At 40.8% G+C, this 115,343-nt stretch carries 92 protein-coding genes, 6 tRNA genes, 3 rRNA genes and 2 pseudogenes (2 of these 103 running past the window's edge); 65 read left to right on the top strand and 38 right to left on the bottom strand.

Going from position 1 to position 115,343, the window contains the following annotated elements:
* The 16 genes from VXM68_RS08440 to VXM68_RS08365 all read left to right on the top strand — a co-directional run.
* Positions 1 to 1,395: the 3' portion of an ABC transporter transmembrane domain-containing protein gene (locus VXM68_RS08440; protein ID WP_294183865.1), read on the top strand. 441 nt of this gene lie to the left of the window's left edge; 1,395 of the gene's 1,836 nt are visible here — the last part of the coding sequence; the start codon falls outside the window, past its left edge; the stop codon is at positions 1,393 to 1,395.
* A 103-nt stretch (positions 1,396 to 1,498) separates the two neighbouring features.
* On the top strand, positions 1,499 to 1,897 hold the full coding sequence (locus VXM68_RS08435) for a hypothetical protein (protein WP_367210988.1): 399 nt from the start codon (positions 1,499 to 1,501) through the stop codon (positions 1,895 to 1,897).
* A 78-nt stretch (positions 1,898 to 1,975) separates the two neighbouring features.
* On the top strand, positions 1,976 to 2,635 hold the full coding sequence (locus VXM68_RS08430; protein WP_293956267.1) for a heme exporter protein CcmB: 660 nt from the start codon (positions 1,976 to 1,978) through the stop codon (positions 2,633 to 2,635).
* A gap of 37 nt (positions 2,636 to 2,672) precedes the next feature.
* Positions 2,673 to 3,335 (top strand): cytochrome c biogenesis protein CcsA, encoded by a 663-nt coding sequence (ccsA, locus tag VXM68_RS08425; RefSeq protein WP_294183864.1) that lies wholly within the window; start codon positions 2,673 to 2,675, stop codon positions 3,333 to 3,335.
* Between the two features lie 149 nt (positions 3,336 to 3,484).
* Positions 3,485 to 3,694 (top strand): CcmD family protein, encoded by a 210-nt coding sequence (locus VXM68_RS08420; RefSeq protein ID WP_046672332.1) that lies wholly within the window; start codon positions 3,485 to 3,487, stop codon positions 3,692 to 3,694.
* An 18-nt stretch (positions 3,695 to 3,712) separates the two neighbouring features.
* Entirely contained in the window at positions 3,713 to 4,696 is a 984-nt protein-coding gene (locus VXM68_RS08415) for a DUF6427 family protein (RefSeq protein ID WP_293956265.1), read from the top strand.
* Between the two features lie 175 nt (positions 4,697 to 4,871).
* Complete coding sequence (locus tag VXM68_RS08410) at positions 4,872 to 6,197, top strand: hypothetical protein (RefSeq protein ID WP_293956264.1); 1,326 nt, start codon at positions 4,872 to 4,874, stop codon at positions 6,195 to 6,197.
* Positions 6,163 to 6,831, top strand: coding sequence for an LPS export ABC transporter periplasmic protein LptC (gene lptC / locus VXM68_RS08405; protein WP_293879497.1), 669 nt, complete (start codon positions 6,163 to 6,165; stop codon positions 6,829 to 6,831). Before VXM68_RS08410 ends, lptC begins: the two co-directional genes overlap by 35 nt.
* Positions 6,832 to 7,150: 319 nt before the next feature.
* Complete coding sequence (locus tag VXM68_RS08400) at positions 7,151 to 9,175, top strand: peptidylprolyl isomerase (protein WP_367211295.1); 2,025 nt, start codon at positions 7,151 to 7,153, stop codon at positions 9,173 to 9,175.
* A 61-nt stretch (positions 9,176 to 9,236) separates the two neighbouring features.
* Entirely contained in the window at positions 9,237 to 9,758 is a 522-nt protein-coding gene (locus VXM68_RS08395) for a DUF2480 family protein (protein WP_293956262.1), read from the top strand.
* A gap of 117 nt (positions 9,759 to 9,875) precedes the next feature.
* Complete coding sequence (locus tag VXM68_RS08390; RefSeq protein WP_293956261.1) at positions 9,876 to 10,661, top strand: DUF3108 domain-containing protein; 786 nt, start codon at positions 9,876 to 9,878, stop codon at positions 10,659 to 10,661.
* 5 nt (positions 10,662 to 10,666) lie between these two features.
* Positions 10,667 to 11,233: a DUF3109 family protein gene (locus VXM68_RS08385; protein ID WP_294183862.1), complete on the top strand. Its 567-nt coding sequence runs from the start codon at positions 10,667 to 10,669 to the stop codon at positions 11,231 to 11,233.
* A gap of 47 nt (positions 11,234 to 11,280) precedes the next feature.
* Positions 11,281 to 12,252, top strand: a complete 972-nt coding sequence (locus VXM68_RS08380; protein WP_294348731.1) for a polyprenyl synthetase family protein — start codon at positions 11,281 to 11,283, stop codon at positions 12,250 to 12,252.
* 1 nt (position 12,253) lies between these two features.
* Positions 12,254 to 13,306 carry a TerC family protein gene (locus VXM68_RS08375; protein ID WP_209578728.1) on the top strand — a complete coding sequence of 351 codons (1,053 nt, stop codon included), beginning with the start codon at positions 12,254 to 12,256 and terminating at the stop codon, positions 13,304 to 13,306.
* Positions 13,307 to 13,573: 267 nt separating this feature from the next.
* Positions 13,574 to 14,761: an aminopeptidase C gene (locus VXM68_RS08370; RefSeq protein WP_367210987.1), complete on the top strand. Its 1,188-nt coding sequence runs from the start codon at positions 13,574 to 13,576 to the stop codon at positions 14,759 to 14,761.
* Positions 14,762 to 14,872: 111 nt separating this feature from the next.
* Positions 14,873 to 16,111 carry a thioredoxin fold domain-containing protein gene (locus VXM68_RS08365; RefSeq protein ID WP_367210986.1) on the top strand — a complete coding sequence of 413 codons (1,239 nt, stop codon included), beginning with the start codon at positions 14,873 to 14,875 and terminating at the stop codon, positions 16,109 to 16,111.
* 114 nt (positions 16,112 to 16,225) lie between these two features.
* On the opposite strand, the gene VXM68_RS08360 is transcribed toward VXM68_RS08365, so the two are convergent.
* Positions 16,226 to 18,349, bottom strand: coding sequence for a prolyl oligopeptidase family serine peptidase (locus VXM68_RS08360; RefSeq protein ID WP_294183860.1), 2,124 nt, complete (start codon positions 18,347 to 18,349; stop codon positions 16,226 to 16,228).
* Between the two features lie 321 nt (positions 18,350 to 18,670).
* Between VXM68_RS08360 and VXM68_RS08355 the strand changes: the two genes are divergently transcribed.
* The 9 genes from VXM68_RS08355 (at position 18,671) to VXM68_RS08315 (ending at position 24,278) form a co-directional block, all read left to right on the top strand.
* A complete protein-coding gene (locus VXM68_RS08355) occupies positions 18,671 to 20,839 on the top strand; it encodes a M1 family aminopeptidase (RefSeq protein ID WP_367210985.1) in 2,169 nt (722 codons plus the stop codon).
* Between the two features lie 59 nt (positions 20,840 to 20,898).
* On the top strand, positions 20,899 to 21,654 hold the full coding sequence (locus tag VXM68_RS08350) for a UDP-2,3-diacylglucosamine diphosphatase (RefSeq protein WP_293956254.1): 756 nt from the start codon (positions 20,899 to 20,901) through the stop codon (positions 21,652 to 21,654).
* Positions 21,636 to 22,226, top strand: coding sequence for a Crp/Fnr family transcriptional regulator (locus VXM68_RS08345; RefSeq protein WP_294183857.1), 591 nt, complete (start codon positions 21,636 to 21,638; stop codon positions 22,224 to 22,226). The genes VXM68_RS08350 and VXM68_RS08345 overlap by 19 nt, the downstream gene beginning before the upstream one ends.
* 61 nt (positions 22,227 to 22,287) lie before the next feature.
* Positions 22,288 to 22,617 carry a multidrug efflux SMR transporter gene (locus VXM68_RS08340; protein ID WP_293956252.1) on the top strand — a complete coding sequence of 110 codons (330 nt, stop codon included), beginning with the start codon at positions 22,288 to 22,290 and terminating at the stop codon, positions 22,615 to 22,617.
* Between the two features lie 98 nt (positions 22,618 to 22,715).
* Positions 22,716 to 23,789, top strand: coding sequence for a peptide chain release factor 1 (gene prfA, locus VXM68_RS08335; protein ID WP_293956251.1), 1,074 nt, complete (start codon positions 22,716 to 22,718; stop codon positions 23,787 to 23,789).
* A gap of 73 nt (positions 23,790 to 23,862) precedes the next feature.
* Positions 23,863 to 23,936: transfer RNA gene (locus VXM68_RS08330), tRNA-Asp, on the top strand.
* A 59-nt stretch (positions 23,937 to 23,995) separates the two neighbouring features.
* Positions 23,996 to 24,072: transfer RNA gene (locus VXM68_RS08325), tRNA-Asp, on the top strand.
* Positions 24,073 to 24,103: 31 nt separating this feature from the next.
* Positions 24,104 to 24,177, top strand: a tRNA-Asp gene (locus tag VXM68_RS08320).
* Between the two features lie 24 nt (positions 24,178 to 24,201).
* Positions 24,202 to 24,278 (top strand) — tRNA-Asp (locus tag VXM68_RS08315).
* Positions 24,279 to 24,507: 229 nt separating this feature from the next.
* On the opposite strand, the gene VXM68_RS08310 is transcribed toward VXM68_RS08315, so the two are convergent.
* A complete protein-coding gene (locus VXM68_RS08310) occupies positions 24,508 to 28,554 on the bottom strand; it encodes a glycoside hydrolase family 2 TIM barrel-domain containing protein (protein WP_367210984.1) in 4,047 nt (1,348 codons plus the stop codon).
* 391 nt (positions 28,555 to 28,945) lie between these two features.
* Here VXM68_RS08310 and VXM68_RS08305 point away from each other — a divergent pair, with 391 nt between their 5' ends.
* Entirely contained in the window at positions 28,946 to 29,518 is a 573-nt protein-coding gene (locus VXM68_RS08305) for a sigma-70 family RNA polymerase sigma factor (protein WP_209578738.1), read from the top strand.
* Positions 29,519 to 29,542: 24 nt separating this feature from the next.
* Positions 29,543 to 30,649: a serine protease gene (locus VXM68_RS08300; RefSeq protein ID WP_293956248.1), complete on the top strand. Its 1,107-nt coding sequence runs from the start codon at positions 29,543 to 29,545 to the stop codon at positions 30,647 to 30,649.
* Between the two features lie 78 nt (positions 30,650 to 30,727).
* Here the strand turns inward: VXM68_RS08300 and VXM68_RS08295 are convergent, their stop codons facing one another.
* Entirely contained in the window at positions 30,728 to 31,363 is a 636-nt protein-coding gene (locus VXM68_RS08295) for a peroxiredoxin (RefSeq protein ID WP_367210983.1), read from the bottom strand.
* Positions 31,364 to 31,778: 415 nt separating this feature from the next.
* Between VXM68_RS08295 and VXM68_RS08290 the strand changes: the two genes are divergently transcribed.
* Complete coding sequence (locus VXM68_RS08290; RefSeq protein ID WP_367210981.1) at positions 31,779 to 32,915, top strand: acyl-CoA dehydrogenase; 1,137 nt, start codon at positions 31,779 to 31,781, stop codon at positions 32,913 to 32,915.
* A gap of 180 nt (positions 32,916 to 33,095) precedes the next feature.
* Here the strand turns inward: VXM68_RS08290 and VXM68_RS08285 are convergent, their stop codons facing one another.
* From VXM68_RS08285 to uvrB, 4 genes are all read right to left on the bottom strand, one after another.
* A complete protein-coding gene (locus VXM68_RS08285) occupies positions 33,096 to 33,503 on the bottom strand; it encodes a hypothetical protein (RefSeq protein ID WP_293956245.1) in 408 nt (135 codons plus the stop codon).
* A gap of 12 nt (positions 33,504 to 33,515) precedes the next feature.
* Entirely contained in the window at positions 33,516 to 34,766 is a 1,251-nt protein-coding gene (locus tag VXM68_RS08280) for a glutamate-5-semialdehyde dehydrogenase (RefSeq protein ID WP_294183851.1), read from the bottom strand.
* Positions 34,763 to 35,794, bottom strand: a complete 1,032-nt coding sequence (proB, locus tag VXM68_RS08275; RefSeq protein WP_293956243.1) for a glutamate 5-kinase — start codon at positions 35,792 to 35,794, stop codon at positions 34,763 to 34,765. The genes VXM68_RS08280 and proB overlap by 4 nt, the downstream gene beginning before the upstream one ends.
* A gap of 148 nt (positions 35,795 to 35,942) precedes the next feature.
* Positions 35,943 to 37,976: an excinuclease ABC subunit UvrB gene (gene uvrB / locus VXM68_RS08270; protein WP_367210979.1), complete on the bottom strand. Its 2,034-nt coding sequence runs from the start codon at positions 37,974 to 37,976 to the stop codon at positions 35,943 to 35,945.
* Between the two features lie 286 nt (positions 37,977 to 38,262).
* On the opposite strand from uvrB, the gene upp reads away from it, so the two are divergent.
* From upp to VXM68_RS08230, 8 genes are all read left to right on the top strand, one after another.
* A complete protein-coding gene (upp, locus tag VXM68_RS08265) occupies positions 38,263 to 38,910 on the top strand; it encodes a uracil phosphoribosyltransferase (RefSeq protein WP_293956241.1) in 648 nt (215 codons plus the stop codon).
* A 104-nt stretch (positions 38,911 to 39,014) separates the two neighbouring features.
* Positions 39,015 to 39,488: a ribonuclease H-like YkuK family protein gene (locus VXM68_RS08260; RefSeq protein WP_046672303.1), complete on the top strand. Its 474-nt coding sequence runs from the start codon at positions 39,015 to 39,017 to the stop codon at positions 39,486 to 39,488.
* Between the two features lie 74 nt (positions 39,489 to 39,562).
* Complete coding sequence (pnuC, locus tag VXM68_RS08255) at positions 39,563 to 40,165, top strand: nicotinamide riboside transporter PnuC (RefSeq protein ID WP_293956240.1); 603 nt, start codon at positions 39,563 to 39,565, stop codon at positions 40,163 to 40,165.
* A gap of 23 nt (positions 40,166 to 40,188) precedes the next feature.
* A complete protein-coding gene (locus VXM68_RS08250) occupies positions 40,189 to 40,722 on the top strand; it encodes an AAA family ATPase (RefSeq protein ID WP_367210978.1) in 534 nt (177 codons plus the stop codon).
* Positions 40,723 to 40,866: 144 nt separating this feature from the next.
* The gene (locus VXM68_RS08245) at positions 40,867 to 41,277 is read left to right on the top strand and encodes a BrxA/BrxB family bacilliredoxin (RefSeq protein WP_209578750.1); all 411 of its coding nucleotides are present in this window, start codon (positions 40,867 to 40,869) and stop codon (positions 41,275 to 41,277) included.
* Positions 41,278 to 41,636: 359 nt separating this feature from the next.
* Positions 41,637 to 43,202: an amidohydrolase gene (locus VXM68_RS08240; protein WP_367210977.1), complete on the top strand. Its 1,566-nt coding sequence runs from the start codon at positions 41,637 to 41,639 to the stop codon at positions 43,200 to 43,202.
* 196 nt (positions 43,203 to 43,398) lie between these two features.
* The gene (locus VXM68_RS08235) at positions 43,399 to 44,304 is read left to right on the top strand and encodes a GLPGLI family protein (RefSeq protein WP_367210976.1); all 906 of its coding nucleotides are present in this window, start codon (positions 43,399 to 43,401) and stop codon (positions 44,302 to 44,304) included.
* Entirely contained in the window at positions 44,304 to 46,964 is a 2,661-nt protein-coding gene (locus VXM68_RS08230; RefSeq protein WP_367210975.1) for a hypothetical protein, read from the top strand. The genes VXM68_RS08235 and VXM68_RS08230 overlap by 1 nt, the downstream gene beginning before the upstream one ends.
* 129 nt (positions 46,965 to 47,093) lie before the next feature.
* Here VXM68_RS08230 and lipA read toward each other — a convergent pair whose 3' ends face one another.
* On the bottom strand, positions 47,094 to 47,975 hold the full coding sequence (gene lipA, locus VXM68_RS08225; RefSeq protein ID WP_367210974.1) for a lipoyl synthase: 882 nt from the start codon (positions 47,973 to 47,975) through the stop codon (positions 47,094 to 47,096).
* 149 nt (positions 47,976 to 48,124) lie between these two features.
* On the opposite strand from lipA, the gene VXM68_RS08220 reads away from it, so the two are divergent.
* Positions 48,125 to 50,383: a beta-N-acetylhexosaminidase gene (locus tag VXM68_RS08220; RefSeq protein WP_367210973.1), complete on the top strand. Its 2,259-nt coding sequence runs from the start codon at positions 48,125 to 48,127 to the stop codon at positions 50,381 to 50,383.
* Between the two features lie 263 nt (positions 50,384 to 50,646).
* The gene (carB, locus tag VXM68_RS08215) at positions 50,647 to 53,466 is read left to right on the top strand and encodes a carbamoyl-phosphate synthase large subunit (protein ID WP_367210972.1); all 2,820 of its coding nucleotides are present in this window, start codon (positions 50,647 to 50,649) and stop codon (positions 53,464 to 53,466) included.
* Between the two features lie 44 nt (positions 53,467 to 53,510).
* Here the strand turns inward: carB and VXM68_RS08210 are convergent, their stop codons facing one another.
* The 8 genes from VXM68_RS08210 to VXM68_RS08175 form a co-directional block, all read right to left on the bottom strand.
* A complete protein-coding gene (locus VXM68_RS08210) occupies positions 53,511 to 54,527 on the bottom strand; it encodes a formylglycine-generating enzyme family protein (protein WP_367210971.1) in 1,017 nt (338 codons plus the stop codon).
* 87 nt (positions 54,528 to 54,614) lie between these two features.
* Positions 54,615 to 56,021, bottom strand: coding sequence for a Gfo/Idh/MocA family oxidoreductase (locus VXM68_RS08205; RefSeq protein ID WP_367210970.1), 1,407 nt, complete (start codon positions 56,019 to 56,021; stop codon positions 54,615 to 54,617).
* A gap of 623 nt (positions 56,022 to 56,644) precedes the next feature.
* A 5S ribosomal RNA gene (gene rrf / locus VXM68_RS08200) occupies positions 56,645 to 56,756 on the bottom strand.
* Between the two features lie 127 nt (positions 56,757 to 56,883).
* A 23S ribosomal RNA gene (locus VXM68_RS08195) occupies positions 56,884 to 59,765 on the bottom strand.
* A gap of 228 nt (positions 59,766 to 59,993) precedes the next feature.
* Positions 59,994 to 60,067: transfer RNA gene (locus VXM68_RS08190), tRNA-Ala, on the bottom strand.
* Between the two features lie 11 nt (positions 60,068 to 60,078).
* Positions 60,079 to 60,152: transfer RNA gene (locus VXM68_RS08185), tRNA-Ile, on the bottom strand.
* Positions 60,153 to 60,275: 123 nt separating this feature from the next.
* A 16S ribosomal RNA gene (locus tag VXM68_RS08180) occupies positions 60,276 to 61,803 on the bottom strand.
* The 16S, 23S and 5S rRNA genes sit together here with 2 tRNA genes alongside, the layout of an rRNA operon.
* Positions 61,804 to 62,894: 1,091 nt before the next feature.
* On the bottom strand, positions 62,895 to 64,067 hold the full coding sequence (locus tag VXM68_RS08175) for an acyl-CoA dehydrogenase family protein (protein WP_294185894.1): 1,173 nt from the start codon (positions 64,065 to 64,067) through the stop codon (positions 62,895 to 62,897).
* Between the two features lie 126 nt (positions 64,068 to 64,193).
* Here VXM68_RS08175 and VXM68_RS08170 point away from each other — a divergent pair, with 126 nt between their 5' ends.
* Together VXM68_RS08170 and lat are read left to right on the top strand one after the other, a co-directional pair.
* The gene (locus VXM68_RS08170; protein ID WP_294185895.1) at positions 64,194 to 65,723 is read left to right on the top strand and encodes an aldehyde dehydrogenase family protein; all 1,530 of its coding nucleotides are present in this window, start codon (positions 64,194 to 64,196) and stop codon (positions 65,721 to 65,723) included.
* A gap of 20 nt (positions 65,724 to 65,743) precedes the next feature.
* Positions 65,744 to 67,033, top strand: coding sequence for an L-lysine 6-transaminase (gene lat / locus VXM68_RS08165; RefSeq protein ID WP_367210969.1), 1,290 nt, complete (start codon positions 65,744 to 65,746; stop codon positions 67,031 to 67,033).
* Between the two features lie 60 nt (positions 67,034 to 67,093).
* Here the strand turns inward: lat and VXM68_RS08160 are convergent, their stop codons facing one another.
* The 3 genes from VXM68_RS08160 to VXM68_RS08150 form a co-directional block, all read right to left on the bottom strand.
* Complete coding sequence (locus VXM68_RS08160) at positions 67,094 to 67,861, bottom strand: suppressor of fused domain protein (RefSeq protein WP_293952866.1); 768 nt, start codon at positions 67,859 to 67,861, stop codon at positions 67,094 to 67,096.
* An 80-nt stretch (positions 67,862 to 67,941) separates the two neighbouring features.
* Positions 67,942 to 68,340, bottom strand: coding sequence for an energy transducer TonB (locus VXM68_RS08155; RefSeq protein WP_294345542.1), 399 nt, complete (start codon positions 68,338 to 68,340; stop codon positions 67,942 to 67,944).
* Between the two features lie 121 nt (positions 68,341 to 68,461).
* Positions 68,462 to 69,445: a hypothetical protein gene (locus VXM68_RS08150; protein WP_367210968.1), complete on the bottom strand. Its 984-nt coding sequence runs from the start codon at positions 69,443 to 69,445 to the stop codon at positions 68,462 to 68,464.
* Positions 69,446 to 69,664: 219 nt separating this feature from the next.
* Here VXM68_RS08150 and VXM68_RS08145 point away from each other — a divergent pair, with 219 nt between their 5' ends.
* From VXM68_RS08145 to VXM68_RS08130, 4 genes are read left to right on the top strand one after another with little or no spacing between them, the layout of a single operon-like run.
* Positions 69,665 to 70,171, top strand: a complete 507-nt coding sequence (locus tag VXM68_RS08145; RefSeq protein WP_112373885.1) for a GbsR/MarR family transcriptional regulator — start codon at positions 69,665 to 69,667, stop codon at positions 70,169 to 70,171.
* A 4-nt stretch (positions 70,172 to 70,175) separates the two neighbouring features.
* A complete protein-coding gene (locus tag VXM68_RS08140; protein WP_293952872.1) occupies positions 70,176 to 70,538 on the top strand; it encodes a hypothetical protein in 363 nt (120 codons plus the stop codon).
* A 4-nt stretch (positions 70,539 to 70,542) separates the two neighbouring features.
* Positions 70,543 to 70,923, top strand: coding sequence for a hypothetical protein (locus tag VXM68_RS08135; protein ID WP_293952874.1), 381 nt, complete (start codon positions 70,543 to 70,545; stop codon positions 70,921 to 70,923).
* Positions 70,924 to 70,950: 27 nt separating this feature from the next.
* On the top strand, positions 70,951 to 71,841 hold the full coding sequence (locus tag VXM68_RS08130) for a TIGR01777 family oxidoreductase (RefSeq protein WP_367210967.1): 891 nt from the start codon (positions 70,951 to 70,953) through the stop codon (positions 71,839 to 71,841).
* Positions 71,842 to 71,874: 33 nt separating this feature from the next.
* Here VXM68_RS08130 and VXM68_RS08125 read toward each other — a convergent pair whose 3' ends face one another.
* Positions 71,875 to 73,986 (bottom strand): DNA topoisomerase 3, encoded by a 2,112-nt coding sequence (locus VXM68_RS08125; RefSeq protein WP_367210966.1) that lies wholly within the window; start codon positions 73,984 to 73,986, stop codon positions 71,875 to 71,877.
* A 29-nt stretch (positions 73,987 to 74,015) separates the two neighbouring features.
* Positions 74,016 to 75,374 (bottom strand): deoxyguanosinetriphosphate triphosphohydrolase, encoded by a 1,359-nt coding sequence (locus VXM68_RS08120; protein ID WP_293952880.1) that lies wholly within the window; start codon positions 75,372 to 75,374, stop codon positions 74,016 to 74,018.
* Between the two features lie 246 nt (positions 75,375 to 75,620).
* Between VXM68_RS08120 and VXM68_RS08115 the strand changes: the two genes are divergently transcribed.
* On the top strand, positions 75,621 to 76,679 hold the full coding sequence (locus tag VXM68_RS08115; protein ID WP_367210965.1) for an aldose epimerase family protein: 1,059 nt from the start codon (positions 75,621 to 75,623) through the stop codon (positions 76,677 to 76,679).
* 86 nt (positions 76,680 to 76,765) lie between these two features.
* On the opposite strand, the gene argH is transcribed toward VXM68_RS08115, so the two are convergent.
* Positions 76,766 to 78,097 (bottom strand): argininosuccinate lyase, encoded by a 1,332-nt coding sequence (gene argH, locus VXM68_RS08110; RefSeq protein ID WP_367210964.1) that lies wholly within the window; start codon positions 78,095 to 78,097, stop codon positions 76,766 to 76,768.
* Between the two features lie 673 nt (positions 78,098 to 78,770).
* Here argH and rbfA point away from each other — a divergent pair.
* From rbfA to VXM68_RS08090, 4 genes are read left to right on the top strand one after another with little or no spacing between them, the layout of a single operon-like run.
* The gene (gene rbfA / locus VXM68_RS08105; protein WP_294345552.1) at positions 78,771 to 79,142 is read left to right on the top strand and encodes a 30S ribosome-binding factor RbfA; all 372 of its coding nucleotides are present in this window, start codon (positions 78,771 to 78,773) and stop codon (positions 79,140 to 79,142) included.
* A 29-nt stretch (positions 79,143 to 79,171) separates the two neighbouring features.
* The gene (gene aat, locus VXM68_RS08100) at positions 79,172 to 79,819 is read left to right on the top strand and encodes a leucyl/phenylalanyl-tRNA--protein transferase (RefSeq protein ID WP_367210963.1); all 648 of its coding nucleotides are present in this window, start codon (positions 79,172 to 79,174) and stop codon (positions 79,817 to 79,819) included.
* A complete protein-coding gene (locus VXM68_RS08095; RefSeq protein ID WP_367210962.1) occupies positions 79,812 to 80,900 on the top strand; it encodes an aminotransferase class V-fold PLP-dependent enzyme in 1,089 nt (362 codons plus the stop codon). The genes aat and VXM68_RS08095 overlap by 8 nt, the downstream gene beginning before the upstream one ends.
* Before the next feature lie 2 nt (positions 80,901 to 80,902).
* Positions 80,903 to 81,553, top strand: a complete 651-nt coding sequence (locus VXM68_RS08090) for a hypothetical protein (RefSeq protein ID WP_293952891.1) — start codon at positions 80,903 to 80,905, stop codon at positions 81,551 to 81,553.
* A gap of 45 nt (positions 81,554 to 81,598) precedes the next feature.
* Here the strand turns inward: VXM68_RS08090 and VXM68_RS08085 are convergent, their stop codons facing one another.
* On the bottom strand, positions 81,599 to 81,997 hold the full coding sequence (locus VXM68_RS08085; protein WP_294185902.1) for a hypothetical protein: 399 nt from the start codon (positions 81,995 to 81,997) through the stop codon (positions 81,599 to 81,601).
* Between the two features lie 217 nt (positions 81,998 to 82,214).
* Here VXM68_RS08085 and VXM68_RS08080 point away from each other — a divergent pair, with 217 nt between their 5' ends.
* The 5 genes from VXM68_RS08080 (at position 82,215) to hemL (ending at position 88,813) form a co-directional block, all read left to right on the top strand.
* Positions 82,215 to 83,054 (top strand): hypothetical protein, encoded by an 840-nt coding sequence (locus VXM68_RS08080; protein ID WP_367210961.1) that lies wholly within the window; start codon positions 82,215 to 82,217, stop codon positions 83,052 to 83,054.
* Positions 83,055 to 83,272: 218 nt separating this feature from the next.
* Positions 83,273 to 84,514 carry a glutamyl-tRNA reductase gene (gene hemA / locus VXM68_RS08075; protein ID WP_294185904.1) on the top strand — a complete coding sequence of 414 codons (1,242 nt, stop codon included), beginning with the start codon at positions 83,273 to 83,275 and terminating at the stop codon, positions 84,512 to 84,514.
* Between the two features lie 321 nt (positions 84,515 to 84,835).
* On the top strand, positions 84,836 to 86,422 hold the full coding sequence (gene hemC, locus VXM68_RS08070) for a hydroxymethylbilane synthase (RefSeq protein ID WP_293952899.1): 1,587 nt from the start codon (positions 84,836 to 84,838) through the stop codon (positions 86,420 to 86,422).
* Between the two features lie 93 nt (positions 86,423 to 86,515).
* Complete coding sequence (gene hemB / locus VXM68_RS08065) at positions 86,516 to 87,499, top strand: porphobilinogen synthase (protein ID WP_293952901.1); 984 nt, start codon at positions 86,516 to 86,518, stop codon at positions 87,497 to 87,499.
* 3 nt (positions 87,500 to 87,502) lie between these two features.
* Positions 87,503 to 88,813 carry a glutamate-1-semialdehyde 2,1-aminomutase gene (hemL, locus tag VXM68_RS08060; protein WP_367210960.1) on the top strand — a complete coding sequence of 437 codons (1,311 nt, stop codon included), beginning with the start codon at positions 87,503 to 87,505 and terminating at the stop codon, positions 88,811 to 88,813.
* Positions 88,814 to 88,910: 97 nt separating this feature from the next.
* Here hemL and VXM68_RS08055 read toward each other — a convergent pair whose 3' ends face one another.
* From VXM68_RS08055 to VXM68_RS08040, 4 genes are read right to left on the bottom strand one after another with little or no spacing between them, the layout of a single operon-like run.
* A complete protein-coding gene (locus tag VXM68_RS08055) occupies positions 88,911 to 89,456 on the bottom strand; it encodes a DUF4252 domain-containing protein (RefSeq protein ID WP_294185906.1) in 546 nt (181 codons plus the stop codon).
* A 5-nt stretch (positions 89,457 to 89,461) separates the two neighbouring features.
* Positions 89,462 to 89,983, bottom strand: a complete 522-nt coding sequence (locus VXM68_RS08050; protein ID WP_293952906.1) for a DUF4252 domain-containing protein — start codon at positions 89,981 to 89,983, stop codon at positions 89,462 to 89,464.
* A 6-nt stretch (positions 89,984 to 89,989) separates the two neighbouring features.
* Positions 89,990 to 90,679 (bottom strand): hypothetical protein, encoded by a 690-nt coding sequence (locus tag VXM68_RS08045; RefSeq protein WP_367210959.1) that lies wholly within the window; start codon positions 90,677 to 90,679, stop codon positions 89,990 to 89,992.
* 42 nt (positions 90,680 to 90,721) lie between these two features.
* Positions 90,722 to 91,237 carry an RNA polymerase sigma factor gene (locus tag VXM68_RS08040; RefSeq protein WP_367210958.1) on the bottom strand — a complete coding sequence of 172 codons (516 nt, stop codon included), beginning with the start codon at positions 91,235 to 91,237 and terminating at the stop codon, positions 90,722 to 90,724.
* Positions 91,238 to 91,508: 271 nt separating this feature from the next.
* Here VXM68_RS08040 and VXM68_RS08035 point away from each other — a divergent pair, with 271 nt between their 5' ends.
* The gene (locus VXM68_RS08035) at positions 91,509 to 92,345 is read left to right on the top strand and encodes a hypothetical protein (RefSeq protein ID WP_367210957.1); all 837 of its coding nucleotides are present in this window, start codon (positions 91,509 to 91,511) and stop codon (positions 92,343 to 92,345) included.
* Positions 92,346 to 92,450: 105 nt separating this feature from the next.
* Here VXM68_RS08035 and VXM68_RS08030 read toward each other — a convergent pair.
* From VXM68_RS08030 to VXM68_RS08015, 4 genes and pseudogenes are all read right to left on the bottom strand, one after another.
* Positions 92,451 to 93,710 (bottom strand): annotated as a pseudogene (locus VXM68_RS08030) (DUF3472 domain-containing protein).
* 959 nt (positions 93,711 to 94,669) lie between these two features.
* On the bottom strand, positions 94,670 to 95,683 hold the full coding sequence (gene argC, locus VXM68_RS08025) for an N-acetyl-gamma-glutamyl-phosphate reductase (RefSeq protein WP_367210956.1): 1,014 nt from the start codon (positions 95,681 to 95,683) through the stop codon (positions 94,670 to 94,672).
* Between the two features lie 105 nt (positions 95,684 to 95,788).
* Entirely contained in the window at positions 95,789 to 96,973 is a 1,185-nt protein-coding gene (argG, locus tag VXM68_RS08020) for an argininosuccinate synthase (protein ID WP_209577777.1), read from the bottom strand.
* Positions 96,974 to 97,115: 142 nt separating this feature from the next.
* A pseudogene (locus tag VXM68_RS08015) lies at positions 97,116 to 97,831 on the bottom strand (GNAT family N-acetyltransferase).
* A gap of 576 nt (positions 97,832 to 98,407) precedes the next feature.
* Here VXM68_RS08015 and VXM68_RS08010 point away from each other — a divergent pair.
* Complete coding sequence (locus VXM68_RS08010) at positions 98,408 to 98,671, top strand: hypothetical protein (RefSeq protein ID WP_293884674.1); 264 nt, start codon at positions 98,408 to 98,410, stop codon at positions 98,669 to 98,671.
* Positions 98,672 to 98,696: 25 nt separating this feature from the next.
* On the opposite strand, the gene VXM68_RS08005 is transcribed toward VXM68_RS08010, so the two are convergent.
* Positions 98,697 to 100,805, bottom strand: a complete 2,109-nt coding sequence (locus VXM68_RS08005) for a S9 family peptidase (protein WP_367210955.1) — start codon at positions 100,803 to 100,805, stop codon at positions 98,697 to 98,699.
* Between the two features lie 338 nt (positions 100,806 to 101,143).
* Here VXM68_RS08005 and VXM68_RS08000 point away from each other — a divergent pair, with 338 nt between their 5' ends.
* From VXM68_RS08000 to recA, 4 genes are all read left to right on the top strand, one after another.
* Positions 101,144 to 102,769: a S8 family serine peptidase gene (locus VXM68_RS08000; protein WP_367210954.1), complete on the top strand. Its 1,626-nt coding sequence runs from the start codon at positions 101,144 to 101,146 to the stop codon at positions 102,767 to 102,769.
* A gap of 80 nt (positions 102,770 to 102,849) precedes the next feature.
* Entirely contained in the window at positions 102,850 to 103,041 is a 192-nt protein-coding gene (locus VXM68_RS07995) for a hypothetical protein (protein WP_209577767.1), read from the top strand.
* A gap of 162 nt (positions 103,042 to 103,203) precedes the next feature.
* Complete coding sequence (nth, locus tag VXM68_RS07990; RefSeq protein ID WP_293953263.1) at positions 103,204 to 103,881, top strand: endonuclease III; 678 nt, start codon at positions 103,204 to 103,206, stop codon at positions 103,879 to 103,881.
* Between the two features lie 68 nt (positions 103,882 to 103,949).
* The gene (gene recA / locus VXM68_RS07985) at positions 103,950 to 104,975 is read left to right on the top strand and encodes a recombinase RecA (protein WP_209577765.1); all 1,026 of its coding nucleotides are present in this window, start codon (positions 103,950 to 103,952) and stop codon (positions 104,973 to 104,975) included.
* A 308-nt stretch (positions 104,976 to 105,283) separates the two neighbouring features.
* Here recA and pruA read toward each other — a convergent pair whose 3' ends face one another.
* The 6 genes from pruA to VXM68_RS07955 all read right to left on the bottom strand — a co-directional run bounded on the left by pruA (position 105,284) and on the right by VXM68_RS07955 (position 109,713).
* Positions 105,284 to 106,921 carry an L-glutamate gamma-semialdehyde dehydrogenase gene (gene pruA / locus VXM68_RS07980; protein WP_312332479.1) on the bottom strand — a complete coding sequence of 546 codons (1,638 nt, stop codon included), beginning with the start codon at positions 106,919 to 106,921 and terminating at the stop codon, positions 105,284 to 105,286.
* Between the two features lie 159 nt (positions 106,922 to 107,080).
* A complete protein-coding gene (gene msrA / locus VXM68_RS07975) occupies positions 107,081 to 107,734 on the bottom strand; it encodes a peptide-methionine (S)-S-oxide reductase MsrA (protein WP_294185926.1) in 654 nt (217 codons plus the stop codon).
* Between the two features lie 246 nt (positions 107,735 to 107,980).
* Positions 107,981 to 108,589, bottom strand: a complete 609-nt coding sequence (locus VXM68_RS07970; protein ID WP_293884679.1) for a superoxide dismutase — start codon at positions 108,587 to 108,589, stop codon at positions 107,981 to 107,983.
* Positions 108,590 to 108,688: 99 nt separating this feature from the next.
* Entirely contained in the window at positions 108,689 to 109,156 is a 468-nt protein-coding gene (locus tag VXM68_RS07965; protein WP_294185930.1) for a nucleoside deaminase, read from the bottom strand.
* 9 nt (positions 109,157 to 109,165) lie between these two features.
* Complete coding sequence (locus VXM68_RS07960) at positions 109,166 to 109,507, bottom strand: tRNA-binding protein (protein WP_294185932.1); 342 nt, start codon at positions 109,505 to 109,507, stop codon at positions 109,166 to 109,168.
* Positions 109,504 to 109,713 carry a hypothetical protein gene (locus VXM68_RS07955; protein WP_293952932.1) on the bottom strand — a complete coding sequence of 70 codons (210 nt, stop codon included), beginning with the start codon at positions 109,711 to 109,713 and terminating at the stop codon, positions 109,504 to 109,506. Before VXM68_RS07955 ends, VXM68_RS07960 begins: the two co-directional genes overlap by 4 nt.
* An 87-nt stretch (positions 109,714 to 109,800) precedes the next feature.
* On the opposite strand from VXM68_RS07955, the gene VXM68_RS07950 reads away from it, so the two are divergent.
* From VXM68_RS07950 to VXM68_RS07930, 5 genes are all read left to right on the top strand, one after another.
* Entirely contained in the window at positions 109,801 to 110,397 is a 597-nt protein-coding gene (locus VXM68_RS07950) for a porin family protein (RefSeq protein ID WP_294185934.1), read from the top strand.
* Positions 110,398 to 110,568: 171 nt separating this feature from the next.
* On the top strand, positions 110,569 to 111,339 hold the full coding sequence (locus tag VXM68_RS07945; RefSeq protein ID WP_293952936.1) for a succinate dehydrogenase cytochrome b subunit: 771 nt from the start codon (positions 110,569 to 110,571) through the stop codon (positions 111,337 to 111,339).
* A gap of 57 nt (positions 111,340 to 111,396) precedes the next feature.
* Positions 111,397 to 113,331, top strand: a complete 1,935-nt coding sequence (locus tag VXM68_RS07940; protein ID WP_312332474.1) for a fumarate reductase/succinate dehydrogenase flavoprotein subunit — start codon at positions 111,397 to 111,399, stop codon at positions 113,329 to 113,331.
* A 14-nt stretch (positions 113,332 to 113,345) separates the two neighbouring features.
* Positions 113,346 to 114,119, top strand: a complete 774-nt coding sequence (locus VXM68_RS07935; RefSeq protein WP_293952940.1) for a succinate dehydrogenase/fumarate reductase iron-sulfur subunit — start codon at positions 113,346 to 113,348, stop codon at positions 114,117 to 114,119.
* A 166-nt stretch (positions 114,120 to 114,285) separates the two neighbouring features.
* Positions 114,286 to 115,343 carry the beginning of an ATP-binding protein gene (locus VXM68_RS07930; RefSeq protein ID WP_367210953.1) on the top strand. It continues 2,695 nt past the right edge of the window, so the window shows 1,058 of its 3,753 coding nt (coding positions 1-1,058); its start codon is at positions 114,286 to 114,288; its stop codon lies off the right edge, out of view.

Genomic DNA, 115,343 nt, shown 5'->3' with positions numbered 1-115,343 from the left:
TCTGCAGATCTTTCGCAGATCCAGGATACCTTGACCACCACACTAGCTGAAATCCTAAGGCAGTTGATCAGTCTTTGTTTTGGCGTTTTCCTATTGGTTTGGGTATCGCCCAAACTTGCTCTCATGAACCTTTGTATTTTACCGATCATCGTTGTGGCGGCCATCATCTTTGGAAAATTTATCCGCGAACTATCGAGACAGGCCCAAGACAAAATGGCTGAATCAAACAGTATCGTTCAGGAGACTTTATTAGGGATCAGCAATGTGAAGGCTTTTGTCAATGAATATTTCGAGTTCAACCGTTATAGCAGACAGATGGATTCTGTCGTCCAACTTGCCGTCAAAGGGGCAACTTTTCGGGGTGCATTTGCTTCATTTATCATCTTCTGTATCTTTGGGGCAGTAATCGCTGTTATATGGTATGGAGCAGCATTAGTTGCTATCCACGAAATGACTGTCGGCGACCTGACGACCTACATCCTATACTCGATGTTTGTTGCAGGATCCATGGGCAGTTTTCCTGAACTCTACGCCAATATCCAACGCTCCTTAGGGGCAAGTGAACGCATTTTGGAAATTTTGGATGAACCTCAAGAAAACCTCAATGTGAAGCCGAATTGTAAAGAAGTTCACCAAATAATGACCGGCAAACTAAGCTTCAATCATGTTTCCTTTGCCTACCCAAGTCGTCCCGATATTGAAATTCTAAAAGACATCAACTTTACGGCCCGTGCAGGAGATAAAATTGCCATAGTCGGACCAAGTGGGACAGGAAAATCAACAATCGCTTCATTGATCTTACAATTCTACACGGTCAATACAGGTGAAGTCTGCTACGACGACAGACCAGCATCCGATTTTACATTAAGCGATATCCGTAATCAGGTCGCTATTGTACCGCAGGATGTATTGCTGTTTGGAGGAACTATACGCGAAAATATTGCGTATGGCAAACTCGATGCATCAGAAGACGAAGTTATTGCCGCTGCTAAACGTGCCAATGCACACCAATTTATCCTGAATTTCCCGGAAGGCTATAACACGCTCGTTGGGGAACGCGGGGTTAAACTCTCTGGCGGGCAACGCCAGCGAATAGCTATTGCACGCGCACTGTTAAAAGACCCTGCCATTCTTATCTTAGACGAGGCCACTTCATCACTAGATTCAGAATCTGAGCGCCAGGTACAAGAGGCATTGGAAGAATTAATGCGCGGACGTACTTCGATTATCATTGCGCATAGATTATCTACCATCATCGATGCCGATAAAATTATCGTTGTCGAAAATGGCATCGTATCGGAAAGCGGCACCCACTTTGAGCTGCTCCAAAAAGAAAGCGGCCTCTATCAACACCTCTACAACCTCCAATCGAAACAGCAAAAGATCGATATGTAAAATTTTGTTAATTATTGATTCTTTTTAAACAAAATCACCCTGTGATTGTTCATTTGGTATCATACTTGATTATCATTTGAATATATAACAAAATAGAGGAATTATGAAAAATAGCAAAAATGGATTAGTAGCATTTGCTTTGGTAGGATTGGCTGCGGGAGCTGCTGCATGGTATCTTTTAGGAACTGATGACGGAAAAAAACAATTAGATCGTGCAAATGATGGCATTAAAAGCTTAACTAAATCATTGAAAGATCTTTCTAAGAAAGAAGCTAAGAAAGCACAAAAATTAGCCAATAAAGCTTCATCTGAATTAGATAATTTAAAATCGAAAGCTCAGGCTGCCTTCAACAAGGCGACAGAAGATGCGGATGCACTAAAAAACAAGGCGAAAGAAGCTGGCAGAGAAGCTTTAGAACACGCTAACGGCGCAGCTCAAAACATGGCAAGCAAAATCGATGATACAACTGATGCTGCGAAGTCTAAAATTTCTAACGTATAAGTAAAAATAACGTCTTTTTTAGGAATTGATGTTGCTGGTCACTATCGTGGTTAAAATACATTTGTATCTTTGCTGCATATGACGTTGATGCAACAAGTAAAAACTTTAATTCGGAAAGACATCATTCTGGAATGGCGTTCAAAATATGCTATTAACGGAATTCTACTATATGTCGTATCAACTGTTTTCGTCTGCTATCAAGCATTTAAATCAGTTGATACGACTACTTGGAATGCATTGTTTTGGATTATTATGCTTTTCGCTTCAATCAATGCGATCAACAAAAGCTTCGTCCAAGAAAACCCCAACCGGCAACTCTACTACTACTCACTAGTTGACCCTAGAGCGATCATTTTAGCAAAAATCATCTACAATATGATGGTGATGATACTATTGGCTACCATCGCCTATTTTGTGTATTCAACCATATTCAAAAATCCCATCGGCGATCCGATACTCTACTTCTTATCGGTCATGCTCGGAAGCATTAGCTTTTCCACTGTATTTACCATGATTTCTGGAATTAGCTCCAAAGCAGGAAACAACAGTACGCTAATGGCAATACTTAGCTTTCCAGCAATTATCCCCCTATTGATCGTCTTAATAAAGCTATCTCGCAATGCAATTGAAGGTTTGGAAAGAGCTTCAAGCAGTAAAGAAATAATCGTATTACTCGCAATTAATGTAATCACCATCACTATTTCTTTGTTGTTATTTCCGTACCTTTGGCGAGATTAAATAGAAGCATTGACGAAAAACTAAATTCAATATAACCATGAGAAAAAAATGGTGGAAAGTATTAGCGGTAGTGATTATTTGTGGTGTTATTATTAATGGGCTTTTAGGCCCTGTTCCCCGTCTATTTATCCTACATGAAAGCATACGTAATGTCTATTTTCATGTTCCGATGTGGTTTGCTATGATTTCGATGTATTTGGTTTCTGTAGTATACAGCATTAAATACCTCAATACCGGAAAACAAGCCTATGATCTAATGGCTATAGAGGCCGTAAACACGGGTATCACGTTCTGCTTTTTAGGACTTGCAACGGGTATGCTATGGGCAAATATCACCTGGGGTGAGCCGTGGCCAAACGACCCGAAACTAAATGGCTCTGCGATCGCAACATTGATGTATCTCGCATACCTTGTTCTCAGAAATGCATTGGAAGAAGAACAAAAAAGAGCGAAGATTTCTGCAGTATACAATATTTTTGCCTTTCCGATTATCATTGTACTTATCTATATCTTACCCAAACTAACAGATTCGCTACACCCTGGTAGCGGGGGGAATGGCACATTTGCTGATCTTCAAATGAGTAACGAACTACGCCCGACCTTCTACAGTTCTGTTATTGGATGGATTTTAATAGCCACCTGGATCTGTACTATGCGCTATAGGGTACGCTTGCTCGAAAGGAAAGATTTAAATGCATAGAATTGAATGCTAATCCGATGCTTTGTTTCTAAAATAGAGAAATCGGCTAAAGCTTAATCCATAAAAAAAAATAGGGTATTACATAATTTAAATAACGTGTATCGAATCTTGTATAACACTGAAAGCGATACGAATAATTTTTTAAACAAATGAAAAAAATAACATTGTCAATCGCCTTACTACTCTTATCGACTTTGAGCACATTTGCACAAGATGATGTCGAGATGGCGACTGGGTTACGTAGCGAAGGTAAGATCTACGTTGTTGTATTGGTCATGTTGGTCATTTTTCTAGGTTTGGCTTTCTTTCTTTTCTTGCTCGATCGCCGTATCAGCAAATTGGAAAAAAAGAATAAATAGCACATATTGATCAACACCATGATTATCAGTCAGTTTAGAAATTATTCACCCATTAATATTTTATTTCTATCGCTCGTAGGCTTTGTGCTATGCTTAGGAATATTTTTGCACCTTCCCGATAAACTTGACTCTGTAATTTTTGAACCTGCATTGGGCAATCTATTGGGAGAAAATAATTTAATCAACCTTTCTCCTGCTACCAATGTTTTTATTACGCTGATCTTAACCATCTTCCAGGCGACACTACTCAATCGCATCACAAGCCATTTTAACTTACTCGGGAAACCTAGCTTTCTGGTCGCTTTGATGTACATGACATTGGCCAGCCTGTTTTTACCATTTCTAGTGCTATCTCCAACGCTGATCTGTAATTTTATTTCGATATGGATGTTAAGCAAGTTGCTCTCCTTATATCGGCAGACGGATGTTAAAGCCGAAATGTTTGATCTTGGTATGATTGTAGGCATTGGAAGCTTGGTCTACTTTCCATTCTTAAGCATGTTTGGCTTACTGTGGATAGGATTACTCATTTTCAGACCGTTCAACTGGCGCGAATGGATCACCCCTCTACTCGGCTTGGCCACGGTGTATTTTATCTTGGCGGTAATCTATCTCTGGATGGGCAAAATGGAGCAGTTTTATACGATTTGGCTGCCGTTTACGTACAAATTTCCTACGGCTATCCGTATTCAATTAGTCGACTATCTGGTACTTGTACCGGTCATCTTTACTTTAATACTCTTCTTAATGGTCTTAAAAGACAACTTTTTTAAAAGTGTCGTGCATATTCGCAAGTCATTTCAACTGTTGTTCTTTATGTTATGCCTGGCGGTAGTGTCATTCTACTGGAATAAAAAACTAACTGAAGCCCATTTTTTACTTTGTGCACCTTCTATCGCCATCTATATGGCTTACTATTTCACTTATGCCAAAAAGAAATGGTTTTTTGAGGTCGTATACGCCATTATAACACTCACGATAATCTACTTTCAGTTTTTCTAAAGCCTTGTACAATAAGCGTTTAACCTTTTTTAACAAAATCGGCTTAACAAGCTCGCAAAAATTGAATAGTTTTGTATGCGATTAAAAGCAAAGAACATTTAATATCAGAGTCAAATAACTCGAAAATTTCACTAAAACTAAATAAACATTAGTTTCTCAATTTTATAGATTGACCATGCAGAAACGCTTTACAAGCTCTCTAAGAAATAAATCACTCCAACTGTTGTTAGCAGGGGGAATTTTAGCTAGTTCTACTACCGCATTTGCCCAAAAAACGACATCCGCATCACCCTACTCTCAATTTGGACTTGGTCAGATGCGAGAGGATTTATTGCCACAATATAGAGGTATGGGGGGTGTGAATACCGCTATCCGAAGAATCAATGGCGTATACAACACCAACCCGAGCAATCCTGCATCTTACTCTGCCACACAGTTTACCACCTTTGATGCTGGTCTATATGGCAATTACACACAATTAAATTCAACAACCAGATCAGATAACACGGCTGACTTTGCCTTTAGCCACATCACCATGACTTTCCCCATGAAACGATTTGGCGGGATCAGTTTGGGTATTCTTCCCTACTCCGATATTGGTTATCGGACATCTTCAACAGGAACTTCAAATGCTGATCCTTACACAAAAGTTTTCACCGGCGAAGGTGGTTTGACAAAAGCCTATGCTGGTTGGGGGGTACGCATCGTGAAAGGCCTGAGTATCGGTGCCAACATGTCTTATCTATTTGGAACCTTAAATGATTATAGCCGTGTAGAATTTCTCCCTTCATCGGGAGCATTGAATACCCAGCAACAGAATAAACGCGAAATACAAGGTATTATCTTTGATTATGGTTTACAATACGAGCAACCATTAAATAAGGAATATTCACTGACCTTTGGTTACTCTGGTTCATTGAATAATGATATTAAAGAGAGAACAACAATATTTAATACGAGAACTACCCCTTCTTCTGATCCGGACAACCAAAATATCCCGTTGGACAGTACCTTTATTTCTGACCGCAGTAGCAGACATTTGACCCTTCCACTGAAGCATAATGTCGGTATCACGCTTGCGCGTAGCAACCGCTGGTTAGTTGGTGCTGATTTTAAATACGCAGATTGGTCGAGATTTCAGACTAGAAAAGGAGAAAATGAGCTTCGCAAGAATTACGGCGTAGCGATTGGCGGTCAAATTACCCCCGATGTCACTTCGCTTAGGTATTTGAACCGAGTAGATTATCGGCTTGGATTTAGATATAACAAAACGCAATATTTCCTAAGTAACCAAAATATCAACGATATGGCTGTTACTGTTGGTGTTGGTTTCCCGTTTGCAAGAAATCAATTTTCGGGAGCTTTCTCTAAAATAAACTTTTCAGCAGAATTTGGGCAAATGGGCAAAATCAGCAATAGCCTCTTACGTGAACGTTATATTAACTTTAATATAGGCTTTACCTTAAATGACCGCTGGTTTAGAAGAACACAATTTGATTAATCCGATGGTACGCAAGACCTTTGCTTCAACCATAATCCAAAATATATCGCCCCTAGTAATCGTATCTTTACTAGGGGCGCTCTCATTGACCTCCTGTGAACCTGATTTAAAAGAGGTGGACCGGATTGCCAACATGAAAAAGGAAGAGGCGGTCGACATCTCACGTCATGTAGACATCATCTATAGCGATTCGACACGGGTAAAAGCCAATCTTACCGCTCCTGAAATGCGTATCAAACACGATAGTACCGAAGTATACGAATTTCCAAAAAGCATCAAAATAATCTTTTACGATGACAATTTAAAGGAAACGCAACGCATCACCTCCGACCACGCCATTCGTAGGGAAAAAGAGAAGACGACCACTTTCACAAAAAACGTTGTAGTAACGATGGCTGACGGATCTATCATCAAAACTGAAGAAATCATCTATGACGAAAGTCAAGTTGATAGCAACAGCAACAGGATATTTTATAATCACGTTCCGATAACGGCTTTCTTTCGCGATAATCGGGGCAACTTACAGGGGTCATCATTTACTTCAGACAAAGATTTCAAACATGTCAATATAGCAAATGCCACTGGCTACACCATTATCACCAACAACAATCTATTCCCTTCTTTGGGAAAATAATAGGGTTCAAACCTCCCCTATCGATCGTTTGTTTATACGATTAAGTCTTTTATAACGAATCTATTAAACAAAAAAGGAATAAAGAACTCCGGTTTATACAATTATTTTTGAAATTTGTTTTGCTACATTCAGGAAAATATTCCATTTTTTTTTATAAAAATTGTATCTTGCACCGCATTTTGCTATGCTATGCATAAATTAACGAAATACAAGTATTTACACAATATAAACACAATAAGCAGACTATGGGATTAATGGGCTTTTTGCGTAACAAAGCGGGTGTCATCTTGACCGCAGCTATGGCTATCGCAATTTTAGCATTTTTACTAGGCGATGTCGTTCGGGGGGAGCTCCTTTTTGGGCGAGACATCAAAATCGTGTAGGGGAAGTCAACGGAACTGAAATTGAATATCCTGCGTTCAATCAACAAGTTGAACAAACAGAAGAAATGTTCAAACAACAAATGGGAGGCGCAGTGACTCCTCAAATGAGAACATACGCTGTTCAACAAGTTTGGAATCAATTTTTGTCAAGAGAGATCTTGAAAAAAGAGATTGAAAAAATCGGTTTGACTGTCGGTAAAGAAGAGTTAAATGATTTAGTAAAAGGGCCAAATCCTTCACCTCAAATCGTTCAAGCTTTTACTAACCCACAAACGGGACAGTTTGACCATAGTCAATTGATGACCTTCTTAGGGCAGGTGAATAATAATCCTGCTGTCTACGATCAATGGAATACCCTACTTGAAGGCGTCAGAGATGAACGTTTAAGCAGCAAATACGGCGAGTTGCTTTCCAATAGCGTATACGTTACTTCATTGGAAGCAAACGAAGAATACCAAGAGCGCAATAAATTGGCAAACTTCAAGTACATTCTTTTAGATTATGCTTCTGTCAAAGACGCAGATGCTAAATTGACGGATGCTGATTACCAAGAATATTATGATGAACATAAAAACATGTTCAAAACGCAAGAAGAAACTCGTGCAATTCAATATGTAACTGTAGATGCAAAACCTCTTGCTAAAGATTCTTTGGCGGTGAAAGAGACCATCAACAAATTGAAACAGGATTTAATCGTTGCCAAAGACGACTCCCTGTTTGCTTCGATCAATTCAGACAACAAATATCCGTTCACGTATGTGAAAAAAGGACAGTTGAGTCCTTCTTTGGATTCCGTTGTATTCAACGTTGCTGCTGGCACAACAGTCGGACCTTTTTTAAACAACAACGCGTATGAAATCGCAAAAGTTGTTTCTACGATCGTAAGTCCTGACTCCGTAAAAGCATCTCATATCTTATTGGATCCTACAGCTGAAGGTGGTGTTGATAAAGCACTGGCAAAAGCTGACTCGATCAAAGGTTTGATTCAAAAAGGAGACAATTTTGCAGCGCTTGCAGTTCAGTTTAGCAAAGATCCAGAAAGCAAAACAAATGGTGGTGAACTAGGGACATTCACAAGAGGTCGTATGGTTCCTGAGTTTGAGAATGCTGTATTCGAAGGAAAAACAGGTGATATCAAAGTTGTGAAATCGCAATTTGGTGTGCATATTATCAAAATTGAAAAGCAAACAGGAAGTTCAAAATATGCGAAAGTTGCCATTATTGATAAAGTGATCAGCAGTGGAAAAGAAACGTTGAACAATGCGCATAGCAAAGCAACAGCATTCTTATCTGCAGCTACAGCACAGAACTTTGCTCAGGAAGCGAAAAAACTTGGTTTAGAAGCAAAAACAGCTTCACGTGTAACAGCGATGGACAATGTATTAGATGGTAATGAAGCACCGCGTGATTTAATTAAATGGGCTTTTGATGCTAAAAAAGGCGACATCTCGGACAAAGTATTTGAGACTGAAACTTCTTATATCTTAGCAAGTCTGGTTGATATACAACCTAAAGGAACACTTTCTTTGGAAGCCGTTAAAAAAGATATCGAGCCTGCAGTAAGAAATATGGTTAAAGCGAAGATTTTGAAAGAGAAATTTGACAAAGCTTTAGCAGGTGCATCTTCTATCGATCAAGTTGCTCAAAAAGTGGGTAAATCAGCGATTAACGTTGAAAATGTTGTCTTTGCAAACCCAGTTATCCCTGGTGTTGCATTGGAAAACAAGGTTGTTGGTACCGTTTTTGGACTACAGCCGAATAAACCTTCCAAAGCGATTGAAGGAAGTACAGGAGTTTATGTCGTACAGGTAAACGGTTTTACCAATCCTGCCGCTATTTCCGATATCAACGGACAAAAGAAACAAATGCTTGCAGCTAAAGCACAACGCGCGTGGGGATCTATTTTCCGCGCATTACAAGACAAAGCTGAAATCATTGACAATAGAGTGAAATTCTTTTAAAAGATTTTTAAGTAAATTTGTAGCCGGACGAATTATCGTCCGGCTTTTTTTTGATGTAAATATGGATATTCAAACAAATATTGTCAACAAAGTTGCGCAAAGTGGGTTAGTCACAGTTGACTTGGCCAACTACCATCCACAAGCAGACAATGTGGTATATGATATTAAGGATAATCTCTTCCATGGCTTGATTCTTAAAGAAAAGGATTTCCGCGAGTTCATTAAGACAAACGATTGGTCGCAATATGCCGGTAAACATGTAGCAATTACTTGTAGTGCAGATGCCATTGTGCCTACCTGGGCTTACATGTTATTGGCCAACAAATTGGAACCTTATGCAGCAACAATCATCTTCGGAGACGCGGATGAACTATTACGCATGCAGTATGCTGCAGCTATTGAACGGATTGACATGGAACAATTTCGGGATCAGCGTGTAGTAGTAAAGGGCTGTGGCGACACCTTTATTCCAGAGTCTGTATTCGTACAGTTTACGGTAAAACTAAGCAAAGTGGCAAAAAGCATTATGTATGGCGAGCCTTGTTCTACCGTACCTGTATTTAAACGAGTACAGCCTAAGTAATCCAATCACACCGATGTATAAGTCATTGTCTATGAACGTCTCATTTAATCCCAAAAGTTAAATTTATTTGAATGAAATTAACATTCCTTTTCAAACAAATTTCGTAAACTTACCTACATGAAACTTATATCGACTTTGCTCTTTTACTTATCCGTGGTAGTAAGTACTGCTTTTGCTCAAGAATTACCGCATTTAAAAGAATCTGCATTTAAAGGTGGGGAGAAATTAAAGTATAAACTCCGCTATGGTTTTATTTCCGCCGCAACAGGAACATTAACTGTTGAAGATACAAAGGATGGAGCTGGAAACCCCTCCTTTCATTTATATGCAGCAGGTAAGACTGCAGGTGCCTTTGCGATATATACGGTGCGCAATGAATACAATTCGTATATTAACAGTAAAACATTTTTACCGTATTATTATACCGAAAACATTCGCGAAGGTGGGTACAGAAGGAATGATAAGGTACGCTTCAACCAAGCGACAAATACCGTTGTCGGTAATAAAGGAACATTTAATTCGAAAGTAGATCAAACTTTTGACTTACTTTCTTCCTACTATTTTGCGCGCAACCTGGATCTGTCAACGGTTAAACCGGGAGAATCTTTTAAGCTGACTTATTTTCTGAATGATGAGATTGCTACCTTAGGCATACAATATATTGGAATAGAAAAGATAAAAACAGAATTAGGCACATTAGAGTGCCTCAAATTCAGTCCCGAAATCAAACCGGGACGTATATTTAAAAAAAATAGCAAGCTTTATTTGTGGGTAACCAACGATGGCAACCGTATTCCGGTCAAAGCCAATGTCGATATTTTAATCGGCTCAGTAACGTTAGAATTACTGGAAGCAAGTGGATTAAAGTACAAATTGGGACAACGAGCAAGCTACTCAAAATAAGTAGAATGATTGAAGTAGGAAATGTATTGGTACACGAAGATCTCATCAACAATGACTTTGTGTGTAATTTATCAAAGTGCAAAGGAATCTGTTGTATAGAAGGCGATTCGGGCGCCCCGTTATTGGAAAGTGAAAAGGCCATCTTGGAGGAGATTTATCCTAAAGTAAAGCCTTATATGACAGCGAAAGGTATTGAAGCGATTGAGGAGCAAGGCAAATATGTCATTGATGTCGATGGTGATCTGACGACTACCTGTGTTGATGGTAATAAAGAATGCGCCTATGTAACCTGGGAAAATGGCATCACAAAATGTGCTATTGAAAAAGCTTACGAACTCGGCGAGATCCATTGGCGAAAACCTGTGTCGTGTCACCTATACCCTATACGGACAACACATTATCCCGAATTTGACGTGCTTCACTATGATCGTTGGCATATCTGTAAAGATGCCTGTTCATTCGGGAAAGAACTGCAGGTACCTGTCTTTAAGTTTTTAAAAGATCCGCTAATCCGCACTTACGGTGAGGAATGGTACAAAAATCTGGAGAAAGCAGCCGAAGAGTTGTCATAAAATCACTATCTTTAAGCTTTAACTATTTTGGTATTTCACCCTAATTCATGTCAAAATTAAGAGAGATTCAACGTCCTATTGTCGATGAACTTGAAGCGTTTGAGAAAAAATTCAAAGCTTCGATGAAAAGCTCCGTCCCCTTGTTGGATCGCATTACGCAATACTTGATCAAACGTAAAGGCAAACAAATGCGGCCGATGTTTGTATTCTTTTCAGCGGGCATATGTAACGGAATTAATGAATCCACTTACCGTGGTGCTGCTCTTGTAGAGTTGTTGCACACGGCATCTTTGGTACATGATGATGTGGTGGACAATTCCTACGAACGTCGAGGATTTTTTTCAATCAATGCACTATGGAAAAATAAAATTGCTGTTTTGGTGGGTGATTTTCTATTGTCAAGAGGTTTACTCCTTTCCGTAAAACATCAGGATTATCACTTACTAAAAATTGTATCCGAAGCTGTTGAACAGATGAGCGAAGGTGAATTGCTTCAGATCGAAAAGGCTCGTAAACTGGATATTGAAGAGTCTATTTATTTTGAAGTGATCCGAAAAAAAACAGCCTCGCTAATCGCTTCTTGCTGTGCTTGCGGGTCGGCCTCGTCAAATGCAGATCAGGAAACAGTAGATAAACTTCATCAATTTGGTGAAAAAATTGGAATTGCATTCCAGATTAAAGACGATTTGTTTGACTTTGGTTTAGATGACGTCGGCAAACCCCTCGGCAATGATATCAAAGAGAAGAAAATAACTTTACCGCTCATTTATGCATTACATCAAGTTACTGCCAGCGAAAAACGAAGAATCATTAATTTAGTTAAAAACCACAATGAGGATGCGCAAAAAGTTGCTGAAGTCATTGATTTTGTCCGTAAAAGTGGTGGGTTAGCATACGCTACAAATAAGATGCTGGAATACCAACAAGATGCATTTCGAATATTGAAAGACTTTCCAGACAGCGAATACAAAGCCGGATTGGAGCAATTGGTAAAATACACAACAGAAAGAAAAAAATAAAATGAGTCACGAATTAATGTTTTTTGGTGGATTTCTCATCTTCATTGCGCTTATGCTTGCAATAGATCTTGGGTTATTTTCTAAAGGCGACAAACCTGTCAGCCTGAAGATGGCGAGTATTATGAGTGCCATTTGGGTTTTATTCTCCTTAGGCTTCTATTGGCTGCTACGTCACTATGGATTTGAACTGCACAATATCCATGATTTGAATCACCTCCAAGAGGTCATCGCCAAACATCACCACGATATTAAAATTATTCCCGGCGATCTAGCGGCCAGTCTCGATGTCTATAATAAGAATCTTGGCCTGGAATATCTTACTGGTTATGTTGTGGAATACGCCTTGTCAGTAGATAATATCTTTGTTATGGTCTTACTGTTTACCTCTTTCGGTATTCCAGAGCGTTATTACCATAAAGTTTTGGTTTGGGGTATTTTGGGCGCAATCATTATGCGTTTTCTTTTTATATTCCTTGGTGCCACCCTTATTGCTAAGTTTGGCTGGATTCTGTATGTTTTCGGCGCTTTCCTAGTCTTTACAGGTGTCAAAATGTTTATTAACCGTAACCAGGAAGAGGAAGTCGATCCACAGAATCACCCGGTCGTTAAATTCGCTTCGCGCTACTTTAAAGTAACTCCTAAACTAGATGGTGGACATTTTTTCCATGTCGAGAACGGTGTAAAATACATGACTCCGCTCTTTCTCGTATTGCTGGTGATTGAATTTACCGATCTCATTTTTGCCGTGGATTCTATTCCTGCGATTTTCTCCGTTACCAAAGACCCCTATGTTGTATTTTTTTCGAACATTTTTGCGATTCTAGGCTTACGGTCAATGTTTTTCCTATTGGTCAATATCATACACAAGTTCCAATACCTCAAAGTAGGTTTAGCGTTTTTATTGGTCTTCATTGGACTAAAGATGCTGCTCCACCATTGGTTGGCTGAAGTTGGCTTTACGACAACACATTCACTGATTGTTATTATCGGTATCCTCGCTTTAAGTATTATTGCTTCGCTACTTTTTCCAAAAAAGTCTTCCATCGCGGATTAGGCGAAACGGATTGAAAAAATTATGCTTATCGTGGTGAAATGTTGTAGCAATCGGCAGCACATGATAGACTAAACAAAATATAATGGTCAGAATAAAAATTCTGACCATTCCTATTTAACCTTAGAAAACTTTCATAATTTCTCTGCCTAGCAGTACATTAACATAAAAACAGAAGATTTTTCAGCACAATTATTTTACAGAGGAATTGATCTTACTCAATTTTATTTATTTATTTTAGCACCACATTAAATTAACAACATACTAACTATGAATTGGAATAAAACGATTGTACTAGCCGCTTCACTTTTTGCAGCGTCTTTCCAAGTACAAGCACAAGACAATTTGATCAATGCGCTAAAAGCAAATCAAAATGACAATAGCAAATCTGGATTTACCTTTACTGAAGTCATCAACCTAGGCAACACATCCATCAAAAATCAAGGTTCATCAGGTACTTGTTGGTCTTATTCAGGTAATTCTTTTCTAGAGTCTGAAATGATTCGTATGGGTAAAAAACCGGTTGAGATATCTCAGATTTATACTGCGCGGAACACATACTTAGACAAAGCACGTACCTATGTACGTCTTCATGGTGGATTATCATTGGGCGAGGGCGGTCAATTCCATGATGTATTGAACTCCTTTCGTAAATACGGGACAATGCCGCAATCTGCGTATACAGGTCTCCACTACGGTACTACCCGTAACAACTTTGGCGAAATGACTTCTATGTTGGACGCTATGTTGGGGGCAGTAGTGAAGGGCAAAACATTGACACCAAACTGGGAGAAAGCCTATACCGCTGCCATGGATTCTTACCTTGGAGAGGTTCCTGAGAAATTTGACTATAACGGTAAATCCTACACACCACGTACCTTTGCAGATCAGGTAATCGGTATCAATCCAGACGACTATGTCGGTCTTGCTTCCGTAACCGATCATCCGTATTACAGCCAGTTCGTATTGCTGATTCCAGACAACTGGTCATTCGACCGTTTTTACAACGTTAAAATGAACGATTTAACGGATATCATTGACAACGCTTTACAAAAGGGTTATACTGTCGCTTGGGCAACTGACGTATCTGAAAAAGGTTTCTCCTGGAAAAACGGAGTTGCTTATGTACCTGAAAAACCTTTCGAGGAAATGACGGAGCAAGAAAAATCAACCATGTTCGTGGGTCCTAAACCGGAACTAAAAGTGACAGCCGAAGAAAGACAAAAAGCTTTTGACAACTGGCAAACAACTGATGACCATGGTATGCACATTGTCGGTCTTGTGAAAGATCAAAACGGAAAAGAATATTACATCGTTAAAAACTCTTGGGGCACAACAAATGACTACCACGGTTACTTATATGCCACAAAAGAATTCGTACGTTACAAAACAACTTCTTTGATGTTACACAAAGACGGCCTAACAAAAGATTTAAAGGCTAAGATAAATATTAAATAGACGATTTATCAATCCGCAAAAACACCTCTGAAATTAAAACATCCGAGGTGTTTTTGTTTTCAGATTAATTTGATAACTTAAGCATAATTATGAATCTTTTGTTGAGTGAGTATGAGAAGTATAATCGCATTGTGCCTTACGATTTTATTCGGGAATTTGGCTCATGCCCAGACTAAGGGTGTGAAATTTATAAATGGATTGAGTTGGAAACAACTAAAGGAGCGCGCAGAAGCTGAAAACAAATTTATCTTAATGGAGCTATTTGCGACCTGGTGTGGTCCATGCCAATACATGAGTAATGAAATCTTTCCGCTAGAACAGGTTGGACAGCCCATCAATCAAAACTTTATGAGTGTTAGGGTACAAATGGATTCCACAGAATCTGACAATACCAACGTCAAAAAATGGTATGCCGATGCGCGTGCTATTTCTAATGAATATAATATTCAATCGTTTCCCACATTTCTTATCTTTAATCCCAATGGACAAGTTGTACATCGCATTGTTGGAGCAAGCGATGCGCCTGAATTTGTCGGCCATGTAATGGATGGGCTAAATACCGAAACACAGTATTACACCCTGTTAAAAAAATTCGATAAAAGACCGCAGGACATCTACACGGCAAAGCAGATGCTAAAAGCAGCGAATGTTGCCTACGATGAAAACACTGCGCGCAAGGCAGAAAATACCTTAGCAAATTCATTAGCGACAGATGAGTTGTTCAAAAAGGAGAACGTGCATATTCTATTAGCTGCAGCAAAATTTACCAATTCCAAAGCTTTTAATCTGATCCGGAACAATAAAGAAAAAATAGATATCCTATTAGAGTCACCCGGTATTGCCAACCGTACGTTGGCAAATGTTGTCGTCAACGAATTATTCCAGATAAAAATAGACGCCAAGCACGAACCTAACTGGGATAGTTATCAAAATGAACTGACGGCAAAATATCCGGACATCGATTTCGTTCCGATGTTCAAGAAGATTAGAGCACACTATTACCTTCAGGTGAAAAATTATGTGGCGATGAAGAATACCATCAATGATTATCTATCATCAGAAGATTTTACGCCACATCAATTAAACACTTTTGCCTGGACTATCTTTAATAACAGCAGCGATCCGGCCTGTATTGAATCCGCACTAAGCTGGAGCAAAAAATCGATCATTGAAGATCCGAGCAGCGCATTCTTGGACACCTACTCCAATCTACTCTATAAAAAAGGGGAAAAAGAAAAAGCGATCAAGTGGCAAAACAAAGCCGTCGAAATGGCCAGTGAGGATGATCGTCCGATCTATCAAGAAACGCTTGAAAAGATGATGAAAGGAATAAAAACTTGGGAAAACTAAATGTAACCATAAGAGCCTATCCTGATCATCCATAAAGACAAAAGTCCCGATCCAATTAAGGATCGGGACTTTTATTTCGATAGCAACCTCATCTTGAAGCTTCGAGCTGCCTGTTTACTTTAATGTCTTTATTCCCATGTTCCAAAGTGCAAAAGCATATTTATCCACAGTACTATTGATCAGAACCTCTGTAGACCTTCCAGCACCATGACCGGCTTTTGTCTCAATACGGATCAATACAGGATTATCACAGGCTTGCTTTGCCTGAAGCTCTGAAGCAAACTTATAGGAATGCGCCGGCACCACACGATCATCGTGATCTCCGGTAAAGACCATTGTTGCCGGGTAGCAAACGCCAGATTTCACATTATGCACCGGCGAATACGCTTTCAGATAGTCAAACATTTCTTTGCTATCACTGACCGTACCATAATCATAGGACCACCCTGCACCCGCCGTGAAAGTATGGTAACGCAACATATCCAAAACACCAACCTCGGGAAGAGCAACTTTAGCAATTTTGGGATCGATTGTCATTGTCGCCCCAACAAGTAAGCCACCATTGGATCCTCCGTTTAAAGCGGTATACTCCGGTGATGTATACCCATTCTCCTGCAGGTAACGGGCTGCTGCAATAAAATCATGAAAGACGTTCAATTTGTTGAACTGCCGACCACCATCGTGCCATTTCTGACCATATTCGCCGCCCCCACGGAGATTCGGAACAGCATAAACACCACCATTTGCTAACCACACCGCAACGGAAGTACTAAAGCCAGGGGTTAAGCTGATATTAAAGCCCCCGTAACCATACACAATCGTCGGGTTTTTACCGTTCAGAGCGATCCCCTTTTTGTAGGTAATAATCATCGGAACTTTCGTACCGTCTTTGGATGTGTAGAACACCTGTTTAGATTCATACTGATCCGAGTCAAACTTTACTTTAGGCTTGATATAAAGTGTAGCGCTTCCAGAATTTACGTCAAATTTATAGCTCGAAGACGGTGTAATGTAATTTGAAAAACCAAAATAGATTTCTTTTTCTGTCTTTTTACCCGAAAAGCCACTCGCTGTACCAATGCCAGGCAATTCTATTTGTCTAATCTTCTTACCGGTATAATCGTATTGGATCACAACAGAAACGGCATCCTTCAGATAATTTGCAAAAAGATACCCCCCTCCAGTACTGATCGAAAGGACATTTTCAGTCTCCGGAATAACATCCTTCCAGTTCTCCTCTGCAGGATTCTTCAAATCTACTTTAACCAAACGGTTGTTGGCAGCCTTATAATTTGTCTCCAGTAAGAAACTGTCCCCAATATTGTCAACGACATTTGTATTGGCATCAAAATGGTCCTGTAAGCAAACAATCTTGCTATTCGGCTGCTTGAGATCCTGATAATACAGTTCATTTCCCGTCGTCGTATTTGCTGCGGAGATAATGAGGAACCGTTCATCATCTGTCAACGAAGCACCTACATAACGCCTTGGTGTTGCAGAACCTCCAAAAATCAATTTATCGTCAGACTGTGCTGTGTTGAGTTTATGGTAAAATAATTTATGTTGGTCTGTTTTTTCAGAAAGTTCAGACCCTTTTGGCTTATCGTAGCTTGAATAATAAAACCCATCATTTCCTTTCCACGCGATACCGGAGAATTTAACATCTACGAGTGGGGCTCCCACAGGTGACTTATCTTTGGCATTCAGTACAATGACTTTCCGCCAGTCCGATCCGCCTTCAGAAATAGAATAGGCGACTAGGCTACCATCTTTAGAAAATGAAACGTCCGCTAATGAAGTCGATCCATCTTTCGAGAAGGTATTCGGGTCCAAAAAAACTTCCTCTGTACCTTTATCCCCTAGTTTACGATAAAGCACCGCGTGCTGCTGTAAGCCATTATTTTTAAAAAAATAAGTATAGCCCCCTTCCTTAAAGGGTGTTCCTATTTTTTCATAATTCCATATTTCGGTTAATTGATCCTTCAGTTTTGTGCGGAACGGGATTGCATTCAAATAATCAAATGTGACCTTGTTCTCAGCCTCTACCCAGTTTTTTGTTTCCGCTGAACGATCATCTTCCAGCCAGCGATAGGGGTCTGCAATCTTTTCCCCCCAAAATTCATCCACGACGGTCCCTTTCGTTGTCGTGGGATATGTTAACCGTTGTCCATAACCAGTTGTCGCCGTACCTGCCATACCTATCATCATGAGGATAAGACCAAAATTTTTCTTTTTCATAAAATCGTATACTTGTTTCAACCAACCTAAGTTCAATTCACCTAGTATCTGAATATTTGAGTTGAATATAAACAAATTTATCGACCTCCTATGCTTCTCAGGCTGTATTTATCTTGGAAATCTTACTTTAAAAAGTGCGAATTCATCGTTAACTGACGACCACAATAGGGTACGAAAAGTGCTACAACAAGATCGTTATCCGTTTATCAGCGATAGCGCAAACGATAAAACATCCAATAGCATTTGCTTATTTCTTAGCTGCATATTTCTAGGACCGCAGAAATTTCTTTAGATTTATTTAAATCTTGATTTACTAAAACCATGTTCAAAAAAATCATATATCTTTTAATAGGAATTTCCATGCTGCAAACGGGCGTCAGCAAGGGTCAACAACTACCAGTGGACCAACAGTATAGAGCCACCCCGACCAAGATCAATAATCTTGTGCACACCAGGCTGGATGTACGTTTTGACTATACAAATCAATTCCTCTACGGAAAAGAGTGGGTTACATTGCAACCCCATTTTTACCCGACAGACTCCCTCCGCCTCGATGCAAAAGGAATGGATATCAAACAGGTGTCTTTGGTTAATGACCAGCAGTTAGTCCCATTAAAATACAGCTATGACAACAACTCGATTTTGATCAAACTCGACCGCAAGTATCTTGCAAAAGAAAAGTACACGATATACCTCGATTATACTGCAAAGCCCAACTTATTAAAAGCACAGGGAAGTGCAGCAATCAATGATGCAAAAGGACTTTACTTTATCAATCCTGATGAGCGTACGCCAAATAAACCGCGCCAGATATGGACACAAGGTGAAACCGAAGCGTCTTCAGCATGGTTTCCCACCATCGACCGTCCAAATCAAAAGACCACCGCCGAAATCTCGATGACTGTCCTTGATAGCTATGTGAGTTTATCGAACGGAGCGTTGATAAACCAACAAAAGAATCAGGATGGTACACGCACGGATACCTGGAAAATGGATCTACCACATGCCCCCTACTTGTTTATGATGGCCGTTGGCGATTTCAAAATCTATGCCGATAAGTACAATAATATCCCTGTTGACTATTACCTAGAGCCGAAATATGCGCCCTATGCCAAGGACATTTTTGGGAAGACGCCGGCCATGATGGACTTTTATAGCAGAACGCTGGGTGTCCCTTACCCATGGAATAAATATGCACAGATTGTTTGTCGTGATTATGTTTCAGGTGCAATGGAAAACACCAGTGCAACATTGCACGGTGAACATGTACAAAAGACGAAACGTGAATTGTTGGACGATAATCAGGAGGGAACGATCGCACACGAACTTTTTCACCAGTGGTTTGGCGATTTGGTCACCGCAGAATCTTGGTCCAATCTGACCATGAATGAATCTTTCGCTACTTTCGGCGAGGTTATCTGGCGTGAACACGACGGAGGTAAAGATCGTGGCGATAAATCGAGGTTTGAAAAACTCCAATCTTACCTTAACACGACTAAAAATGGAAAGAGTGCAGCTTTAGCACGCTATTATTATCACGATAAAGAAGATATGTTCGATAACATCAGCTATGCGAAAGGATCATTGATTCTCTATGCCCTAAAAGCACAGATGGGGGATGAAGCATTCTATCAATCGCTAAAAAAATATTTGACAGACAATTCTTTTAAAACCGGCGAACCGCAACAGCTCCGCCTCGCTATGGAAGAGGTGACTGGCAAAGACTGGGCTCCGTATTTCAATCAATGGTATTACAAAGGTGGGCATCCAATTTTGAAGATCACGACAAGAACTGGAGAGAACAGTGTCATACTGAACGTAGCCCAAATTCAAGATTCTACCGTGCAGACATTCCAACTTCCATTGGTCGTCGATATCTATACAAAAAATGGAAAGATCAGACAGAACTTCCAACTCAACAAGCGGAATGCTCAATTGATGATTCCCGTACCTGCTGCTGTTGAATTTATCGATATTGATCCCGAAAAAGTGCTCGTTGGTCAAATTGAAATCGATAAGTCAGCTGCCGACTATCTGTATCAATATGAGCATGCACCTTCCTTTGCCAACCGCGTCGGTGCGATTGCCTACGCCTCAAAAAATCCGACAAATACCATCAGCCAGCAAATCCTAACAGCAGCTTTAAAGGATACCGATCCCGACCTTGCTGCAACAGCAATTCAAGGTCTCGATCTAAGCAATCCCGCCGTCGGCAAGTCAACAGAAAAAACAATCTCGACACTTGCAGAGCAATCCGAAGCCTCTGTTATCCGCGCCTCTGCCATTCAAAAGCTTGCGCAGACTAAAGACAAAAAATACAAAAGCCTAATTCTGAAAGCTGTAAACGACAAATCCTATATGGTTATCGCAAGTTCAATCATGGCGATAAAAAGTGCTTATCCCGATCAACTTCAGCAGTCTTTGAAGCGCATTGATCCCGATGCCACGGAATATCTAAAGGCGCTCATCTCTGAATTATCTAAATCATAGCAAATTATATTGTGGCGGCGAATTTTGTAATCGCCGCCATTTTTTTTAGTTTTGGCCACATGTCAACAAGAACAAAAATTTATTTTGCCTCCGACTTTCATCTTGGATCGTATCCGTTGGAACGTTCACGGGAAAGGGAGCTGCAAATTATACAGTGGCTAGAACAGATCAAAACAGATGCTGCACAGCTCTATCTTGTTGGTGATATTTTTGATTTCTGGTTTGAATATACCACGGTTGTTCCGAAAGGTTACATCCGCTTTTTGGGTAAATTAGCAGAAATATCGGACCTCGGCATTCCCATTACCCTATTTAAAGGGAATCACGATATGTGGATGTTTGATTATCTTAAAGAGGAATTGAACGTAAAAATCGTAGACGATGAATTGGAACTGCAGCTCAATGGCAAAAAGTTCTATATTCACCACGGCGATGGTTTAGGTTCGGGAGACTACAAATACAAAATACTCAAAAAAATATTTCGGAGCCGCATCTGTCAATGGTTATTTGCACGTTTACATCCAAATCTCGGCATTGGAATCGCGACACGCTGGTCAAAACATAGCAGGCTTTCGAATAATGAGGACGAAAAGTTTTTGGGTGAAGAAAAAGAATGGCTAATTGGCTATGCGAAGGAAGTTGAGTCCATACAGCATCACGACTATTATATTTTTGGACATCGACATCTTCCCTATGACATTAACCTGAATGCCAATAGCCGCATCATAAATTTAGGCGAATGGATAAACTACCATACCTATGCGGTGTGGGATGGTGAAACTTTACGTTTGGAGAAATGGGCGGGCAGACCTTAATTTCGCTATCCGATTGCCTGAATGGTTATCACTTTCTTTCGGTAGAAAGCACTTCAAAATTGGAGCAGCTTAGTAAAAAGATCACAGTCAAAAGAAATAGCCTATTGATCGAACAGGACAAAACGCAAAAAGACATCTATTTTTTGGCCTCGGGTTTAGCCCGGGTTTATTACGAGACGCCCAGACGTCAGATTACCCTTGATTTTGTTTCACCCGGTGGAACACTCATTTCCATGAATAGTTATGTGCATGATACCCCAGGTTACGAAAACATCGATTTGCTGGAAGACAGTGTTGTTTATCGCATTAACCAACAACAGCTTTTTGAGCTCTATGAAAATGATATCGCGATTGCCAACTGGGGAAGAAAGATGGCTGAACTCGAATTCATCAAGGCCGAACAACGAACCATGTCCAAGCTCTTTAATACTGCCCAAGAGCGCTATGCCGAGTTACTTCAAAAATATCCCCAATATATCCAGCGCATCAAACTGGGTTACATCGCCTCCTATCTTGGTGTCAGTCAAGTTACTTTAAGTCGGATTCGAGCGAATATTCATGCAAATTTTTAACATTTGTAAAAACTATTACCAACCAAAAGAAGGAACTTTGTCTATAAACAAAGAAAAGGGTATGAACTGGATATTTTTAATATTGGGTGGATTATGTGAAATTGGTTTCACCACCTGTTTGGGCAAAGCGAAAGATGCAACGGGGACTGGACAATGGCTTTGGTATGGGGCCTTTGTGGTCTTCCTTTTTGCGAGTATGGGCTTATTGATCAAAGCTACACAGACACTTCCGCTAGGTACAGCTTACGCTGTTTGGACTGGCATCGGTGCCGTAGGAACAGTTTTAATGGGAATCATTTTCTTCAAGGAGCCAGCAGATTTCTGGCGCATATTCTTTATTTTCACACTCATTGCCTCTATTGTGGGACTAAAAGCAGTTTCCTCTCATTAATAGCCGGCTAGGTAGTTTAAAAGCAACAAAATTTCCTTACTTTTGTACACTCAATAGTAACCTAGGGCATACATTCCTAGAAGAAGCATTTTTGAAATATGTTAGACAAATTACAAGCGATAAAGGAAAGATGGGAAGAAGTGGAAGCTGAATTGAGCAACCCTGAAACCATGCAAGATATGAAACGTTTTGCCAAATTGAATAAAGAATACAAAGATTTGGGCAAGATTGTGGATCAGTACCATATTTACAGAAATATGGTCAGCAATATTGACACTAATAAGGACATCATCATGAACGAGAAGGATCAAGAACTTCGTGAGATGGCTAAAGAGGAATTGGATCTTTTATACGTAGCAAAAGAAGAAAAAGAGGAAGAAATTCGCTTAATGTTGATTCCGAAGGATCCTGAAGACGCGAAAAACGCCATTATCGAAATTCGTGGTGGATCGGGCGGTGATGAAGCAGCTTTATTTGCTGGCGACCTCTATCGCATGTACACCCGTTATTTTGAGACGAAAGGCTGGCGTAATGAGGTCATGGATGTTACCGAAGGAACTTCTGGCGGTTACAAGGAGGTAATATTAAAGGTAATCGGTGAAGACGTTTATGGACAACTGAAATACGAATCAGGTGTACACCGCGTACAACGCGTTCCAGATACTGAAACACAAGGTCGGGTACATACGTCCGCAGCGTCAGTAGCAGTTCTTCCTGAGGCGGAAGATGTGGATGTTGAGATAAATCCAGGTGACATTGAATTACAGACGTCCCGTTCGGGAGGTGCCGGTGGACAGAACGTCAACAAGGTAGAAACAAAAGTACAATTAACACATAAACCGACGGGTATCGTTGTTGTTTGTCAGGTCGAACGTTCCCAATTGGCCAACCGTGAGTTAGCGATGGAGATGTTGCGTAACAAACTTTACGAGCTCGAGTTGAACAAAAAGAACGGCGACATCGCCGCAAAAAGAAAAACATTGGTATCAACAGGAGACCGTTCGGCAAAGATTCGTACCTATAATTACCCACAAGGTCGAGTGACCGAGCACCGTATCGGAATGACAATGTACAACTTACCGGCAATTATGGACGGTGATATTCAAGGAATTATCGATGCACTGCAATTTGCAGAGAATGCAGAGAAGATGAAAGACGGCCAAGTAGATTAGTTTTTTTTCAAAAAATCTTTGCAGATACGTAAACAAACGCTATATTTGCACACCTTCTGAGGAGAAGGGTTGAGGTCTGGTAGTTCAGCTGGTTAGAATACATGCCTGTCACGCATGGGGTCGCGGGTTCGAGTCCCGTCCAGACCGCTTCAAAAGAGAGAGTAATCTCTTACGTTCTTTAACAAAATAAGTTTTTAAGATTTTTAGGTCTGGTAGTTCAGCTGGTTAGAATACATGCCTGTCACGCATGGGGTCGCGGGTTCGAGTCCCGTCCAGACCGCCAAAAATTATTAAAAACAAGCTTTAAGATTTTAGGTCTGGTAGTTCAGCTGGTTAGAATACATGCCTGTCACGCATGGGGTCGCGGGTTCGAGTCCCGTCCAGACCGCTAAAATTTTAAAAACACATTGTTGGTCTGGTAGTTCAGCTGGTTAGAATACATGCCTGTCACGCATGGGGTCGCGGGTTCGAGTCCCGTCCAGACCGCCAACAAAAAAAGCATCACTTATAACTAAGTGATGCTTTTTTTTTGCTTTGATAAGCCTACTTCCACTTTTTTAATTCGTATTGACAAGCGTCCGCAGAATCGTGCAGTTTTGAGAATCCGCCGCGGATCTCCTAATTGCGTTGTGCTGACGAAAGCCATGTACTGTGTGATATAAAAAAGCCAGTATGCTGTCGTTGCAGCATACTGGCCGGTATACATCAAGTTATTTATTTACTCCGCTATCACCATAAATTCAGCACATGATGCATAATCATCACCCCGTTGTGCGTTAAGCCCTGTAAAACGGATATAACGTCCCTTTACAGGCCTCTCAAATCGAACCGTTTTTAGTTTTTTATTCCGTTCAAAAGATCCCGACATCACGTCTTCCCAATTCTTGCCATCCTTGCTCACTTGAATTTTGTAATCCTTAATATCACCATTCGGCCCATCCTGTCTGGGTAGGAAAGTGAACCCTTTAATTGTTTTGTTACTTCCAGCGTCAAAATCAACCCAATGCGGATATTGAGCTACCGTTACCGAATACATCGTATGCCAGATCGAAGATGGATCTCCATCCAATAGATTCTTGGCATCACCTTCACCAGTTTCCTGACTTGAAGCAAAGACAACTTCCATTGGAATAGTCTCGATTTTTGTGTATTGTTGTGTTACCTTTAATTTCTCATTATGCTGATACCAAGCGGTTACGCTACCACCGGTCCGTAAATCAAAGGGTGCTTTGTAGATACTTGGCTTTGCGTTGTTCAAACTGTACAATACAGGCTCACTTTTATTTCCTGCTAGCATGGAAACCTCACCATTGGAACTTCTCACGATTGATATTGGCGCATCTCCTGCAGTCGCTACCTGAACCTTCTCCATCATATCATTGTTCTGAATCGGACGGATAATAAAGCCCATAGACGTAGGCACCGCTTTCACTCGGTCTTTTCCCAACGGAGGCCCTTGTCCGCAGCTGTTGCCACCCAATCCGGTTACCGCGGCATCAAGATGTACGTGCACGCCCGAACTCTTTGGCAATTGGTAAGGATGTGGTGCAAACGTCAATTCAAGCTCACTATATTCCAAAGCCGAGGTTGCTAAATGTTCTTTCGCAACAAAAACAACTCCCTGTCCATTATTCGTTGTCAATGCTGCCCAACGCACATCTTCATTGTTGCTCATACTTTGCGGATTGGGCCACGGCACAAACTGATCTTTTACGGTGCTTCTGTGCATTTCAATAAATTGAGCAGTCTTCCGGTCAGCATAATTGTTGATCGGTCCCCGGCCATAATAACTATAGTTGCTGTATTCAGCAGGCAGTTGCAAAGAATAGCCCAGTCGCGCTAAGACAATACTCGCATTATTAGATGTAATACTCGAAGATAATTCTATGGAGCCATCCTTATAGATGGTCCAGATCTGATTGCTTGTGAATTTAAAGTCGTCCTTACCAAAAGGTTTGCCTTTGTGTGCTCTAAGGGTGTAGGTTCCCGAAGTTCCTCCCAACAAAGACGCACCATAAGGCGCTTGCGATTCAACTGTAAATGTCAATACAACTGTTCCATCTTTCTTGGTATAGCTATTTGACGACAAAACCGTATGTTTCAGATTATGTAGTCCCTTTTCAAACCACTGTTGGTAAGCCCAGTTGTCATTGTCAACCGGGGCACGTAGTGCATCCAATTTTGGCCCTTCGCCATCGCGGATAACGTATCTACCGGCATACGCTAGATTATATATTGAGCCTGTTTTATTATCAAACTTCGCGATAAACTGATCTCCCTTCACCACCTGCAAATCACCTTCTTTGGAAAGTACCGGAGCTCTCCCTTTTGCAACAGATGAAATCAGCGGTTTCTTTTCAGCAGCTTTGACAAAAAGCTGTTCCTCCATCTGGACAAAACCTTTTGTTGCCCATGGCCTATCTTCATGGAGTATAAATTGGACTTTCACAAAATATTCCGATCCAGCATCTAACTGTGCGTAATTTATCGGCAATACAAACTGCTTGCGTTGGCGCGCATTAGGCAAATCCGCCGTGCTGATCGTGCCTTGGCTATTTGTGACTTCTACACCGTCTTTGAATAACGACCACTGTACCTGATAATCGGATAGGTCCTTAAAGTAATTTTTATTAAATAGTTCAATTTTACCCTGTTGCATATCAACGGCCTTTACGCCCGCATTTTGGTATACTTTCTTTACCTCATAATACTGTGGCTTAGGTTTCATATCGGCAAAGATCAACCCGTTATTGACAAAAGTTCCATCATTGGGTTTATCCCCAAAATCACCACCATAGGCCAAAAAGCGTTCTCCTGTATTTTTATCGTAATAATACATCGCCTGATCGATCCAATCCCAGATGGCTCCGCCCATAAAGAAGTTTGTCGATTCGATGGCTTCCCAATAATCAATTAAGTTACCAACAGCATTCCCCATGGAATGTGAATATTCAGAGATATGGTAAGGATACTTTAATTTATAGGTACCTTTTACAGCACCTCTGACCCAGTCAATTGACGGATATTGGTTGGACCCCATATCTACGATTGCATTGTTACGCTCGTATTGAACAGGTCTTGAAGTATCGATTTTCTTGATGGCCTGATAGGCTGCCACAAAATTATCGCCGGGACCAGCTTCATTTCCTAAAGACCAGATGACGACAGCCGGATGATTGATGGTCGAATGCACCATTTCGATATTACGGGCCACATGTGCATTCTTCCATTCAGGAACATGCGAGAGAGATTCTTTTCCATAATAATACTCGTGACTTTCAATATTGGCTTCATCCTCCAGATAAATTCCATATTTATCGCATAGGTAATACCAATAGGCAGGTTCTGGATAATGCGAATTACGAACGTGGTTGATATTTGCCCTTTTCATCAATTTTACCTCAGCTTCCATCTGTTCCCTCGTCACCACTTTCCCATGCTCCGGGTTGGTCTCGTGCCGGTTGACCCCTTTAAGCTTCACTGTTTTGCCGTTGATATAATAATAGCGTCCAGCCAGCCCAAATTCATCATCCGCGGCCTTGGTATCTTTAATTTCAACCTTTCTAAATCCAACATAGGTGGAAACAGTTTCAACAGTTTTGTTCTTCTTATCCTTCAATTCAGCCACCAAAGTATACCGATACGGTAACTCTGCCGACCATTTATTTGGATTCTTCACATTCAACGTTGCTGTGATGCTGTTGGAAACTTGACCATCGAGGACTGGCACAGCTGCTGCTGCTTCTGCCTGGTCTACAAAGGTATTCTCGTCACTATAAAGCTTATTCTTATAGAGTGAATAAACGAGTTTATAGCCTTCAGCTTTTCTATTGCCAAGATTGCGTACCGTACTCGTAATTTTCAAGGAACCATTTTCGTAATTGCTATCCAAATCTGGAATAGCCGCCAAATCACGAATCTGCACCTTTGGCGTTGAAGTCAGGGAGACATCACGAAATATCCCGGGCAGCCTAAACATATCCTGAGCTTCCAAAAAAGAAGCATCGGAACTACGATAAACTTCAACAGCCAACACATTGTCAGCGTCCTTTTTTAAGTAAGGTGAGATGTTGAAAGACGCAACGTTTCTTGAATTTTTAGAAAAACCGACATACTTGCCATTGATCCATAGGTAGAAAAAAGAATCCACACCATCAAAATTGATAAATACCTCGCGGCCGTCCCAGTCGGTGGGGACTGTAAAGTTGCGTCGATAAGATCCAACTTCATTACGATAAACATAAGTTGTCCAATCTTGGGCTGGTGTACGCATGACCCCACCTTTCCAATCACCGACCGTTACCTGATGATGAAAGATAACGCGCTGGTTGGTATAAATAGGCACGCCATACTTTAAGCTGCCATCCTTTTGTATACCAAAAATATTCCAGCTCATGGGCACAGGCACCGATTCCCAGCCACCAACATCATATGTAGGATGATAAAAATCCTTCGGCCGCTCCGCTGGAGTCTTCACCCAGTTGAATTTCCAGGATCCATTGAGCGAAATCCAATAGTTACTGTGCTCGGGAAGTACTTTTCTTGCACTCTGCACGTTTTTAAAAGAATAGAACGAAGCATGTGGCAGTTCTTTATTCAGTGATAATAGTTGGGGAGAGTCCCACTCATTCCCTTTTGGAGACTGTAATGTTCCGTACTGAAAACCGTCGATAGCGGATGTGGTGGTCTGCCCTATCGTGAAACTTGTGTTCAGGGATAGCAAGGAGGCTAGAATCGTTGAAAAAATAAGAGATTTTCTTAACATAATGTCGTTGAACAATTTAGACTAGGAAACCAAATGTAACTTCATTTTGGAGTAATAACAAGCAGATTATGAAAGCACTCGATTGCGAAACTTTTTCGATACAATCGAAAATCCTTTCGCTCAATTTCGTGTTCTTCATCAGTCGAGGGTAGTTCTTCTGGCAGCTATGCAGCAAAGCAAGTAACAACATCAAAAAAAGATGCAAAGGAAACTTGCCGCGCTAAGAAATAGACCGTACTATTCCAATAAAAAACAAATGCTTTCGGTTGTCAGTAATAAGCAGTATTTTTGGATAGATTTCGCTTTAAACAAATAAAAGTTGGCGTTTGAAATTATTTCGAATAATTTTATTTTTCAAAGGGTTACAATTTAAGCATTAAGGTATTAATAGGTGAGTAAATTCAGTAAATCAGTCCTGCTAGAAAATGATGAGCAAATCATTGAAGGCATCAAAGACGGCAACAGCTTGGCGATAGATGCTATCTATAAGCGTTACTATCCGTCTATAAGCCATATGATCTTGCAAAATAATGGAAGGGAGGATGAAGCGAAAGATATCTTTCAAGAAGCTGTGATTGTGCTCTACGATAAAGTTTCCAAAGGGAACTTTGAGCTCAGCAGCAAACTTAAAACATATCTCTACTCGATTTGCAGAAGGCTTTGGCTTAAGCAACTCAATCGTGCTGGTTTTGGCAATAGTGACATTCGCGGTTATGAAGATTCCTTATTTGAGGAAGAAGATCTACAACAGCATCAAGAACTTGAAAAAAAGTTTGACCAAATGGAGCTTGCCTTAGAGAAAATGGGAGAACCCTGTAAGACAATCTTACACGATTTCTACATCTTAAACCATTCGATGCAGGATATCTGTGAAAAATTTGGTTATACCAATACAGATAATGCCAAGACTCAGAAGTATAAATGCCTGCAACGGCTGAAAAAAATATTTTTTTCAACAGATTAAAATTTGAGTAACACCATGGGAACAATGAATCAAAAAGAATTTTTCGAATTAGCAGATCAATATCTTCGCGGCGAATTATCGGCCGAGGAACAAGCTGCATTTGAATCTTTCTGTGCTGAACACCCCTCCTATGCTGCCCAATTACAACAACACCGCGAATTTGTTGCCCACATGAAGGAAACTAGCCATCGGATAGATTTCAAAAATGTATTGGCACAATCAGCAAAAGAATACCATAAAACCCAAAGTAAAACGACTAAGGTCGTACCAATGAAGCAGTCAACGGTGATTTCTCTTTGGGAACGTATCAAAGCCAGTTCTTTGGTCGCTGCAGTAGTCGCGGTATTTGCGGTATTTGGCACATTATGGTTGAGCGGTTATTACAGCAACCTCGAAAAGGCTTCTTCCGATTACAGTGCATTGCGTAGAGACATGAACAATGTCAAAAAGAACGTCAATGCCCACAATGCTGCAATCAAAGATATCAACGACAAAAAATCAGTGAAAGGTGCTGAAAGCCAATTTGGCGCAACAGGCTTTATGTTGACAACAGATGGTTATGTTGTCACTAACTACCACGTTGTTAGTGGTGCAGATTCGATTTACTTGCAAAATAATAAAGGCGAATCCTATAAAGCACAAATCGTACATACTGATCCTAGCAAAGACTTGGCTATTTTGTACATCGCTGATAAGAACTTTAAAAAAGTTAAGAGCTTACCGTACACATTTAAAACATCAACTTCAGATCTTGGTGAAGATATCTATACCATCGGCTTTCCGCGAGATGAAGCCGTATATGGTCAAGGATACCTAAGTTCATCAACTGGTTATGCCGGTGATACCATCGCGTATCAGATTTCCGTACCAGTCAATCCAGGTAATAGTGGTGGTCCTGTATTGGATAGCAGAGGTAACGTTATTGGTATTATTTCTGGAAAGCAACGTGGAATTGATGGTGCAGCCTTTGCAATCAAAACAAAATCAATCTTGAATGCGTTAGCAGAGATTCCAACGGATTCTTTGGTTACAGGGCTTAAGATCAACAAAAAGAATAGCTTGGCGGGTTTACCAAGAACAGAACAAATCAAGAAAATGCAAGACTATATCTACATGGTTAAAGTCTATTAACTGCATTTGAAACCAAATAAAAAAGGCAACGTTGAAAAAAACGTTGCCTTTTTTATGGGTAATTCCAGACGCCTCAACCTATAGATTTGGTTGGGGCGTTGTTCTCAAATATGGTTTGATCTCTTTATATCCTTTCGGGAATTTCGCAGGGATGTCTTCAGTCTTTATCGCCGGAACAACAATAACATCTTCCCCATGCTTCCAATCTGCAGGTGTAGCTACTTGATAATCTGACGTTAACTGTAAAGAATCAATAACGCGTAAAATCTCGTCAAAATTACGACCCGTTGAGGCTGGATATGTCAGGGTCAATTTAATCTTTTTATCAGGCCCTATAATGAATACCGAACGCACAGTAGCTGTTGCAGAAGCATTCGGGTGGATCATATCGTATAATTCGGACACATGATGATCTTCATCGGCGATAACCGGGAAATTCACTTCTGTATGTTGTGTCTCATTAATATCCTTGATCCAGTTTAAGTGATCGTTTACATTATCTACACTCAGCGCAATGGCTTTTACCCCCCTTTTGTCAAATTCCGATTTTAACTTTGCTGTGCGCCCCAACTCTGTGGTACATACCGGAGTATAATCTGACGGGTGTGAAAAGAAAACGACCCAGCTATCTTTAATATAATCGTGAAAGTCTATTTCACCAATGGTTGTTTGCGCTTTAAAATTTGGCGCTTCATCTCCTAATCTTAAACTCATAATCTTATTTTTTTAAAGGTGTTTACATTATATAGTCTACAAATATAGTAGATTAAATTTAGCAAACAAGTAATTCTTCATTTTTTTAAAGTAATATGAAAAAACTAAGGTCAACTTATCCACCGTGCAACTAAGAAGTATCTTTTTATCTGCGGCTTGAAATGTCCTGAACGGATGATGTGCACTCAAAATCTGTGAAATTCTACGATCTCATTATCCCCTCGGGTTAGCCCGAAAGGATAAAAAAGTTATTCGCCCAATTACTATGCTTGCATAATATATATTTGTATATTTGGGTATAGCTTTACATTGAGCTTCTAAATTGATGATGTGCTGGAAAAAACTTTTTGACAGCAAACCGTATTAGATAACTAGTTATCGGTTTGGTAACTGATAAACCAAAAATAGGAATACCATGAATTTTGAATTAAGCGAAGAACATAAAATGATCCGCGACGCAGCGCGGGAATTGGCCCAGGAACTAAAGGCTGGGGCAATAGAACGCGATGAATCCGCTAAATTTCCCACTGATTTTGTCAAACAGATGGGCGAACTTGGATTTATGGGTATCATGACCCCCGAAGCTTATGGTGGGGCGGGCATGGATACGTTGGCCTATGTTCTTGTTCTCGAAGAAATTGCCAAAATTGATGCCTCTGCGGCCGTTATTGTCTCCGCTCACAATTCCCTTGTATTATATGGACTTCATGCTTTCGGGACGGAAGAACAAAAACAAAAATACCTGGTTCCACTAGCAAAGGGGGAGAAATTGGGTGCATTTGCGCTATCCGAACCCGAAGCCGGGTCTGACGCCTCGTCACAACATACAACTGCAGAAGATAAAGGCGATCATTATCTACTAAATGGCACAAAAAACTGGATCACGAATGGGGGGCACGCCGACATCTATCTTGTCATTGCACAGACACACCCTGAAAAAGGGCATAAAGGAATCAATGTTTTAATCGTTGAAAAAGGACTGCCTGGATTTACCATTGGCCCGAAAGAAAACAAATTGGGCATCCGCAGTTCAGATACGCACTCACTCCTATTTTCCGATGTTCAGGTTCCCAAAGAAAATCGTATTGGAGAGGATGGCTTCGGATTTAAATTTGCGATGAAAACCCTCGATGGCGGTCGTATTGGCATCGCAGCACAGGCCTTAGGAATAGCTGCTGGTGCCTATGACCTTGCTTTGGCGTACTCAAAAGAGCGAAAGACCTTTGGAAAGCCGATTTCGGACCATCAGGCCATACAGTTTAAATTGGCCGATATGGAGGTCGAGATCGAGGCCGCTAGGCTTTTGACATATAAAGCAGCCTGGACTAAAGATCAGGGACTTCCCTACGGTAAAGAAGCAGCAATGGCCAAATTACATGCGTCTGAAGTTGCCATGAAACACACGGTAGAAGCTGTACAGATCCACGGTGGCTATGGGTACGTAAAAGAATATCATGTTGAAAGGCTAATGCGTGATGCAAAAATCACGCAAATCTATGAGGGAACCTCTGAGATACAACGCCTGGTGATCGCCCGAGAGATCTTGCGGTAGCATTCCCTTAAAACAATGGCTGCAGTTGATGTACTGTCAGCCATTGTGTAAGCATACTCACTTCCAGTTTAATAACTGACAGCTCCTGTTTATTTTCTCTGCTAAGCGCAGTATCGTTCATATTACAACTCGAAGTTTCTATAGCAATTCAATAATAAACTTAGCAGACACTTCGCTACCCTAGTTTATAGTTTTCAATTTATCATCAATCATGGCTAAATACTGGTAATCCTGAAAGGCAAAGCTCGCCGTTTCAGCCATGGCTAGATTCAAAATTAACTTTGCTTTACGAAGCAGATTTTCCTGGCTGCCATCTCTGGCATTGAGACCGTCAAACAACAGGGTCAGCGCAAGTGGATGTAATTGTTGCGCATCCAGGTCATTTTTTGCATAAGTTGTGAGCTCATCTTCGGAAATACTCAAATAAAAACTCCGATCCCTTTCAAAAAACTTCTGATAAGCTTCGGCAAACTGGGCCGGATCTTCTGGTTCAGCAAAAGCATCGTAACCGTCAATCCATATCCGCAGAAACTTCCCAATGTCCTCCACCCAGCGTACCATCAAATCTCTTTTAAAACTTATTCCCATCGTATAGATCTATTATCGAATCTGACCGTTCCCACGGACAATCCATTTCTCTGTAACCAACTTTTCCAATGCAAAGGGTCCCCGTGCATGTAATTTTTGAGTAGAAATTCCTATTTCAGCCCCAAGTCCAAATTCTCCGCCATCTGTAAAACGTGTCGACGCATTGGCATACACCGCAGCGGCATCCACTGTATTTAAAAACTGTTCAATATGAAGTTCATTGGAAGAGACGATGCACTCCGAATGTTTGGAAGAATATGTTCCAATATGTTCCAGCGCTTCATCCAAACCGGCAACGGTTTTTACCGAACATTTCAAATCTAAAAATTCCCTTCCAAAATCCGCCGCTTCTGCTCGCTTTAAATTTGAAAAATTTTCATGTTTTAGTACCTGATAGGCAGTCGCGTCAGCAAAAACTTCAACTTGGGCCTCTTCGAGATACGGAGCCAGTTTAACTAAAAATTCCGTTACAACATCCTTATCGACCAAAACTGTATCCAAGGAGTTACAGACAGAAGGTCTAGAAATTTTAGCATTTGCGACAATCCTCGCTGCCATATCCAAATCTGCGGTACAGTCGACATACGTATGGCATACTCCTGCCCCTGTCTCAATCACAGGTACCTTGGCATTTTCCCGCACAAAATTGATCAATGACTGCGACCCACGCGGGATGATAATATCCACATATTGGGTAGCTTCCAATAATTCCGAAACATGCTTCCTATCCACAGGCAACAGTTGCACAATAGTTGTTGCAATACCATGCTGTTCCAAGATATCATGGATGACTTTCAAAAGCACTTCATTGGTATGTAATGCATCGGAACCACCCCGCAATAAGCAAACATTGCCCGACTGAATACATAAAGCAGCGACATCTATCGTCACATTAGGCCGCGATTCATAGATCACACCAACAACGCCAAGCGGAACCGTGATCTTTTCTATTTCTAATCCATTGGGTAATTGCTTTTTCAATAATAACTGATCTGTTGGGTCTGCCAACTGTGCTATCTGCTTGACACTGTCGGCCAAACCTTTTAGGCGATCACCATTGAGCAAGAGACGGTCTTTTTTAGGATCTTCATCAGACATGCGGTCCAAATCACTTTTATTGGCCTGTAATATAACCGACTCCTGTTCGACAAGCGCATCTGCAATAGCATTTAAAAGCGTTATTTTGGTTTCTGGTGCTAGCTTCTGCAATACATTTTTAGCATTGGCTGCTGCCTGAAGTTGTTTTATAATGGATTCACTCATAACAAGACGATATCATTTGCGTGTGCAATTTCTATATTTTTTTTACTGGACTGAGATAAAGCGGACGAATCCATTTTCGCCCGGGCAACGGCCACAGTTAAGCCGTCTAGATTGACAATATTTAACACTTCTCCCTTTTCAAAATGCTCGACGATGCGAGTAACACCGACGGCCAGTAGACTTTTGTGCTTTAATAACGCTTCCTCTGCTCCGCGGTCAACCATCAATTCTCCTTTAATTAAACTCCCGCTTGCAAGCCACTTCTTACGGGATGATATTTTTTTGCTTTCAGGTAGACACAAGGTACCAGTCTCATGTTTCACTGCTTTCTGGATGGCATCCTCAGTTTGCATGCTAAAAATTACAACAGCAATCCCCATCTGATTGGCCAATCGGGCAAAATTCAATTTCGAGGTCATTCCACCCAATCCAACGGACGACTTATCTTTTCTCGCTAAGCCTAAGATATCCCGATCAATAGTTTCGATTTGTGGTATAATTTTATTGTTTGCATCCAACACGCCGGGTACGGAAGTGCTGAACAGCAATTTTTCAGCCCCAAAACCAACGGCAATTAATGTAGCCAGTTCATCATTATCTGAAAATTTCAGTTCCTTATTACTCACCACATCATTTTCATTGGCGATGGGAATAACGTTGTTCCGCCACAATTCCTCGTAGGTATTTTTCAATTGCAGAAATTGATCCCGGTTTGAAAAATGATGTCGCTCACATAGACTTTGAGCCAACGAAATTTTAAACGGTCTGAAGTAGGTTGAATACGTATTAATCAATATGGGGTTACCGATGGCGGCAGCGGCTTTCCGTTGCGATAATGTCCCCGTATAACTGGGGAGAAACCGTTTACCAGCCGCTACAGCACCCGAAGAGACCAAGACAATATTGTATTTCTTTTGTAAGGAAGCAATTTGCCTAGCGATCTCCAAAACAATACGTTCATCAACTTCTCCCTCTTTCGTGGTAATAGAAGCCGATCCAAATTTGACAACAAGAATTGGCTTTTTCATTTTTTAGTACGCTTTAGTTTAGATTTGAGCACTAATTTACTGAGAAGAATTTGATTTACGCAAAATATGTTAACAATTGAACAAGCTATTTTACACAAAAAAAACTACTTCACCGACAAAAAATAGGCATCTGAAAACAAAAGCTCCTTTAAAAGGAGAACCGTTCCTCATAAAGTTTTTCGAGCGAGAACATCTCATCACGGTATTTGGCAGCTTCCAAGAAATCCATTTCTTTCGCGGCTTTATCCATTTTTTTACGCACATTATCGATCGCTTTTTTCAGATCCTTCTCACTGAGATACTGCATGACAGGATCAGCTGCAACAGCCTGCGATGGATCCGGTTCGACATAGATTTTAGGTTCAATACCGGAGAAATCGGCTACAGAAGTCTGTTCTAAGATCTCCTCTTTTGTTTTGCCCACAGTACGCGGTGTAATGCCATGCTCCTGGTTATATTTCATCTGCTTGTCTCGGCGACGATTGGTTTCATCGATCGTCACACGCATACTGTCGGTTATTTTATCGGCATACATGACAACCCGTCCTTTATCATTCCGGGCGGCACGACCGATTGTCTGGATAAGCGATCGTTCAGAACGCAAAAAACCTTCTTTATCTGCATCAAGAATAGCAACGAGTGTGACCTCGGGTAAATCAAGTCCCTCACGCAGTAAGTTTACGCCGACCAAGATATCAAATTCACCTAATCGAAGGCCGCGTAAGATTTCAACCCGCTCCAAGGTTTTAATTTCCGAATGTATATAACGAACTTTTAAGTTCAGCTTGGTCATATATTTGGAAAGTTCTTCTGCCATACGTTTCGTCAATGTAGTTGCCAGCACACGCCCACCTTCTTTGATGGTCTTATCCACCTCTTCCAAGAAATCATCGACCTGATTGATTGCTGGCCTCACTTCAATAATCGGATCTAGAAGCCCCGTAGGACGAATCACCTGTTCAACCACCACACCTTCTGTCTGTTGCAGTTCATAATCACCAGGGGTAGCTGATACATAAATTGTCTGGTTTGTCAAAGATTCAAACTCCGCAAAGTTTAAGGGTCTGTTATCCAAAGCCGCAGGCAATCTAAATCCATGTTCCACTAAGGAGACTTTTCGTGATCGGTCGCCACCATACATGGCACGTAATTGAGGTAAGGTCACATGGCTTTCATCAATGACCAATAGATAATCCTCCGGAAAATAATCCAGCAGACAGAACGGACGCATTCCTGGCTGCCTACCGTCGAAAAAGCGAGAATAATTTTCTATTCCGGAGCAATAACCCAGCTCCCGCATCATCTCCAAATCATAATTGACACGCTCCTCCAAACGCTTTGCTTCGAGCATTAAGCCCTCACCTTCCAGTTGGGTTTTGCGCTGCATCAGTTCATCTTGAATAGCCCAAATCGATTCTTTAAATTTTTCCTTCGGCGTAACGAAAAGATTTGCCGGAAAAAGGGCTAAATCTTCCATTTTATGGAGCGTTTTACCAGATACCGGATCTATCTCACTCAATTCATCAATTTCATCCCCAAAGAAGGACACACGAATTGCAAAATCCAAATACGCTGGATAAATATCCACAGTATCTCCTTTAACGCGAAAGGTACCCCGTTTAAACTCTGTTGTTGTTCGTGAATATAAAATTTCTACTAATTTATGCAGAAAAGCATTTCTCGTAATCGTCATCCCTACGCCGAATCGAAAGATAGAACGGGAGAAATCCTCTGGATTTCCCATACCATAGATACAAGACACAGAAGAAACCACAACGACATCACGACGCCCCGACATCAAAGCGGAGGTGGTGGCCAAGCGCAACTTTTCAATTTCTTCATTAATTGCCAAATCCTTCTCGATGTAAGTATTGGTAGAAGCAATAAAAGCTTCGGGCTGATAATAATCGTAATAGGATACAAAATAGTTGACTGAATTATGGGGGAAGAACTGCTTGAATTCACCATACAATTGAGCCGCCAATGTTTTATTATGGCTTAAAATCAATGTTGGCTTTTGCGTTTCCTGAATCACATTGGCCACCGTAAAGGTCTTCCCTGATCCCGTCACCCCCAAAAGCGTTTGATATTGCTCTGCCTGCTCTACTCCAGCAACCAATTGCCGAATGGCTTCTGGCTGATCGCCGGTCGGCTTATACTCTGATGTCAATTCAAATTTCATATACTTCCTATTTCTTAAACAAAACTATCTCGGCCTTTTCCAGCAAACATTGCACCAGTAATAGTTTGAGCGGCAAGCACAAAACTGTTCTTTTTAAACCGATGATTTTTAAATCTGCAAACAGGACGTTTTTTCGAGATGCGATCCAGGCCAAATCCAGCAGTGTTGCAAAACAAATTTACTAAAAATTTTACCATTTTAGCGCAAACGATAATAATCCCGCAGATGTTATTACTTTCAATTGATTATTTATTATCTTTAGCTTCACTGAACTAGCACACACGTCATGGTTACTATTCTATCTACCCAAAATAGCATTGCAAATCATTTTATCGCCGAGTTGAGAGATATTCATATTCAACAGGATCGCATGCGTTTCCGCCGGAATTTGGAACGATTGGGTGAAATTTTCGCTTATGAGATCAGCAAAACGATGACCTATACGCCCATTGAAGTTGAAACTCCGCTGGGTGTGGCCAAAACTCAACTCCTGATGGAACAACCCGTACTGGCTACGATTTTGAGAGCGGGCCTTCCTTTTCATCAAGGACTATTAAATGTATTTGACCGCGCCGACAATACGTTTATTGCCGCCTATCGACATACCAAAAAAAGCGGCGAGTTTGAGATCCACAAGGAATATGTAAATACCCCCAATTTAGACAACCGCACCGTGATTGTAGTGGACCCCATGCTGGCAACAGGAAAAAGTCTCGTGTTATGCTGCAGGGATCTCTTGGCCGAATATGACATCAAGGAATTGCACATTGTTGCGGCCATCGCTTCCGAAGAAGGAATAAATCATGTGCAGGCTTTCATTCCAACAGCGCATATTTGGGTAGGTGATGTCGATCACGAGCTGACCTCCAAAGCCTATATTGTACCGGGCCTCGGCGACGCTGGAGATTTGGCCTATGGTGCAAAACACCACTAATGTGGATAAATTATTTAAAATTAAATTAACACTTAGCTCATTGAAATTCAGTAAATTTATGTCAATGATGAAGTTGAATTTAGTTATATCTAATTTATATCGCTATGAGATGGCAAAAATACAATGGCGAATCCATTCGCTCCACAATTTTCGATGCTGTTGAAGAAGTCATAAAACGCGAAGACGCCCTCGGGAATAAGCTCAAAGTTTATATCGGCACCGATTCCCAAGTCAAGCGGGGCATCATCGACTTCGCAACAGTCATCGTCTTTCTCCGGGAACATAAAGGTGGATTTATGTTTATCCAACGGGACAAAAGGCACCACCGAATGAGCATTAAAGAGCGGATGCTGCTCGAAGTGCAAAAATCCATCGACATAGCCTATCAACTCTGCCCCCTTCTCGAAAAACACAAAGTGGACCTCGAAGTCCACGCCGACATCAACACCAATCCAAATTTCCAGTCAAACGTCGCTCTAAAAGAAGCCATGGGCTATATTATGGGTATGGGATTTGTCTTTAAGGCCAAGCCGGAGTCTTTTGCCAGTACCAACTGTGCCAATAAACAGGTTCAATAATCGACTATTGGATAAACAATTACTGACTATTGGCTGGACTTTGTATATTTAGGGTGTAATTTTTAATGCACCACATGCAGGATTTTTTTCAGCAGATTGCACGTCAATTTGCCCAGACCTCTTGGCTCGAATGGTTAGGTACACTGACAGGCTTTCTTTGTGTTTATTTGGCCGCTAAGCAAAATATATGGAATTGGCCGATTAGTATCATCAGCGTGGCGTCCTATGCTATTCTGTTTTATGATGCCAAACTATACGGAGATACTGTATTGCAATTCTACTTTTTGTCTACTGCTGTTTATGGCTGGTATTATTGGATAAAACGGAAAGAGGAAAAAAAGAAACCCATCGTCAAAGCCAGCAAGGGGCAGTTGCTCCTTTGCTTACTCGCAATCCTCTTCCTAACCCTGTCAATCGGTTACCTTCTCGATAGCAAGACCAATTCCGATGTTCCTTATATTGACGCTTTCTGCACGTCCGTAAGTTTTGTTGCTCAATTTCTGATGACACGCAAAGTGCTTCAAAACTGGCTCTTATGGGTATTTGTTGATATTTGTTATATACCGCTCTATATCCACAAAGACCTTATGCTGACCGCAGTACTCTACCTTGTTTTCACGCTCATCGCTTGGAATGGCTATCGCGATTGGCAGAAAACCTATAAAAATTTTGCGTAATATTGCCTATCAAAACGATCGATGTGGGAAAAGATTTCATAAAAATTGCCGTTGTTGGCCCCGAGTCCACCGGAAAATCAACGATGGCACAATTTCTTGCCAAGGAATTTCAGACAGTATGCGTGCCCGAATATTCACGTTATTATTGCCAAAGCCTCAACAATAAATACACCTTACAGGACGAAGTCAATATGTTTTATGGACAGGTCGCCTTGGAGGAAGCGCTGATCCCTTTAGCACAAAGACAGCTCCTCATCTGTGACACGACCTTCCTTACCGTAAAAATCTGGTCTGATTATTTATTCGGCCATACTCCAGCGGAAGTGACCCATAAAATTCAACAACATCGCTATGATCTATATTTACTTATGGATATCGATCTTCCCTGGCAAGACGATCCACTACGGGATTTTCCCGAACAGCGTGAACATTTCATGGGAATCTGGAAAAGTGAATTAACAGCTCTTCGTGCACAATACCGCATTGTGTCGGGGCTCGGTGAGCAACGCCTTGAGAATGGACTTCATGCGGTAAAAGATTTTCTGACATTGATTTGAGACAAGTGTCTTGACGAAGCTGCCTTTTACAGCTATATTTGTACAAGTGAAATAGAACTTATGGTGCCTGATCCGATCTGGTCAGGGATAAAAAGTTTATCATTCACAATTGAAATAGAATATTAACATTTTACTTAAGAAATAATGTATCCAGAATATTTAGTAGCTCCAATGCGTCAAGAATTAGTTGATGCAGGATTCGAAGAATTAAAAACACCTGAAGCAGTTGATCAGGCTATTGCATCAGAAGGAACCGTTTTTGTGGTTGTAAACTCTGTTTGTGGTTGCGCTGCAGCAAATGCACGTCCAGCTGCAAAAGCCGCTGTAAAAAATGAAAAACACCCAGCTAAATTGGTGACTGTTTTCGCAGGTATGGAAACGGATGCAGTGAACACTGCACGTAACTACATGTTGCCTTACCCTCCATCTTCACCAGCAATGGCTTTATTTAAAGACGGGAAATTGGTACACATGATTGAAAGACATATGATTGAAGGTCGCCCGGCACAAATGATTGCTGACAATTTAGTTGCAGCATTTGACGAGTACTGTTAATCACGTATTTTGATTTTTGAATTAAAAAGGCTGTCCAAGTTATTTGGATAGCCTTTTTTGTCTATTGGATAATTCGTATTTTCATTACTTTTCCTGCACGTCCCCTTTCAAAACTTTACAGATGGTCTCCTGTCCGAACAATATACGGCAACTCAGCATACGCGCCTCACGTAAAGCAATTCGATCAGCTAAAGCAACTCGATCAGCCAAAACCTCAAGTCCGCATATCCAGCAGACCTGGCCCCAAGTCTAGTTTCAGTTTATTAAAAGCTTTTTCCTATTTTTAGGTTATGAAAACCTTCCCAATAATCATTTTTTTATTCTGCTTGACGATCATATCATGTTCACCGCAAACGAAAGTGGACCTTATTGTTTATCATGCGCAAGTATATACTGTAGATTCGGCTTTTAGTACAGCACATGCTTTTGCTGTCAACGAAGGTAAGTTTATTGCCATTGGTTCCGATGAAGAAATACAGCGAAAGTACAAAGCAATAGAAAAAATTGACGCACAGGGGAAGGCCATTTATCCGGGATTCTACGATGCCCATGCGCATTTATTTGACGAAGCCGAACTAATGGATCAAGTCGACCTAAACGGCGCCGATTCTTTCGAGGAGGTTATTCAACGTGTCAAAAACTACCAACAAAAAAACCCGGGCAAAACTTGGCTGATCGGTGGTGGCTGGGACCAAAATCGCTGGAAAGATAAAACTTTCCCAACCAAGGACCTACTCGACAAAGCTTTCCCGGATATCCCCGTTTACCTCATACGTGTAGATTATCATGCGGCGGTTGCGAACTCCAAAGCACTCGAATGGGCAAAATTAACGAGTATCCCCATCATTCGCGGCGGTGTGGTCGGCGGGACTAATGATACTCCCAATGGTCTCTTGATCGACAATGCAATGGATCTTGTCAATAAGACAATTCCGGTTCCGAGTGAAAAAGAATATCTAAGAATGCTCAAGCGAACGCAAGATTCCCTCCTTTCCGTTGGTCTTACCTCCATTGTAGACGCAGGTTTATCAAAAGAAAGACTCGATCTGCTAAAGAAATACTATCGGGAAGGGCAGTTGAAAATTAGAGATTATGCCATGATCCTAGGCAATCCCCAAAATATAAAGTCATTTATCGATCTGGGTTTCTATGAAACAGACCGTTTCGAGATCAAAGGATTTAAACTGCTTGCCGATGGCGCATTGGGATCCCGTGGTGCCTGCCTCCTCGCGCATTACCATGATGCCCCTACACATGGTTTTTTACTTCATAGCCCTCAAGAATACGAAGCAATGATCAAACAGATTGCCGAAAGTAAATTTCAGGCAAATACCCATGCCATAGGCGATTCGGCCAATCGTATTATCTTAGATATTTATGGCAAATACCTCCACAATAATGGCGATCGTCGATGGCGAATCGAGCACGCTCAAATTATATCGCCTGCAGATTTTGATAAGTTTCGAAAGTATCAAATCATACCATCTGTACAACCCACACATGCAACCTCCGATATGTACTGGGCCAAAGATCGACTCGGTGAAGAACGCATGAAAGGCGCTTACGCTTATAAGCATCTGTTGAAAGAATATGGAAAACTCGCTTTGGGGAGTGATTTTCCGGTCGAACATTTCAATCCCTTATATGGTTTCCACGCGGCAGTAGCCCGCGTCGACAAAAAAGGATATCCTAGCCACGGATTTCAGATGCAAGACGCGATAAGCCGTGAAGACGCTTTGAAAGGAATGACAATCTGGGCGGCATACTCCTGTTTTCAGGATAAAAAAAGAGGAAGTATCCAAGTAGGAAAAGATGCCGATTTTGTTATCCTGGAGAATGATATCTTGAAAATTCCGAATGAGCAACTGCGAAATGTAAAAACAGCACGGACAGTAATTGCAGGTGAGACTGTATTTAAAAGATAACGATAGCTCAGATGCCTAAACATGTCCACTAAACTTATATCGCTGAAAAAGCGAAATAGTTAACAAAAAATATAGCTAACAAATCAAACATTTATTCACCTGCAGTAACCTGCCCTAGGGAGGATTACAAGGAAAAGTTTACATAAACTTTTATTAATACGAATATTTCGTATATTTACGATATAAACATACATTTATGAAATATTCATTATCACTCCTATTAGCCTTAGCCACACAGCTGTTATTTGCACAAGAGCGCACTCTAGCAATCGCTAAAGTACATTACGAATTCAAACATGTAAATGATAGCACCCAACGGGATCAATTTATACGCGATGAAACAGTCGTTTACCTGAATCAACAGGCCAGCTACTACACATCATATTCATCTAAGCGCATGCAAGATGAGGTCAAAAAACAAATGGAGGGCCCCAGTTTCGACGGTACGCTAAACATTACTACGCGCTCGACACCATCAAGCTCCTCCTATTTATTAGACGCCAATCAAAACAAAATGACCGAAGTGGTCAGCGTTGCCAGTGACAATTTTGCCATTCCACAAGCTTACCCTACTCAAGATTGGGAAATACTGGGTGACCGCAAAGAAATTGGTGGCTACAATTGCCAGAACGCAAAAACAACATTCAAAGGCCGAACCTATATCGCCTGGTTTACAACCGAACTGATGTTTCCCTATGGTCCGTGGAAACTCCATGGTCTGCCTGGCCTAATTCTGGATGCCCGTGACACAAAAAATGAGGTGATTTTTGCTTACGCCGGATTCGACAAAATTGAGGATGGCAAAACATCGGTGGCCCTGCCGCAAAACGCCATCGTCAGTACTGCAGAAGAGGTAAAAAAAGTTCAGGAAGCCTTTAAGGCCAATCCACAAGCTTATTTGCAAGCCCAATCGGGAAAAAACAGAACCATCAGTGTAGGTTCATCGGGAAGTATGGTTGCAGTTAGATCCAGTTCCGGCTCCGGAGGAGGCTCCTCTGCTGGTGCTTTGGATCCATCAAAAATAAAGAGTTTCAATATTTCAAGAGACGATAAATACAAACCTTCAAAAGTTACCAACAATCCGATAGAGCTGACGCCTTAATGAAAGTATTTTTATGTTTATTTATAGTCGTTTTGCTTGGACAAATATCCTTTGCCCAGCAAACGATTAGTGGAACGGTCCAAGTGGATAAGACGCAGCATCCCGTACCCTTTGCCAGTGTCAACATCCTTTCAGACAACAAAATCATCGCTTTCAAACCGACAGATAAAGAAGGGCGTTTTACAATTACATTAACAAAGGACTATGCAAGCATCTACCTGCAGATCAATCATCTTACTTACGAAAAATTTGAGCTCAAACTTGGCACGCAGACATCGAATCTTCGGATCCCCCTCGTACCAAAAACCAATCTACTACAAGATGTCATTGTAAAGAGCAAACCTAAAGTAAGCCGTTCAAATGATACGATCTCTTACGACGTAGGATCTTTTGCCAAAGAAGAGGATCGAAATATAGGTGACGTAATCAAACGTCTTCCTGGTATGGAAGTTACTGAATCGGGTCTTATTAAATACCAGGACAAAACCGTTTCTAAACTTTACATTGACGGTGACGATCTATTGGAAAATCGCTATGGTATAGGCACACGGACAATCCCGCATAAAATGGTAAAGGACATTCAGGTACTCGACAATCACGAACATTATAAGGTCCTTAAAAATAAAAGATTTACAGACGACGTCGCCATCAACCTCGTTATCAAAGAGGAAGCAAAGCTTAAACTCACTGGGCAAGCAAAAATTGGCGTCGGCACGCCCAATCTCTATGATCCTGAATTGAACTCAATCCTATTCAACAAAAAAGTTAAGATGTTGAATGTCCTCAGCGGTAATAATACCGGCAATGATCTTTCCGGAGATATCATCGGCGCCAATCAGTCCTCTTTACTGGCCAAGTTTGGTAGCTCGCCCATCAACAATCTCCTGGCGACGAGCACAACAGGCAGTCCAAATATCCCTAAAAACAACTATTATTTCAACAATACAGGTTCGCTAAACACCAATAATCTATATAACCTTAAGAATCACTGGCAGCTAAAATCAAATATTCAGGTTTTATACGACAACAATAGGCAAAATAATGCCTCAAGCACACAATACCTGCTCGATGATGGCGACGTCTATTTTAATGAGCAAAATCAGCTGAAAACAGCGCGATGGCTTGGCGCAGCCAGACTTTCGGCATCCACCAATACGGAAAAGAAATATGCGGGTAATGCCTTGTCATTTGAGTATGAAAAAAAAGATATAACAGCATTGTTGGCAAATTCTTCAGGCCAGATCGAGCAGTTCCAAAAACACCACATCAAGGGATTCAGCAACTTGTTTAGCTATATACCCCAACTTAAAAACAACGACATTATTGCAATCAACTGGACTTTAAATTATGGTAATAAACCACAGACTTTACAGATCTATCCCGGTGTTTTTCCAGAAATACTCAACGATAGCATTCCCTATAAAAGTAGCCGCCAGCAAATTGAAATTCCTTCCTTTTTTACGGAGATCAGTACAGGTTATCGCTTCAATAAAGGCAGAATCAAGCAATACTATCAAATTGGCTTCAATACAGATCGCCAACACTTCAACTCGCTCCTTACACTAGCGGATAATGATCAACATATTCGAACTTTGGGCGATAATATGCGAAATGATCTGCATTGGAGCAGAACCCAAGCATTTATTACTCCGCAATATTCCTGGAAAACAAATCAATTTGAAACCCAACTCGAGATCCCGGTCACGTATTTATTTACGCATTATGAAGACATCAGTCATCAACTATCTACTTCCAAAACTTCAATACTGGTCAATCCCAATCTGAAGGCACGATGGCAAGTTTCTCAAGAAGATTATCTTCAATTTAACTATCAGTACGCACAAGACATTGGCAACATAGAAGACATATATCGTGGAGTAGTATTACGGAACTATAGAATGCTCAGCCAAAATAATGCAGCGCTAAATGAATCCAAAAAACATACATTTAATCTCAATTATAATTTAGCCCGTACCCTAAAAGTATTATTTGCAAATGCTGGTATTAGCTATTCAAGATCGCTTTCCAACACGATATTATCTTCCGTTATAAAAAATAACATCACCGAAAATATCTTGGTCAATATGGATAACCTGCAGGAGCGCTGGACTTCTCAGATCGGGTTCGATAAATACATTTTCCCCCTGGCAAGTACCCTCAAACTAAAAGGAAGCATTTCTCACTTCAAATACAATCAATTGTTAAACAATGCACTAGTACCAATTCGAAGTATGAGCTATCAATTTCAGCCTAGTATAGAAGCTAAAGTCTTTAAATCTTATAACATTTCCTATTCTGGACTATTTAATTGGAGCTGGAGTAAGCAACGGGGCCTGGACAATTTGATTCAGAATAAAACCACCACAATGACGCACAATATAGGTTTTCCGACCAGCCCCTTCAAAAACGGCTTCATGCGGCTAAACCTACGCAATCTTGCCACCTTTCAAACAAACATGAAGAATGCAAGTTATACCTTCATAGACTTTTTTACGCGCTACAAGGTCAACAAGTGGAAAATGGACTTCGAATTGGAAATGAATAATTTGGCCAATATCAAAAACTATCGTACTTATCTGATGACGGCCAACATGATTTCCCAGCATGAATTTGAACTTCGCGGAAGAACAATTTTACTCCGCACAGTTTTTAACCTTTAAAGCATCAGAGCATCGGAAAAAACAATTGCGTTCGGCTATTAAAAAAGAAGCCTGAGCAAAAAATCACTCAGGCTTCTTTTTATATCTTGCGAAAAAGTATTCTTCGTTAAAAAACTTTAGAACCGTTTCCTATTGCATATCGAATAGATGTTTCTCAGCATGATAAGAAGAACGAACCAACGGTCCAGACTCCACATACTTGAATCCCATTTCTAAACCAATTTTCTGATATTTCTCAAACTGTGCAGGTGTAATCCATTCGATTACAGGATGGTGTGCTTTTGTAGGCTGTAAATACTGACCCAATGTCAAAATATGCACCCCAACGTTATATAAATCTTGCATTGCCTCGATAACATCTTCCTCAGTTTCACCTAAGCCAAGCATAATGCCTGATTTTGTACGGAGTCCTGCGTCAGAAATGCGACGTAGGCACTCAAGTGAACGATCATATTTCGCTTGAACACGAACTTCTCTTGTCAGACGACGAACCGTTTCCAAGTTGTGTGAAACAACTTCGGGGCGAACTGCGATCACGCGGTCCAAATTATCCCATTGTCCTTTAAAATCTGGCAAAAGTGTTTCCAAAGTAGTTTCAGGACTTTCTCTGCGGATAGCGTTGATAGTTTCGGCCCAAATAATTGAACCACCATCCTTTAGATCGTCACGATCTACCGAAGTAATGACACAGTGTTTAACCTGCATCAACTTAACCGAATTTGCCACCCGATTGGGTTCATCCAAATCTACCGCTAGCGGACGGCCAGTTGCTACCGCACAAAACGAACAAGAACGTGTACAGATATTTCCCAAAATCATGAAGGTTGCCGTTCCAGCACCCCAACATTCGCCCATATTCGGACAATTTCCACTCTCACAAATTGTATGTAATTTATGCTCGTCTACAAGACTTCTGACATGTCTATATTCTTTACCAACAGGCAATTTGACACGCAACCAATCAGGCTTGCGCTGTGCAGGAGTTGCCGGAATAACTGGAAGTTCAATCATACAACAAAGTTAACGATTAAAAATGTAATTTCTAACCGCCAATTTGTTGGTTTTATATCATAAAAAATGACCGATTGTAAGCGGTAATGCAATAATGAAACAAAAATTAAGATATTTGTGTTGGTTATCATTAATCTAATAACAAAACTATGCGACTGAGCCAATCTTTATCCATATTGTTACTTGGGGGTGCCTCCATCTTTGCTGCACAGGCCCAAACCAACTTTGACATTATACCCAAACCTTCGAAAACCATATTGGCTACAGGGACATATACGATTCCTACGCATGCCCCGGTCATTGTTTCAGATGAGTTTCAGCAAGCGGCCCAGCTACTTACTGAACATCCTGCCATTAAAAGTTTAACTGTTGAAGTACTCAAGAAAAATAAAAAAGCCCCAAAAGAAGGCTTTCGCATTATTAAAGCAGTCGATGCAGATAATTTGAGTAAGAGCGCCTATTCCATCCAAATCGATGAGAAAGGTCTCCTACTGAGGGCATGGAATGTACCCCAGGTTATCAATGGGATTTACACACTGGTTCAATTGGGTTATCTACAAGCTGATCCAAGTAAAATAGCCTATGCGACAATAGTCGATGAGCCCCGCTTTGCTTATCGTGGCTTACACCTTGATGTGTCACGCCATTTTATGCCGCTATCTTTTGTCAAAAAGTATATCGACATCATGGCTATTTATAAATTCAATAACTTTCATTGGCATTTAACCGACGGCGCCGGATGGCGGCTCGAAATCAAAAAATATCCTGAATTGACGCAAAAAGCCGCCTGGCGCACGCATACAAGCTGGAAAGATTGGTGGAATAATGGTCGCCAGTATGTAGACAAAGGTACCCCAAATGCCAGCGGTGGTTTCTATACGCAGGAAGAGGCTCGCGAATTGGTCGACTATGCAGCCCGCAAAGGAATCAATGTCATCCCTGAGATAGAAATGCCCGGACATTCGGAAGAAGTATTGGCCGTCTATCCCGAACTCTCGTGTTCAGGAAAACCCTATAGTCAAGGCGAATTCTGTATTGGAAATGAAAAAACCTTTGAGTTCCTAAAAAATGTCTTAGATGAAGTCCTTACGATATTTCCTTCTCAGTACATCCATATCGGCGGTGATGAAGCCGAGAAAAAGCATTGGGAAACCTGCCCAAAAGATCAGGCGCTCATGCAAAAAGAAGGATTAAAATCTGTCGATGAACTGCAAAGTTATGCGATCAAGCAAATGGACGTATACTTGCAGTCCAAAGGGAGGAAACTGATCGGTTGGGACGAAATCCTGGAGGGAGGACTCACTGAGGGAGCAACGGTTATGAGCTGGCGCGGTGAAGATGGCGGCATAAAGGCTGCAAATGCCGGTCACGATGTCATCATGACCCCAGGATCACACCTCTATTTTGATTCTTATCAGACAGACCCTCGTACACAGCCTGAAGCCATCGGCGGCTACCTGACTCTGGAGAAGGTATATTCCTATGATCCAATTCCAGCAGCGATACAAGGAGATAAAGCCAAGCATATTCTTGGTGCACAGGCCAATATATGGACAGAATATGTCCCTACCACTGAGCATCTCGAATATATGGTATTTCCACGGGCGCTGGCATTGGCTGAGGTCAACTGGATCAACAAAGATGCGAAGAACTGGACAGACTTTCAGCGACGCCTACAATCACATTATAAGCTATTACAGGATCTGAACGTTAACTACTATCGTCCTTCCTATAATGTGGCTTATAAGGCAACATACAATGCTGCTAAAAACAACAATAAAATCACGTTAACAACAGAACAGCTTAAAACAGATCAGATTCGATATACGATAGATGGCAGTGAACCTACGATCCAGTCAACACCCTATACGGGGCCATTTGAATTGAGCTCAACAGGACATATCAATGCCGCTTATTTTCAAGATTCGATCAAAATCGGACCTACCCTATCCTTTGCTATTGATATCCACCGTGCCATTGGAAAAAAAGTAACCTACAATTCTCCATGGTCGGGGTATCCGGCACAAAAAGATTCGACCCTAACCAACGGAATCATGGGCGGGCTCTCCTATCACGATGGCCAATGGCAAGGATTCACGAGCCCTATTGATGTTGTTGTCGATATGGAGAGAAGAGAAGAAATACATTTAGTAGCCATGAATTTCATGCAGCTTATTGGACCTGGTGTGTATATGCCCGGAGAAATGGAAGTGCTGCTTTCGGACAATGGCCGTACTTTTAGATCCGTCGGAACGATCAAAAATGACATCCCCGATAAAGAATCAAAATTGACTTTTAAAAGGTTTGAACTTAAGCTGGACAAAGCACAGCAGGCGCGTTATATAAAAATCAAAGCGAGCAACCCTAAAAAGGGCTTCCTGTTTACCGACGAAATAATCGTTTATTAAACAAAATCAAACACGCTTATCCGAAACGAGTTGGAGCACATGTCACTTATGTTTTTCAACTCGTTTTCCCATTTTAAGCCACACCTTTCTAACAAACCAAATGTTTTTTTTAAATATTCTTAAAATAAATACTAAGTTTTCAAATTTTAAAATGTAACTTTGCACTCCGACAAAGCAGTCGGAATGACCCTTCCCCATGAGCTATTTTTGATTGTCTTTGCTCAGATTTACAATAGGAAATTTAATTTTTTGAACTAGATATAATGCCAAGAAACACTTCCATTAAGTCGGTTTTAATCATCGGATCAGGTCCCATCGTTATCGGTCAAGCTTGTGAATTTGATTATTCTGGATCTCAAGCATCCCTTTCATTGAAAGAAGAAGGTATTGAAGTATCCATCATCAACTCAAACCCTGCAACAATCATGACGGATAAAGTTGTTGCGGACAATGTCTACTTACTTCCATTAACTTGCGAAAGTATTGAAGAGATTTTGCAAAAACACAACATTGACGCTGTACTTCCTACCATGGGTGGCCAAACAGCTTTGAACTTATGTATCGAAGCTTCCAACCTAGGCCTTTGGGAAAAATACAATGTAAAAGTTATCGGTGTTGATGTTGCTGCCATTGAAAAAACTGAAAACCGTGAAGAATTCCGTCAATTAATGGTTGATATCGGTGTGGGCGTTGCAACATCCAAAATTGCGAACTCATTCCTTGAAGGTAAAGAAGCGGCACAAGAAATTGGCTATCCGCTTGTTATACGTCCATCTTATACCCTTGCAGGTACAGGAGGTGGATTTGTTCACAGAAAAGAAGATTTTGACGCAGCCTTAAATAGAGGTTTACATGCTTCACCAACACACGAAGTTTTGGTAGAACAAGCGGTATTAGGCTGGAAAGAATTTGAGTTGGAATTACTTCGTGATACCAACGACAATGTTATCATCATCTGTACCATTGAAAACTTTGATCCAATGGGTATCCACACCGGAGACTCAATCACTGTTGCACCGGGCATGACATTGTCAGACAAATGTTATCAAGATATGCGTAATCAAGCTATTCTGATGATGCGTTCAATTGGTACATTTGCAGGTGGTTGTAACGTTCAGTTCTCTGTAAACCCAGAAAACGAAGAAATTATTGCCATCGAAATCAATCCACGTGTATCACGTTCTTCGGCTTTAGCTTCCAAAGCAACGGGTTATCCTATTGCAAAAATCGCTGCTAAATTGGCGATCGGTTACAACTTGGATGAATTGCAAAATCAGATCACGAAAACAACATCCGCATATTTTGAACCAACATTAGACTATGTGATTGTTAAGATTCCTCGTTTCAACTTCGATAAATTCAAGGGAGCAAACAAGGAATTAGGATTGCAAATGAAAGCAGTAGGTGAAGTCATGGCTATCGGCCGTACATTTATCGAAGCTTTTCAGAAAGCATGTCAATCCTTGGAGACTGGCCGCGCTGGTTTAGGTGCCGACGGTCGTCAATGGAGAAACCTTGACGAAATCATGGATAGTCTGGAGCATCCAAGTGGTGACCGCTTGTTCCATATCAAAGATGCTTTCGAATTAGGCGTTCCTTTGGAATCTATCCGTAAGGCAACGCGTATCGACAAATGGTTCTTAGTGCAGATCCAAGAGTTGGTACACCTTGAACAAGAATTACGTCGTTATCAGTTGAACAATATCCCACGCGATTTCTTCATGACCTTAAAACAAAAAGGTTATTCAGATGTACAGATCGCATGGTTACTAGGAAATGTAACAGAGGATCAAGTTTACGACCGTCGTAAGGAGTTAGGCATCAACCGTGTTTACAAAATGGTCGATACTTGTGCCGCAGAATTCCCTGCACAAACACCATACTACTATTCAACATTCGAAGAAGAAAACGAATCCATCTCTTCAGATAGAAAGAAAATCATCGTTTTAGGTTCTGGTCCAAACCGTATCGGTCAAGGTATCGAGTTCGATTACTCGTGTGTACACGGTTTATTGGCGGCTAAAGAATGTGGTTACGAAGCGATTATGGTTAACTGTAACCCGGAGACTGTATCGACAGACTTCAATATGGCTGACAAATTATACTTCGAGCCTGTATTCTGGGAGCATGTACGTGAGATCATCGAATTAGAAAAGCCAGAAGGTGTTATCGTTCAGTTAGGTGGACAAACGGCTCTTAAAATGGCTGAGCGTCTTGAGCAACTTGGCGTAAAAATCATCGGTACTTCATTTGAGAATATGGACTTGGCAGAAGACCGTGGCCGTTTCTCGGATCTATTGAAAGAATTGGAAATTCCATATCCAAGATATGGTGTAGCAACGTCAGCAGAAGAAGCATTACAAGTTGCAAACGAAGTCGGCTATCCAGTATTGGTTCGTCCTTCATACGTATTGGGTGGACAAGGCATGAGCATTGTCATCAACGATGAAGACTTAGAAAAAGCTGTTGTCAACTTGTTGAAAAACCTCCCTGGAAACCATATCCTGATCGACCACTTCTTGGATCGTGCAGAAGAAGCTGAATCAGATTCAATCTGTGATGGTGAAGATGTACACATCATTGGTATGATGGAACATATTGAACCTGCTGGTATCCACTCAGGAGACTCTTCAGCTGTATTGCCTCCATTTGGCCTATCACAAGCTGTTCAGGATAAAATGGAAGAATACTCGATTAAATTGGCAAAAGCGCTAAACGTAAGAGGTCTATTAAACATTCAGTTTGCTGTCAAAGGTGAAAATGTATATGTTATCGAGGCTAATCCACGTGCATCACGTACGGTTCCTTTCATCGCTAAAGCTTATGATGTTCCTTACATCAATATTGCAACTAAAGTTATGTTAGGCGCTAATAAATTGAAAGACTTTACGATCGAACGTAAACTGAAAGGATTTGCAATTAAAGAACCTGTGTTCTCTTTCAATAAATTCCCGGAGGTAGACAAACAATTAGGTCCTGAGATGAAGTCAACGGGTGAAGCAATTCGCTTTATCAAAGATCTTCAAGATCCTTATTTCAGAGAATTGTACAATCAAAAATCAATGTTTTTGAATGCACAATAAGACATATCAATCAACTAGAAAAGGCTTGCAAATGCAAGCCTTTTCTAGTTGATATCTTTTACACAGCGGAACCCTACATTATTTGTAGGACTGTTGACCTCTCCTTTTCCTCTGCTTCCGGCTTTATACCTTTCGCAATATTGATCATTACAAAGAAATGACCCTCCCCGCTGAACGCGTTTTTCAAGATTTGGTTCCTGCGGATCATAAGAATCTTGTGGTCCATTGGGGTTAGCCGTTGTACTATGCTGATAATAATCGGGTCTATAAAAATCAGCACACCATTCCCACACATTCCCTTCCATATCGTACAGTCCCAACGCATTTGCCTGAAATGATTTTACAGGCGCAGTCCCCTCAAAACCATCCTCCTTTGAATCTTGTACAGGAAACTTTCCCTGGTAAATATTGGCGGTCCATTTACCATTAGGCTTCAAGTCCTTGCCCCAATAATACAAGTCATCGTTTGCATCTTTACGTCCTCTAGCCGCATATTCCCATTCCGCTTCTGTCGGTAATCGTTTGCCTGCCCATTTCGCGTAAGCTGTAGCATCTTCATAGGCAACCTGGACAACCGGATAATTCATTTTGTCTTTTATCGAGCTATTGGGTCCCTCGGGATGTTGCCAGTTTGCACCGGGGACATACTCCCACCACATCAGGTAATTATTTAAGGAATTGAGTTCTTTGGGTTTAGAAAACACAGCCGATCCCGGGACTAACATCTTGGGATCTACCCCTGGAAAGTCTTTCGGATCCAGTTCCCGTTCAGCTACTGTAACGTAGCCCGTCTCCTTTACAAACTGCGCAAACTGTGCATTTGTGACCTCATGTTCGTCCATATAAAATGAATTCAGTTGCACCTGATGTAAAGGCTTACTATCTTCAAAATTCGAACTTCCCATCAAAAATTTACCCCCTTCGACTAATATCATCTTGTCCGTAGTCTTACTTTTTAACTGAGCAATTTGGGATTTTATCATCCCTGCGCGCGTCGGTATATTTTCCCCAACACAACAGGAAAGTGTATCCTTGGTGGAAAATAACGATAAACAGGTCATTAGGGTTATATTGAATAACATAATTAAAGATAAACATAAAAGGGGAACATTAAAAAGTTCCCCTTTTATAATTACTTACACACCGAGCTATACACCCAATTGTATATTTTCATTTTTCGCTGATCTAGAACGGATAGGCGTATTACCACCGCCTTTCAACGTGATTTCTACCGGCATATTATTTTTCCATGCACCCTTTGTGAAATCCGGCACATCAACTGTTTTACAGTTCTTTTCTACAGATTCGAAACTCAATGGCACGATACAGCTCCATGAAGCAGCATCATAAACATCCTGGTCCAAAGGTAATCCATTACGCAAACAGTCAATCAGACGCCAGTCCATCATAAAATCCATCCCACCATGTCCACCTACCTGTTTTGCCTGCTCTCCAATATATTTTACCAGTTCGGGCGTATAGTTATCGTACAGTTCTTTTAATTTCTGCTCTGAAATGAATTCATGGCCAAACGCAATATTTTCTGTCGGGTATTTTTGAGCAAAACCTTTCGTACCGCTCAGTGTATGTAATCTGGAGTAAGGTCTGGGAGAAGTAACATCATGCTGCAGCATAATCGTTTTCCCTTTTGCGGTACGGATAAGTGTTGTATTCATATTTCCGCGGTATTTCTTTCCGACAAACTCTTGATAAAAAGAATCTTTGTTGGCTAATTCTTTTGCCTTTTCACCCATCATAAAATCATTTGAAGACATGGCGACAAGATGATTCATTTTATCTCCTCTATTGATATTAAGGCATTGCGCCACAGATCCCAGTCCATGTGTAGGATATAAGTTTCCATTCAGCTTTATATTCTCTCTCAAGCGCCACATGTTATCATAACCATTTTTTGCAAAATTTAGATCCAATAAATCATGGATATAAGCACCTTCTGCATGGATAAGTTCACCAAACAAGCCTTGACGCACCATGTTCAACGTGAGCATTTCGAAGAAATCATAACAGCAGTTTTCCAACATCATACAGTGCTTCTTAGTCGCTTCCGAAGTCTTCACGACCTCCCAGCAATCTTTTATTGTCAATGCGATTGGCACTTCACAAGCCACGTGATTGCCCGCTTTCATTGCAGCAATACTCATGGGGGTATGATAATCCCAAGGGGTACAAATGTATACGAGGTCAAGTTTCTCTTCCTTCAACAAGGATTTCCACCCATCTTCCCCTGAATACGCTTTCGGAGCGGCTAGACCTTTCGATGTAACGATTTTTGTTGCGCGCTCTACCCGATCCGGATGTTTGTCGCAAAGTGCGACAATTTCGCATCCCTCAATAAAAGATAACCGTTCAACAGCACCAGGACCGCGCATGCCCAGTCCAATTACGGCTACTCTGACTTTATCAATTTTTGGAGCTGCATAGCCACACATATTAAATGACTCTGCTGCCGTATTTGCATTGAGCAAAGTAGGGAGTGAAACAGCCAGTGATGACAATATTCCGGCCTTTTTTAGAAAATCTCTTCTAGAATCCATAATTTAAAGTTCATATAAATTTAAAGGGACCGATTGGTCCCTCTAAAAAATCACCTATTTTAAAACAAACTAAACAGTCAATAGAAAAATCCTTTTGGATTAGATTTATAGTTGGTTCTTATGCAGGAACCTATCTCTATGACAATAATAGGCCACTTTTTTCGAAATAAAAAATGAAATATGAAAGCAATCGTTTGCTCAATTTACACAAACGATTGCTTGATAAGTTATATTTATTTATAAAAGATCCCTTTGTCCACAACTGGATATAGCAATGATAATAGAACATAAAAGAGGATCGTCACGGGACCCAAAACAGGTAAGGATGGGAAAAAGTACATGGCAGATGGATAGCCTCCGCTGGACCAGCCTCAACATCTTTTAGCGGCAGCAGACAAATCGAAGTAAAAAAGCAATTATGAAATGTAAACGATTGTCCAATAGTAATGTTGCAGGATAGCGGCGGTTTCGGAGCAGCTGCCGATGGACCGGGCTCACCCACGGTCCTGTGCTGCGATGACCGATAGGCGAAGGATAGGCAATAGCCTCTACATGGAAATACGGAAGTATGTATAAAAACGAAAGAAGCCCTTGACTGTTTCCAGCAAGGGCTTCCGTGTAAAAAAAGGCACCGACCTACTCTCCCACCTGTTACGGCAATACCATCGGCTCTGGCGGGCTTGACTGCTCTGTTCGGAATGGGAAGAGGTAGACACCGCCGATATAGGCACCTAAAAATCTTTATTGGCTGCTATGGTATGATCAGTTATGAGCATATCCATGCCAATTGACATATATACTGAAAGAGTTACGTTTCTGTACGTTTCAAAAATTAAAGAGGAAGACAACAGTGTCTGTCTGCTTGAGAAAGCTTCGGGCTATTAGTACCACTTGGCTTTGGTCTCTCAACCTTTACACCTATGGCCTATCAACGTAGTCATCTTCTACGACCCTATAAGGAAGTCTCATCTCGTGGCTAGTTTCGCACTTAGATGCTTTCAGCGCTTATCTATTCCAGACGTAGCTACCCTGCCGTACACCTGGCGGCATAACAGGTTCACCAGAGGTCTGTCCAACCCGGTCCTCTCGTACTAAGGTCAGATCCACTCAAACTTCCAACGCCCACAACAGATAGGGACCGAACTGTCTCGCGACGTTCTGAACCCAGCTCGCGTGCCACTTTAATGGGCGAACAGCCCAACCCTTGGGACCTTCTCCAGCCCCAGGATGTGACGAGCCGACATCGAGGTGCCAAACCTCCCCGTCGATATGAGCTCTTGGGGGAGATCAGCCTGTTATCCCCAGCGTACCTTTTATCCTTTGAGCGATGGCCCTTCCATACAGAACCACCGGATCACTATGTCCGTCTTTCGACCCTGTTCGACTTGTCGGTCTCACAGTCAAGCAAGCTTATGCCATTGCACTCCGCGTACGGTTACCAAGCGTACTGAGCTTACCTTTGAAAGCCTCCGTTACCTTTTTGGAGGCGACCACCCCAGTCAAACTACCCACCAAACAATGTCCTCGGCATTGCCGAGTTAGAAACCGGATACAGAAAGGGCGGTATTTCAAGGTTGATTCCATGACTCCTGGCGAAGCCACTTCAACATCTCCCGCCTATCCTACACATCCTGTACCCAATCTCAATGTTAAGCTATAGTGAAGGTGCATGGGGTCTTTCCGTCCCGTTGCGGGTAATCGGCGTCTTCACCGATACCACAATTTCACCGAGCTCATGGCTGAGACAGCGCCCAGATCGTTACACCATTCGTGCAGGTCGGAACTTACCCGACAAGGAATTTCGCTACCTTAGGACCGTTATAGTTACGGCCGCCGTTTACTGGGGCTTCGATTCAATGCTTCTCTTGCGATGACATCCCCTCTTAACCTTCCAGCACCGGGCAGGTGTCAGGCCTTATACTTCATCTTGCGATTTTGCAAAGCCATATGTTTTTGTTAAACAGTCGCCTGGGCCTTTTCACTGCGGCTGCTCTTTCGAGACAGCGCCCCTTCTCCCGAAGTTACAGGGCCATTTTGCCGAGTTCCTTAGCCATGACTCACTCGAGCACCTTAGGATTCTCTCCTCGACCACCTGTGTCGGTTTGCGGTACGGGTCTTCATAACCTGAAGCTTAGCGGGTTTTCTTGGAAGTCTGTTTACCTGCTCTATCAGCGCCACCGGAGCTTTGCTGTACTATTGGGTTTCAGCTAGAGTTGCGGATTTGCCTACAACCCCAATACCTACGCCTTTCAACGAACTATTCCGTCAGTTCGCGGCAGTGTCACTACTCCGTCACCACATCGCAGTTATGAAGAGTACTGGAATATTAACCAGTTGTCCATCGGCTTGCCCCTTTCGGGTGCGCCTTAGGTCCCGACTGACCCTGATCCGATTAACGTTGATCAGGAAACCTTGGTCTTTCGGTGGGCGGGTTTCTCACCCGCCTTATCGTTACTTATGCCTACATTTGCTTTTCCATAACCTCCACACAGCATTACCACTGTGCTTCTCCGGCGATGGAATGCTCCCCTACCAGATGCACATCTTTCAGTGCAAATCCATAGCTTCGGTACCGTTCTTGATGCCCGTTTATTATCCACGCCCGGCCGCTCGACTAGTGAGCTGTTACGCACTCTTTAAATGAATGGCTGCTTCCAAGCCAACATCCTAGCTGTCTGGGCAACCGGACCTCGTTAGTTCAACTTAGAACGAATTTGGGGACCTTAGCTGATGGTCTGGGTTCTTTCCCTCTCGGCCTTGGACCTTAGCACCCAAAGCCTCACTGCCGGCTATATTTGATAGCATTCGGAGTTCGTCTGGATTTGGTAGGATTTGACTCCCCCGCACCCAATCGGTAGCTCTACCTCTATCAAACTCTACGCCGACGCTGTTCCTAAAAACATTTCGGGGAGTACGAGCTATTTCCCAGTTTGATTGGCCTTTCACCCCTACCCTCAGGTCATCCGGAAACTTTTCAACGTTTATCGGTTCGGTCCTCCATTACATGTTACTGCAACTTCAACCTGCCCAAGGGTAGATCACAAGGTTTCGCGTCTACCTCATCTGACTATCCGCCCTATTAAGACTCGCTTTCGCTTCGGCTGCGTCCCTGAAGGACTTAACCTTGCCAGACAAGAGTAACTCGTAGGCTCATTATGCAAAAGGCACGCTGTCACAGAACTCGTCTGCTCCAACCGCTTGTAAGCACACGGTTTCAGGTTCTTTTCACTCCCCTGTTCGGGGTTCTTTTCACCTTTCCCTCACGGTACTGGTTCACTATCGGTCTCTCAGGAGTATTTAGCCTTACCAGATGGTGCTGGTGGATTCCCACAGGATTTCTCCGGTCCCGCGGTACTCAGGATACCACTATGTCAACATTCTTTACCTGTACGGGGCTCTCACCCTTATTGCGCAGTTTCCCACCTGCTTCCAGTTCATAGCGCTGTACAATCTCGTGGTCCTACAACCCCGTCTATGCCGTAACATAAACGGTTTGGGCTCTTTCCCGTTCGCTCGCCACTACTTGGGAAATCATTGTTATTTTCTTCTCCTACGCCTACTTAGATGTTTCAGTTCAGCGCGTTCGCGTTTTATACGGCTATTCTTCAAATAGCCAGGTTGCCCCATTCGGAAATCTACGGATCACGTCGCATTTGCCAATCCCCGCAGCTTATCGCAGCTTATCACGTCCTTCTTCGCCTCTGAGAGCCTAGGCATCCCCCGTGTGCCCTTATTTACTTTCTTCACCGGCATAGCCTTTTGCTACTATGCGGCTGCTTTTGATATATATACACGTATGCTACGTAAAGATTCGTTCGGCCTTGACCGAGGGTCTCCTCTCTACATCAAACACATACACGTATTGTCTCTATACTGTTGTCTTCTCTTGTAATTTTTTTTCTCTTTCAATATGTCAAAGAACTCTTTTTCCGGTATATATGAAGTATATCGCTATATACTTCCCCGGAGATGTGGAGAATAACGGATTCGAACCGTTGACCCCCTGCGTGCAAGGCAGGTGCTCTAGCCAGCTGAGCTAATTCCCCTTTAATTTTCGTAGTCCCGAGCAGATTTGAACTGCTGACCCCTACATTATCAGTGTAGTGCTCTAACCAACTGAGCTACGGGACTAGCTATTTCCTGTTCATCTATCTCTCTCGGTCCTGCTCCCTTAGGGGCGGGCACTTTCTTCTGATGTTTTTCTTCTTTTGCAATCATATGTAACGTGACGAGTACCGATCCGCGATACTCTAGAAAGGAGGTATTCCAGCCGCACCTTCCGGTACGGCTACCTTGTTACGACTTAGCCCCAATTATCGGTTTTACCCTAACACGCTCCTTGCGGTAACATGCTTTAGGTACCCCCAACTTTCATGGCTTGACGGGCGGTGTGTACAAGGCCCGGGAACGTATTCACCGCGTCATTGCTGATACGCGATTACTAGCGAATCCAACTTCATGGGGTCGAGTTGCAGACCCCAATCCGAACTGTGAATGGCTTTTAGAGATTAGCATCATATTGCTATGTAGCTGCCCGCTGTACCATCCATTGTAGCACGTGTGTAGCCCCGGACGTAAGGGCCATGATGACTTGACGTCGTCCCCACCTTCCTCTCTGCTTGCGCAGGCAGTCTGTTTAGAGTCCCCACCACTACATGCTGGCAACTAAACATAGGGGTTGCGCTCGTTGCGGGACTTAACCCAACACCTCACGGCACGAGCTGACGACAGCCATGCAGCACCTAGTTTCGTGTCCCGAAGGACGGATGCGTCTCTGCATCCTTCACTAACTTTCAAGCCCGGGTAAGGTTCCTCGCGTATCATCGAATTAAACCACATGCTCCTCCGCTTGTGCGGGCCCCCGTCAATTCCTTTGAGTTTCACCCTTGCGGGCGTACTCCCCAGGTGGATAACTTAACGCTTTCGCTGGGACGCTGGCTGTCTATCGCCAACATCGAGTTATCATCGTTTAGGGCGTGGACTACCAGGGTATCTAATCCTGTTCGATCCCCACGCTTTCGTGCATCAGCGTCAATACCAGCTTAGTGAGCTGCCTTCGCAATCGGAGTTCTAAGACATATCTATGCATTTCACCGCTACTTGTCTTATTCCGCCCACTTCAAATGGATTCAAGCCCGTCAGTATCAAAGGCACTGCGATGGTTGAGCCACCGTATTTCACCCCTGACTTAACAGGCCGCCTACGCACCCTTTAAACCCAATAAATCCGGATAACGCTCGGATCCTCCGTATTACCGCGGCTGCTGGCACGGAGTTAGCCGATCCTTATTCTTCCAGTACATTCAGCTAGATACACGTATCTAGGTTTATTCCTGGACAAAAGCAGTTTACAACCCATAGGGCAGTCATCCTGCACGCGGCATGGCTGGTTCAGGCTTCCGCCCATTGACCAATATTCCTTACTGCTGCCTCCCGTAGGAGTCTGGTCCGTGTCTCAGTACCAGTGTGGGGGATTCTCCTCTCAGAGCCCCTAGACATCGTCGCCTTGGTAAGCCGTTACCCTACCAACTAGCTAATGTCACGCGAGCCCATCTCTATCCTATAAATATTTAATAATTTCCCGATGCCGGGAAATTATATTATGCGGTGTTAATCTCTCTTTCGAGAGGCTATCCCCCTGATAGAGGTAGGTTGCTCACGCGTTACGCACCCGTGCGCCACTCTCACCAGTGGTAGCAAGCTACCACCGGATCCCGTCCGACTTGCATGTATTAGGCCTGCCGCTAGCGTTCATCCTGAGCCAGGATCAAACTCTCCATTGTAAAATGAAGTTTTTGATTCCAACTATTTATAAATAATCAGAATTCTTTTTTTATATCTCTGATCTTGGATCGAATTGAACGAATTACTTGAATTTGTTCATGACTTTCGTTTGTCTACTCGTCACGCTTACATGATTGTGTTTTCTTAAAGAACTTTTCCCGCTTCAACTTCCGTATCCGCTATATTCCGATGGCACCAGGCCGTCTTTATCTTTTTTTGTTTTTCCCTCCGTTTCCGTTGGGACTGCAAAGGTAGAAATCTTTTCTGAACTTCCAAAAACTTTCTGAAGTTTTTTCTTTTCCCTTTTTTCGATTTCCGCGTTTAAAATACACCGGACGGGATTTTAAATCCTGCCAGACTTCTCTTAAACCCTTTTTTTTTTCAGGGTTCCTTCTCTCGAAGCAACCGTCCCTCCCTTGCGGAGTGGTGCAAAGATAGGAAGTTTACAAACAAACTTCCAAGCTTTTTGTTCTTATTTATTTCATTTTGGACATAACTCACTGGAAGGATGGGAGATTATTTTTGGGAAGCAGTCTCCCGGAGCGGAATTTAAGGGGCAGATGGCCGGTATCTTGCCCAGGTTGCATGCCGTTGGCAGCGCAGTGTTAAGCCGACACCGCAGCATTGTAGGAGCAAATTGTATTACGGTCACCGGGCACTGCAGCGTGGTCTCGTGCTTAGGTTGTATGCCGCAGGCAGCGCCGGGTTAAAGGGCCTGCCGAATGCGTAGTATAGGACGGCCGATCGAAGGCATCAAAGACGCTATCATGTTATGGCTTAGTTTAGGGTTTACTTAGGGTTTAGTTAGGGTTTGTTTAGGTTTAGTATAGGTCTAACCCATACTAAACCTAACTTAAGGCTAAGCTATAGGTATACAAATTCTACACTAATGAATAAGAAGGTAATAACTATGTGCTTTTTTAGGGATAAGAAACTGCTATAACTAAGGATAACACCAAGGTCAAATACGAGTTTAACCGTAGCACCAACCCTAGCTTATCTATGCCGAAAAATAGATTTTATAAAATAAATACGCCTATATGCTCAAGATAAAGGAACACCAATCCCTGTTACGTAACCAAAATTTGCATTATGAAAATGCGTTCAGACCAGTAATATCTTGACCTGTAATCAATAAATGGATATCATGGGTGCCTTCATAGGTAATCACAGATTCGAGGTTCATCATATGCCGCATTATTGAAAAGTCACCGACAATCCCCATCCCCCCAAGGATCTGCCTGGACTCACGCGCAATCTGCAAAGCCATATTCACATTGTTCCTTTTGGCCATCGAGATTTGTGTTGGTGTCGCCCGTCCCTCGTTTTTGAGTACACCTAAACGCCATGATAACAACTGCGCCTTGGTAATTTCCGTAAGAAATTCTGCAAGTTTCTTCTGCTGCAATTGAAAACCAGCGATTGGCTTACCAAATTGATGACGCTCCTGAGCGTACTGAACGGCAGTTTCATAACAATCTATTGCTGCTCCAATAACGCCCCATGAAATACCATAGCGGGCCGAATTCAAACAGGAAAGCGGTCCCCGCATTGAATTTACACCTGGAAGCACATTCTCTGCCGGAATAAAAACATCCTGAAAAACCAATTCGCCTGTTTTGGATGCGCGCAACGACCATTTATGTAGCGTTTCTGGAGTTTCAAATCCTGCCATTCCACGCTCAACGATCACCCCTCTGACTTTTCCGGACTCATCCCTCGCCCAAACGACAGCCATATCACATACGGGTGAATTTGTGATCCACATCTTGGCTCCATTTAATAAAAAGCCATTAGCCTTGGCTGTTAATTTAGTTTCCATTCCACCGGGATCAGACCCATGATTGGGCTCAGTAAGGCCAAAAGAGCCAACCAACTCTCCCGATGCCAGCCTCGGCAAATATTTAACACGCTGTTCCTCGCTACCATAGGTGTAAATCGGAAACATTACCAAAGAGGATTGCACGGAAGCTGCCGAACGAATAGCCGAGTCACCAGCTTCCAGTTCTTGCATGATTAATCCATAGGAGATCTGATCCAAACCAGCTCCGCCATATTCAGTCGGGATATAAGGGCCTAAGGCTCCGATAGCGCCTAATTTAGGCATCAAGCCAGCAATAGCACGATGCTCCTGTGCCGCATCCTCAATAAAAGGCTTAATCTCTGCTTTCACAAAATCGCGGACAGACTGCCGTATCAGTTTATGTTCTTCGGATAATAAATCATCCACTTGATAATAATCGGTATTGATCTTTTTAGTCATGATATAGTCTACATTAGCTTATCTAAGATAAAGAATATTTTTCCGATGAACAATATTCAGCATCAACTTGATAACAAAAAATTTATTTCATATATTTAAATCATTCAACGAATAAAATAAACCATTATGATAAAATCAGCGCTTAAAATACTTGGGATATCCTCTCAAAATTTGGGGTCATCAACTGGACAGCAATGGTTTTCCAAAGGCAAAGAATTCAAGTCCTTTTCACCTGTAGATGGAAACCTCATCGCCAAGATAAAAGGCAGTCATAGTAAAGACTATGAAGCAGTTGTTAAGCAGGCCGGTGATGCTTTTTTACAATGGCGTCTACTGCCCGCTCCAAAAAGAGGGGACATCATTCGCCAGTTGGGGGAAAAACTTCGTGAACTGAAACCTATTCTTGGGAAGTTAGTTTCCTATGAAATGGGTAAATCTTATCAGGAGGGTATGGGCGAAGTGCAGGAAATGATTGACATCTGTGATTTCGCTTTGGGTCTATCCCGCCAATTATATGGCAATACCATTCACTCGGAACGCCCGGGGCACCGTATGTACGACCAGTATCACCCCTTGGGCGTGGTGGGTATTATTACCGCATTCAATTTTCCAGTAGCCGTTTGGGCATGGAACACGGCATTAGCCTTAGTCTGCGGAAATACTGTGGTGTGGAAGCCTAGCGAAAAAACGCCATTATGTGCCCTAGCCTGCCAAAAAATTCTTGCAGAAATCTTACATCACAACGGACTACCCGAAGGAATATCCAACCTTATTACTGGCGACAGGCAAGCCGGAGAGTGGCTCGCCGAAGATAGTCGCATTGCTTTAATTTCTGCCACAGGCTCTACCCGTATGGGAAAAGAAGTCGCCGTTACTGTAGCGCAACGTCTTGGAAAGACTCTTTTGGAACTTGGTGGAAACAATGCAATCATCGTGACGCCCGATGCAGACTTAAAAATGACCATTATCGGTGCCGTCTTTGGAGCTGTAGGTACTGCTGGACAACGCTGTACGAGCACAAGGAGACTTATTATCCATGAGCGCATTTATGAAGAGGTCAAAAAACAACTGACTAAAGCGTATGGTCAACTAAAAATTGGAGACCCTTTGGATACAAAAAATCATGTAGGACCATTAATTGACAAAGACGCCGTAAAATCATACTTAAACGCACTGGAAAACATTCAAAAACAAGGGGGAAAATTGCTAATTAAGGGAAAGGTTCTTGAAGGTAAAGGGTATGAAAGCGGCTGTTATGTGCAGCCAGTCATTGCAGAAGTGGAAAACCATTATGAAATCGTACAGCAAGAGACCTTTGCCCCGATTCTTTATTTGATCAAATATAAGGGGGATATCCGTGCTGCTATAGATATTCAGAACAATGTTGGCCAGGGATTATCATCTGCGGTCATGACAAACAATCTACAGGAAGCTGAGCTGTTTCTAAGTGCTGCCGGCTCTGATTGCGGTATTGCCAATGTTAATATAGGCACTTCAGGAGCCGAAATCGGAGGTGCATTTGGAGGCGAAAAAGAAACTGGTGGCGGTCGGGAATCTGGTTCTGATGCGTGGAAAGCCTATATGCGCCGTCAGACAAACACCATCAATTATACGACTGATCTACCCTTAGCACAAGGGATCAAATTTGATTTATAAACCCATTTACACACAAAACTATGAATAATGTACATGAAAGATTAAGCAAACATATATTAGCTGATGGATTTCCTTTGGTGATGGATATGGAAAAATCCCATGGTTCTTATGTCGTAGATGAAAATGGTGACAAATACCTGGATATGTTCAGCATGTTTGCATCGATGGCCGTGGGCTACAATCATCCCCATTTGGTCAACCAACGTGATTTTTTAGGTAAAATGGCAGTCAATAAACCTGCTATGTCGGATATCTACACGAAAGAGTTTGCTGATTTTGTTGACACATTTGATCGCGTGGCCATACCGAAAGAACTTTCCTATGCCTTTTTCATCTCGGGGGGAACCCTTGCCGTGGAAAATGCTTTAAAAGCTGCTTTCGACTGGAAAACAAGGCTGAATTTTGCCCAAGGAATACAAAAAGAAGCAAGCCAAGTTATTCACTTTAAACAGGCATTTCACGGTAGATCTGGCTATACGCTATCCTTGACAAATACACAAGACCCCAGAAAATACCTCTATTTTCCCAAGTTCAACTGGCCACGCATTACCAATCCGAAGCTGAGCTACCCCTTAACAAAGGAACATATTGATCAAACCATTGCTTTGGAGAAACAAGCTGTCTACGAAATACATGAAGCCCTTGCAACGAACCCACATGATATCGCCTGTATCTTAATTGAACCGATTCAAGGTGAAGGCGGCGACAATCATTTTCGGAAGGAATTTTTCTTACAACTCCGTAAAATCTGTGACGAAAATCAAATTCTATTGATCTTTGACGAAGTACAAACGGGATTGGGAATCACTGGAAAAATGTGGGCTTACCAACATTACAATATAATTCCCGATATCATTGCCTTTGGCAAAAAAGCACAGGTATGCGGCATACTGGCCAGCAAAGAAAAATTTGATCAGGTGGAACACCATGTTTTCAAAGAATCAAGTCGTATCAATTCCACATTTGGTGGCGATTTTATGGATATGCTTCGCTTCAAATTAATTCTTGAAGTCATAGAACAGGAAAATTTGGTTCAAAATGCAGCCGAAAAAGGACGCTACCTGCAAGGGGAGCTCCAGAAGTTGATCACAAAAAAAACACAGCTGTCTAATTTAAGGGGTGAGGGACTATTTGTTGCATTGGATTTTGACACTGAAAGCGAGCGCAATGAATTTATCAAAAATGCCTATGCAAATAAGCTTATTATGTTAGGTTGTGGTGAGAAAAGTGTTCGCTTTAGACCGCATCTTAATGTGAGTTATACGGATATCGACAAAACGATCACCCTAATGGAAAAAAGTATTTCCTAAAGGATATGCAATGCTATACTGTTTCTTCGCTTGTAGCATTGCATACCCTTTTTTTTAAATCTATCTATCTTTACAAACATTAGGGCGATCAATATCAACCAGTTCGGAAATTCCGTATTCATCAAAACGATCTAAAAGGGCATCGGTGCCCTCCTCGAGTTTATAATCCATCTCTTCCTTATATACCGGAATCATCGCATAAAAATTGATGATATTTCCATCTTTAGTTTTCAACTCCAAAAAGTCTTCATCAAAACTTAGCATAGGCGGAAGCAGTAACATACAACCAAACCCGGTATTTGCGATATCTTCGGCTTCCATTCCATTGGGAATGGTATGCCCATAACCTAACCAGGTTTTGTACTCATGTGGAAACCTTGCTAATCTTTTCAAAAAGTATACTGGCCAATAATTGTCATCGTCCTGAAATTCTTCTTCCCCTATTTTCCAATCTGCGGGCAACACAACCATTAACTCAGCACGTTCATAAGTTTCCTTATTTTCCACCTCATCCGGAACATTCATCGGTAAATCACTCATACCTGAGGTGACCAATATATGATATGGATAATTTGCACTTGGTTTTATCCAATGCACATCAATATGGACTAGTTCGGAGACAATCTCATGAAACACCATATCGGGTTCGGCGATATATTTTGTCAAGTGTTCCTCTATTTCATCCAGATAGACACATTGGATCTCCGGAAATAAGTTCTTAGGATCTTTATCTTCAGACTGATCTTCATAACGGTAGACGGTAGATCCTCCAGGTGTAATTTCCGGATCCTTTCTTTCAGATGCGGACTCTTCCGCTCCGCTGCTCATAATTTTTTTGACTTTATCCCAGAATGTCATAGTATCTTATAAATGGTGAAAATTTAAGCGATTATTTTTCTATTCAAATTTTATTCAATTACAGCTACTACAGGCTGTCTAAATCTCGTTTTAACTGGTTTTCCATTAACTTGTGCTGGCATCCACTGCGGCGATTTTCGCATAACGGACAACACAGCTTTTGCAAACTCAGGGCTAATTTTTTCTGGGTTCTCGATTTCGATATTGCAGATAGACCCATCTTCGCATACAATAAATTTAAGAATGGCTGTCTGTTTGGGACCATATTTTGCATAAGCCACACTATCCATCGTTCCAACAGTTCGTGATAAATCCAGATTATATTGCAAAAACCTGGACCATGCCACTGCCCCACCTTTAAAATAAGGAAAATTATCAACGTCCTGTGCAATACTGTCGGTCGGGATATCGCGCTTAGCAATCATCTGCGCACTTGCAGAAGTACACATAAATAACAAAAGTAGAATCGAAAAAAAAGTGTTGAAGCTTGTTAAATACATACCCTATACTAACCATAATCGTACCATTAACGCTTGGATACGATCATTTATTGCGTTTAGCAATACTGGATTAATTCAGTGGCATATCAACTTGAGCAACAAAGTCTCCGTTTTCTTTAATAAGAAAGCTAATGGGATGCTCCGGGTTCTTAATAATCTCGAACAAGGTCAACCCCCAGGGTTTCCAAAAATTTTCAAGCACCTGGCCATAGGTTTTATTTTGCCAAGGATCAAAGATAGGTTTCATCGACATATCAGCTAATGGCATCGGCTCCACATACACTTTCTGTGGTGTATTTAAGTACGTATAATCTGGCAAACGATTAAATAAGTAGGCTGAATAAAAATAGCGCGCACACAATTCCTCAAATTGGATCGGGTGCAATGTTTTACCCGAAATGACTTTGAGAATGTCTTCATGATAAATATTGTTTGTCCCATTATCTTGAAGACAGGCAACTACAGCAAAGTCCTTCATACGTATCGAGAAGATCAAGGTATTGATTTCATCACGGTACATAAATGTATCGGGCGCATTCTCCACAGGTACAACAACCAGTGAAAATGGAAACGTATTTTCAAACTCCATTGGTACTACCAATGATTGCAACATCGCATGCAAATTTGTAAAACGCTGTGCAAGCGCTTGTGAAAAATTCATCTCCTCTCCTGAAGCCTTTTGTTGGCGAATTCCTGCAAGAATTTCATTAAAAACTACGCCATAAATAATTTTTGTCATCCATTGAAACAACAGTAGCGGATCTAACTGCTTAACCGCTTCATATCCCTGCTCAAATGACTGCTCTACCTCCTTTTCCATTTGCTCAATCGCCGCTGCTGCCGCCATGGAACAAGGTAGTTTCAACGACTTGTAAGTCACTAGATTTTCATCTAGCATTTTAAAAGGTTTATCTTCCAATTGAAAGGATTTCATCATCCATACTGGAAAGACCTGAATGGATTCTTCTTCCGACTGAAGCTTACTTCCTGTTAAAAAACAAATAGCTGAATCAAACTGAAATTGTTTGAAAGGATTATACAAAGTTGTCGCCATAATGCGGACAAAGTTAAAACAAATCAAAAAGTCCACAAGAAAAGCAAATTCTTATTACGAAAGGGTGACTCGAAGAAAAAAACTTATTTTATTTTCAGAAATTTTTGAAAATTCAAAAACTTTAAATAAATTTGATGTAACAAATTATCAAGATGCTGTAAATAAGCTGGATGTAAATCGCATACGGCAAAATTTAAATACGAACAAAAAGAAAGCTCAATGGAATTACAAGAAGCAAAACAACAGTTCATAGACACCTGGGGCGCATTAGGTTCTGAATGGGGGATCAACAAATCTGTTGCGCAGGTTCATGCCCTACTCCTTTCCGCAAGCAATCCCATGTCTACAGATGAGATTATGGAAAAGTTGGTGATCTCCCGCGGGAATGCCAATATGAGTATCCGGCAATTGATCGATTATGGTATTGTCTACAAAAAACATATTGCTGGTGATCGAAAAGAATATTTCGTCGCAGAGAAAGAGGTCTTAAAATGGGCGATGAAAATTGCAGTGATGCGTAAGCAGAAAGAGCTTGACCCCGTTATGGATATTCTAAAGGATATAAGCCGGAATACCGAAAAGGACCAGACTGCAGAAGGCAAGGAGTTCCATAAAACGGTAAAGGACATCCAAAATCTGACGGATCAACTCGAAACTATTGCCAACAAGATTTTCAATACCAGCGGTGGAGATTTATTAATCAAATTGATCAAACTAATGATGTAGCGTCATGAACTTCAATATCCTAGCGTACGCAATCTATGGCCTGCTCACCTGTTATATTATTCTTTGGGTCGGCCGGTTATTCCATAAAAATGGTCGAGTTTTCATCCTATCGCTTTTCCGTCAGGAGGTCAACTTGGCTGACACGACAAACAACTTATTGCTGCTGGGATATTATCTGTTCAACATTGGCTATGCAATCCTGCAATTTAGTTATTGGCGACAAATTGAATCATTTGATGAAATGATCTGCAGCATTGCCTTTAAAACAGGACGATTACTTTTTGTCCTTGTTGGGCTACATTACTTCAATATGCTCAGTATTTACTTTTTCGCAAAAAGAAAGAATTCATTAACCATTAAACATTAATATCATGGGAAATTTAACAGTTATCGGGTACTTTATCTACTTACCCATTGCAATAGGATTAACCTATTATGTTGCCTACGTGCTTTTTAAAAATAGCATTGTTTACATGAATGATATCTTTGCCGGTAGACCGGAGGTCGCCCATGCGACGAATAATCTATTTCGCATCGGATTCTACCTCATGAATTTGGGATTTGCACTCTACATACTTGAAATCAGCCTGTACAAGCCGAGCATTCAGGAACTCATTGAACGTCTGAGTTATAAAATCGGTGGATTTAGCATATATCTTGGTGTAATGCTCTTTCTTAATATGTTTCTCTTCTTTAGAGGCAAACGGATTGCAAAACAAAGAAGAGCAATGGATGCTACTTACGATAGTTAATCTGAAAGGTTCTCAAATAGAAACACCATGGATAAAATAGTCATTGCTGGAGGAACAGGTTTTGTTGGACAATATCTTTCCAAGAGATTTCAAACTTTAGGTTTTCAAGTTGTTGTGATTGGACGTCGACGGGGCACTATTCAATGGGATGATCATTCCAGCATTTCTGAGGCGCTGGAAAATGCGGCCATTCTAATCAATCTAGCCGGAAAATCTGTCAATTGTCGATACACTAAAAAAAATAAAGCCGAAATATTTTCCTCACGAACAGCAACGACTACGCTTCTCGGCGAGCTCATAGCAGGCTGTACCAATCCACCAAAATTGTGGCTCAACTCAAGTACGGCGACCATCTATCGGCACGCCGAAGATCGTCCGATGACAGAAAGTTCGGGGGAAATCGGAACAGGTTTTTCCGTTGATGTTGCAAAATTATGGGAAAAGACTTTTTTCGACTTCAAATTGGAAAAGACAAGACAGGTGGCACTTCGGATGGCGATTGTTTTGGGGCCCGATGGGGGTGTTATCCTGCCTTTTAAAAATCTTGTCCGCGCTGGACTGGGTGGTATACAGGGAAATGGCCAGCAATATTTTAGCTGGATCCATATTGAAGATCTATTTCAAATCATTTTATTCTTACAAGGTCGTGATGACATCGACGGTATCATAAATTGTGCGGCCCCCAATCCGATTATGAATAAGACTTTTATGTCGACCTTTCGACAGGTAATGAACCGCAAAATTGGCCTGCCATCTCCAAAATGGCTACTGGAAATAGGTGCGGCTTTAATAGGTACGGAGACAGAGCTGCTTTTAAAAAGCCGTTGGGTATTACCGGAAAGATTGGACAATAATGCTTACAGGTTCAAATTTCCTACCATTTCAACTGCGCTAGAGGATATTCTGCAGCCGGGATAGCATCAGAAAGATAACAACGTGGGGTACACTAGCTTATCCCACGTTGACTTTAAAATTTTCAAACACAAGCGGCGCATTGACAAGAGTGCCTTCGTTATTTTTCACACCTTTAAACTCCGAAGTTTTTCCCTTCTCCAACAGGTTCTTCATCTCTTTTTCGTCTAGAAAGACACCGTTCAATGTCCGCCAGATCTTAAAATCACATCCACGGGCATAATGGTCACATTGGGCGACTTTATCATAGAGCAAAATTAACCCGCGCTCACATTTCGGACATTTTATTTTTCCTTTCTGCTGAGGTTTAACTTCCGCCTGCGCAAGTGAAATCCGCAGTGTCAACAGTTCTTTTGTAATTTTGGCGGTGTAATCCTTAATATGCTTCATAAAAACATCATAGGAAACCTTATTCGCCCGCATTTCTTCCAGCTTCTGTTCCCATTTACCGGTCAAAGTTACCTTAGCGATGGAACGATCCTTTACAAGGTTATACACGGCCAGTCCCTTTTCTGTGGGGATCAGTTTTTTCTTATCGCGCTTTATATAGTCACGTTGAAAAAGCGTCTCAATGGTTGCAGCACGTGTAGCTGGGGTACCTAGGCCACAGTCTTTCATGGCTTGGCGCATTTCATCGTCTTCAATTTCCTTTCCCGAAGTTTCCATGGCCTTCAATAATGAGGCTTCGGTATGTATGGGTCTGGCTTTAGTAAAACGTTCGGCAAGTTCGAGGGTCAGAATCTCCAATAATTCTTCGACTAACAGCTTCGGTAATTGCGCATTTTCGTTGTCCTGATCCTCATTGTTCTTGTCTTCATCCGGAGCCTCGATCTGCTCTGCAGACAACCGCCAGCCGTATTGCTTAATCACAGTACCTTTGGCAATGAGTTCAACACCTTGTGCATCTATCGTAACGGTAGTAATATCTTTTATACATACTTCCGAAAAACTTTCGACCATGCGCTTGGCAATCATATTGTAGATATTCTGCTGCTCTTTCAACATGGGTCCGGGTTTTTCATCAGTCACTAAAAGGGCATGGTGATCAGTTACCTTTTTGTCATCGACAGAGCGTTTGTTCAATTTTGCACTGATCAGATTTTTTGCGATTGATGCAATGGATTCTTCTGCAGTATCTGCCAAATGTTGAAAAAGTGTGCCAATTGTTTCAAAAACATCTTCACCAATATAACGGGAACCCGTACGCGGGTAAGTAATAACCTTCTTTTCGTACAGTGTTTGCGCAATATTGAGTGTCTGATCGGCCGAATAACCATATTTTTTATTCGCATCCTGTTGTAGCGATGTTAAATCAAACAACAGCGGTGGTTGCTCTTTTGTTTCTTTGGCTTCTACCTTTGCCACGCGTGCATTGGAACCAATCGTGAGTCGCGCAACGGTTTGTTCCGCCACATCCTTCTTATCAATTTTAGCTGAGGTAGCTTTAAAACTGATATTGTCTTTTTCAAACCCGGCCTGAATTTTATAAAATGCCTGCGGTTTAAAGTCTTTATTTTCCAGATAGCGCGAACAGATCATGGCCAAAGTTGGTGTCTGCACGCGTCCTAAAGAAAGTAGGCCCTTATTACCAGCTGCTAAGGTGATGGCTTGTGTTGCATTGATACCGATCAGCCAGTCCGACTCCGAGCGTGAACGTGCAGACATGTACAGGCTATCGTATTCCGTACCGTCCTTTAAATTGGCAAACCCCTCTTTAATGGCTTTATCCGTTTGGCTTGAAATCCACAAGCGCTTAAACGGCACTTTTGACCCTAAAAAATAATATATATTGCGAAAGATCAATTCCCCTTCCCGTCCGGCATCGGTAGCCACAATAATTTCTTCGGCTTGATCCAAAAGGGATTTAATGGTATTAAGCTGTTTCACTGCCCCAGTATCGTCCATCTGCTTGCCATCACGCTTCACCTTTTTCGATTCCAGTTTAAAGCTTTGTGGAATGATTGGCAAGTTTGAGATTGTCCACGAATTATATCCGTAGGCCTGAGGTGTACAGAGTTGGACCAAATGTCCGAAAGCATATGTAAAAGCATAACCATTACCGGCGATATACCCGTCTTTGACTTCCTTCGCCCCCATCACCCGAGCTAGATCACGTGCCACGGAGGGCTTTTCAGCAATTACAACCTTCATTTTAGCTATGAGATATTAGATGTTAGATGTTAGTCGATCGAAGGTATCGTTATTCCTTTGATCTTACGATATAGCTCTATCGCATAAACGTCGGTCATGCCTGACACAAAATCCAATACGCAACGAATCTTCGAATAGGAATCTTGTTTTTCTGTATAAAATTGTTCAGGAATTAGAGCGACAAGTTTCTTATCGTAATTATTCTTGTTCTTCTTGAGGTACGCTGGAACAAATTCTTTTAAAAGTGCATCCATCACCCGATAGCCAGCAATCTCAATCTGTACAACCGTGGGAGCATTGTAGATTTTTGCGATGGAAATCTTCGAGATTTTGTTCATCTGTGCAACAATCTCTTCATCAAGTGCATCCATTAGCGCTGATCCGAATGTTCCGGACAAGAATTTATCCTGTTCACGTATAAAGACGTCAACACACCCTTTAATTAAGGTATTGATCGCTTTGGCCCGCAACAATGCTACCCGGCTCGGCGTATCCAGCAGACCGTCAAGTCTGTCGCGAAGATTCTCTTTGCCACATAGCGGCAATAGCAACTCTTCCACTTCTTGATAAGATAAAATCTTCAGATGATGAGCATCTTCCAAGTCTATAATATTGTAACAGATATCATCTGCAGCCTCCACCAGATATACCAACGGGTGTCTCAGATAGCCTTTTGGATTAGAAGGATCTTTTAATAAGCCCAATTCATTGGCGATTTTTTCGAATGCTTTTTGCTCTTCTGTAAAAAAGCCATACTTCTTGCGGTGATGGCTTTTCTTAAGATGGCCATCAATGGCCAAACATGGATATTTCACGATGGACGCCAAAGAAGTATACGTCAATGCAAATCCTTTGGGATCTTTTCCCTGAAAGGCATGTGTCAGGATACGTAAGGCATTAGCATTTCCCTCAAAATGGGTTAAATCAGCCCATTCCTCAGCGGTAACCTGCTCTTGGTATTTACGCCCGTCTCCGTCTGTGAAGTAAGTCGATATGGCAGACTCACCCGAGTGGCCAAAGGCAGGATTACCCAAGTCATGTGAAAGGCATGCTGCAGAAATAATATTGCCGACTTCCTGAAGAAATGGATAATCCGCATCAAGATTGGGGTTTTCCTCTTTCAACTTTGCATAAAACATACGTCCCAAAGAGCGCCCAACGCTGGCTACTTCCAAACTATGGGTCAATCTGTTGTGAACGAATACAGCACCAGGCAGCGGAAAAACCTGTGTTTTATTCTGTAATCTTCGAAATGGGGAAGAAAAGATCAAACGATCATAATCCCGTTGAAATTCCGATCGCGCCACGAGATAGCTATCTACGCTCCGATCTTCGTAACCCCAGCGCTTTGCGGAGAGCAAATCTTTCCAATTCATTTTTTCAGACATAGCGCAAACTTAGATAAATTTGCCCTTAAATACAATTATAATCCTTGCGGCTCTGACCCAAAATTGCCTTAAACAGCGTTGGCCCACATTCGTTGCTTACTTCATTATTTCGTTTATTTAACTGCGATTATTAAACCAGGATCCTGGATTGAATAATAAAAGATTTTATAAATGCCTTCGATCAAAATCGTTTTTATACTGCTTAGATTCTGTATCTTTATGCTACAATACCAATAGGGATCAATCATGACAAAATATCAAACACTTATTCCAAAACATTTTGAAGGTACAATTGACGGCAAAAACACGCATTTGCTCTTATTAAAAAATGAAGGGGGGATGCAAGTCCTCTTAACTGACTACGGTGCACGTATTGTCAGTATTTTGGTTCCTGACAACAAAGGAAATTTGGTAGACGTTGCACTGGGTTTTGATTCTATTCAGGCCTATCTTGATTCTGACGAGAAATACCATGGTTGTACTGCAGGGCGTTTCGCAAACCGCATTGCAGATGGTAAATTTAAACTCAACGGAAAACAGTATACACTTCCTCAAAACAATGGCAACAATTGTCTTCATGGCGGTATATCCGGTTTTCATGACAAGGTTTGGGATAGAAGGGTTACCTACCAATCGCACGTCGAATTTTATTATGTTTCTCCAGATGGCGAGGAAGGTTTTCCTGGGAACCTAAAAGTGATGGTTTCCTATACCTTATCGCGAAATAATGAGATCATTATCAAATATCATGCGCAATCTGATGCCGATACACACATCAACTTAACTAACCATACATACTTCAATCTGGACGGAGAAGGTAGTGGTGACGTGTTGCAGCAGATCCTTCAGATCAATTCAGATGAAGTTTTATTTGTAGACGAGAATCAGATACCGAATGCAATAGTACCAGTGGAGGGCACTGCCTTCGACTTTCGCACACCCAAACCTATTGTACAAGATATTACTGCAAATAACGAACAATTGATTGCTGCCAAAGGCTATGACCATTGTTATGTCAACAACCAGCCTATTTCGCAGCCTTGCGCAACGGTCTATTCAAAAAATACGGGCATTCAGCTGGATGTTTTTACCACTGAACCGGGTGTGCAGCTTTATACAGCAAATTGGATGACTGGAAATGATTTTGGCAAAAAAGGCCATAGGTATCTCCCTTATGCCGGATTCTGCCTTGAAACGCAGCATTTCCCGGATACGCCCAACCAAGAAGACTTTCCTCCTACTTTGTTGCAAGCCGGAGAGTCATTTGACTCCGAGACACACTTTAAGTTCTCAATAAAAAAATAAGAAAATATAACGGCCGGTAAGCACATGCTTACCGGCCGTTATATTTTGCTATGTGCTGTCTTTTTCCAAGAAGACAACAGTACCTTTTATTTTAAAAGATCGTCTATTGCAGAATTAACTTTGTCAAAACAAAAAGTCGCTTTGACCTCTTCAAACATACGTTGAATCTGATCATTGCATAGATTTCCAATACTTCCTTCGTGGGTATGATTTACTTCTTTCGATGGCTTGAAGCGCCCTTCATCAATATCAATACCTATAGTTCGATAGGCTTCACGGAACGGCACCCCTTTAAGGACTTCATTATTGACCACTTCTACGGAGAATAGATAATCATATTTTGGATCGTCTAGGATATTTTCTTTAACGGATATGTTTTCCAACATGAAGGTTGCAATTTCAAGACATTCATTGAGTGATTGGAAAGCCGGGAATAAATTCTCTTTTAACAACTGAAGATCCCTATGGTAACCGGATGGCAAATTTGTAGTCATCAATGCGATCTCATTGGGCAATGCTTGAATCTTGTTACAGCGTGATCGGATCAACTCAAAGACATCAGGATTTTTCTTATGTGGCATAATACTCGATCCTGTGGTCAAATGGGCAGGAAATGAGATAAATCCAAAATTCTGGTTTATATAAAGACATACGTCCATGGCAAACTTAGCTAAGGTTGCAGCTATTGAACTCATACCCTGTGCCAAGATACGTTCGGTCTTACCGCGTCCCATCTGCGCATAGACCACATTATAATTGAGATCCTCAAATCCCAACAATTGTGTGGTCAGGGTCCTATCTAAAGGGAAAGATGAGCCATAACCTGCAGCGGATCCCAACGGGTTTTTATTACAAACCTTCCAGGCTGCACGCATCATCTCCAGATCATCGACAAGGCTTTCGGCGTATGCACCAAACCACAACCCAAACGATGAAGGCATGGCGATCTGCAAATGGGTGTAACCAGGGATTAGGATATGCTTATACTGCTCGCTGAGTTTTATTAATTCGCTAAAAAACGCTTCTGTATTGTGGATGATATGTTGAATTTCGGAGCGAAAGTACAACTTTAGATCGACCAATACCTGATCATTACGGGATCTGCCCGAATGTATTTTTTTACCTGCCTCACCGATACGCTGTGTAAGCAGCATTTCAACCTGCGAGTGCACGTCTTCCACAGAATCTTCAATGCTAAAATCTCCAGCAAGGATTTCGCTATAGATATTTTTTAGCTCTTGCTGAACGAGGGCCAGATCCTCATCCGTCATGAGATCTATACTGTTCAACATACGTGTGTGAGCCAATGAGCCCAAAACATCTGCAGCAGCAAGTTGCAGATCCATGACCCGGTCATTGCCCACAGTAAATGATTCTACAAAAGAATCTACATCTATATTTTTTTGCCAGATTTTCATTCTTCTTATTTTTTTAAATGCTATTTTAATCAGAAGCTTATGGCAGGTTTAGTATGGATTGAAGCTCCTGATAATTTTATGACATCCGATTTTTACAAAAATACCAATTGCAAACGGTTATATCAATGCAAAGATTACATACATTTTTTGGTCAATTCGTTAAAAAATGGAAAAATAGCGTCGATAAAATAGACTATTACAAAAAAAATATAATGTTAAAAGTTTGTTAAATCGGGATAAACACATATTATAAGTAACCACTCACTTTATTTTTAAAAGTTATTTTGTCAGTTTTTTAAGTATTCCTATGTTTGTAGTGTAAGGGAGATGAAAAAAGAGAAGATGGTAGGGTTAGTAAATACTTACCGCTTTAAATACACCAAAATTTCAAACCAAATATGATAGACCTCAAAGTCTTAAAACTTGAAAGAAATTACCTAACCAATTGTGAATCGAAATTTAAAGGCACGTCAAACCAAGATGTGCCTTTTTTCCTTTTTAGCATATTTTATTTTTCAATTGCTATTCTCCATTCTTTTCAAGCAGGTGTGCTATCTGGTATTCTTTGTTAACTAAGTGTGACAAGAGGACAATCCAAAGTTCTCTTTTAATTGAAATTTTGGCTACTTTTGTTTGACACAATTGAGCATATTCAATACAAAAAACGTATACGATGGGAACAGAAAGCAAGAGACAGCAACGTTTTGCTGGGGTAATTCAACAGGATTTAGCGGCATTATTTCAACGCGAGGGTCATTCATGGGCTCCCGGAGCATTTATTACGGTTACACGTGTTCGTGTTACGCCAGATTTGGCGATCGCACGCGTTTATGTGAGCTTTTTAAACACCAAGACAGCACAGGAAGGCATTAAGGCGATTCGTTCCAAAACAGCTGAAATACGTTACAAACTAGGCGCAAAAATTAAGAACCAAGTAAAGATCGTTCCTCAATTGGAATTTTTCCTTGACGACACCAACGAATATGTTGAACACATGGATAAACTATTTGATGAGATCAGTAAAGAGCCACGCCAACCAGAATAACATCCTCTTTCGCAGTATGCTAAACAACAATGGTATTTGAACTGGATACTAAAAAACTTGAATTCCCACACCCAAGCTATGCAGAAGCAGATGGTTTACTTGCTGTAGGTGGGGATCTTTCCACCGATCGCCTGCTACTCGCCTATAGTAATGGGATTTTCCCTTGGTTTGACGAGCGCAGCCCTATTCTCTGGTATGCCCCAAACCCTAGATTCGTGATCGATCCGCGCAAAATAAAAATCAGCAAGAGCATGGCGAGCGTCCTTCGGAAAAATATTTTTTCGTTCTCAATAGACCGCAACTTTAAAGCAGTCATTCATCATTGCGCAACTATGAATAGAAAAGATCAGGAAGGTACCTGGATTACAGCGGACATGATAGATGCCTATAGCAAACTTGCGGAGCTGGGTTATGCACATTCGGTGGAAGTTTGGCAAGATGGGATACTGGTTGGGGGCCTTTATGGTGTATTAATCAATGGTGTATTTTGCGGCGAAAGTATGTTTTCTAAAGTCGCCAACGCATCGAAGGCTGCACTAATTTACCTTGCACAAGAAATCGAATTACATCTAATTGATTGCCAATTCCATACTAGTCATCTGGAAAGTATGGGCGGAACATATCTTTCACTGACAGATTATTTAGCTATATTAACAAAAAAGCACAACAATGAGTAGTCCATATCGCAAACATTTTGACATCGCAACAGAGGTCACTTACCTAACGACACCGGGATCGGGCTTACTTTCACGTGAAACAAAGGCGTGGCGCGCCAAGAGAGACCGAGATTTCTTTGATTCAAACTCGAACTTACGTGAACAGCAGGGTGCGACCTTGGATGCCTGCCGGGCTACACTAGGTACATTTTTTAATTGTCCTTCCCAAAATGTCTTCTTATCCAGTTGTTTTTCCTCTGCTTTCAATGCACTGCTGGCCGGTTTACCTAAGCAAGCTAAGGTTCTTCTACTGAATAATGATTATCCTTCCGTTAATTTTCCGACGATATTAAGTGGTTTTGAACACCAATTTGTCACGATGGACGAACAACTGGAAGCAAATTTATTGGACACAATAGCGACATTTAAACCAGATGTCCTTATCCTCTCCATTGTTCAATACATTTCGGGATTAAAAATAGACCTATCTTTCATACAGGAATTGAAGCATCAGCATCCCGACTTGCTGATCGTCGGTGACGGCACCCAATTTTTGGGAACAGAACTCTTTAATTTTACACTTTCGGGATTTGACGCCGTATTATCCAGTGGATATAAATGGCTTATGGCTGGCTTTGGCAATGGCTTTGTGCTCTTAAGCGAAAGGCTCAAAGCGATGCTCTATGCGAATATTCAGGAAAACTACAGCTTTCTCAACAACCAATGGATGAATAAATCTGTGGTACAACTCTGTTTCGAGCCCGGCCATTTGGATACGTTGTCACACGGAACGCTACAGCAGTCTCTTCTTCAATTGGAGGAATGGGGGTTTGCCGAAACAGTGGCCTATACCCAAAAATTGATCGCAGATGCCCGTGCTGAGCTGTCCGACAGAAAACTGTTATTGAATAGCATCGTAAAACGACGTCCGCAGAGCAACATTTTCAACATACAGATCGACCACGACTATTATCAAACCCTCTTGGATGAGGGAATAAAATGCTTCCCCCGAGGTTCGGGAATCCGTATCGGATTTCATTTATACAACGATCACTCGGATCTTGAAAAGCTATTATATATTATTGACACCAAAGTAAAGTAAACATGAAATTTAGAATAGGAGATTTAGTACGGTTTGTTGATGAACCCATTGAGGGACATATTACATCCATGCAGCCCAACGATATTGTGGGCGTCACGGACGATACAGGTTTCGAAATCCCTGTACCGATGGATAAAATCACCCTTGTATTCGGCAATATGCGGCGCGCGGATGATGAGCTCGACCAGCATGCAACACCATTGACACCACATCGATTTATCGAGAAAGGGATACTTTTGGCGATCTCGGGAGATCACAAAGATGGACTCGCCAAATTACATATCATCAATGAAACAAGCTTTGAGCTACTGATATCCATATCCGAAGCAACTGCGAATAAAGTTAAAGGTATTTTCAGCAATAAGATACCTCCACACGACTCGATTCAGTTTTATACAGGAAACTTTGCAAATGTTGGAAAATGGCCGACTTTCCGCTTTCAGATCTTACGCCATAGCAGCATTTTGCAGGAGCTTACCTCGCCAATCAACAAAGAACAACGTGTGCGTCCAGTAGACCTTACTAACCCTAAAATGCTTAACGAAATTTTGGACGAAAAGATATGGTCCTACGAATTGGATAAGATCGAAGAAGATTTAGGATTGGACAAATTAAAAAATCATTTTATACCGCATCGTCCAAACAAAAAATAAGCTAGGTGTTTTTCATCTAGCTTATTTTTTTGGTAAACGCCTTCACTACTCCACCGAAGATCCAACCTTTTTGGTACTTAACACCAACAATAAGATACCTACCAGATAGACAATCCAGCCCCAGCGCATATGCAGGGATTTAGAAAGCAATTTATCAGCAAAGCCCCAACCGAAATAATTATTGATCTTAAACCAGACTGCTGTTATACTCAAAATATACCAGCAGGCTGCCAATCGCGTCATCCATTGATAAGCGCGAACTGCTCGAACAAAAAACAACAGCGCAGTCACCCCCAAAATCAGCAGGGTAATAAAGAACAAATAGGCATCTACCTGATAGAGGTTCCAATTTCCTTTAATAGGTACTTTTAAAAACGGCGTCATACTGGAAAAAAAGCAGATCACCAGTCCGACAATGGCAACGTATTTTTTGATAATAATCATAATTCAAATTGCTTTAAAATTCGTACGAATATAAGTTGAATATTAACACTTATATAACATGTCTTTCGCTTTTTGAAAAATTATTCTATTTTTAGAGACAATTCTCGTTCAGTGTTAGCCACATTGATGCTAATCAGGAATACACGGAGTAGTACTACAATGGGGTGATGTCTATAAATGGGAGAATAAATTTTTACGATTAAGCTGAATAATAAACATGAAAAGAGAAGTTGAGGAAATAGCCGCAGAACAACCTGCACAGCCAAACAAAAAGAAAAAAGTCTTTATTATTATCGGTATCGTCCTATTGGTGATCCTGGCCGGCGGCGGATATTACAATTATAACCAGCGACAAGCGATCCAAGGATTGGAGGTCGACAGCACGGCCACCGCTGCTATCGGGTATGAAAACGCAGACCCCAAAGACCTAGAGGATGCTGATGGTTGGAGTTCATTAGAAGACTATCAACACTGGAACAATGCCATCTTCACTATACCGGAATATGACAACATCCCCTTGCGTTACAGAAGGGGTATTACAAAGATTTTTATGGGCAATAACTATCTAGAACCTGTAGAGGATAAACCCATCTACAAATTTACCAGGATAAAAGACCGTGCTAAATCCGTTTTTTGTTATGGAAACTTTACCGATCGCAACGATTCAGATAGCTGGAATAAGGAAATGGCATTTTTGATTGAAAAAAACGATTACCAAAGCAGTGCGATCTGGATCATATCCGCGAAAGGCGATATCTTATTCTGGAAGGAATATTCAAGCGAACTGCCACTCATCAACAGCTTCAAAAAGGGACAGAAAATTTTTATGGATGAGATGAAGTTAGTGCCCGCTCCTGCCGATGGAATTATCGTCAAGAATAAGACCTCCAAATACGCATTAATTTACAATAAAAGCAGCAAAACTTTTGACAGCTATTGCCAATATAGTGACAGTGAAATTCAAGAAGCTACCGCCGCAGAAGAGACTCCGTATGTGGAAGAATTAGAAGATGTCACCGTGGACTCTGTTGGGGTAAATTCGGATATTAAAGAGTAGGCACTGCGTTTTTTAGCTCAAAACTTTCGTCACTGCCTATCGTGATGAAAATCATTTGGCCACAAACACAAAAATAAAACACTGTAATACAGATAGTTATTTAATAAAAAAAGCTATTTAAAATCTTTCTAAATTAATCCCTTTGACAGATTTTTGACACAAGCACAAAGCTTTTAAGCTACATTTGTACCGTTAAATATAAGCGAGGGATTAGAGCTTTGAAAAATCTTAAAGTATTAGCGTTTACTCATAAACATGTCGAACTAAAAGATCTAGGTAATCTAGTAATCTGCAATGAGGATTTAGAAAGTCGGCTCATCAATCTAAAGCATAGCTTAGATATTCCGGAGATCTTTTATATTGGTACTTGTAACCGAGTAGAGTTTGTATTTTATGGTGCTCATGAATTGACCCATGAATTTATCGCCGATTTTATGGGTAAGTTAAACTTCTGCGTACCCCAAGAAAGGCTACAATGCTATTTAGGACAGGTCAATAAATATGAGGGGATGGATGCTTTAAATCATTTACTTCGGATGTCCTGCTCACTTGAAAGTCTTGTCGTTGGAGAAAAAGAGATTCTGGCACAGGTAAGACGGGCTTATGATCGTTGCAGAGAGGCTGGTTTTACGGGAGATTTTTTACGCCTGATGATGGATCGACTTGTAAAAACAGCCAAAGAGGTGTACACCTATACTAAAATTTCCAGAAATCCCATTTCAGTTGTTTCGCTTGCTTACCGCAAATTGCGTGAGTTAAAACTGGTTGAAAACCCTAGAATCGTCATCATCGGTTCTGGAGAAACCAATCAGAATTTAGCGAAATATTTTCAAAAAAATCAAAAAGCTAAGTTTGTTATTTTCAACCGTACTGTGGAGAATGCCAAAGCCTTAGCCGAAGAATTGAATGCTGAAGCTTTTCCTTTAGCAGACATTGGTCAATATAAAGAAGGTTTCGATATTCTGATAACCTGTACAGGGGCTCCTACTTCAATTGTAGATAACGCTCTTTATCAATCCTTATTAAACGGAGAGACTGATAAAAAAGTGATCATTGACTTAGCCGTTCCGAATGATATTGATGCTGAAGTTCTCAAAAACAATCCGATTCATTATATCGAAGTGAGCAGCTTACAAGCAATTGCAGAGAAAAATATTCAAGAGCGCTATAATGAACTGGAAAGTGCGGAGAAGATCATTCAGGACAATATTGAGGAATTTTTACCGTTAATCAAACAACGCCGTGTGGAAGTTGCAATGCGTGAGGTTCCTGAAAAGATCAAAGAAATTAAATCTTTCGCCTTAAATGAAGTATTTGCCCAAGAAGTGCAGGCCTTAACGCCAGAGGCACGAGAGGTATTGGAAAAAGTGATCAACTATATGGAAAAAAAGTACATTAAGGTTCCGATGGTTATGGCGAAAGAAATTTTGGTTAAAACTCCCGAAACCGAGAAAAATTAGCATTCCTATCCCGAAGTTCTTTGTGCTTAACATACCCTCTAATTCTTGAGTATATCCTGTTTCTGCCGAGTGAAGCTAATCGCTGGCTGTTTTCTTTAAATTTCGGTTTATCAACTATTTCCTGACATATAATGACAGTAACGTGTCAACATATTCCCTCTATTTATTTATTTTTGTTCCGATAAATTGTTTTAAACAAATTTTCCGAAACTGTTCATTTCCGAAGCTGAATTGAATCAATAGCGCGCCCAGTGTGCATAGCATTTGTCGCTATCGGCAGAACATTTTTGTGATCGTTTTAATAGGTAAAGTAAAATTAACGTGAATAGAAAACTAATTATTGGTACCCGGGGAAGTGTTCTTGCCATGTGGCAGGCAAATTTTGTAAAAGATCGATTGGCAGAAATTGGAATTGAAGCAGAATTAAAGGTCATAAAAACTCAGGGTGATATCATACAGCATCTTCGTTTGGATAAATTGGAAGGCAAAGGATTTTTCACCAAAGAGCTTGAAGAAGAACTTTTAAGCGGGACCATTGATTTAGCTGTTCACTCTCACAAAGATTTACCTACAGTTAACCCACCGGGATTGATTATTGCAGCGGTTTCTGAGCGCGAAGATCCGTCGGAGCTATTAATTATACATAAAGATTGTGTAGACATTAAAAAGCGTCTTTCATTGAAGCACAATGCGACTGTTGGTACATCATCCAACCGTAGAAAAGCACAGATATCAGCGTTGCGCCCTGATCTGGAGTTTGACGATCTCCGTGGTAACTTGCAGACAAGGATGCAAAAGTTACGCGACGAGCAGTATGACGCTATTGTGCTTGCAAAGGCAGGGATTAGCCGTATTGAAATGGATATCAGTGATTTCCATGTAGAAGAAATCCCTCCTGTTGAAATTATTCCCGCTCCAGCGCAGGGAGTATTAGCGATCCAGATTCGCGAAGTTGATCAGGAGCTATTTGACGCTTTGCAGCCATTGAATAATGAAGAAGTAGCTAAAACAATCGCTGTAGAACGTTTGGTATTGAATAAGTTTGACGCAGGCTGTCATGCTCCGCTTGGCTGTTATTGCCGCAAGAGCGGCGATGAATATGAAGCTTGGGCTTCTATCGCCGAAACAAGTGAAGACTTCCCTGACCGGGTTTACCTGAGAGATACCGACACAATACGTTTAGCAGAGCGCATCTTCAGCAAATATTCAAAGGACAGAAAACTGCCGCAGTCTGTATTCATTTCCCGGGAGGTAGACGAAAACTCCTATTTTGCAAGGTCCATGGCCAAACATAATATTGCAATTGAAGGCCGTTCATTGATTAAAATATTTCCTATCATCAACAAATTGGATCCATTCATTTTGAAACATGTGGATTGGATCATATTTTCAAGTAAAAATGGTATTGAGCACTTCTTCAATTTGGAACCTCGTTTGAGTAAAAAAACTAAGATCGGTGTCATTGGGCGCGGATCTGAAGAGATTTTACGCAAGTATGATCGCGTCGCTGACTTTTCTGGCGACAGCGAGGGGATTAATATGGAAGAAATTGCAAAGAAATTTGCAGAACTGGCAAATGGTGGTACCGTACTTATTCCACGTGCAAAAGAATCTCTGGAAACAATCCAAAAAGCATTGAGTGCTGAAACGAAAATCATCAATATGCCGGTGTATGAAACTGTTTTAGAAGAAAATGTAGATCCATCGAATGCGGAAGTCTTGGTGTTTACGAGCCCAAGTAATGTGGAAGCTTATTTTGCGGACAATCTATTGGAACCTGGCCAGAAAGTAATCTGTATTGGTCGTTCTACAGGCGCAAAATTCGATGCGATGAATGTTTCTTATACACTTCCTTATTCTCCGGATGAAATTGGTCTTTCCGAAGCCGTTTTTGGATTGGAGTATTAGTCATTGGAAAAAGCCGTTCGTAAGTCAAACTGAGCTGATGGTTTTACCGCATTTGCATTTAAACAACAATAGATCATAAATAATCTTAATATAATGTTACAACGTCCGAGAAGAAATCGTAAATCTGCCGTGATTCGCGACATGATTCAAGAGACACGTTTAGACGCGTCAAATTTGATTTTCCCACTTTTTATCGTCGATGGGCAAAATCAAAAAACTGAGGTTAAATCGATGCCGGGCATCTATCGCTATTCTATAGACAACCTATTGAAAGAGGTAGAAAGCTGCTTAAAACTGGGTTTACGCTCATTTGATCTTTTCCCAAATATTGAGGAGTCACTAAAAGACAAGTATGCTACAGAAAGCTACCGTGACGGAAGTTTATACCTACGTGCTATTGCCGCTGTCAAGAAAAATTTCCCTGAGGCTTGCATCGTAACAGATGTTGCCATGGATCCTTACAGTAGCGATGGCCACGATGGCATTGTCGAAAACGGTGAAATCCTAAACGATGAGACATTAGAAGTATTGGGTAAAATGGCCTTGGCACATGCACAATCGGGTGCTGATATTATCGCGCCATCGGATATGATGGATGGCCGCATCGGTTACATCCGTGAGCTATTGGACCATAATGGTTTTACCCAAGTTTCTTTGATGTCTTATACGGCAAAATATGCTTCGGCTTATTATGGCCCTTTTAGAGATGCTTTAGGTTCTGCACCTAAACATGGGGACAAGAAAACTTACCAAATGAATCCTGCCAACGCAAAAGAAGCGCTTATCGAAGCCCAGCTTGATGCACAAGAAGGAGCTGATTTTCTAATGGTAAAACCTGGACTTCCCTACTTAGATATCGTTAAACTTCTAGCGGACAACTTCGATCTTCCCATTGCAGTGTATAATGTGAGCGGCGAATATGCGATGTTAAAAGCCGCGATTCAAAATGGATGGTTAGACGAACGTGTCATTCTAGAAACGCTATTAAGTTTCAAACGTGCCGGCGCTACTGCCATCCTATCTTACCACTCCAAAGAAGTATTGGAGAAAGGCTTTATTCCGCATTCAACTATTTAGACTATGCAAGCACCTGATATATCAAGAGCACAATCTGCTGAGCTATTCGAAAAAGCAAAACAATATTTCCCTGGAGGTGTAAACTCTCCTGTTAGGGCCTTCAAATCCGTATATGGTACCCCATTATTTATTGAGCGTGGCGATAAGGCACATCTTTGGGATGCGGACGGGAATGAATTCATCGATTTTTGCTGCTCATGGGGCCCCCTAATTTTAGGGCACAATAATGATCAAGTTCGTGAAGCAGTAGTGGCACAACTCGGCAAAGGCTTAAGTTTTGGCGCTCCAACGGCATTGGAGAACCAACTGGCTGAGTTGATTATCGAAAACAATAGATTTATTGAGAAAATTCGCTTTGTCAGCTCTGGCACCGAGGCTGTAATGTCTGCAATCCGTTTGGCTAGAGGCTATACGAAACGGGATAAGATCATCAAATTTGATGGCTGTTATCATGGGCACTCCGATTCTCTTTTGGTGAAAGCTGGTTCGGGTTTGGTCACCTTTGGTGAAACATCTTCGGCCGGTGTACCTAAAGCATTTGCAGACGAAACCATTGTTATTGAATTAAACGATAAGCAAGCTTTAATAGCTGCTTTTGCAGAATTTAAAGATCAGATCGCGGCAGTTATTATTGAGGGTATCCCTGCAAACAATGGACTATTGTTGCAGTCTAAGGAATATATTCACTTCTTGCGTGAGATCACCAAAGAAAATGGTGCATTGTTGATAATGGATGAAGTGATTACCGGATTCCGGATCGGCTTTGAAGGGGCTTCTGCGTACTATGATATACAACCGGATATTATCACCTATGGAAAAATTATTGGTGGCGGAATGCCTGTCGGCGCTTATGGCGCATCGAAAGAGTTGATGGCTTGTATTTCTCCTGACGGTGCCGTTTACCAAGCCGGAACTTTATCGGGCAATCCAGTTGCAATGGCTGCCGGTATTGCAGCATTGGGCATCTTAGCTCAAAAGGATTTTTACACAAATTTAAATGCCAAAACAGAAGCTTTCGTCAATGATATGCGTGCTTACATTGCCGAGAAAGGATATAAGGTTCAACTTTTCCATGTGGCTTCTATTTTTTGGTTTGCATTCACTGAACAGCAAGAAATTAAAAAAGCCAGTGAGATCGATCCTAAATCAATGGAATCCTATAAAGTAATGCACCGAGAATTGTTAAATCGTGGTGTTTATTTTGGTCCATCTGGATATGAAGTCGGCTTTGTTTCTGACGCACATACCAAAGCGGACCTTGATCAGGCTAAACAACATATTTTTGATGCTTTGGATATTGTCTTTAGCGCATAAAAATCAAACTACTATAAAAAAGCCCTCCATTATTAATATATTAATGGAGGGCTTTTTTATAGGTTAGCGGAAGTTTCGGTTTGAATCAGCGGCCTTATTAAAGTTTGTTGGCCAACTTCTTATCTTTGGACTTCATCTTATTCAGTCCGGCGATAAGTTCATCCAATGAAAACTTGCCTTTGATATCCATGAATACACTTTCGTCTTCATTATCGTGGACCAGTAGTGAAACACGCTCAATAACATTATTTTTATCAATACGGGCGTTCAATGATATTTCTTGTCCATCGGTATTAACAACCAAAAGTTCCTCAAATTTATTCTTCCTTAAAAACTTATGGTAGTCGTCCAAAATACGTGCATTCTTTGTTTTATCATTATTAGAAAGCGTCAGCATTCTGAACTTCTTCAATTTCTTTACAATTTCGGCCATTGCACGGGCATCTTCATCACTTCCATCCTTTAAGGCTTTTTTCATAAAGGGTTTTGTTAACCACATCGGTAAATTAATGGCAACAATCTCCGCATCGTCAGATACATTAGACCGGCTGATGAAATCCATATTGGAAGTTTTTTTTATCATGCAGGACTGCATGGACAGAAGCAGGCCAACGAGACATAACAAGGTTAGTAATCTTTTCATAATTCTTATTTTTTCTCGTTATCGCCTTTATTCTTATTGGCTTTATTATTGCCTTCATTGACCAAGTTAGTCACGTCTTTCAACGGTATTTCCCCATCAAGGATCATAAATAGATTTTGTCCATCTCCGTTGATTGTGAGTAGAAGATTGTTCAAAATATCAGCATTTACAGACATATTTTCCACCATAAAGCGAATATCTTGGCCTTCGCTGTTGAGCGACATGAGTTCCTCATATTTTAAATTGGAAACCGCCCCCCGGATAATATCTGTCAAGGCTTTATCTTCACCATCCTCAACAATAAGCATACGCAGTGATTTAACGTTCTTTAGCAGCGGGCTGATCGTCTGCATATCATCATCGTCTATTTTCAAATTACCCAACAGTTTGAACATCGGTGCTCCAATTTTAAGTGTTGTTACACCTTTCTTTCCCTGATATTGTTCAAATAGCTTATCCAATTTTGAAATTTGTGCATTTGCCATACTTGCTACAAGTAGAAGGCAAGCTATAAAAAAACCTTTCATATTATTTTAGTTAATTGTTATTGACATTTGTTTTATGTTCATTGCTTTATCTACGCCATTTTCCAGATTATTTGCCAGCAGGCCCAATGACTTTAAAGTCAATTCGACGGCTTCCTGCTCGTTAGTAACAGGCTTGCCGTTCAAGACAACATAATCTGCTTGATAGGCCTCTGATGTTTTCGATTCCAAACTTTCAGTTGCCACTTCCTTCTTCCCTATCCCATTTTCGGTTTGTTTTTCAACTCTTGGACGTTTGACTGTCTCTGCTGTCTGTAATGTTTTAGTACGCTTAACTACCTGAATCCTATCTTCAGCAGGAGGATGCACTATTTCTGTGCTCGGATGTTCGACGGGCACATTGTCCGCTGGTTTGCGATTATTTATTTCCTTTTCGGCGAGTAAAGGTGATTGTATTGCTGATTGCTGGTTTAGAAATAATGCTAAGCCTATACTCATCAAAAGCACTGCCGCTGCCGCGTATTTTATCCAGCTGTAATTCCACCATATATTCTCTTTTTTAATTTCGTTGCTCTTGCCTTCAAAATCCTCGAAGGACCATTCCATCTTGAGACTCTTCTCTTCGTTCAATGACTGAAAAAAGAAATCCTCCGAATTTTTCAATTCTTTTTCTTCCTCTAATGACGACTGCCCATTAAAGTATTTGTCTTTCAATTCCTTTAACCTTTTATCTTCCATCACGCTATATCTTATTGTTCGTTGATCTGAAAACCATAACACCTATTTTTTATCGGAATAAATGCGCGCGGTTTCGTAATCGAATAATTTTGTCAACTGCTCTTTCACCTTTTGTCTTGCGCGCATCAGATTAACCCGCACTGCCGACTCGCCCATTTCCAGTACCTCAGCGATTTCATCAATGTCATAGTCCTCAACATCGCGCAGATGCATCACAAGCCGTTGTTTTTCGGGAAGAGAATTGATCATCTTGACGATAATTTCCTTTGTATTTCCAATAGTATACTCTGTTGTCGACACCGCCTGATATTGATTGACATAATCCGATCTAACCTTATCTTTTTTAATCCGATTTAATGCCTCATTTTTTACACTCTGCATGCAAAAAGCTTCCATATTTTTATATTGAAGCAACTGATCTTTCAATTGCCACAACCGCATCATCACATTCTGTACCGCATTAAAAGCTTCATCATCATCGACCAAGATCCGTTTCGCGAAGCGAAATAGCTTATCCTTATGGATGAAAACGGTATTTTTAAATTGCTCTTGGTTCATGCTATCGTCAATATTGAGATTTACTCTGTTTTAGTTTCTAATCGGCTTTTGCACCATCTCAATATCACCTCCGCCTTTTATATCATCAAGACATTTCAGCATATTGATTTATTACATCTAATATGACTATTTTTTTAAGATTATTTATTTCACAGTAGATTATTCCTAAATCAGCATTGAAAAAGCCCTATTTTAACCTTATTACAAACAAAACATAGTTACCAACTGTTACTTGATATGCTGAATGATTAAAAAATTAAACAGAAAAATTATGAAGTACTACAGAATTACAGGTATTACTGCTGCATTAGCGTTGATGGCTGGCGCTATCGGATGTAACAACTCCTCTACAAAAAGTACAGATAGGGCTGACTCAAGCAGCAGTATGGACACCAATACCGCACAAAAAATGGACGCTATCACGGTTAATCCGATTGCAGACTCCAAAGAATTTCCTGGAGCTGATCTACAGATCGCGTCGATCACTGCAGAAAAGGTAGGAACAGACTCCGCAAAAGTAACTGTAAAATATGCAGTTAAGAATTTCAAATTGACTGAGATGACCGATGATGCCCATGCTGCCCATATGGCAAATTCGCATGATGGACAACATATTCATTTTATTTTAGACAATAAACCTTACACGGCTCTTTACAAGCCCGAGAACTCTGTAACAGTACCGTTAAATTCGGAACATTACCTGCTCTCATTTTTATCAAGATCCTATCATGAATCCATAAAAACCACTGAAGCTTCTAAATTGGTAAAATTTAAGATTGATGCAACGGGTAAATTGACAACAGATGCGATGCCAAAGGAACCATCACTTTTCTATTCTCGACCTAAAGGTGAGTACAAGGGTGATGAAACAAAAAATCTACTGTTGGATTTTTACTTGGTCAATACTAAACTTGCACCAGATGGAAATAAGGTCGTAGCGGATATCAACGGGAAGACATTTACATTGGATAAATGGGGTCCTTATGAAATTAAAGGCTTACCATTAGGTGATACTAAGGTAAAACTGACTTTGGTAGATAAAGAAGGTAATGCTGTTACTGGAGATAACGTTTCGGTAGAACGTGATATCAAACTGTCTGAAAAATAAATTGACGGCTGTCCTAAACACAAAAGAGTCACATTTTAATGTGACTCTTTTGTGTTTAGGACAAACTTTGAGCGACAAAAAGAGATTGTCTGTATTCTTTTTTGATTAAGGCAGTTTGTCAAAATTAATTTTCGGTGCATTATTTTTATGCTGGAATTCAAACCTACTTCCTAACTTAACAACGTCATTAAAGAAACCACCATTTCTAAGGAAGTATCCGTTTTTGGTAATGCCGCCGATTGCATCAATGCGTTGATTTGCACGATAGGTATTATCGACACTAAAAGAAGCCTCCTGTACAGCTTTCCATTGTCCATCATAGACCCATTGATTGCCAAACTCAACCTGTCTACCCAGGTAGCCTTGATTAGGACTAAAGTTCTATAAGAAACTATGGAATCGTTTGAGGTAGGTGTTTGTCTGCGGACGTTTGAAGCTTGCGATCAAATTCCATGCATGCTCTTCGGGTACAAAAAACCAAGCCGTATAATCAGTATTCCCTTTTCCATCGGGCACGCCTTTCAAGAGAAACTTATAGGTTACCCCTGCCTTCCAAAAGTACTTACGGTAACTCTGTCCGCCCGACCCTTCATTTCCAAACTCACCCGAATGCACATCCTTTCCTTTCTTTAGTAGATGGATTTTTTGTTCCTCCGGAATACTTTTCGGGTCATCTGTGTGGAATGGACTCCATACGGAAAATAAGATACGTCGCTCGGTTTCTGAATTAACCTGTATACCAAAGTAGCCTTCGCCAAAACCATTCGCCATAAAATAGGACCCAATTTTATCTTCTCCTTGAGGGACGGTTACTTCGTTATAATAGTAACTAACGTTTCCCTCCGTAGGAACAGTATAATTTAGATGACAAGAAGGGCCTCTTCTGGACCAATAGTAATACTCAGGATCATTGGAAAATAGAAGACCTTCCGAAGCCGCTTCGCCGCTCACAAGCAATTCGGTTACATTGGCAAAATTGCTTCCCGATTTACTTAAGCCCTTTAAATTTACCTGAACGTAACCGGGCGATATTACATCAATGGAAAAAGGCGCTGTTTCCGACAGCGCAGTACTTTCCACATTCACGATCGCCTTTTTTCCTAAAGCGTCTACTGCTATTTTGGATTTTCCAGCATCGTTTTTTACCCTCAGTTTCAAAGTCAATTTCCCCGCCTTTTGAGCCCTAAAATACACCGATACCACTTCCTGATCGCTTGACCATTTTACAAGGCCATTACGACCGGAAATTTCTGCTTCACCAGTTTGTCCTGCGGTAATGAAAGCATTCCCAGCAAGTGGTACGGCATAAGTCTTCCCTACTGCCTGCGCTATACTGCTTATCGAAAGGCAGGATAAAACTCCCATAAAGATTTACTGGATAAAGTGTTTTCTTTTCATACTTTATTTTTTTTATCAATTTATATATCAAACCTAGGCTAGTTATACGACCTGCGGTTATTCATGCTTGCCATCAATTCGAGATGCTGCTATACTCGAATACTTCACGAAACCAAACTCCTTTAGCTATTTTGAAACTCAATTTATCAGCTATCTTTCCGTTGCACTTTACTATTGAATAAGGGTGTTATCGGTTCTCGAGCTGGATTATTGTATGAAGATAAGATTTAGATTTACAGAAAAAGAAAGGAAATGTATATCAATCGATTGTGTAAAATTTATCTAAGTACATGACAAAATTTATAACAATTTCTGTCAATAGATCCGCAATCTAAGCTTGTACATCAACATCTGTACGATGGCACAACGCATCTTTCTACTTTCCTCGGCCCTCATTACCTTCACGATACAAATATGCACCCTAAATCAAGCGATGTCAATAGCAGCAGACAGCGGCGAAGAAATACGCCCAAATCCGATGGAAAACGGTTAAAAATGACACCTAAACACGGGGAGCCCTGACCTCAACAAGAGTGATCCTTGAGCTTAACAAGGGCTAAGGTAGGGTGATCCTTTAGTCGATGTAGTATGTTTCTTGTGTCAAGCTTGAGTGAAGCATAAAATTGCGGGTTTTCCAACCCTGACTTTTTCTTATCCCGATCCCAGGTTGAACGTGGTTCCACCTGTAAGATAGACTAAGTTTATCGGAACCTGTGTTGCATGGCTGAGATTAAGAATATACGAGTGGAGCTATAAGATAGACAACACACTTTCTTTGGCGGGAATGACATAAAAAAAGTGAAGGATCCACCCTTCACTTTTCCACACGATGTTAATAAAATGTTGAAAACCTCATTTCGTTTTTAAGGTGATCCCTCAAGTTACTCACAACTTGTTGATATTGCTGTTTGATATCTTAAAAATGGCTAAAAACCAACACTTTTCAAGTTTAATCCTGTACGTTCGTCCAAACCGAACATTAAGTTCATATTTTGCACTGCCTGTCCAGATGCCCCTTTCAGTAGATTATCTGTTGCATTTAAAATAAGTAACTTATTTCCGTGCTTTTCGAGGTGGATAATACTTTTATTGGTGTTGACAACCTGCTTGAGATCGATATTTTTTTTGCTGACATGCGTAAAAGGGTGGGCTGCATAATACGTGTCGTATACTTCGTAAGCCTCTTCTTCGGACAAGTCCGTATCAACATAAATTGCCGAAAAAATTCCTCTTGCAAAATCACCACGTTGCGGCACAAAATTAATTCTTTCAGCGGCACGTTCCAGCAACGACCTATTTGACACAGGTAAAAACCCCTCTTGAAGCTGATCCAGTGACTCGGAAATTTCCTGCAAATGCTGGTGCTCAAAAGATTTGTAAGCAGAAAGGTTATTGTTGCGCCAAGAAAAATGTGTCGTCGCTCCTGGCTTCTGTCCTGCTCCTGTGGATCCAGTTGTTGCATTCACATGGATTTGGTCTGGCAACAAACCTTGACTAGCCAATGGCAATAAAGCCAGTTGGATATTTGTAGCAAAGCATCCTGGATTCGCAATATATTGAGCTGCTTTGATTGCTTCTTTGTTTAGTTCGGGAAGCCCGTATACAAATTGCTGTCCTTGATAAGCCGTATTCGCCCGGAGCCGGTAATCTTGAGAAAGATCAATAATCTTTACGGAAGCATCTACTGTATTTGCATCTAAAAATTTGCGTGCATCACCATGACCAACACATAAAAACAAGACATCAATATCGGAGTGAAAGTCCGCAGAGAAGCTCAATTCAGTATCACCAAATAAATCATTGTGAACTTCATATAACTTATTTCCTGCATTGGAAGCACTATTGGCAAATACGATTTCCACCTCAGGATGATAAATCAATACGCGTAATAATTCACCACCGGTATATCCTGCCGAACCAATTATTCCTACTCTTATCATTTTCTTGAATTTAGTATTTAGGTATGCGTTATAAAAAGTCGTGCAATGTATTTTTTCCAACGAATTTTACCGTAGGAAAAAACACATTGCGTAAACAGAGGTAATTTATTTTTGATTCACTTTATGCCAAATGATCGTTTGATTTCCAAAGATTTTGGAGAAACCTTTCACATCATCACCTGTATAGCCTTTATTCATTTCACCGTAGCTACCAAATTTATTGGACATCAAATCATGCTCGGACTCGACACCAATAACGACAAAACGGTATGGATGAAGTTCTACGATCACGCGGCCAGTCACAGTCTCTTGTGAGGATTGCAAGAATGCTTCAATATCGCGCATCACAGGATCGTGCATCTGTCCTTCGTGCATATAATTACCGTAGAAAGCAGCGATCTGATCTTTCCAGGATAATTGCCATTTGGTTAAGGTATGCTTTTCCAAGGTGTGATGTGCCTTAATTAGAATCACTGAAGCTGCAGCTTCAAAACCTACACGTCCCTTGATACCGATGATTGTATCTCCGACATGAATATCACGACCGATACCATAAGGCTGAGCAATGGCTTGCAATTCTTGAATGACCTTAACAGAAGCCATTTTCTCTCCGTTTAGAGCAACTGGTTCACCCTTTTCAAAATCTATTGTAATTTGCTGTGGTTCTGAAGAAGTAACTGGAGTTGGCCAAGCTGATTCAGGCAAATATTGATTGGATGTCAATGTTTCTGCTCCACCAACAGAAGTACCCCAAAGGCCCTTATTGATCGAATATTTCGCTTTTTCAGCGGAGTATTCAACCCCATGTTTGTTCAAATATTCTATTTCGGCTTCACGCGACAATTGTAGGTCACGGATAGGTGTAATAATTTCAACCCCTGGGATTAACGTCTGGAAAATCATATCAAAACGCACCTGATCATTCCCTGCACCTGTAGATCCATGAGCAACACATTCAGCACCGATTTGCTTTGCATAATTTGCAATAGCAGTAGCCTGACATACACGCTCTGCAGAAACTGACAATGGGTAAGTCGCATTCTTTAGCACATTACCGAAAATCAAGTATTTAATAGTTTCGCGGTAATAGTCTGCTGTTTCGTCAATCGCCGTATGTGATTTTACACCTAATGCATAAGCACGTGCTTCAATATTCTTCAATTCTTCATCCGAAAAACCACCTGTATTTACAACGACCGAATGAACCTCTAAACCTAAATCTTGCGTAAGATAAATACAACAAAACGAAGTATCTAATCCTCCGCTGAATGCTAAAACTACTTTTTTCATTGAGATAAATTGTTTTTTTATTATGCTGAAACTCTTCTTAAGCGACCGGCTCAAATTAAGCCTGAAGCTAGCTGTTTCATCACTGTTCATTATTTATTTTCAATGGCTGCTAGGCCAGTTGACATACTATGCATGAAACTTATCAAAATCCTTTTGCGACTTTTTTGTGCTTAGACAAATTGATAGAGGCAAACTTATTTGCCGATTTCCAGAACTTCGCCTGTATACGTTTTAATAACGATTGTTTTTGTGTAATTCTTTCCAAGCGTTCCTTGGCCTCATGCTTGCGCTGGATCTTCTCACGCAATTCACGCTCTTTTTCTTCCGGGTCCCAAAGCATGGCTGTGCACATGCAATTTTTACGGTCTTTACTCATCAGAATTTCATAGTTGACACAACTCTGACAGCCTTTCCAAAATTCATCATCTGTAGTCAGTTCAGAATATGGAACCGGTTCATAACCTAATTCCGAATTGATTTTCATTACGGCGAACCCCGTTGTCAAGCCAAAAATCTTTGCTTTGGGGTATTTTTCACGAGATAGGTCGAAGACTCTTTTTTGATTGCTTTGGCCAAACCTACTTTTCGGAATTCGGGATTGACAATCAGACCGGAGTTGGCAACATAATCGCCATGTCCCCAAGTTTCTATATAACAAAAACCTGCCCATCGGCCATCTTTATGTAAAGCAATCACTGCTTTACCTTCATTCATTTTGTTGGCAACGTACTCTGGTTTACGACGCGCAATACCAGTGCCACGAGCCTTTGCAGACTCGAACATTTCGTCGCAAATAACCTCCGCATAATGTGCATGCTCAGGTTTAGCCGGGATAATTAAAAAATCTGATATAGTCATTGACTTACGACCCTAATAATAAAACAACAACTACCGCCGTGTTTTGTTGACTAACTAAATTAAAATAACGGATTCAAAACCATCGGACAATCATGGTCTTACTTGGAAAGATTCACTACCTCAAATCAAGCCCGAGGTAGTATGGGTCGTCGGAAGCGTAAAACAGGTATTTCTACGAAAATGAAAGCACAGAAGACCTTCTTCATAAACTTTTCAAAAGTTTGAATACAAGAATAATCTTTCTTTTTGTTCTGTTTCATTTTTTTATGATCTGTCAATTGTTTCTGACCATGCAAATGTATAAAAATATTTTTTTCTTTTCCACAATATTCTCATTGATTTTTTGCAAAAATTCAAAATTCAAAATCGAACACAAAACCTACCATGTAAGCTTCATTTTCAAGCGATTAATCCGCAACAACACGGGACTATACTGCACCCATTAGCGATGTTAATTTGACAATAAAACAGATAAAGGTTTAAGGCTTTATCAATTGAAATTGATGTTTTCGCTATTGGTTCGTTATTTTTAGTCAAAAACGATACTTTTGTAAGGATCATTTAACGGAGAGTAATATGTCACCAAGTTTAATTTTCTATATTATTTTTGCGGTCCCTTACATTGTATTTATGTATTGGCTCGTTAAACAGGACAAACATAAGTATGCCTGGGGGATAGCAATCATTACTATCGTTGCCATATTGGCGATCTACGTATCGCAGAAAGCCAGTAAAGTGGCCATGGACAATTATCAACAGCATCAGATCGATTCGAGAGAAATCGAACGGGAAGAGCGTTTACAAAAACAACAGGATAGTATTAATCATGCTCAACAATAAAAAAAGCGGTATTAACCGCTTTTTTTTATTGTTCGCTTGCATCGTTTGGAATAATTCCTTCCAATTTAAAGAGAAAAGCATACGCTAATGCGATTTCCTTTAAATAGTCAAATCGACCAGAGGCTCCACCATGGCCATAATCCATATCTGTTTTCAAAAGTAAAACCGCATCCCCAATTTTTGTTGCCCGCAGTTTCGCCACCCATTTAGCCGGTTCAAAATACTGCACCTGACTATCGTGTAGCCCCGTCGTAACAAGCAAATTTGGATACTCTTTCGATTCAATATTCTCGTAAGGCGAATAGCTTTTCATATAAAAATAAGCCTCCTCTTCATTTGGATTACCCCATTCATCATATTCATTTGTCGTCAACGGTATGGTATCGTCCAGCATGGTATTCACAACGTCCACAAAGGGAACCTGAGCTATAATGCCATGGTATTGCTCGGGTGCAATATTAGCAACTACCCCCATTAGCAGACCTCCAGCACTACCTCCTTGTGCATAGAGATGTTCCGGTGCACAATAATGCTGGTCAATCAAATATTGACCACAATCCACAAAATCATAAAAGGTATTCATCTTCTGCATCATCTTTCCCGCTTCATACCACTGACGCCCCATTTCTTCTCCACCTCTAATATGCGCCAAGGCGTAGATAAAGCCACGATCCAGTAAACTCAGTCTATTGCTTGAAAAAGTAGGATCCATCGAAGCTCCATAGGATCCATAGGCGTATTGCAATAAAGGAGCTGTGCCATCCAGTTTGGTTCCTTTCTTATATACAATAGATATAGGTACCTGAACACCGTCTCTTGCAATCGCAAAGATACGTTCGGTGATATAGGCTGCTTGGTCATACCCCCCCAAAACTTCCTGTTGCTTCAATAATACTTTACGCTGTTCGGACATATCATACTCGTAGACCGAGTTTGGCGTTACTAAAGAAGTATAACCATATCGCAGTTTCTGACTATTGTATTCCGCATTTATGGCAGGATATACCGTGTAGGCAACCTCTCCAAAATCCAGATAATGCTGTTGATGACTATTTAAATTATAAATCGCTAATTGAGTCAATCCATTTTTCCGTTCAGCAATCGCCAAAAAATCCTTAAATTCCTCAATATCACTGATCAATACATCTGGTCGATGGTCTAGGAATATTTGCCAATGAATACGCTCGGTACGATCTAATGGACATTGCATGATTCGAAAATTAATAGCCCCATCATTCGTAAGGATTAAAAACCGATCTTCCAACACAACAACAGAATAAAGAACATCGTGGATCCTAGGCTGAAAAACACGAAATGCCGACTGCGGGAAATCCGCATCCAACAACCAGATTTCCGAAGATAAAGTTCCCTCCGAATTGATAAAGATATATTTTCCATTTTTCGATTTACCAACTGCAATATAATTTGTGTTATCTTTTTCTTCATAAACAACCACATCCGAAGCTGGATCACTTCCCAATGTATGCCGCATAATCTTTTCACTGAGCAACGTAATAGGGTTCTTTGCGGTATAAAAAAGGGTTAGGTTATCATTTCCCCAAATTGCCGCCCCCTCGGTATTTCTTATCTGATCGGGAAAAATTGCTCCAGTCTCCAGATCCTTCACATATATGGTATATTCTCTACGGGAAACGGTATCTACACTAAAAGCAAGCAACCGGTTATCCGGACTCACTGAAAATCCTTTTGCTGTATAATATGCATGTCCCTGAGCAAGCTGGTCAACATCTAGCAACACTTGTTCTTCGGCATCGAGTGTACCCTTTTTCCGACAGAATTTAAAATATTGTTTTCCCTCTTCTGTCCGGCTATAATAATAGTAGCCGTTTTTGTAATAAGGCACTGACTCGTCTTTTTCTTTAATACGAGATTTAAGTTCATGAAATAAATCTTCCTGCAGGTGCGCAGTATCTTCAAGCATCAAGTTGGTATAAGAATTCTCTCTCTCAAGATAATCAATCACTTCTTGAGCTTTTTCTCCCTTTTTAAAGTAATCGATCATCCAGTAATAATCATCTTGAACAGTATCATTATGCACCTTTCTGATATGGGGATAAACAGCTGCTTTTGGGCCCATCACGTTAGGCCAGTATATTTTTTTATTGTGTTGCATTCTCTTGTAATATGCTATTTTGATAAACTCTTTTTAGGAAACGGCCTGTTTCACTGGAGTAAAACAGCGTTTGTTTAGAAATGGGTTGAATTTAAGATATTTCTTCAACAGTTCGGCGTTAAGGAATAGATTATAAGTACTTTTAATAAAAATTAACAGTTCAGAAGATGCATTAGCATTATCTTTGCTATTCTACTTCAGTCAGGCGTTGTTGCACTTACCTACGTAAGAAGAACATGGGCAGGAAGAAAATTTAATATAAACAGAATAGCTTATCATGTGTCATAGCTTCATTGAAAAGAATGAGTGCAGACACCTTAATCAATACTTATTTGCATATGAATTTAAAGAAATCACTATATCTCATTACTTTGGGTTCTTTACCTCTCTTTTCTTTCGGGCAGTCGGACACCATTCCAGCGAATTGGTTCAATCTGGATTATAAAACGGACGGGGTTATGGGAATCAGTACCGAAAAAACCTATAAGACTTTGTTGAAAGGAAAAAAATCTATCCCAGTCATTGTTGGTGTCCTGGATGGTGGGGTGGATATTCATCATGAGGATCTCAAAGATGTGGTGTGGATCAACACGAAAGATAGTCTCTCCAATGGTGTGGACAACGATGGTAATGGCTATATCAACGATAAATACGGCTGGAATTTTATTGGAAATGCTGATGGAAAGAATGTTCAGTTTGACAACTTGGAATTGACAAGGATGCTTAAAACATTGGATCAAAAATTTGCTAACATCACAGCTGCATCTGAGCTCAATGAGGTAAGCAGAAAAGCCTTCGACAACTATCGAAAGATGACTGCTGAATATAAAAACAAACTCGAAGAAGCGAAGATGGGACAGTTTTCATATGATGCGCTAAAACGCAATATAGATGCTGTCGTCCGTGAAATCGGCAAGAAACCCGAAGACATCACGCAAGAAGATATAGACAATTTTAAGGCAACCTCGAGCACCCAACGAATTGCGCTAGGCTATGCTAAAGATGAAATACAAAATGGTGGCTTTGCCAAATTTTTCGATGATATTACCGAAGGCGCAAAATACTTCAATAACCAGGTAGATTACCATTTAAATAAAGCGTACAATTCCCGACCGATCGTTGGAGATGATTACGAAGATGCTTCGGAGCGGTACTATGGTAATGCTGATGTGAAAGGTCCAGATGCATTACATGGAAGCCATGTGGCGGGAATTATCGGCGCAAAACGTAATAACAATATTGGTATTAACGGAGTAGCAGACAATGTTAAGATACTTACCGTTAGACTTGTCCCTGATGGTGATGAGCGCGATAAAGATGTGGCAAATGCGATTCGTTATGCAACAGACAACGGCGCAAAAGTAATTAATATGAGCTTCGGGAAGGGGTACGCCTATAATAAACAGACCGTTGATGATGCCGTCAAATATGCTGAATCAAAAGATGTATTGATGATCCATGCTGCAGGGAATGACAGTGAAGATAACGATATTGAGCCTAATTTTCCGATGAAATATTATACTGATGCAAAAGGGGATACAACCGGCGTTGCCAACGCTTGGATCACAGTAGGCGCAACTGGCCTTCGCCTAGACAACGAGCTTCTCGCAGATTTTTCCAATTATGGTAAAAAAACTGTCGATGTTTTTGCACCTGGTGTGCACATCAATTCAACTATACCAGATTCGAAGTATAAAGAAGAACAGGGTACGAGTATGGCTGCTCCAGTTGTTGCCGGTTTAGCCGCAATGATCCGTTCTTATTATCCAACTTTGAGTGCAGTGGAAACCAAAAGGATTATTATGGAATCAGTGGAAAAACCAGACCAACTGGTACAAGTGAAAGTTGGTGAAGATGCAACAAAAACGGTTCGCCTATCCGATATATCCGTCACTGGCGGTATTGTCAATGCCTATAATGCTATCATTAAAGCAGAGGAATATACCAACAGAAAGAAAAAATAAATATTTTCTCGTTTTTTATACCAAAACCACCTTTTGTCCGTTTAATTATTTAACTTACAGAGACAAAACACAAGATGCTTATGGTAGAAAATTTTACCCAATCAGAAAACGAAGTTCAAAATTTGATCACCCAAAATGAAAAGGTAATGACAGACGAGGACATTGAAAATGAATTAAAACTTCAATTACCAAAAATGTTGCTTCATCCAAGCAAAAGATGTATTAAGAATATCCTCGCATATTCTAAACAACTGGAAAAAAGAAAAGCCTAATCTCGGAGATTAGGCTTTTCTTTTTAAACTTACACACCCAGTACCATACAGTGTAAACCAGCTACATTATTTTTGCGCTATGTAATTTAACGATAGATTATTCCCCATGTAATGCATTCCAAAATTTCTTTTTTGATGGAAATTTTGGCTAGTTTTGAAGCAATGTTAAAACAAGAACGATACAAGGCTTTTGTAGATTATTTCTCCAAAAATAGTCCTGATGCGCAGACAGAACTCAATTATGGCAATGCATTTGAATTACTTGTTGCGGTTATTTTATCTGCGCAGTGTACAGATAAAAGAATCAATCAGGTCACGCCCAAATTATTCGAGCGCTACCCCGATGCACATAGTTTGGCAGCTTCTAGCGTAGATGAAGTATTTAGTTATATACGATCAGTAAGCTATCCGAATAACAAAGCGAAACACCTTGTGGGCATGGCTAAAATGCTGATTGATCAGTTCGATAATAAGGTGCCGGAAAAAATCGAGGACCTGGTGAAACTTCCGGGCGTCGGTCGAAAAACCGCTAACGTCATTTCATCTGTCGTCTACCATAATCCAGCTATGGCCGTAGACACACATGTTTTCCGTGTTGCAAATCGTTTAGGCCTAACCTATCGCGCCACAACACCGTTGGCCGTGGAAAAACAGTTGGTGAAAAACCTACCTAAAGATACGATCGCGATCGCCCATCATTGGCTAATCTTACATGGACGTTATATTTGTCTGGCCCGAAAGCCAATGTGTGAGAAATGCCCGATCACTTATATGTGCAAATATTTTGAAAAAAACCATCGTATCAAAAGTATTTCGGATGAGCTAGAAATAAAAAGCTAATTTTTTTAGTGAATAATACTTGGTTTATGATTTTTAATTTTTAATTTTGAGAAATATATACTAAAAATATGAGCAACACAGATAAACTAAAAGCGTTACAGCTGACGTTAGATAAATTAGAGAAGAACTTTGGAAAAGGTTCAATTATGAAATTGGGAGATACTGCTGTTGAGCCTATCGAGGCTATTTCTACAGGATCTCTTGGTTTGGATATCGCCTTAGGGATCGGTGGTGTACCAAAAGGCCGTATCATTGAAATATATGGACCTGAATCTTCAGGTAAAACTACTTTAGCGACACACATTGTTGCCGAAGCACAGAAAAAAGGCGGTATTGCAGCTATCATCGATGCTGAACATGCTTTTGATAAATACTACGCTCAAAAATTAGGTGTAGATGTGGAGAACTTATTGATTTCTCAACCAGATAACGGTGAGCAAGGTTTAGAAATTGCGGATAACCTAATCCGTTCTGGAGCAATCGACGTCATTGTTATTGACTCCGTGGCAGCTTTGGTACCAAAAGGCGAAATCGAAGGTGAAATGGGCGACTCTAAGATGGGACTTCAAGCTCGTTTAATGTCTCAAGCTTTACGTAAGCTGACGGGTACAATTTCAAAAACAAACTGCTGTTGTATTTTCATTAACCAGCTGCGCGAAAAAATTGGTGTGATGTTTGGTAACCCAGAAACGACAACGGGTGGTAATGCACTCAAATTCTATTCTTCTGTTCGTTTAGATATCCGTCGCACATCACAGATCAAAGACTCTGATGAAGTATCGGGTAACCGCGTAAAAGTAAAGATTGTAAAAAATAAAGTAGCCCCTCCATTCCGTATCGCAGAATTTGATATCATTTTTGGTGAAGGTATCTCTAAGGTCGGTGAAATCATTGATCTGGGTGTTGAATACGGTATCATCAAAAAGGCAGGCTCTTGGTTTAGCTATGGTGACACGAAACTAGGACAAGGCCGGGATGCTGTCAAATCCTTGTTATTCGACAACCCCGATTTAATGGATGAACTTGAGGGAAAAATCCGCGCCGAGGTAACAGGAGAAGATCCGATGCTTAACGTTGAGGAAAACGAAGACTAGTTGCTGTAAAAATTAGTATAATGTAGGTAGCCATTCTATATAGGATGGCTACTTTTTTTATAGGACCTATCTTGACACCTTGCCAATAGGGCTAAAAACTTCAAAGACTGCGTTTGTAAAGCTACACGAAATCGATTACTGCTATGTTCAATTAACCGCGCAAAAAAAAAACTGAATGAGCCTAGTTCTATATTAAAATTCATCCTATCCAAATAGAATAAAAATGTGCGTACAGAAGTGAGATTCTTTTAAAAATAAAAAAGGACGCTTTAAGTGTCCTTTTTTATTCAGCAAGCAGTTTAACTTCCTTATTCTCCTTTTTCCAAGAAAGGATATCTATAATCTGTATCTGGATTAAATGTCTCTTTGATTGTACGTGGAGATACCCAACGAAGCAGGTTGATCATTGATCCTGCTTTGTCATTTGTACCCGAGCCTCTAGCACCACCAAACGGTTGCTGACCTACGACAGCACCTGTACACTTATCATTGACGTAGAAATTACCAGCGGCATGTCTCAATTTATCTGTTGCTAAATTAATAGCATAACGGTCTTGTGCAATAATTGAACCTGTCAGCGCATAAATAGAAGTCTTGTCAACGATAGCTAATGTTTCTTCAAACTTAGCATCCTCGTAAACATAGATGGTCAGTACCGGTCCGAACAACTCTTCAACCATTGTTTCGTAATCAGGCTTGGAAGCTTCAATGATTGTTGGATGAATGAAATAGCCTTTAGATTTATCGTAAGTACCACCGACTACTATTTCTGCGTCATTAGACTCTTTAGCTCTATCAATGTATTTTGCCAATTTATCAAATGATTTTTCATCTATAACAGCATTGATAAAGTTTGTAAAATCCTCTGTACCACCAATCGTAAATGACTTCACATCGTTCGTCATAGATTCTTTCAATGCTGGCCACAATGATTTAGGAATATAGGCGCGTGAAGCTGCAGAACATTTTTGACCTTGGTATTCAAAGGCACCACGAACCAAAGCTGTATTTGCAGCTTTCAAATCGGCCGAAGGGTGTACAACGATGAAATCCTTACCGCCTGTCTCACCAACGATACGTGGGTACGTTTTATAACGGTGAATATTGTTACCTATCGTTTTCCAGATATCCTGGAATACACCTGTTGAACCTGTGAAGTGGATACCTGCAAAATCAGGATGTTGGAAAATCACATCACCTGCATCAGGACCAGAAACGTATACCAAATTAATAACTCCATCGGGAAGTCCGGCTTCACGGAAGATCTTCATCAATACATTCGCCGAATAGATCTGAGTATTGGACGGTTTCCATACCACAACATTTCCCATCATAGCGACACATGAAGGCAAATTACCTGCAATAGCTGTAAAATTGAATGGAGTCAACGCAAATACGAAGCCCTCCAACGGGCGTTGTTCCACACGGTTCCAAACACCTTTTCCTGAAATAGGAGGTTGTTGCTTATAGATCTCAGTCATATATTGCACATTAAAGCGCAAAAAGTCAGTGATCTCACATGCTGAGTCAATTTCTGCCTGATAGGGGTTTTTAGATTGACCCAACATCGTCGCAGCATTCAGCTCATAACGGTATTTTCCTGATATCAATTCAGCAGCTTTTAAGAATATTGCTGCACGATCTTCCCATGCAAGATTTTCCCAATCTTTTTTTGCGGCTAAAGCGGCATTGATTGCATCTGTTACGTGAGATTTATCGCCTTGGTTGTATTGACCTAAAATATGCTGATGGTCATGTGGAGGAGCTATTGTTACTTTTTTAGAAGTAGTGATCTCTTTACCGCCAATATACATGGGGATATCGATCTGTTTTGAACGTGCCTCATCAATTGCTGCTTTCAACAATTTGCGTTCTTTTGTTCCTACAGCGTAAGTATACACCGGTTCATTGGTAGGAACAGGAACTGTAAAAAATCCTTTAGACATATTACAAGTATTTATTATTCAATCAAAAATGCTATCCATTAATCATGAAGGCTATCCACCCTATTACTTGGTATGAAAGATCATGATTTCAACTTATTAACTTGACACTAAATAGCGCTAATAGCGTAAAATTACCTTAAATATTATGAATACCCAAAGTTACTGTCCCTCTTTCACTACCTTGGAAAAGATACGTTTAAATTTTTCCAATTTCGGTTTAATGACCAATTGACAGTAAGGTTCCTTTCCATTTAAGCGGTAATAATCTTGATGATAGTCTTCTGCCGGATAAAATATTGTTGCCGGAACTACTTCGGTTACAATAGGTTTATTAAAAACCTTTTCTTTTTCCAAAGCCGAAAGATAATACCGCGTCTTGTCAAGCTGTTCTTTAGTATGCACAAATATAGCCGACCGATATTGCGTACCGACGTCGTTTCCTTGTCGATTAAGTTCAGTCGGATCGTGTGCTACAAAAAATGCCTCTAATAGCTTATCATAACTGATCACACCGGGATCAAAAATAATCTGAGTTGCTTCGGCATGCCCGGTGCTTCCACTACAAACTTGGGTATAGGTCGGATTTTTGGTCCATCCTCCGGTATATCCTGACACAACATTTACAACACCTTTCAGTTCTTTAAACTGTGCTTCGGTACACCAAAAACAGCCTGCGGCAAATGTCGCCGTATCCAGCTTAGCCGCATTTTTTAAAGGCAATTTAGAGAAGTCGACTTGCTTGGTCTGTGGTTTCTGCCCCTGACAGGATGTACAGGCAACAAATGCCACCAACATTATAAAAAGATTTTTCATATGCATCGTTATTAATTTGGTTGTAAACGCTAGATAAAGTACTCGTTTTATCAGCGACGCTGTACAGAATAAAACAATATAAAAATAAACGCTGTTTACTGAAACAAACCTTCGTGATTTCGTAGCTACAACCAGCAAGTAGAGCGAAATGAAGGCTCTTCTTAGCCAATACCGCGGGAAACTTTCAAAAAAAAAGCGACAATAAATTGAATTGTCGCTTTTCTGATTGTATTATCAAATGAACTTTTATTTCGATGCGGCATAGTTTTGCGCTACGGCATCCCAGTTGATCACATTGAAAATTTCTTCCAGATACGCTGGACGCTTGTTTTGAAATTTCAAATAATAAGCGTGCTCCCAAACGTCAATACCAAGAATTGGTGTACCTTTCACTTCAGCAACATCCATTAATGGATTATCCTGATTTGGTGTAGAAGTTACAGCTAATTTTCCATCAGCATCAACGATTAACCAAGCCCAACCAGACCCAAAACGAGTGGCGCCAGCAGCTTGAAGTTGCTTTTTCAATTCATCAAATGAACCAAAAGTAGCATCGATTGCTTCAGCTAATTCACCTGTTGGGGCTCCACCAGCGTTTGGACCTAAAACTTTCCAAAACAAAGAGTGATTATAATGACCACCACCGTTGTTACGTACAGCTGCAGAATATTTACTTACATTTTTGATGATATCCAATAACGATAGATTCTCTGCGTCTGTGCCTGCGATTGCTTTATTTAAATTATCCACATAGGCCTGATGGTGTCTGTCATGGTGGATTTCCATTGTAGTCTTATCAATATGTGGTTCCAATGCGTCGGCTGCGTAGGGTAACGCTTCTAATTCAAATGCCATATCTATTTTAATTTAAATGTTTATTACTCTATATATATACAAATATAACACAATATATAACGTTATGTTTTTATGTATTACAATAAATTCAATATCTCACTAACGTTTTTGACGAAAAAATGATTTTACTAAATCAGCGCATTCTGCTTCCAAAACACCGTATGAAATTACGGTTTTGGGATGCAATATCTTATCATGAAAATGTGAATAACCACGTTTTTCGTCCTTTGCTCCATACACGATCTTCCCGATATGTGTCCAATAAGCTGCTCCAGCACACATAATGCACGGCTCTATGGTGACATATAAAGTACATTCATCCAGGTATTTACCGCCAAGATAATTTGCAGCTGCTGTAAATGCCTGCATCTCTGCGTGAGCGGTCACATCATTCAGTCGCTGTGTCAAATTATGCCCCCTCCCTATTACACGTCCACGATGAACAATAACTGCTCCAATAGGCACTTCTCCTTCTTCATATGCCATCTTTGCTTCGTTCAATGCCATACGCATAAAAGACTCATCACTATCGATCAGTTGTGTTCCTTCAAAATCTATAAATGTCATGACACAAACTTAGCTAAGTTTAGATCCATTTGGTAATTTTTTATCAACAGAAGTCAAAACAATATCCCCATTTTCATCTGGAAAACCGGTCACCAGGCATTCCGAAAAAAAATTAGCGATCTGTTTTTTGGGGAAATTCACGACTGCAACGACTTGTTTTCCGATCAGTTCTTCTTTGCTATAGTGTACCGTAATCTGGGCACTGCTTCGCAGTATCCCTATCTCATCACCAAAATCAAGTTTCAGTTGATAGGCTGGTTTCTTCGCTTTTGGAAAATCCTGTGCATCCAAAATTGTTGCTACTCTCAAATCCACCTTCTCAAAATCGCCCCAGCTAATAGTATCACTCATAATCTATTGCTACTGATATCCTGAATCTCTTTACCTATCGTAAATAAAACATAGGAAGGTTTCCGCCGCAAACGCAAAGACAATCTATTGATCAACTTATCTTCATCTCCTGCTTGAAAAGCTAAATCTTCATCACTTAAATGATTGTACTTGCGACGGAGTTTCTCTTTGGCTACTTGCCATTGTTCTTCGTTAATTTTCAGCATAACTAAGATTTAGGTATAAAATTTGTATATCTTTACTGAACTGTAAAAGTTTGTTTAAAGATACAATATATACATAAATAAAAGATTATGAAAAAGATTTTACCAGCATTACTTTTGATTTGTGGTAGCGTAGCAACGGCACAGGCGCAGCTTCTCCCTGGATTTGAGGTGGGTGTTAAGGGTGGCTTAAACTTCTCAAAGCTTAAAAGCGATGGAAAATATTTCAATTCTGACACGAAAGCTGGCTATCAAGCGGGGCTCTACGGCCGTGTTGGTGTATTAGGTTTCCATATTCAGCCTGAGGTTTATTTAACAGGTAAAAACACAAAAGTAACCAATCAAAATGGTGAATCTACAGATGTTAAATTTACCACAGTGGATGTCCCGGTGTTATTGGGCAAACGTTTTGGCTTAGGTCCGATTGGCGCTCGAATCCAGACGGGGCCAATATTCTCATTTAAGGTGGATGACAAACAAGATAAGGTTTTTGATCAATTAAATCCAAATAACTATAAAAAGAGCGGTACCTCATGGGCATTTGGTGTAGGCGCTGATGTTTCCAGTTTGCGTGTAGATCTACGTTATGAAATGGGCTTAAATAAAGTCAATAATGAGAGCCAGGCAAATCCAAAAATCAATATGTGGAGTATCGGTTTAGGCTACAGATTATTTAGTATTCTATAGTAGGTTAAGCTGAGTTTATATACCGTTCGAAAGTCCGTTTTTATTCAAAACGGACTTTTTATTTCAATAAACTTTAGAACCGTTCTAAATTGTTGCTTTTTCTTGTCAAAATGGTATCATATTTAATAGCAAATAGTAGATTTGCCTAATTAAAATTAAATTACAAGGATAATGAGTAAATCAAAGCCAGTTTTCAGTTCTTCGATTGGGAAGAAGCTAATCATGAGCTTAACAGGAATCTTCCTATGTTTATTCCTAGTTGTTCACTTGGTTGGTAACTTGCAATTATTTAAAGATGATGCGGGTCTAGCGTTCAACAAGTACGCCTATTTTATGACTCACTTTACACCAATCAAAGTTGTTTCTTACTTATTGTATGCTTCGGTAATTGTTCACGTCATCTACGCTATTATATTGTCGATGAAAAACAAGGCCGCCCGTCCTATTGGTTATGCCAAATATGATGGTCAAGCAAACAGCAAGTGGAATTCACGCAACATGGGTATCTTAGGTACTGTCATTTTAGTATTCTTAGCGACACACATGTCTAATTTTTGGTGGAAGTTTCACAATGATGAAGTGCCGTACATCGAATACCGTACTGATTTGGCAACTGGGCAAACCACAGCGAGAGAACTTCAAGCATCTGAATTCCATGACTACCAAGAAACGGTAGAAAACAATGTTCAAATCGTAAAGGCAAGAGATTTGTACAAGCAAGTTGATTTTGCTTTCAAAAATGTTGCATTGGTAGCTTTGTATGTGATTGCAATGGCAGCTTTGGCGTTCCACTTAATTCATGGTTTCCAATCTGCATTCCAAACTTTAGGTTTTAACCACAGAAGATATATTGGAATTGTCAGAGCAATCGGTGTTTGGGTATTTGGGGTATTAATTCCAATTGGCTTTGCAATAATGCCATTGTTTTTCTTCTTTAAATAATTCAGAATCTTTTAAGATAAAGCTCCGGCTCTATCGATCAATATAAAATTAAGAGATATGTTAGATTCAAAAGTACCAGCGGGCCCATTAGCCCAAAAGTGGTCAAATCATAAATTTAATCTGAAGCTGGTTAACCCTGCTAACAAACGTAAATTTACAGTTATTGTTGTTGGTACAGGACTTGCTGGTGCATCTGCAGCAGCCTCGTTAGCCGAGTTAGGATACAATGTAATTACATTCTGTTATCAAGATTCACCACGTCGTGCACACTCTATTGCGGCACAGGGTGGTATCAATGCAGCAAAGAGTTACCAAAACGATGGGGACTCTGTTTTCCGTTTATTCTACGATACAATCAAAGGTGGTGATTACCGCTCTCGTGAGGCCAACGTTTACCGTTTGGCAGAGGTATCTGTTAATATCATCGACCAATGTGTCGCTCAAGGTGTTCCATTTGCACGTGAATATGGAGGTTTATTAGATAACCGCTCTTTCGGTGGTGCACAGGTAAGCCGTACGTTCTATGCCCGTGGTCAAACAGGACAACAATTATTGTTAGGTGCTTATTCAGCATTGAACCGCCAGATTAAAAAAGGGAAAGTAAAATCGTATACCCGTCATGAGATGTTAGACCTTGTGATGATCGATGGGCATGCGAAAGGTATCGTAACGCGTGACCTAGTTTCAGGTAAAATCGAAACGCATGCTGCACACGCAGTATTGATGTGTACTGGTGGTTACGGTAACGTATTCTTCTTGTCTACAAATGCGATGGGTTGTAATGTAACAGCTGCTTGGAGAGCACACAAACGTGGTGCCTACTTCGCTAACCCATGTTACACTCAAATCCACCCAACATGTATCCCGGTAACTGGAGATCACCAATCTAAATTGACATTGATGTCAGAGTCTTTACGTAATGACGGCCGTGTATGGGTTCCTAAAACTCAAGAAATGGCTGAAAGATTGCGTAAAGGTGAGATCAAAGCCAACGATATCAAAGAAGAAGACAGAGATTATTTCTTGGAGCGTAAATACCCTTCATTCGGTAACTTGGTACCACGCGACGTGGCATCACGTAATGCAAAAGAAGCTGTTGATGATGGCCGTGGTGTTGGTAAAACCGGTTTCGCCGTATTCTTGGATTTCAAAGAAGCTATTGGTCGTTTAGGTGAGGATGCTGTACGTGCAAAATATGGCAACTTATTTGACATGTATTATCAAATCACTGACGAGAACCCTTATAAACAACCAATGCGTATCTACCCTGCTGTTCACTACACAATGGGTGGTGTATGGGTTGATTACAACTTGATGACTACAATCCCAGGCTTATATGCTTTAGGTGAGTGTAACTTCTCCGACCACGGTGCAAACCGCTTAGGTGCTTCGGCGTTGATGCAAGGTCTTGCCGACGGTTACTTCGTAATTCCTTACACTGTGGGAGATTACTTAGCAAAATTAGGTTCATTTGCACCAGTAGATCATAATCATCCTGCTTTCGAGGCTACCCGCAAGGAAGTTGAAGAGAAAATCAACAAATTATTGTCTTTAAACGGTACACAAACTGTTGATGATATCCACAAAAAATTAGGTCTCATCATGTGGGAATATTGTGGTATGGCTCGTACAGCTGAAGGTCTGAAAAAAGCGCAAGGTTTGATTCAAGAGTTGAAAAAAGAGTTCTGGACGAATGTTAGAGTGCTTGGAGAAAATGAAGAATTAAATCTTTCGTTAGAAAAAGCTGGCCGCGTAGCTGACTTCTTAGAATTGGGTGAATTGATGGTTGTGGATGCTTTACAACGCGAAGAATCTTGTGGAGGTCACTTCCGTTTGGAAAGCCAAACCGAAGAAGGTGAAGCAAAACGTAATGACGAGGAATTCGCTTATGTATCTGCTTGGGAATACAAAGGAGACAATGTACCTGAGGAATTGCACAAGGAAGACTTGGTATTCGAGAACGTTCAGTTAACACAAAGAAGTTATAAATAAGAAAGAAAATTATCATGGCACAACATATGAATTTAACGCTGAAAGTTTGGCGTCAAAAAAATGATAAAGATAAAGGTCAATTTGTAACTTATCAGGCAAACGATATCGCTGATGATATGTCTTTCTTAGAGATGCTTGATATTGTCAATGAAGAGTTGACTCGTAAAGGAGAAGATCCTGTATATTTCGATCACGACTGTCGTGAAGGTATCTGTGGGATGTGCTCATTAGTAATCAACGGTCGCCCTCACGGTCCTAAAGAAGGTACAACAACTTGTCAATTGCACATGCGTAGCTTCCACGACGGACAAACGATCGTGATTGAACCTTGGAGAGCTGCTGCATTCCCTGTATTAAAAGACCTTGCTGTTGACCGTACTTCGTTTGATCGCATTCAACAGGCCGGTGGATATGTCAATATCAATACAGGTGGTGTTCCTGACGCCAATGTCATTCCTATCCCTAAACGTATTGCTGATGAAGCTTTCGAATCAGCGACATGTATCGGTTGTGGCGCTTGTGTCGCAGCATGTAAAAATGCTTCTGCGATGTTATTCGTATCGGCAAAAGTATCTCAATTTGCGCTGTTACCACAAGGGCAAACTGAGCGATATGAACGCGCGCAGGCAATGGTAGATCAAATGGATGCGGAAGGTTTCGGTAACTGTACCAATACTGGTGCTTGTGAAGCTGAATGTCCTGTAGGTATCAAGTTAACAAATATCGCTCGCTTAAACCGCGAGTATTTGACTGCTAAAATCTTCCGACAAGAAGAGCCTCACGTTTAATTATCGGCATTCGATACCTTTCGTGTTTTCAATAGCTTACAAAGCAGCGAAAATAGTGCAAAAATTCTCTCTGACCAATCAAAGGAGGTCATGTAGAAAAATAATATAAAAGTCCTTGCCCTAAGAAAGCAAGGACTTTTTTTTATATTTACAATAATGTAAATTGATGAACGTGAATTCTGGTATAAAAATTCGACTACTCTTACTTATATTAACGCTATGCTTTATAGGAACAGCTATCACCATCAAAGAATCTGTTACCAATAAGGAAATATTGGACATTGATACAAAATCACTCAATAACTATATCGCTCAACAAGAGAAAAAGGTCGACCGTATTTTTAACGATTCACTTTTGCTCAAAACTTTCAAAAACTACGATCAGTATCCGATCGCGGTTTATCAGGCCTTTGAAAAGTTTAAAACCAATGAAAATGTCTATCTATTTCTTTTTAAGGACCATGAGCCGAAGATGTGGAGCACGCATCTATTTGTACCGATTACTGATCAGGGATTTCCTGAAAAATCCAATTTTATCCAAGATGATAACCGCTCTTATGTAGTTAGAAAGAAAACAATTGGTAATATCAGTATACTCGCCTATATTATCGTAAAAGGATATACCAATAACAATAATCTCTATTTAAGCAGTTCACTGCGGAGAAACTTCTTCGACTCCAGAAATATCGATATTGCATCTTATACAGATACGGTAGCCATTAAAAACATTTACAGTAAAGAGGGATCTTACCTTTTTTCTGTTAAGCTCAAAGACGGAGAGCATGAAAATGCTTATACAATTTTGCAATTTTTCTGCTGGTTACTTGCTTTAATTGCGTGGTTGATCTTCTTCAATAGTCTTTGCCTACATATGGCCAAAACAGGCAGGGCCTGGTGGTCTATTCTATTGCTCTTGGCGATATTTAGTTTGGTCAAATTCGCCGATCTTAAATGGAATTTGCTCTCTGAAAATGCGACATTTTCAATTTTCGACTCGCGCAACTATGCCTATAATCGTTTCTTCCCGAACATCTGGTCGGTCATGTCCACCACAATCTTAATATTATGGCTCATTCTATTTATCTATTCAATTCGCAAAGAGCTTAATTTTGACAAAATAAAAAACATCCGGCTCTTTCGAGTGCCCATAGCCATCGGATTTATTCTGAGTATATACCTGTCGTTCGGGCTATTATACGATATCTCCGGAACGTTAATTACGCA

Origin of the sequence: Sphingobacterium sp. R2, from assembly GCF_040760075.1 — a bacterium.
Lineage (GTDB): Bacteria > Bacteroidota > Bacteroidia > Sphingobacteriales > Sphingobacteriaceae > Sphingobacterium.
Note: the sequence above shows the minus strand (reverse complement) of the source record. Positions and strands in the feature narration are given on the sequence as shown.

Bases quoted from the DNA above. Each gene is read 5' to 3' on its own strand.
- VXM68_RS08435 (WP_367210988.1), top strand. From the start codon at position 1,499: ATGAAAAATAGCAAAAATGGATTAGTAGCATTTGCTTTGGTAGGATTG.
- VXM68_RS08430 (WP_293956267.1), top strand. From the start codon at position 1,976: ATGACGTTGATGCAACAAGTAAAAACTTTAATTCGGAAAGACATCATT.
- ccsA (WP_294183864.1), top strand. From the start codon at position 2,673: ATGAGAAAAAAATGGTGGAAAGTATTAGCGGTAGTGATTATTTGTGGT.
- VXM68_RS08420 (WP_046672332.1), top strand. From the start codon at position 3,485: ATGAAAAAAATAACATTGTCAATCGCCTTACTACTCTTATCGACTTTG.
- VXM68_RS08415 (WP_293956265.1), top strand. From the start codon at position 3,713: ATGATTATCAGTCAGTTTAGAAATTATTCACCCATTAATATTTTATTT.
- VXM68_RS08410 (WP_293956264.1), top strand. From the start codon at position 4,872: ATGCAGAAACGCTTTACAAGCTCTCTAAGAAATAAATCACTCCAACTG.
- lptC (WP_293879497.1), top strand. From the start codon at position 6,163: ATGACCGCTGGTTTAGAAGAACACAATTTGATTAATCCGATGGTACGC.
- VXM68_RS08395 (WP_293956262.1), top strand. From the start codon at position 9,237: ATGGATATTCAAACAAATATTGTCAACAAAGTTGCGCAAAGTGGGTTA.
- VXM68_RS08390 (WP_293956261.1), top strand. From the start codon at position 9,876: ATGAAACTTATATCGACTTTGCTCTTTTACTTATCCGTGGTAGTAAGT.
- VXM68_RS08385 (WP_294183862.1), top strand. From the start codon at position 10,667: ATGATTGAAGTAGGAAATGTATTGGTACACGAAGATCTCATCAACAAT.
- VXM68_RS08380 (WP_294348731.1), top strand. From the start codon at position 11,281: ATGTCAAAATTAAGAGAGATTCAACGTCCTATTGTCGATGAACTTGAA.
- VXM68_RS08375 (WP_209578728.1), top strand. From the start codon at position 12,254: ATGAGTCACGAATTAATGTTTTTTGGTGGATTTCTCATCTTCATTGCG.
- VXM68_RS08370 (WP_367210987.1), top strand. From the start codon at position 13,574: ATGAATTGGAATAAAACGATTGTACTAGCCGCTTCACTTTTTGCAGCG.
- VXM68_RS08365 (WP_367210986.1), top strand. From the start codon at position 14,873: ATGAGAAGTATAATCGCATTGTGCCTTACGATTTTATTCGGGAATTTG.
- VXM68_RS08360 (WP_294183860.1), bottom strand. From the start codon at position 18,349: ATGAAAAAGAAAAATTTTGGTCTTATCCTCATGATGATAGGTATGGCA.
- VXM68_RS08355 (WP_367210985.1), top strand. From the start codon at position 18,671: ATGTTCAAAAAAATCATATATCTTTTAATAGGAATTTCCATGCTGCAA.
- VXM68_RS08350 (WP_293956254.1), top strand. From the start codon at position 20,899: ATGTCAACAAGAACAAAAATTTATTTTGCCTCCGACTTTCATCTTGGA.
- VXM68_RS08345 (WP_294183857.1), top strand. From the start codon at position 21,636: ATGGGCGGGCAGACCTTAATTTCGCTATCCGATTGCCTGAATGGTTAT.
- VXM68_RS08340 (WP_293956252.1), top strand. From the start codon at position 22,288: ATGAACTGGATATTTTTAATATTGGGTGGATTATGTGAAATTGGTTTC.
- prfA (WP_293956251.1), top strand. From the start codon at position 22,716: ATGTTAGACAAATTACAAGCGATAAAGGAAAGATGGGAAGAAGTGGAA.
- VXM68_RS08310 (WP_367210984.1), bottom strand. From the start codon at position 28,554: ATGTTAAGAAAATCTCTTATTTTTTCAACGATTCTAGCCTCCTTGCTA.
- VXM68_RS08300 (WP_293956248.1), top strand. From the start codon at position 29,543: ATGAATCAAAAAGAATTTTTCGAATTAGCAGATCAATATCTTCGCGGC.
- VXM68_RS08295 (WP_367210983.1), bottom strand. From the start codon at position 31,363: ATGAGTTTAAGATTAGGAGATGAAGCGCCAAATTTTAAAGCGCAAACA.
- VXM68_RS08290 (WP_367210981.1), top strand. From the start codon at position 31,779: ATGAATTTTGAATTAAGCGAAGAACATAAAATGATCCGCGACGCAGCG.
- VXM68_RS08285 (WP_293956245.1), bottom strand. From the start codon at position 33,503: ATGGGAATAAGTTTTAAAAGAGATTTGATGGTACGCTGGGTGGAGGAC.
- VXM68_RS08280 (WP_294183851.1), bottom strand. From the start codon at position 34,766: ATGAGTGAATCCATTATAAAACAACTTCAGGCAGCAGCCAATGCTAAA.
- proB (WP_293956243.1), bottom strand. From the start codon at position 35,794: ATGAAAAAGCCAATTCTTGTTGTCAAATTTGGATCGGCTTCTATTACC.
- uvrB (WP_367210979.1), bottom strand. From the start codon at position 37,976: ATGAAATTTGAATTGACATCAGAGTATAAGCCGACCGGCGATCAGCCA.
- upp (WP_293956241.1), top strand. From the start codon at position 38,263: ATGGTTACTATTCTATCTACCCAAAATAGCATTGCAAATCATTTTATC.
- VXM68_RS08260 (WP_046672303.1), top strand. From the start codon at position 39,015: ATGAGATGGCAAAAATACAATGGCGAATCCATTCGCTCCACAATTTTC.
- pnuC (WP_293956240.1), top strand. From the start codon at position 39,563: ATGCAGGATTTTTTTCAGCAGATTGCACGTCAATTTGCCCAGACCTCT.
- VXM68_RS08245 (WP_209578750.1), top strand. From the start codon at position 40,867: ATGTATCCAGAATATTTAGTAGCTCCAATGCGTCAAGAATTAGTTGAT.
- VXM68_RS08235 (WP_367210976.1), top strand. From the start codon at position 43,399: ATGAAATATTCATTATCACTCCTATTAGCCTTAGCCACACAGCTGTTA.
- VXM68_RS08230 (WP_367210975.1), top strand. From the start codon at position 44,304: ATGAAAGTATTTTTATGTTTATTTATAGTCGTTTTGCTTGGACAAATA.
- lipA (WP_367210974.1), bottom strand. From the start codon at position 47,975: ATGATTGAACTTCCAGTTATTCCGGCAACTCCTGCACAGCGCAAGCCT.
- VXM68_RS08220 (WP_367210973.1), top strand. From the start codon at position 48,125: ATGCGACTGAGCCAATCTTTATCCATATTGTTACTTGGGGGTGCCTCC.
- carB (WP_367210972.1), top strand. From the start codon at position 50,647: ATGCCAAGAAACACTTCCATTAAGTCGGTTTTAATCATCGGATCAGGT.
- VXM68_RS08210 (WP_367210971.1), bottom strand. From the start codon at position 54,527: ATGACCTGTTTATCGTTATTTTCCACCAAGGATACACTTTCCTGTTGT.
- VXM68_RS08205 (WP_367210970.1), bottom strand. From the start codon at position 56,021: ATGGATTCTAGAAGAGATTTTCTAAAAAAGGCCGGAATATTGTCATCA.
- VXM68_RS08175 (WP_294185894.1), bottom strand. From the start codon at position 64,067: ATGACTAAAAAGATCAATACCGATTATTATCAAGTGGATGATTTATTA.
- VXM68_RS08170 (WP_294185895.1), top strand. From the start codon at position 64,194: ATGATAAAATCAGCGCTTAAAATACTTGGGATATCCTCTCAAAATTTG.
- lat (WP_367210969.1), top strand. From the start codon at position 65,744: ATGAATAATGTACATGAAAGATTAAGCAAACATATATTAGCTGATGGA.
- VXM68_RS08160 (WP_293952866.1), bottom strand. From the start codon at position 67,861: ATGAGCAGCGGAGCGGAAGAGTCCGCATCTGAAAGAAAGGATCCGGAA.
- VXM68_RS08155 (WP_294345542.1), bottom strand. From the start codon at position 68,340: ATGTGTACTTCTGCAAGTGCGCAGATGATTGCTAAGCGCGATATCCCG.
- VXM68_RS08150 (WP_367210968.1), bottom strand. From the start codon at position 69,445: ATGGCGACAACTTTGTATAATCCTTTCAAACAATTTCAGTTTGATTCA.
- VXM68_RS08145 (WP_112373885.1), top strand. From the start codon at position 69,665: ATGGAATTACAAGAAGCAAAACAACAGTTCATAGACACCTGGGGCGCA.
- VXM68_RS08140 (WP_293952872.1), top strand. From the start codon at position 70,176: ATGAACTTCAATATCCTAGCGTACGCAATCTATGGCCTGCTCACCTGT.
- VXM68_RS08135 (WP_293952874.1), top strand. From the start codon at position 70,543: ATGGGAAATTTAACAGTTATCGGGTACTTTATCTACTTACCCATTGCA.
- VXM68_RS08130 (WP_367210967.1), top strand. From the start codon at position 70,951: ATGGATAAAATAGTCATTGCTGGAGGAACAGGTTTTGTTGGACAATAT.
- VXM68_RS08125 (WP_367210966.1), bottom strand. From the start codon at position 73,986: ATGAAGGTTGTAATTGCTGAAAAGCCCTCCGTGGCACGTGATCTAGCT.
- VXM68_RS08120 (WP_293952880.1), bottom strand. From the start codon at position 75,374: ATGTCTGAAAAAATGAATTGGAAAGATTTGCTCTCCGCAAAGCGCTGG.
- VXM68_RS08115 (WP_367210965.1), top strand. From the start codon at position 75,621: ATGACAAAATATCAAACACTTATTCCAAAACATTTTGAAGGTACAATT.
- argH (WP_367210964.1), bottom strand. From the start codon at position 78,097: ATGAAAATCTGGCAAAAAAATATAGATGTAGATTCTTTTGTAGAATCA.
- rbfA (WP_294345552.1), top strand. From the start codon at position 78,771: ATGGGAACAGAAAGCAAGAGACAGCAACGTTTTGCTGGGGTAATTCAA.
- aat (WP_367210963.1), top strand. From the start codon at position 79,172: ATGGTATTTGAACTGGATACTAAAAAACTTGAATTCCCACACCCAAGC.
- VXM68_RS08095 (WP_367210962.1), top strand. From the start codon at position 79,812: ATGAGTAGTCCATATCGCAAACATTTTGACATCGCAACAGAGGTCACT.
- VXM68_RS08090 (WP_293952891.1), top strand. From the start codon at position 80,903: ATGAAATTTAGAATAGGAGATTTAGTACGGTTTGTTGATGAACCCATT.
- VXM68_RS08085 (WP_294185902.1), bottom strand. From the start codon at position 81,997: ATGATTATTATCAAAAAATACGTTGCCATTGTCGGACTGGTGATCTGC.
- VXM68_RS08080 (WP_367210961.1), top strand. From the start codon at position 82,215: ATGAAAAGAGAAGTTGAGGAAATAGCCGCAGAACAACCTGCACAGCCA.
- hemB (WP_293952901.1), top strand. From the start codon at position 86,516: ATGTTACAACGTCCGAGAAGAAATCGTAAATCTGCCGTGATTCGCGAC.
- hemL (WP_367210960.1), top strand. From the start codon at position 87,503: ATGCAAGCACCTGATATATCAAGAGCACAATCTGCTGAGCTATTCGAA.
- VXM68_RS08055 (WP_294185906.1), bottom strand. From the start codon at position 89,456: ATGAAAAGATTACTAACCTTGTTATGTCTCGTTGGCCTGCTTCTGTCC.
- VXM68_RS08050 (WP_293952906.1), bottom strand. From the start codon at position 89,983: ATGAAAGGTTTTTTTATAGCTTGCCTTCTACTTGTAGCAAGTATGGCA.
- VXM68_RS08045 (WP_367210959.1), bottom strand. From the start codon at position 90,679: ATGGAAGATAAAAGGTTAAAGGAATTGAAAGACAAATACTTTAATGGG.
- VXM68_RS08040 (WP_367210958.1), bottom strand. From the start codon at position 91,237: ATGAACCAAGAGCAATTTAAAAATACCGTTTTCATCCATAAGGATAAG.
- VXM68_RS08035 (WP_367210957.1), top strand. From the start codon at position 91,509: ATGAAGTACTACAGAATTACAGGTATTACTGCTGCATTAGCGTTGATG.
- argC (WP_367210956.1), bottom strand. From the start codon at position 95,683: ATGATAAGAGTAGGAATAATTGGTTCGGCAGGATATACCGGTGGTGAA.
- argG (WP_209577777.1), bottom strand. From the start codon at position 96,973: ATGAAAAAAGTAGTTTTAGCATTCAGCGGAGGATTAGATACTTCGTTT.
- VXM68_RS08010 (WP_293884674.1), top strand. From the start codon at position 98,408: ATGTCACCAAGTTTAATTTTCTATATTATTTTTGCGGTCCCTTACATT.
- VXM68_RS08005 (WP_367210955.1), bottom strand. From the start codon at position 100,805: ATGCAACACAATAAAAAAATATACTGGCCTAACGTGATGGGCCCAAAA.
- VXM68_RS08000 (WP_367210954.1), top strand. From the start codon at position 101,144: ATGAATTTAAAGAAATCACTATATCTCATTACTTTGGGTTCTTTACCT.
- VXM68_RS07995 (WP_209577767.1), top strand. From the start codon at position 102,850: ATGGTAGAAAATTTTACCCAATCAGAAAACGAAGTTCAAAATTTGATC.
- nth (WP_293953263.1), top strand. From the start codon at position 103,204: ATGTTAAAACAAGAACGATACAAGGCTTTTGTAGATTATTTCTCCAAA.
- recA (WP_209577765.1), top strand. From the start codon at position 103,950: ATGAGCAACACAGATAAACTAAAAGCGTTACAGCTGACGTTAGATAAA.
- pruA (WP_312332479.1), bottom strand. From the start codon at position 106,921: ATGTCTAAAGGATTTTTTACAGTTCCTGTTCCTACCAATGAACCGGTG.
- msrA (WP_294185926.1), bottom strand. From the start codon at position 107,734: ATGAAAAATCTTTTTATAATGTTGGTGGCATTTGTTGCCTGTACATCC.
- VXM68_RS07970 (WP_293884679.1), bottom strand. From the start codon at position 108,589: ATGGCATTTGAATTAGAAGCGTTACCCTACGCAGCCGACGCATTGGAA.
- VXM68_RS07965 (WP_294185930.1), bottom strand. From the start codon at position 109,156: ATGACATTTATAGATTTTGAAGGAACACAACTGATCGATAGTGATGAG.
- VXM68_RS07960 (WP_294185932.1), bottom strand. From the start codon at position 109,507: ATGAGTGATACTATTAGCTGGGGCGATTTTGAGAAGGTGGATTTGAGA.
- VXM68_RS07955 (WP_293952932.1), bottom strand. From the start codon at position 109,713: ATGCTGAAAATTAACGAAGAACAATGGCAAGTAGCCAAAGAGAAACTC.
- VXM68_RS07950 (WP_294185934.1), top strand. From the start codon at position 109,801: ATGAAAAAGATTTTACCAGCATTACTTTTGATTTGTGGTAGCGTAGCA.
- VXM68_RS07945 (WP_293952936.1), top strand. From the start codon at position 110,569: ATGAGTAAATCAAAGCCAGTTTTCAGTTCTTCGATTGGGAAGAAGCTA.
- VXM68_RS07940 (WP_312332474.1), top strand. From the start codon at position 111,397: ATGTTAGATTCAAAAGTACCAGCGGGCCCATTAGCCCAAAAGTGGTCA.
- VXM68_RS07935 (WP_293952940.1), top strand. From the start codon at position 113,346: ATGGCACAACATATGAATTTAACGCTGAAAGTTTGGCGTCAAAAAAAT.